The organism is Xanthomonas sp. DAR33341, from assembly GCF_003992815.1.
In the GTDB taxonomy this organism is placed as follows: Bacteria; Pseudomonadota; Gammaproteobacteria; order Xanthomonadales; family Xanthomonadaceae; genus Xanthomonas; species Xanthomonas cissicola.
Window position 1 is genome coordinate 57079 of the sequence record NZ_QEYV01000010.1, and the last position, 114107, is coordinate 171185.

Here is a 114107-nt window from a genome sequence, read left to right on the forward strand (position 1 = left end):
CCTCGTTAGAGGCGGATGTCTGCGACGCCAGTGTGGACATCGACCGAGCCGCTCATCGTGGTGCCTCGGCACAGGAGCGGGCTGTCGACGAACGCCATCGACGCCTGTCCGAGCAGACACTGCACGAGCGGGAACGCGCCGAATCCGACACCTCTGCTGAACTCTGGCTTGCAAGGAGGGCGTGCCATGGCCATTGAGTCTGCAACGCCCCCACCTGCTGCGGTTCCGCCGCGGCCCCACGGCGAGCTGCGCGAGCAGGGCCCATCGAATGACGCCGTGGCGTTCGAACGTTGGCTCTCATCCGAGCGCGAAGCAGGCAGTTCGTCTAACGCAAGTTCCGAGCAGATGGTGCATGCCAGAACCGTGTCGACCACGCGCGCGTCAAACACCGTCGACCAGAGCCTGATACTGGATTCGATCGTGTTCGAGTGGATGTCAACGGCGACGTATCTGATGTCGTATGTAGATCATCGCAGTCATGGTCAGGATGCGGTGGCGCCAAGCGTTGCTACACTCGATGTCAACGCGTGGCCGTCGGTACTGGCCGGGTCGGGCCTGCAAGCACCGAACCTGCAACAGTCCACTCATCCGGCGTCATTTGCGTTGGGGTCGCAGATAGCCGGCGCAGGCTTGCCGGTTACCTCGACCGCATATACCGCAGCAGATGCCAACGCGTCGTCACGTGCGTCCTCGGCGAGCAGTATCGGTGCGTTGGCAGAGTGGATGACGCGCGCGATGAGACAGATCTCCGATGCGCAGGGGCGCGCCACCTGGTGGATACGCGACTACCGACTTTCTGCCACTCAGATTCCTGCCCTGCTCATTGCGCTCTTGCACTCCGGGCAAGGTCAGCCTGACCGGATCATGCTCAATGGTGCGCTCGTTTGGCAGCGCTCTTCCAATACTCAAGGAGTCAACAATGGCGATTGATTCGATCGGTGCGATCGTGAACAACGGCAGTTCAAGTGCGCAATCGAACAACACCATCGACCAGGACGGCTTCATCAAGCTATTCCTGTCGCAGCTACAGTTTCAGGATCCATTGGAACCGGTGGATAACCGCGAGTTCCTGGCGCAGCTTGCACAGTTCAGCAATCTGGAGCAATCGCGCCAGCTCAGCCTCAATTCCGAAGGGGCGCTGAGCATGAATGCCACCAGCCAGGGACTCAGTCTGCTGAGCCGCAGGATTGAAGTCACCCAGGCAAGTGGCAACACCGCAACGGGTGTGGTCAAGGCGATCGAGTTCAGCGCCTCCGGTCCGCTATTGACGGTCGAAACCAGTGCGGGCGTTCTCACGGGCATCCGTCTTCCACAGATCACACTGGTCCAGCAGTAAGGAGGCGACGCATGTTTCAGGCACTCTACAACTCGCTCTCCGGACTTTTCAGCTTTTCCAAGAGCCTGGATACGGTGAGTAACAACGTTGCAAACATGAACACCCCCGGCTTTCGGGGAAGCGACGCGTTCTTCGAGAATCTGGCTGGCGAACATGGCACACGCATCGTCGGCTCCGGCTTGCGCACCACAGCAGGGGATCTGCGGCAGACCGGCAATGCGACGGACGTCGCGGTCGACGGTGCCGGCTATTTCGTCCTGCGCGACTCCAGTGGCGGACTGCATTACACGCGCGCGGGCCAATTCATTATCGATGACCGTGGCGTCCTGGTGGACAGCGTCAGTCGCTATGACGTGATGTCGATCAGCAGCAATGGACAACTATCGCAGCTGAACCTGGACGGCCTGCGCACACTGGATGCAAAACCCACGACAAGTGTGCGATTGAGCGGCAACCTGTCGCCCACGTCCACCGGCAGTTCGGCAGCCGATATCAAGGTCTATGACGCGGCGGGCTCGGTCCATACCCTCAAGGTCACCACCAGCGCGCCGGTGGCATCGGTTGGATCCGGTCGTACCTACCGTGTCACCGTGACCGATGAATCTGGCGCACAGGTCGGTAGCGGCGATTTGCGTTTCAGTACCAGCGGGATGCTGGAAACGGGCTCGGGCAATCTCGAGGTCACCCTCTCGGTGGGTTCCAGCACCCAGAAGGTCGCACTTGGCTTCGGTACGCCAGGTACGTTTACCGGAACCACCAGCCTGTCCGGTCTGACCGATAGCCTGACCGCCACGGTGGAAGACGGGAGCCCGGTGCTAGGCATCAATGCGCTGGCGTTCGACAGCAAGGGCGTGCTGCAGGTCACCTACAGCTCGACGGAGAAACGCCAGGGCGCGCAACTGGCGTTGGCGGCGTTCCAGAGCGAGAGCACCCTGGAACTGTCCAGCGGGCGCATGCTGTCGGACGTGGACAGCCAGCGCAGCGAGCTCGGGCGTGCCGGATCCAGCGTGTTTGGAAGCATCCAGGGCGGCAGCCTGGAAATGTCCAATATCGATCTTACCCAGGAATTTGCAGACATGCTAATCATCCAACGCGGGTATCAGGCCAGCTCGCGTGTGATGACGGTCAGCAACGAGATGATCGAACAGCTCTACAACAGCACACGGGGCGGCTGATCGATGAGACGCCTTGGTTGGATACGTCCTGCCAGCGCACAGGCGCTGTGCGGCATGTTGCAGGTGCGCTTCGGTGCATGGCTTGGAGAATGGTCGGCTTCGGATGGGCAGGTCGAGGTTGGTGCTCGGGTTGAACTCGCCGTGACCGAAGATGTTCCGGATGTCGTGCACTACCAGATGGTGACGACGCGCGCTGGCGGTCTATTCGGGCTTCGTCTGTGCAGGGGAACGGCGTCAGCACTCGGTGCGGTGATGATGGGTCTTGCTGGCGCCGCCGACGTAAGTTTGTGCGGAAATGTGGGTGAGCAGGCATTGCATGCGCTGTTGACTACGCTGGCCGAAAAGAGCCCAGTAGAGGCTTCCACGCCGACGCATCCTGTCGATCCACTCCGATTCCTTTCGAGACACGGCGCGCTTTGTGCCCGCGTGCAGTGGGGCGACTTCCAGGTCGAATTGATGGCCGATGCGGTGTGGTGTGCAGCGCAGGATGAGAGCGTCGAGCCACTGCAGCCGCCTGTGCTGACGGCACGCAGTGAGGCGTTGCGCAGTCAATCCGTGGCGCTACATGCTCAATTGATCCTGGGCGAAGTGGAACTTGGCGAGTTTTCCACGTTGCGCGTGGGAGAGGTCCTGGTCGTCGAAACCGATGCCCATGCCCCAGTCCAGCTCATGAGCGGCACCCATGTTCTGGCTGCTGCACGGCTGGTGGTCGCGGACGGCCAGCGCGCGCTTGAAGTGCATTGACCAACGAATCAGATCGAGGAGATGAAGATGAAAATGGAAACGACCACCGTGACGCGCGACCTTTCGATTTTCGCTCACGTCAAGGCGAAGCTCGTAGCGCATGTCGGACAGGTGGAGATGAGCGTCGACCAGATCATGGCACTCAAGCAGAGCGACGTCGTTTCGCTGGAAGAGTCCTGCGAGGCGCTGGTCACTCTCATGCTCAACGGCAAGGCGGTCGCCAGAGGGGAACTGATGGCGGTCGGCGACAAGTTGGGCGTGCGCATCCAGGAACTGCTCTGAGCACGAACATGCCGTCTGCCATTCCCTACCGCAGCGATACGGTACTGAGCGCAGCATCGCTCAGCCCTGTTCTCATCTGGACGACCGTCTTGCTGGCGGTATTGATCGCCGTGTTGGTGTGGCTCAAGAAGAAAGGCGTGATCGCGCGTTGGCAAGGTGGGGCGCAGGGAGCCGTTGCGGCTGGCGCCATCGTAAAACGCTCGGAATACCGAGTAAGCCGCCACACGGTCGTGCATTTGCTGGAAATCGAGGGCGAAAGGATCGTGGTTGCCGAATCCAGGGGCCAGATCAGTCTGCAACGCCTGGGTCCGACGGCAGGAGCCTCCACGTGACGCGCCTGCACGCCGGTCGCCGTTTGCTGGCTGGACTTGCCGCAGTGGGCTTGTTGGTCGTCGCCACCACTGCTTGCGCAGATCCGCTGGGTGAGCTGATGAACGCTGCAGGCAAGCAGGAGTTTTCGTCCACGTTGCGCGTCTTCGTGCTGATGACGATGCTCTCGTTCATCCCGGTCATCGTGATCGGGATGACATGCTTCACCCGCATCATCGTTGTCCTGGCCTTGCTGCGACATGCGCTGGGCATCCCACAGACGCCGCCCAATAGCGTGCTGATCACCTTGGCGATGCTCCTCACCCTGTTTTCGATGGGACCTGTGCTGGACAAGGTTCAGCGCGATGCGGTTTCACCTTATCTGGCGAACCAGATCACTGCGACAGAGGCGGTATCGCGGGCAACGCCGGCGCTACGCGACTTCATGGTCCGCCAGACGCGCGAGTCCGATCTGTTGGCGGTTACCGAAATGGCACGCGCAGCGCCACCCAGGACGGTAGAGGACATCCGCTTCACCCATCTGGCGGCCGCTTTCATCTTGAGCGAACTGAAGACTGCGTTTCAGATGGGGTTCGTGATCTTCCTTCCGTTTCTGATGATCGACCTGGTGGTCTCGGCGGTGCTGATGGCGCTCGGCATCATCATGCTGCCCCCGGCAACCGTCAGCCTGCCGCTCAAGCTCTTGCTGTTCATTTTGATCGACGGATGGGTGCTCGTGTCCAGGACGCTGCTGGGCAGCATCTGGTCCTGAGCTGCGATGGACGGGGAGGCACTTGTCGCCGAGCTTTGGAGACGATTCAAGGCTGACCACGATCTGCAGGCCAGGGATTTTCTGGTGACGGAGTATTCGCCCTGGGCCAAGTTGGTTGCCGCGGATGTTTATCGGCGTATTGGTCGCGGCGACCTGGATTGGGCCGATCACCTGCAGAATGCGCATGTCGGGATGCTGGAGGCGATGACCAGGTATGACCCATCACGTGCGATCCCGTTCACTTTGTACGCAAAACGCCGTGTGCGGGGTGCTGTATTCAATGGCGTCCGCCAACAAAAGCGTTCCAGTCCGGTCGAGGACGCCATCGATGTCGTTGCCGACGACATCGGTGGATTGGAGAGCTTCATCGGCTCGATTCTGGAGATCGCCACCCAGCATCTGGTCGAACATGCCACTGATGCATGGCCTGGGCGGCATCTGGCAGAGGAACAGGCGCGCGGTATTCTTGCGCAGGCGATGTTGCAGCTGGCACCACGGACGCGGGAGATCTTCATATCCCACTACTACCTGCACAAACCGTTCGTTCAGATCGCAGGTGAGCTAGGCGTGACCAAGGGAAGAGTCTCCCAGTTGCATTCGCAAGGGCTCGGCATCCTGCGCACGCAACTGAACGAGAGATGTTTCCAGAGAGGCGACTTTCTGTAGCAACCGCCCCGAGCGTGTCCTGGGTGGCTGGCACTGCGTGTCTGGGTTAGGGCATCGATCCTGACCGTCGGCCAGGGGCTGTAGACCGGCCGGTATGCGAAGGAGTTGTCCGCGACATACAGTCCGGAACCGTTCGCCTGCAGTTACTAGACACTGGACATACATCCACGCTGTCAAGCTACGCAATCAATGTTGGCGTGGAGCTGCATCGTGGCGAAGAAGAGAACGTTGGCGCGCTTTCTGGCCGAGACGCTGCAGAGCGCCGGGGTCGAGCGGATCTGGGGCGTCACCGGCGACAGCCTCAACGGCTTGACCGATGCCTTGCGCGAGATGCAGACCATCGAGTGGATGCATGTGCGGCACGAAGAGGTGGCCGCATTCGCCGCAGGTGCCGAGGCGGCGGTGACCGGCCAGCTGGCGGTGTGTGCGGGCAGTTGCGGGCCGGGCAATCTGCACCTGATCAACGGGCTGTTCGATTGCCATCGCAGCCGCCAGCCGGTACTTGCGATTGCCGCGCATATCCCATCGTCCGAGATCGGGCTCAGCTACTTTCAGGAGACCCACCCGCAAGAGCTGTTTCGCGAGTGCAGTCACTTCGTGGAGATGGTGACCAACCCGGCGCAGCTGCCGGAAGTGCTGCATCGGGCGATGCGCACGGCCATCCTGCAGCAAGGCGTGGCGGTGGTGGTGATTCCCGGCGATATCGCGTTGCTGGAGGTCGACAAACATGTCTCCAGTGCGTGGCCGGCGCTGCGTCAGCCGCGGGTGCTGCCTGCCGCCGAGGATGTGCGGCAATTGGCCGAGCTGCTGCAGCAGAGCAAGGCGGTGACGCTGTTGTGCGGCAGTGGCTGCGCCGGCGCGCATGACGCAGTCGTGGCGTTGGCCGACACGTTGGGTGCGCCGGTGGTGCATGCGCTGCGCGGCAAGGAATACGTGGAGTGGGACAACCCGTTCGATGTCGGCATGACCGGCCTGATCGGTTTCAGTTCCGGTTATCACGCGATGCTCAATTGCGACACCTTGCTCATGCTCGGCACGGATTTTCCGTACCGGCAGTTCTACCCAAAGGACGCGACCATCGTGCAGGTGGATCGCGACCCGAGCGCGCTCGGTCGGCGCACGCCGTTGCAGCTGGGCATTGCCGCCGATGTGGGCGAAACCATCGCAGCGTTGCTGCCGCAGCTGCAGCGCCGCGAAGAACGTGGCTTCCTGGAAAAGTCGCTTGCGCACTACCGCAAGGCGCGCGAAGGGCTGGACGATCTGGCGGTGCCGGCAGATCCCGGGCAGCCACTGCACCCGCAGTTCGTGACCCGGCTGATCAGCCAGATTGCCGATCAGGATGCAGTGTTCACCTGCGATGTCGGCACGCCCACGGTGTGGGCCGCCCGCTACCTGCGCATGAACGGCAAGCGCCGCTTGCTGGGGTCGTTCAATCACGGCTCGATGGCCAACGCGATGCCGCAGGCGCTTGGCGCACAAGCAGCATTTCCTGGTCGGCAAGTCATTTCGCTATCGGGCGATGGCGGTTTTGCGATGCTGATGGGCGATTTCATTTCGCTGGCGCAATTGCATCTGCCGGTGAAGGTGGTGGTGTTCAACAACGCCTCGCTGGGATTCGTGGCGATGGAGATGAAGGCCGCCGGTTATCTGGATACCGGTACCGAGCTGCGCAATCCGGATTTCGCGGCGATGAGCAACGCGATGGGCATCCTGGGCATTCGTGTCGATGAGTCGTCGCAACTGGAGCGTGCATTGCGCCAAGCCTTCGCGCATTCGGGTCCGGCGCTGGTGGATGTGCGGGTCGCCACGCAGGAGCTGGCGGTGCCGCCGGCGATCAAGCTCGAACAGGCCAAGGGGATGGGCCTGTATCTGCTCAAGGCAGTGATGAGCGGGCGTGGCGATGAGGTCATCGCGTTGGTAAAGACCAACCTGCGTTAATTCAGTTGCACTCACGCACACTGGCTGTCCTCTTCAGGCCGCTTCGTCCATGCCCCGTTCGCTGCTCCGGCAACTGTTGCTGATCTGGATGGTGATCGTGGCCGCCTGTGTGGGCGTGGCCACGATGTTGTACGGCCTGTATCGGCAGACCGAGGGAGTGCGGCTGGAGGAGGCGCGCCAGCAATTGGGCGGGCAATGCGCGCGCATCGTGCAACGCTATGCCGGGGCAAGCGAGGCAGCGCGTCGCGGCGACGATGGCGCGGGCCTGGCAGCGGTGGTGGTGCAGCTGGTGCTGGCCGATGCACCAGGTGTCGAAGGCGGTGTCTGGGACCTGCACAAGGGCTTTGTTGCCTACGCGTACCCGACCTACGACGGCAGCGACCACAAGACCGATATTCCCGCCGCTGAGTGGGCCAACATCGTCAACGCGGCGCAGCAGAGCGTGACGACAAAGCAAGCGGCGCAATACCGTCGCGACGGTCGCCGCGAGGTACTGCTGATCAGCGCCTGTCCGTTGGCATCCGGCAGCGCGGCATGGACGATGACGCGGGTGCCGGCCAGCAAGGCCGACGCGTGGCGGCCCCTGGTCGTCGGCATGCTGCTGATCTTCGCAATGGTGGCGATATCGGCCATTGCGCTGGGCGTGCTGGTGCGGCGCTGGAGCCAGCGCCTGCAGCGTATCCAGCAAGCGCTGGCCGCCGACACCGAGACGCCGCACATTCCGCCGACCGGGACGCCGGAACTGGACCGGCTGGGCGCGGCGGTCAACGACTATGCGCAGCGCAACGCGCAGGCGCTGGCGCAGACACGCCGGCTGGCCGACGAGCTGTCGCGGCACGAACGGCTTGCCGCACTCGGGCGTATGACGGCCACTGTGGCGCATGAAATCCGCAACCCGATTGCCACGATGCGGTTGGCGCTGGAAAACGAGATCGCGCGCGGCGATGCGACGCCGGACGATGCTGCGCATGGCGAGTTGATGCTGGGGCAGATTCGTCGCCTGGATGGTGTGGTCGAGAGCCTGCTCGGCATGGTGCAGCCGATCCGTCTGCAGCTGGAGACGGTGGTGGTGCAGGACTGGCTGGCGACGCTGCTGGAGCACGGTCCGTTACCGCCCGGCACGCCGCCGCCCCGCGTGCTGCTGCCGGCTGCGCCGTTGCGCTGGGCCCTGGATCCGCAGCAACTGGGGCGCGCGGTGCACAACCTGCTGCGCAATGCCGCGCAGCACGCCGATCCAGGCAGCGAGGTTACGCTGCAAGCGGCAGCAGTGGAGGGCATGTTGCAACTTCAGGTCTGCAACCGTGGCGCGCCGATCGCAGAACCGATCGCTGCACACTTGTTCGAACCGTTCGTCAGTGGCCGCGCCGACGGCAATGGCCTGGGGCTGGCGCTGGTGCGCGAGATCGCGCGCGCGCATGGCGGACACGCGCGCTACGCACATGCCGACGGGCTGACCCATTTCATTCTGGAGTTGCCATGGCGCGCATCCTGATCATCGACGACGATGCGGCGTTTCGCACCACCTTGCAGGCCACCTTGCGCTCGCTCGGGCATACGGCGGTCGCCGCCGAGAATGGGCCGGACGGGCTGGCCCGGTTGAGCGAAGGCGGCATCGACATGGCGTTTGTGGATTTCCGCATGCCGGGCATGGATGGCATCGCGGTGCTGCGCGCGCGCCTGGACGATGCGCAGGCGCGTCAGGTGCCGCTGGTGATGCTGACCGCCCATGTGTCCAGCGGCAACACGATCGAGGCGATGACGCTGGGCGCCTTCGATCATCTGGTCAAGCCGGTTGGTCGTGCCGACATCGTGGAGGTGGTGGAGCGCGCACTGCTCAGTCGCGCCGATGCGCAGGCTGCAGCGACAGACGCGTTGTCTGCGCCGGTCGAGGACGACGATGCACTGGTTGGCCACAGCCCGGCGATGCGCACCGTGCACAAGCGCATCGGCTTGGCGGCCGCCTCTGATCTGCCGGTGCTGATCACCGGGGAAACCGGCACCGGCAAAGAATTGGCGGCACGCGCGCTGCATCGCGCCAGCCCGCGCGCCAGTGCGCCATTCGTTGCAGTCAACTGCGCGGCCATTCCGCTGGAGTTGATGGAGAGCGAGCTGTTCGGCCATCGCAAGGGTGCGTTTTCCGGCGCCAGCAGCGACCGACGCGGGCTGATTCGCGAAGCCGATGGCGGCACGTTGTTTCTGGACGAAATCGGCGACATGCCATTGCCGATGCAGGCCAAGCTGCTGCGTTTCCTGCAGGAAGGCGAGGTGACGCCATTGGGTGGCAGCGGCCCGCAGAAGGTGGATGTGCGGGTGCTGGCCGCCACCCATCGCGACCTGGCGGCCTGCGTGGCCGACGGGCGCTTTCGTAGCGATCTGCGTTACCGCCTCAATGTGGTGCCGATCGAACTGCCGCCATTGCGCGAGCGTGGCCAGGACATCCTGTTGCTGGCGCAGCACTTCCTGAGCGCCAATGCAGCGCGTGCGCAGAGCCTGTCGCCGGCCGCGCAGGAGCGCCTGCTCGCGCACCGCTGGCCTGGCAATGTGCGCGAATTGCGCAACGTCATGCAGCGCAGCCAGGTGTTGGTGCGTGGCGCCAGCATCGATGCGGCGGATCTGGAGGAAGCGCTGGGCGAGGCTGGCGAGGCGCCGCCAAATGGTGCATCGGCGTTGACCGGCACCCTGCCCGAAGCGGTGGCGCAGCTGGAAAAACGGATGATCCAGTCGGCGCTGGAACAGAGCCAGGGCAATCGGGCAGAGGCCGCGCGCCGGTTGGGGATCCACCGGCAATTGCTCTATCGCAAGCTGGAGGAATACGGCTTGTGACACGCGCGCACGCGTCGAATGCAGATTGCGCGACAGCTGTCCCCAAACCGGACAGGGTGGATGAAATACAGACGTCTCTCTTCGGCTGTCGGCCAATGAAAGTCATTTAAAAACAATTACTTATCAATTGGCACGATTGCTGCTTTGCCTCTGGTACGCGGCCCCTTCCCGCCGCGCAGGAGACATCCCCATGATGCGTCAGACTGTTCTTGCAATTGCCCTGGCCTGCACCATCGGCGCCGCCGCCGCACAAGTGGCCGCCCCGCCGCCGCCGCCGGCTCCCAATGGCCCGATCGGCGGTCCGCCGGCCCCGCCGACCCCGGTCGCCGCCACACCGGTGAGCGTGAGCGGTACCGTCGAGCGCTTCCTGCTCAATCCCAATGGCGACGTCGACGGACTGTGGCTGCGCGACGGCACCCAGGTCGGGTTTCCGCCGCATCTGTCCAGCGAGGTGAAGGCGGCCGTCCGTGCCGGCGACAGTGTCGTCGTGAAGGGCTTCCGCCTGGGCAATCTGCCAGTGCTGCAGGTCAGTTCGATCCGCTCCGGCCGTAGCGGCCGCGAGGTGGTCGACCGCCCGCCGACCTTCGGCGCGGCCCCGCCACCGCCGCCGACCCCCGGCCAGCTGACCCCGTTGCAGTCCGATGGCACGATCCAGCGCCTGGTCTATGGGCCTGCCGGCGAGATCAATGGTGCGCTGGTCAGCGATGGCACGGTGGTGCGGATGCCGCCGCATCTGGCGCTGCAGTTTGCCGACCTGCTGCGCGCGGGGGCACCGCTGAGCGCCAGCGGCCTGGGTGTGGCCACCCCGGACGGCCGTGCGATCGAGGCGACCCAGTTGGGGCGTGATCGCTCCTCGCTGCGCGCGCTGTTCACCGCGCCGCGTCCGGACGGCCCGCTGCCGCCGCCCCCGCCGGGCACTCCAGTCCCGCCGGCCGGCCGTTGAGTCGTACCACCCCTGTCTTGTTCGTTGGTTTCCTCCGCTGGTCACGCAGCCGCGTGGCCAGCGGCTTGACCGGCAATGCCGGTCCTTTTTCGGAGTAACACCATGCATTGGGTCGACCCTGATTTCCTCCCCGCCACCCGCGGCACCCTGGCGCGTTTCCTGCTCAACCCCAAGGCCGATATCGACGGCCTGCTGCTCACCGATGGCACCGAAGTGCACACCCCGCCGCATCTGTCCGAGGCGCTGCTGAAGGCGCTCAAGCCGGGCAGCGCGCTCACCGTGCGTGGCCTCAAGCCGCGCGACGTGGAGATGTTGGTGGCGTTGGCAATCGATCCGGAAGGTGGCAAGCGCATCCTCGATGAAGGCCCGCATGGGCCGCATGCCAAGCCCAAGCCCAAGCCCAAGCCACCCGGCAAACCGCCCAAGCCGGAAGTGGCCCAGCACAGCGGCACCATCACCCGGTTGCTGCATGGTCCGCACGGGCAGGTGCATGGCGTGCTGCTGGACGATGCGGTCACGGTGCGGTTTCCGCCGCATGCCGGTGGCGACTTCGCCAAACAGCTGGTGGTCGGCAAGCCACTGGTGGCCGAAGGCGAGACCAAGGCCACGCCGCACGGTGTACTGATCCATGCCCATGCCTTGGGTGGCAAGGCGGCGACGCTGAAGCAGATCGAGCATCCGCCGCACGGGCCCGCGCACAAACCCAAGCCCAAGCCCAAACACTAGGAGCCGGACATGCGGCCACCGCGCGCCACTGAGATGCTTGCCCCCTGGTCTGCCACGTGCGCCTTCGTGCGCGCTCGCAGTGGAGCATTGCCATGCCGATGACCAGGACCAGGCCCCGTGGCACGCGCGCGCTGGAAGCACTGCATTTCAGCGTGGCCGATGTGCAGGACGGGCTGGGGCCGTTCCTCAGCGTGTTCCTGCAATCCAAAGGCTGGTCGGTGGCGGCGATCGGCACGGTGATGAGCGTGGGCGGCATCGCCGGCATGCTCGCCACCACACCGGCCGGTGCGCTGGTCGATGCCACCCGGCGCAAACGCGCCGTGGTGGTGATCGGTTGCCTGGCGATCCTGCTGGCCACCGCCTTGATCTGGCTGCAGCCCACCTCTTCCGGCGTGGTCGCCGCACAGATCGCCTCGGCGTTGGCGGCGGCCGGCATCGGCCCGGCATTGACGGGCATTACCCTGGGGCTGGTGCACGCGCGCGGTTTCGACCATCAACTGGCGCGCAACCAGGTGGCCAACCATGCCGGCAACGTGCTGGCCGCGGTGCTGGCTGGCTGGTTGGGATGGCGTTATGGCTTTGCCGCAGTGTTCCTGCTGACCGCATTTTTCGGCGCCCTGGCGCTGGTGGCCGTGCTGGCGATTCCGGCTGCGGCCATCGACCACCGCGCAGCACGCGGTCTTGCGAGCAACGACGGTGGCGATGCGCTGAGTGGGTGGCGCGTGCTGCTGACGTGCCGCCCGTTGGCGCTGCTGGCGGTGACGCTGGGGCTGTTCCATCTGGGCAATGCGGCGATGCTGCCGCTGTACGGCATGGCGATCGTGGCGGCGCATGCCGGCGACCCGAGTGCGTTGACGGCCACCACCATCGTGGTGGCACAGGCCACGATGGTGGTGGTCGCGCTGCTGGCGATGCGCTGGATCCGTGTGCACGGGCACTGGTGGGTGCTGCTGGTGGCGTTCATGGCCCTGCCGTTGCGTGCCTTGGTGGCGGCATCGGTGATCCATGGCTGGGGCGTGTTTCCGGTGCAGATCCTCGATGGGCTCGGCGCCGGCCTGCAAAGCGTGGTGGTGCCGGCGCTGGTCGCACGCTTGTTGCAAGGCACCGGGCGCGTCAATGTCGGCCAGGGCGCGGTGATGACGGTGCAGGGCGTCGGTGCGGCACTGAGTCCGGCGTTCGGTGGCTGGTTGGCGCATGCCTTCGGTTATCGCATCGCGTTTCTGACCTTGGGTGCGATCGCGCTGCTGGCGGTGGCCTTGTGGGCCGGCTGTCGCGGCATGTTGCAGGCAGGGGCCTCCGTGCAGGCCGAGACAATGCTGTGACCGATGCGCAGTGCGCGCACGAAGGTGGCTACCGATCGCTGGCCGTTGCGGCTTGCGCGGTATCGACCGCACTGCGCCGGCGAGGGTGAGCAAGTGCGATCTGATCCGGGGCGTGTCCTGTCGGCCAGGAGGCCCGGCATACGCGCAGATGACGCGGCGCGCAGCATCGCTTCGTTAATCCGGATCGATGCAGTGTCTATCGCCGTCGAACGATGACAGCCGACACCGATGAGGCGTCTTGGCGAGATATCAGGTGCGACAGCCAGGATCTCACCGCGCATGTGGCAATGCGGCCTGGCAGCGGGCAGGTAGGCGCATGTCGTTGCGCACAGTTCCGGCTATTGCGTGCTACTGGCCGCCAGCGAAATTCCATTGCCGCCAGGCTTCGAACACCATCACCGCAACGGTGTTGGACAGATTGAGGCTGCGGTTGTCCGGGCGCATCGGCAGACGTAGCCGGTGCTGCGGCGGAATCGACTCCAGCACCTCGGCCGGTAGGCCGCGGGTTTCCGGACCGAACAAAAACGCATCGCCATCGGCGAACTGCGGTGTGTCGTAGCGCACCGTACTGCGGGTGCTCAGTGCGAATACGCGCTTGGGCGCGATCGCGGCCAGTGCGCTGGGCAGGTCGGCGTGCACCTGCAATGGTGCGTATTCGTGGTAGTCCAGGCCGGCGCGCTTGAGCTGCTTGTCGCTGAGGTCGAAGCCGAGCGGCTCGATCAGGTGCAGGCGCGCGCCGGTATTGGCGCACAAGCGAATCACATTGCCCGTATTGGGCGGAATTTCGGGCTGAAACAGGATGACATCGAGGACAGGTGCTGACATGCGCGCAAGTGTAGCTGCGCGTGCGCTTAAAGGCTGATGGCGGCGTTGACCAGCGCTTCCAGTTCGGCCGGCGAGGGCTGCAGTTGCGGCGTCGGCAGGTTCACGATGACCTGCCCCATCAGTGCACCGATGGCGCCAGCTGCCTGGCTGGAGGCGCTCTGCGCGCTGGCGGCGGCGCTGCGTACCACCAGGTCGGCACGCTGCTCGGCCGAAGGGCGCACCTGCACCGCCGCCAAGGTGACGATGCGCGGGCCGGCCTGTTCGGAGGCCAGGGCGGCCAATTGCTCGGCCGAGGGGCGCACCTGCACGGCGGCCAGGGTGTGGATGCCGCTGTCGCGTTCCAGTGTCTGCTGGGCGAGCTGGTCGGCGGCCGGGCGAACCTGCACGGTCTCCACGGTGGTCAGGTTGGTGGCCTGGGCAAAGCCGGCCAAGGTGGCGCCAGCGAACAGGGCGGTGGAGAGGGCGATGCGCAGGGTCTGGGTCTTCATGGCGAGGTCTCTTGGTGTTGTTAGGCAGTGGTGTGGTAGTAAGGTAGTACACCGTTTCGGTATGCACAAGGACTTTTGCATGACTTTTGATTTTGTTCAGCGAAAAGTCAGTTCCAGGTGCGGCCCGTGGTTGCGAAATAAAGCAGAGCAAACGGTGTGCCAACTAAAGATCATTGTTTTTGAAGGGTTTTCAGACGGGTAGAGGTGTCCGCGTCCGGACACCCGGACGCGTTGCACGGCGGCGGACATCGCGCTCGAACGGGTACCCGCGCTCAAGGCAAGGCGGTTCGGCGCGCTGAATGGGTGGATTGCGTGTGCTACCGCGCACCGGATCGCCAGCAGGCAACTGCGGCACAATCCGGCTTTCCCCACAGGTGTGATGACTTATGCGCGTGCTGATGCTGTCTGTTCTGGTTGCCACCTCCACTGCGGCGTGCACCTGGGTGCCGATCGAACAAAGCGGCAAAAGCGTGCGGGTGCTGCCCGCAGGCCCTGTGCCAGCGGGGTGTCAGCAGCAGGGCGAAGTGGTGGTGACGGTCAAGAGCAAGGTCGGCTTCTACAACCGCAACCCGCTGCGCGTGCAGGAAGAGCTGGAAACGCTGGCGCGCAACGAGGCCCCCGGCGCCAACGCCAATGCGGTGCAGGCGCAAGGCCAGCCGGCCGACGGCAGCCAGCGTTTCAACGCCTTCCGCTGCCCGCCGCGCTGAACCGTTGGGCTGGGGCGCAGGCGTTTCAAATGTAAAGATGCGGTAAAACCAGCCAGCGGCTAGACTAGCGCCCCCTCGCCTGACGCCATGGCGCTACTTCGATGCTCTTCCAGAATGTCTCCATCGCGGGACTGGCGCATGTTGATGCGCCGCACACGCTGACTTCCAAGGAAATCAACGAACGCCTGCAACCGACCTACGACCGCCTCGGGATCAAGACCGACGTGTTGGGCGACGTTGCCGGTATCCATGCACGGCGCTTGTGGGACCAGGATGTCCAGGCCTCGGACGCCGCCACCCAGGCCGCGCGCAAGGCGCTGATCGACGCCGGTATCGGCATCGAGAAGATCGGCCTGCTGGTCAACACCTCGGTGAGTCGCGACTACCTGGAGCCGTCCACGGCGTCCATCGTGTCCGGCAACCTGGGCGTGGGCGACCACTGCGTTACCTTCGACGTGGCCAACGCCTGCCTCGCCTTCATCAATGGCATGGACATCGCCGCGCGCATGCTCGAGCGCGGCGAGATCGACTATGCCTTGGTCGTGGATGGCGAAACTGCCAACCTGGTGTACGAAAAGACCCTCGAGCGCATGACCTCGCCGGACGTCACCGAGGAGGAGTTCCGCAACGAACTTGCCGCGCTGACCCTGGGGTGCGGTGCAGCAGCCATGGTCATGGCGCGTACCGAGCTGGTGCCCGACGCCCCGCGCTACAAGGGCGGCGTGACCCGCTCGGCCACCGAGTGGAACAAGCTATGCCGGGGCAACCTGGACCGCATGGTCACCGATACCCGCTTGCTGTTGATCGAAGGCATCAAGTTGGCCCAGAAGACCTTCATGGCCGCGCGCCAGGTGCTGGGTTGGGCGGTGGACGAGCTGGACCAGTTCGTCATCCATCAGGTCAGCCGCCCCCACACCGCCGCCTTCGTGAAGTCGTTCGGCATCGACCCGGCCAAGGTCATGACCATCTTCGGCGAGCACGGAAACATCGGTCCGGCCTCGGTGCCGATCGTGTTGAGCAAGCTCAAGGAGCTGGGCCGCCTGAAGAAGGGCGACCGCATCGCGCTGCTGGGCATCGGCTCGGGCTTGAATTGCTCGATGGCGGAAGTGGTTTGGTGATGCGTGGTTGCACGGCATGCCTTGCTGCATGCCGTGCAACCTCGCCGCTTAAGAAAAAAAGTGCTATCTAAGTTTCCTTGCAAGAACCATTGCTGCCTGTAAGGAAAGAAGATGCCGCATCGCACGACTGGGCATTATGTTGCCGGAGCCCTTGCCGGCAGCCGCTATCAAGCGTTCGTGCCCAGCCCACTGCCGCCGGAGCCGGCATTGGACTTCTCCCTGGTTGCGTTGGTTGCGCGCAAGGAGCTTGCCGATCAGGCATTGGGGCGATTGGATGGCATCACGCTGATGCTGCCGGACCCGGAGCTTTTCCTCTATCAGTACGTGCGCAAGGAAGCCTTGCTGTCATCCCAGATCGAGGGGACGCAATCGTCACTTTCGGATTTGCTGTTGTTCGAAATGGACGCGGCACCGGGCGTCCCCATCGACGATGTTGAGGAAGTCTCCAACTACGTTGCTGCCCTCAATCATGGTCTGCGTCGCCTGCGAGAGGACGATTTTCCGCTATCGCTGCGGTTGATCCGCGAAATGCATGCGTTGCTGCTGCAGGGTGGCCGCGGCGCCAGCAAGCAGCCCGGCGAGTTCCGTCGCAGTCAGGTATGGGTAGGAGGGGCATCGCCCGCACTCGCCCATTTCGTTCCGCCACCGCCAGATGCACTGCCCGATACGCTAGCGGCACTCGAACAGTTTCTGCATGCGTCGCAGGGCCAGATGCCCTCGTTGGTGAAAGCTGCCCTTGCGCACGTGCAGTTCGAGACCATCCATCCTTTCAGCGATGGCAACGGAAGGCTGGGACGGCTCCTGATTACCCTGATTCTGTGTAGCGAAGGTGTGCTGCGAGAGCCGAGCCTGTACCTCAGCCTGTATTTCAAGCGGCGCCGCGCCGATTACTATGACCGCCTCAACGCAGTCCGGCTCAATGGCGACTGGGAAGGGTGGCTGGGTTTCTTTCTGGACGGCGTGGCCGAAACCGCCCAGCAAGCTGTCGATACTGCACAGCGGTTGCTGGCGCTGTTGGCGCGCGATCGTGCACGCATCGCAGCGCTAGGCCAGCGAGCAGGCAATGTGGGCTTGGTGTTTGAGCAATTCGCGCGGCGTGTGGTGCTGGCGGTACCGCAGGTTGCGCCGCACCTGTCGCTGAGTGTGCCGACCATTCGCGCAGCGGTACGCACGCTGCAAGAGTTGGACATCGTCAACGAACTCACAGGCCAGCAGCGGCATCGCATCTTTGCCTATCAGGCGTATCTCGACATCCTCAGCGAAGGCGCGCAACCGCTGTGAGCGATTTCCTCGCACACCACTGTTGCAAACAGTTCAACCTTGCAGCGATGGTGAGGTGCGATGTCTTAGACGAATCGCCAGACGCATTTCAGTCCCTGCTTTACATCGAGAGATCATGAACTACCCCGGCTATCCCTTTCCCCCCAAGCGCCTTGAGGTGCGCCCCGGCGTTGCGATGTCGTATCTGGACGAAGGCCCGCGCGATGGCGAGGTGGTTGTCATGCTGCACGGCAATCCGTCGTGGAGCTATTTGTGGCGGCATCTGGTGAGCGGCCTGTCCGATCGCTACCGCTGTATCGTGCCCGATCACATCGGCATGGGGCTGTCCGACAAGCCGGACGATGCGCCCGACGCGCAGCCGCGCTATGACTACACGCTGCAATCGCGCGTGGACGATCTGGACACCTTGTTGCGGCATCTGGGCATCACCGGGCCGGTGACGCTGGCGGTGCACGATTGGGGCGGCATGATCGGTTTCAGCTGGGCGTTGTCGCATCACGCGCAGGTCAAGCGGCTGGTCATCACCAACACGGCTGCGTTCCCGCTGCCGGCGGAAAAGCCGATGCCATGGCAGATTGCGATGGGCCGGCACTGGCGGCTGGGCGAGTGGTTCATCCGCACGTTCAATGCGTTCTCGTCCGGCGCTTCATGGTTAGGCGTGTCGCGGCCGATGCCGTCGGATGTCCGCCGTGCGTATGTGGCGCCGTACAACACCTGGCGCAATCGCATCTCCACCATCCGCTTCATGCAGGACATTCCGCTGTCGCCGGCCGACAAGGGTTGGTCGCTGCTGGAGCGCTCGGCGCAGGCGCTGCCTTCGTTCGCCGATCGCCCGGCCTTCATTGCCTGGGGCCTGCGCGACATTTGCTTCGACAAACATTTCCTGGCCGGCTTTCGCAAGGCGCTGCCACAGGCCGAAGTGACCGCATTCGACGATGCCAATCACTATGTGCTGGAAGACAAGCACGAGGTGCTGGTGCCGGCGATTCGCGCGTTTCTGGAGCGCAATCGGCTGTAGCGCACTGCGCCGGCAGCAGCGTGCGGCTACGCGTCAGCTCACTGCACGCAATGACTGGAATGACTGCATCGACATCCGATGCAGCGCACCGGTCATCTCGGCCAGATGCCTGCCGAGGCTGTTGCGAGCACAACACAGGTGCTGCGCTACGGCGTTACACCGGCGGCAGCGGGTTGCGTTGCGCGTCGTCCACGCCGACCCAATCGGCATCGGTCAATGCGTGCAGGCCATGCGCCAAGCGCGATTTATCGCATTGCGCACTGCGCTGCCCGAATTCCAGCGAGGCCGGCACGGCCGCGCAGGACGACGGGCGGCGGTCGTGGATGCTGCAGCGGCTGTAGCGACCGATGTCTGCGTCCAGCGCGATACAACGCGGCTGCGATTGCGAGGTGCCGCGCATCGCCCGCTCATGCGTGCGTAGCGCCTCGGTCAGCTCGATCGGCACCCTGCCGCCCAATGCGGGATCGGCTTCGCTCCAATGGAAACTGACGCGGAAATAGGCGCAGCAGGCGCCGCAGGTAAGGCAGGGGTGTGCCATGGAATGCCGGGCCTGGCGCGGCGAAATCGCGTGGGAAGCGCGGCATTTTGACCGAACCGCGCCGCGATACAAGTAGCGTGCTGCGGTGACCGGTTAGCGATTCAGATGCGCTCCGCCACGCCCGGGTACGCGGCGCTCCGCAGGTGCCATAGCGCTCTGGCATGCGCTGCGAACGCGTTGCGGCGGTTGGGTCGGCCACTGCCGCGCATCGATGCGTCATGCCGCCGCACGATGATGAGCCGCGCTTTCGCCCGCGTCGCGCGTTGCCTTCAGGCAGCCTGCAAGCGGCCGGCGCCATCGGCGCATGGGTGATAATGCGCCGATGACGACCCTCTGCAATATCGCGGCCACCCTTCCGCAACTGGCGCGCGAGCGCCCCGACCAGATCGCCATCCGTTGCCCGGGCGGTCGCGGCGCCAATGGGTTTGCCGCCTACGATGTGACCTTGAGCTATGCCGAGCTGGATGCGCGCAGCGATGCGATTGCCGCCGGCCTGGCACGCCACGGCATCGGTCGCGGCGCGCGTGCGGTGGTGATGGTGCGGCCGTCGCCGGAATTCTTCCTGCTGATGTTCGCCTTGTTCAAGGCTGGCGCGGTACCGGTGCTGGTGGACCCCGGCATCGACAAACGTGCGCTCAAGCAGTGTCTGGACGAAGCGCAGCCGCAGGCATTTATCGGCATTGCGCTGGCGCAGCTGGCGCGTCGCCTGTTGCGCTGGGCGCGCTCGGCAACGCAGATCGTTACCGTCGGCGGACGTTACGGCTGGGGTGGAGTCACGCTGGCGCGGGTGGAGCGCGATGGCGCCGGCGCAGGCAGCCAGCTGGCCGACACCGCGCCGGACGATGTGGCGGCGATCCTGTTCACCAGCGGCTCGACCGGCGTGCCCAAGGGGGTGGTGTATCGCCACCGGCATTTCGTTGGCCAGATCGAATTGCTGCGCAACGCATTCGGCATGCAGCCCGGCGGGGTGGATCTGCCGACGTTTCCGCCGTTCGCCTTGTTCGATCCGGCGCTGGGGCTGACCTCGGTGATTCCGGACATGGACCCAACGCGCCCGGGCAGCGCCGATCCGCGTAAGTTGCACGATGCGATCAACCGCTTCGGCGTGACGCAGTTGTTCGGTTCGCCCGCCTTGATGCGCGTGCTGGCCGACTATGGGCAGCCGCTTCCCAACGTGCGCCTGGCGACTTCCGCCGGTGCGCCGGTGCCACCGGATGTGGTGGCGAAGATCCGCGCGCTGCTGCCGGCCGATGCGCAGTTCTGGACCCCGTACGGCGCCACCGAGTGCCTGCCGGTGGCCGCGATCGAAGGGCGCACCCTGGACGCCACGCGCGCCGCCACCGAGGCTGGTGCCGGCACCTGTGTGGGCCATGTCGTGCCGCCCAACCAGGTGCGCATCATCGCCATCGACGATGCGGCCATTGCCGACTGGAGCGGCGTGCGCGAGCTGGCGACCGGTGAGGTCGGCGAGATCACCGTCGCCGGGCCCACCGCCACCGATACCTATTTCAACCGTGATGCGGCCACGCGCATCGCCAAGATCCGCGAATGCTGCAGCGATGGCAGCGAGCGTGTCGTGCACCGCATGGGCGATGTCGGATATGTCGACGCCGAAGGGCGCTTGTGGTTCTGCGGGCGCAAGACCCACCGCGTGGAAGCCGCCAGCGGCCCGCTGTACACCGAACAGGTGGAGCCGGTGTTCAACGTGCATCGGCAGGTGCGGCGCACCGCGCTGGTTGGCGTAGGTGCGCCCGGACAACAGCAACCGGTGCTGTGCGTGGAGTTGCAGCCGGGGGTGTCTGCGTCGGCGTTCGCACAGGTGGAAAGCGACCTGCGCGCGCTGGGCGCTGCCCACCCGCACACCGCAGGCGTCACGCGTTTCCTGCGCCATTCCGGCTTTCCGGTCGACATCCGCCACAACGCCAAGATCGGCCGCGAAACGCTGGCGGTCTGGGCTGCGCAGCAGCTGCATAAGCGCGGCTGACAACAGGTAGCGCGCAGTGGTCAGTCGGGCGTGGAGGGGGCACTCAGAACGGCAGTGAGCGGTACATGCCGATTCCGGCAACGTCCACGCCCGACTGACGTGAGCGCAGGCATGTGTTGGCCGTTCCTGGTCGTCGACGTCCAGACTGCATGGCTACGCGTCGACGAGCAGATCGCCAAGTCGGGTGTGGCCGGCTATGGTGTCGTCCCTCAGAGGCGAGGTGTGGTGCGATGAAGGTATTGGTGACCGGTGGTGGCGGCTTTCTTGGCCAGGCGTTGTGCCGCGGCCTGCGCGCGCGTGGGCACGAGGTGGTGAGCTTCCAGCGCGGCGATTACCCGGTGCTGCAACGCCTGGGCGTGGGCCAGATTCGCGGCGACCTGGCCGACCCGCAGGCGGTGCGGCATGCCTTCGCCGGTATCGATGCGGTGTTCCACAATGCCGCCAAGGCCGGCGCATGGGGCAGTTACGACAGCTATCACCAGGCCAATGTGGTGGGTACGCAGAACGTGATCGAGGCCTGTCGCGCCAATGGCGTGCCGCGGCTGATCTATACCTCCACGCCCAGCGTCACCCATCGCGCCACCAACCCGGTGGAAGGACTCGGTGCCGATGAAGTGCCGTATGGCGACGATCTGCGCGCCGCCTACGCGGCGACCAAGGCCATTGCCGAACGTGCAGTGCTGGCCGCCAACGATGCCCAGTTGGCGACAGTGGCACTGCGACCGCGCCTGATCTGGGGGCCGGGCGACAATCATTTGTTGCCGCGCCTGGCAGCGCGTGCGCGTGCCGGGCGGCTGCGCATGGTCGGCGATGGCGGCAATCTGGTCGACAGCACGTACATCGACAACGCCGCGCAGGCGCATTTCGATGCGTTCGAACACCTTGCCGTGGGCGCTGCCTGCGCGGGCAAGGCGTACTTCATTTCCAACGGCGAACCGCTGCCGATGCGCGAGTTGCTCAATCGATTGCTGGCTGCGGTGGATGCGCCGGCGGTCACGCGCTCGCTGTCGTTCAACACCGCCTACCGCATCGGTGCGGTGTGCGAAACGCTATGGCCACTGTTGCGTCTGCCAGGCGAAGTGCCGTTGACGCGTTTTCTGGTGGAACAGCTGTGTACGCCGCATTGGTACAGCATGGAGCCGGCACGTCGCGACTTCGGCTATGTACCGCGCATCAGCATCGAAGAAGGCCTGCAACGGCTGCGATCCTCATCATCCAACGACATCGCCATCACCCGATAAAGACCGGCATATCCACAAGATACGTCTGCGCCGATTCGGCACGACAACTTCTGGATACCTTGCCATGCTGCATTACGCCATCATCTTCTTCGTCATCGCCATCATCGCTGCTGTGCTGGGCTTTAGCGGTATCGCCGGTGCGGCGACCAACATCGCCTGGATCCTGTTCGTGGTGTTCCTGATCCTGGCAGTGATCTCGATGTTCCGTCGCGGCAAGGTATAACGCTTCGCTGCGATACGTCACGGCAGCGGCGCTGCCGGTTGGCGCTCACAGGGCTCGCGTCCGCAAGGACGCGGGCCCTGTGCGTTATGGCGGAATATGACCGGGTTTTGGCTGATGACAGCTGTTTTCCAGACACCGCACATGCTTGCCATTGGCCAGCACGGCATCGCCGATCGCGCAAACTCCAGCGGCCGATGCAGCGCCATCAAGGCGGGGTTGGCCAGCATCAGATTGACCTCGCACACCAGCCGCCGCTGTCTTACTGCATGTGGCTGACGGATGAGTTCGTCATGCAGCTGCGTAGCAGATCGCGCCGACGTGCATGCGCGCCATCACGATGCGATCGACATACACAACGCGTGCAAAGCGATCAGCCATCCCCCCCCCCCGAAATTCGCAGCGGCATGAGGCGCGTCCTGGTCCAGCGCGAGCAGCAAGCCGTCAGCCGGCGCGGCGATGCGGGCATGCCAGGCCATTGCCAGCAACGCAGTGAGGCCATCGGCATCGAGCAAAGACAGTCCGTTGGAATGTGCGTTGTTGAGTGCAAGCGCCGCGTCGTGGTCGTGCGGCTTATGGCATGTAGCGGCGGCAGCGCCATCAATGCGGTTGAACCGCACTGCGCAGCAAGTGGTCGTCGGCATGCCGTTCTAGAGCGAGCTCAATCAACCGCGTGATCAGGCCGCGATAGTCCAGCCCGCTTGCTTGCCACAATTTCGGATACATGCTGATGCGGGTAAAGCCCGGCAGCGTGTTGATCTCGTTGATCACGATGCGTCCATCGGCGCACAGAAAGACATCCACGCGCGCCATACCTGCACAGTCCAGCGCTTGGTAAGCCTGCACTGCGATTTGCTGGATGCGCTGCTGGGTCCGCGCATCGATGTCGGCCGGGATCACGATCTCTGCGCCGTGTTCGCTGATGTATTTGGTCTGATACGAATAGAACGCGTCGTGCACCACCACCTCGCCGCAGACGCTGGCCTGGGGTGCGGCGTTGCCCAACACGGCGCATTCGATTTCGCGCCCGGCAATGGCCGCTTCCACCAGCACCTTGTGGTCGTAGGCCAATGCCAAGGCGAGTGCAGCGGGGAACTGGTCGGCGCTGCGCACCTGGCTGACGCCGACCGACGAGCCCTGGTTGGCCGGTTTGACGAACAGCGGCAAGCCCAACTGCGCGATCAACGCATCCACATCGGCCATTGCGGCGGTGTGGCGGTTGAAGCAGGCGAACGGCGCCACCGCCAGCCCTGCATCGCGCAACACGCGCTTGGCCATGTCCTTGTCCATCGCGACTGCCGAGCCGAGCACGCCGGAACCGACGAACGGCAGGTTGGCCATGCGCAGCAACCCCTGCAGCGAGCCGTCTTCGCCCAGGGTGCCGTGCACGATGGGAAATACCACATCGATCTGCGCCAGCGCCTGCTCCGGCTGGATCGGCCGTACCTGCTGCTGGTGCGCGCCCGGCAGCAGCGCCACGCCGCGACCGCTGCGATGCAGCGCGATGCGCGCCGGGTCGTCGGCATGCAGCAGGAAGCTGTCGGAGTTGTTGATGTGCCACTGGCCTTGCTTGTCGATACCGATCAGCAACGGCTCGAAGCGTTGCGGGTCCAGCGCATCCAGGATATTGCGCGCCGATTGCAACGAGACCTCGTGCTCGGCCGATTTGCCGCCGAAGATGAGGCCGACCCGGATCTTGCGCATTGTCTACTCCTGCCACCTGCGTGATGAGGTCGCCAGCATGCCCGCGGCAGGCGTGCCGAAGGAAGTCCTGCATGATCGACGCACGCGGCGTGGCCACAAGGCGCCCTGCCATGATCGCCACCCCAGCCTCCGGCTTGCACGTGCCACACCGCCGTCAAGCAGCTGCGACATGCAGGGGCGGTAGAATGCGGGCATGCCCGGATCACTCTTCAACTCCCTCAAGCCGCTCGCCGGCCAGGCCCTGCAGGCAGCGCTCAACCGTGCGCTGGCGCTGGACCCGGATACCCGCGACGCCCTGCTGCCGCTGGAAGGCCAGCGCATCGCGTTGACCCTGGAGGCGCCTGCGCTGGCCCTGCAGATTCGCGTGCACGAGCGCCGGTTGCTGGTCGGCCCGGTCGATCAGGCACAGGAACCCGACCTAGCGGTGCGCAGCAGCCTGGCCGGCTTGCTCGGGCAACTGCCGTTTCTGGCCAATGCACGTCGCACCGGCGCGCCGGCCGGTCGGCTTAAGGTTTCCGGCGATGCCGAACTGGCGCGCCAGCTGCAGCAACTGGCCGGCCGCTTCGACCCGGATTGGCAGTTGCCGTTCGTTGCGGTGTTCGGCGACATCCTGGGCGTGCAGATCGCCGGCGCGGTGCGCGCAGCGCTGCAGCAGGCACGGCGCAGTGCGGTGGATCTGGCGCAGAGCGCGGCCGAATTCGTCACCGAAGAATCGCGCGATGTGGTGCCGCGCGCCGAGCTCGAGGCGTTCTACGACGACGTGGACGAACTGCGCGATGACGTCGAACGGCTGGCCGCGCGCGTGAGCCGCCTGCGTGCGAGCGGAGGCGCGGCATGAAGGCGATCCTGCGGGCCAGCCGCATCGGCCGGGTGATCCTGCGCTATCGCCTGGACGCCTTGCTGGAAGGCACCCCGGCCGAGCGCTGGCTGCGTTTGGCCAAACCCTTCGTGCCGCGTGCCAGCGCCGAAATCGCCGCGCAATCGCGCGGTGCGCGGCTGCGCCTGGCGCTGCAGGAGCTGGGGCCGATCTTCGTCAAGTTCGGGCAGATTCTGTCCACCCGGCGCGATCTGATTCCGGCCGACGTGGCCGAAGAACTCACCTTGCTGCAGGACCGGGTCAAGCCATTCGATGGCCAGGCCGCGCGCCTGATCGTCGAAGCCGCACTCGGCCTGCCGGTGAGCGTGGCGTTTGCCAGCTTCGATACCGTGCCGCTGGCCTCGGCGTCCATTGCGCAGGTGCATGCAGCCACGTTGCCGCCCGATGCCAACGGCGTGCGCCGCGAAGTGGTGGTCAAGGTGCTGCGCCCGGAGATCGAGCGCCAGATCGATGCCGATATCGCGTTGCTGCACTCGCTGGCCACCTTGGTCGAGCGCACCCACCCGCGTGCCGACAAGATCCGTCCGCGCGAAGTGGTGGCCGAGATCGAAGGCACGCTGGCCGCCGAACTGGATCTGCAGCGCGAAGGCGCCAACGCCAGCGTGTTGCGCCGGTTCTGGGAAGGCTCGGACGATCTGTATGTGCCGGAAGTGATCTGGTCGCACACTGCCGAGCGCGCGCTCACGCTGGAGCGCGTGTACGGCATTCCGTCCGACGACATCGCCAAGCTCGACGCGGCCGGCATCGATCGCAAGGCGCTCGCGGCCAAAGGCGTGCGCGTGTTCTACACCCAGGTATTTCGCGACAACTTCTTCCACGCCGATGCGCACGCCGGCAACATCTGGGTCGATTCGGATCCGGAACGCCGCCTCAATCCGCGCTTCATCGCGCTGGATTTCGGCATCATGGGCCAGCTCTCGCAGGAAGATCAGTACTACCTGGCGGAGAACTTCATGGCGATCTTCCATAAGGATTACCGCCGCATGGCCGAGTTGCACGTGGAGGCTGGCTGGATGCCCAGCAACGTGCGCATCGACGAACTGGAAGCGGCAGCGCGCTCGGTGTGCGAGCCGTATTTCACCCGCCCGCTGTCGGAGATTTCGCTGGCGCAGGTGCTGATCAAATTGTTCCGCGTGGCGCAGCGGTACGAGTTGACGTTGCAGCCGCAGCTGATCCTGCTGCAGAAAACGCTGCTCAATATCGAAGGCGTGGGCCGGCAACTGGATCCCAGGCTGGATATCTGGGCGGTGGCGCGACCGGTGCTCGAACGCATCCTGCGCGAGCGTTACAGCCCGCGCCGCGTGCTGCGCGAACTGAGCAAGCGTCTGCCGGAGATCATGACCCATGCGCCGGACATGCCGCGGCTGGTGCACAGCTGGCTGAAGCAGCAGGTGGAAGGCCGCCATCAGATCGCCATCCGCTCACCCGAACTGCTTGCCCTGGACCTGAGCCTGCGCAAGCTGCAAACCCGCGTGGTGACCGCCATCACCGGCAGTGGGTTACTGGTTGTCGCGGCCGTGCTGTACGGCCTACATCCGGATGGCTGGTATCTGGGCACGGTGCCGGTGTGGAGCTGGATCAGCGGCGGCGCCGGTTCGGCCGCGCTGCTGGTCGCCTGGTTGCGGCGATAGGAGACGACCATGTCCGACGCAACCGATGCCTTGGACGCAAGCACACCGGTTGCCGGGATTGCCGCGCTGGATGCGCCACCGCGCACGCAACATTCCAGCTATCCGCCGGTGTTCGCCGCGCAGATGGGCGGCCGCCAGAAGCGCGCACTGGGCGAGGTGTTCGGGCTGCGCAACTTCGGCGTCAACCTGACCACGCTGGCGCCGGGTGCGCGCTCGGCGCTGCGGCACGGGCATTCGCAGCAGGACGAATTCGTCTACATCGTCAGCGGCGCGCCCAGCCTGATCACCAACGCCGGCGAGCAGTTGCTGCAGCCGGGCATGTGCGTTGGCTTCCGCGCCGGTGATGGCGATGCGCATTGCCTGATCAATCGCAGCCAGGCGGTGGTGACGTACCTGGAAGTGGGTGACCGCAGCCCCGGCGATTGCGTGACCTATCCGGACGATGACCTGATGCTGGTCCCCATGGCGGATGGGCAGCGCGCGTACCGGCACAAGGACGGCACGCCCTACTGAGCGCGCGGGTGGTGGTCCATCTGTTGGCTTTGAATGATGCAACACGCCACGCCACGCCACGCTACGCGCATCGCCCGCTCTGACGCTGGCGTGGTTCGGTCGCGTGAGATGCGAAGCAGCCACCCGCGCATTGGGCAGGCATCAGCTGCGTGGTAGCGCGCAGCAACCGCACCGTACGAGCGGTGCGGGCCGCAGCCGTTGCCGTGCGCGTGGCCTGGCGACGACACAGTCGTTTGTTCGCTGCGGCAGCGCGGCGATGCAGTGGCATGCGGTGTCGGCGATGCGGATAATCCGCCGGTGAGCATATCCCCCAAACATCTGCAGATTCTCTACCAGGACGATGTCCTGGCCGTCGTCGACAAACCCGCCGGCCTGATGGTCCATGACAGCAAGCTGGCGCGTGGAGAGGACGACTTCCTGGCCGACCGCCTGCGCGAGCAGCTGGGCAAGCCGATCTTTTTGGTGCACCGGCTCGACCGCGCCACCAGCGGCTGCCTGCTGTTGGCCTTCGATCGCGACAGCGCCAGTGCGCTGGGCAAGGCTTTGATGGCCGGCGAGGTGGAGAAACATTACCTCACCGTCTGTCGCGGCTGGCCGGCCGAGGAGCGCTTCATCGTCGACCATGACCTGGACGGCGGTCCGGGCAAGCCGGTCAAGAAGCCGGCAGTGACGCATTTCCAGCGTCTGGCCACCGGCGAGCTGGAGATTCCTTCCACCGGGTTCACCACCTCGCGCTACGCACTGCTGCGCTGTCAGCCGCAAACCGGCCGCTTCCGGCAGATTCGCCGGCATATGAAGCATCTGTCGCATCACATGATCGGCGACACCAGCCACGGCGACGGCCGCCACAACCGCAGTTTCCGCATGCTCGGCATCCACCGCATGTTGCTGCACGCCGAACGCCTGGAATTTCCGCATCCGGCCGATGGCAGGCGCATCGGCGTCACCGCGCCGCTGGATGTCGAATTTTCCAAGGCCTGCGCGTTGTTTGGGTGGGAGATGGCGGGGTTGGGAGTCATGCAGACGGCGTGATGTGGCGTGCCTGGTTCGCAGATCGAGACGTTTACTCAGTCTGCTAGACATCTGCGCAAACGTCCCCTCACCCCAACCCCTCTCCCGCCAGCGGGAGAGGGGCTCAAGTGCGTGGGGCGGGAGAGGCGCTCGAGCGCGCCGCCCAATGCTCGCCTGCCGTGCTGCTTGCTTCCCCCGCTTGCGGGGGAAGGTGCCCGAAGGGCGGATGGGGGCCTGCTTGCAACAGGCGCTCTCCCGCGGGGAGAAGGAGGCACCGTGTTCTTCCGTCACCGAAAGGTAAAGCACCTCCGTCACCAACAACGCAATCCCACACCCATACTCGCACCCACACCCGTCGCAGCGATCACGCGGCCCACTCCCCAATCTCGATTCTCCAATCCCGCCTCTCAGGGCTTCTTGGCCGGCGCAGGTTCGTTGACGATCTTCTCCAGATCCTTCTGCAGGTCGGCAAACAGCGGCAGCATCCTTTGCTGGATGGCGCCCATCAGGTTCTGGGTCAGGGCGGGGGTCTTGTCGAGCAGGCTCTGGCCGGCCGAGCTCTCGTAGAACTCGGCCATGGCCAGCACGTCCTCGCGCGAGAACGAGCGCTTGTAGATATCCACATACATCGGCCGCAGTTCCGACCACGACAGCGCCTTGCGCACGGTCTGGCGGGTGCGTTCCTGGATGCGTTGCAGCTGCGCCTGTTGGTCGGCGTCGAGCTGGCGCTGTGCGGTGAGCTGGGCGAATTGCTGCTGCTGCAGTGCTTCGATCTGCGGCAGCATCGTGTCCAGCATGGTCTGCGCGCGCGAGGCGGCCAGCAGGCGGTTGATGTCGGCATCGCTGGGCGCTTGCGCCCACACGGCCGGGGCGGCCACGGCCAGCAGGGCCGACAGCAGCAGCCGGCGGGCAAGGCGGCGCGCGGCAGCGAGCGAAGAAGTAGGTGTCATCGGAGCATCCTGCAAACGGGGGACCGGCCGCAGCATACGGGAGCTGGCGTTCGCGCGCGCGTCCACGCCGCTGCCGATACAATCGGCGCACATGGCCAGCGACCCGATCCAGATCACCCCCAGCCTGACGATTCCGCTCAGCGAACTCGTCGAGCGCTTCGTGCGTGCCAGCGGCGCGGGCGGGCAGAACGTCAACAAGGTGTCCACTGCGGTGGAGCTGCGTTTCGACGTGGCGGGGTCGCCCTCGTTGCCCGAGCCCTTGCGGGCCCGGTTGCTGTCGCGGCGCGACCGCCGCATGACGGCCGACGGCGTGCTGGTGATCGACGCGCAACGCTTCCGCACCCAGGACCGCAACCGCGACGATGCGCGCGAGCGACTGGTCGAAATCATCAGTGCGTGCCTGTCGGTGCCCAAGCGCCGGGTCGCCACCAAACCGAGTCATGGTGCCAAGCTGCGGCGGCTGGATGCCAAGCGGGAACGCAGCCAAATCAAGCGTGGACGCTCGGCGTCCCACTGGGAGTAAGCGTGAGTCAAGCCGACCCGTCGTTGCCACCGGTAACACAGGCCAACATCCTGCTGCAGCCATCTCCGCCCCGGATGCCGCGCGCCCATGGCCGCTTCATCCGCTGGCTGGGCCGTACCGCCTTGCGCGTGACCGGCTGGCGCCTGCTCGGGCGGCTGCCCGACGAGCCCAAGCTGGTCATGATCGTGGCCCCGCATTCGTCCAACTGGGACGGGTTTGTGGGATTTGCGGCCAAGTTCGCGCTCGGCTTCGACGTGCGCGTGCTCGGCAAATCGCAGTTGTTCTGGTGGCCGCTGGGTCCGCTGTTGCGCAGGCTTGGCGCCATCCCGCTGGACCGCAGCTCGCCGCAGGGCACCATCGGCCAGGCGGTGCGATTGATCCGCAACTCCGAGCAGATGTGGTACGTGATCACGCCCGAAGGCACACGCAAGCGCGTGGAGAACTGGAAGGCCGGCTTCTGGAAGATCGCCTCCGATTCCAAGGTGCCGATCCTGCCGGTGTATTTCGACTACCCCAGCAAGACCGTGGGCATCGGCGAGCCGTTCTGGACCGGTAACGACATGGCCGCCGATATCGCCGCCATTCGCACCTGGTACCGGCCATGGCGCGGCAAGCATCGCGATACGTTGTGAGTGGCGTGGCGCGCGGTTGAAGGATGGCCGGCGTTGCTTGGTGAATCCGGTCCGCCTGACGTGAAACATTCACTCCATCGAGGAACTTCATGATCGCTAAGTCCGCACGCGCGTTATGCCTGTCGCTCTTTCTGCTGCTCATCGCCGGCCCGGCGCTTGCAGCCACGCCGATGCTGGTCATCCATGGTGGCGCGGGCGTGGAGAAATCCAGCCTTTCCAAGGACGAGCAGGCGCAGGCGCGCGAGGCGATGCAACGCGCACTGCGTGCCGGGCACGCGGTGCTGCAACGTGGCGGCAGTGCAGTGGATGCAGTGGCCGCCACCATCACCGTGCTGGAGGATGCGCCGCAGTTCAACGCTGGCCGCGGTGCGGTGTTTACCCATGACGGCAGGAACGAACTGGACGCGGCCATCATGGATGGCGCCAGCGGCAAGGCCGGTGCGATTGCCGGCGTGCACACGGTCAAGAACCCGATCCTGCTGGCACGCAGCGTGATGGACCGCTCCAAGCACGTGATGCTGGTCGGCGACGGCGCTGAAGCGTTCGCGCGCGAGCAGGGCATCACCCTGGTGGACCCGGGCTATTTCCGCACCGACAAGCGCTGGCAGCAACTGCAGAAAGCGCTCAAGGCCGAGGCCGGCGACCGCCAGGCGCAGGCCGAGCTGGATCTGGAGACCGCCAAGCATTTCGGCACCGTCGGCGCGCTGGCGCTGGACCGCGACGGCCATCTGGCTGCCGGTACCTCCACTGGTGGCATGACCAACAAGCGCTATGGCCGGGTCGGCGATGCACCGATCATCGGGGCCGGCACCTATGCCAACAGCCAATGCGCGGTGTCCGGCACCGGCTGGGGCGAGTTCTACATCCGCGCCGTGGCTGCCTACGACATCTGTGCGCGCATGAAATACGCCGGGCAATCGCTGCAGCAGGCCGCCGAGACCGTGATCGACCAGCAGATCCCGAAGGCCGGCGGGGACGGCGGCGCCATCGCGCTGGATGCACAGGGCAACCTGGCGTTTCCATTCAATACCGAGGGCATGTACCGCGGCTGGATCGGCGCCGACGGCACCGCGCATGTGGCGATTTTCAAGGACGAGACGTTGTAACGCCGCCATCCCCAACCGCGGCCTTCCACCCAATCCAACGGCACATGCCAGCGGTCGCGAAACCCGCTAGCGTGCCCGGCTGCACTACCCACTCAGGAATCACACGCCATGTCGCGTACCGTCGTTCTGGCCGCTGCCATCACCCTGGCACTGGCTGCTTGTTCTGGAAAAGAGTCGTCTGGCCAGGAGTCCACCACCGTGCCCGAGAAAACCGCCCCGGCTCCGGCCGCGGATGCTGCATCCAACCCCTTGCTGACCGCCAGCACGCTGCCGTTCCAGGCGCCGCCGTTCGACAAGATCCAGGACGCCGATTATCTGCCGGCGTTCGAAGAAGGCATGCGCCAGCATCTGGCCGACATCCGCAAGATCGCCGATAACCCAGAAGCGCCGACCTTCGACAACACCATCGAAGCGATGGAGCGCGGCGGCGAAACGCTCACGCGCGTGTCGCGCATCTTCTTCGGGCTGGTGCAGGCCGATACCAGCGACGCACGCCAGAAAATCCAGGAAGAGATCGCGCCCAAGCTGGCCGCGCATCAGGACGAGATCAATCTCGACCCCAAACTCTTCGCCCGCGTCAAAACCATCTACGACCAGCGCGACACGCTGAATCTGGATCCGGAGCAGAAGCGTCTGGTCGAGCGCGACTACGAAGAGCTGGTACGCGCCGGCGCGCAGTTGTCCGATGCCGACAAGGACAGCCTGCGCAAGCTCAACGTGGAAGAAACCACCCTCTCCACGCAGTTCCATACCCGCCTGGTCGCCGCCTCGGCTGCCGGCGCGGTGGTGGTGGACGACAAGGCCAAGCTCGATGGCCTGAGCGAAGGCGATATCGCCGCCGCGGCCGATGCCGCCAAGGCCCGCAAGCTCGATGGCAAGTATCTGCTCACTCTGCAGAACACCACCCAGCAGCCGGTGCTGGCGTCGCTGAAAAATCGCGAGCTGCGTGCCGAGGTATTGAAGGCCTCTGAGACGCGCGCGGAAAAGGGCGATGCCAACGACACCCGCCAGACCATCCAGCGGCTGGCGCAGCTGCGCGCGCAGAAGGCCAAGTTGCTCGGCTTCGACAACTACGCCGCCTACAGCCTGGGCGACCAGATGGCCAAGACGCCGGATGCCGCGCTCAAGCTGCTGACCGACACCGTGCCGGCTGCCACTGCCAAGGCACGCCGCGAAGCGGCCGAGATGCAGAAGGTCATCGACGCGCAGAAAGGCGGCTTCAAACTCGCCGCCTCCGATTGGGACGTCTACGCCGAGCAGGTGCGCAAGGCCAAGTACGACCTGGACGAATCCCAGATCAAGCCGTACTTCGAACTGGACAACGTGCTCAACAACGGCGTGTTCTACGCCGCCACGCAGCTGTACGGCATCACATTCAAGCAGCGCACCGACATCCCGACCTATCACGCGGATATGAAGGTGTATGAGGTGTTCGATGCCGACGGCACCTCGATGGCGTTGTTCTACACCGACTACTTCAAGCGCGACAGCAAGTCCGGTGGCGCGTGGATGGACGTGTTCGTCGAGCAAGACGGCCTGACCGGTGCCAAGCCGGTGGTCTACAACGTGTGCAACTTCACCAAGCCGGCCGCCGGCCAGCCGGCGCTGCTCAGCTTCGACGACGTCACCACCTTGTTCCATGAGTTCGGCCATGCGCTGCATGGCATGTTCTCCAAGGTGAAGTACCCCTCGATTGCCGGCACCAGCACCTCGCGCGACTTCGTGGAATTCCCCTCGCAGTTCAACGAGCACTGGGCGTCCGATCCAAAGGTCTTCGCCAACTACGCCAAGCACTACCAGACCGGCGCAGCGATGCCGGCCGAGCTGGTGGAAAAGATCAAGAAGGCCAAGACCTTCAACAGCGGCTACGCCACCACCGAATACCTGTCGGCGGCGCTGCTGGATCTGGCCTGGCATACCCAGCCGGCCGATGCGCCGCTGCAGGACGTGAGCAAGTTCGAAGCCGATGCCTTGAAGCGCTTCAAGGTGGATCTGGCCGAAGTGCCGCCGCGCTACCGCAGCAGTTATTTCGATCACATCTGGGGCGGCGGGTATTCGGCCGGGTACTACGCGTACTTCTGGTCGGAAGTGCTCGACGACGATGCGTTCGAATGGTTCAAGGAAAACGGTGGCCTGACCCGCAAGAACGGCGATACCTTCCGCGCCAAGATCCTATCGCGCGGCAATACTGTCGATCTGGCCACGTTGTACCGCGATTTCCGCGGCAAGGACCCCAGCGTCAAGGCGCTGCTGGAAAACCGCGGGTTGACCGAGTGAGCGATGTGCGTGCGTAGGCATGCATGCCTCGCCAGTGCGATTGGCAAACAAAGACGGGATGGCCATGGCCATCCCGTCTTTGTTCGTGCGCATGTGACGCGCTATATGACGATGTTGCCACTTTCAGGATCAGCATTCAGTTTTTCAACGCACCGTGCGCGGGTACATGCCACATCTTGCCGGTCGTATCCGCATGCCTGCCGCTGCAGTGCGAGACGCGCAGATCGAGACGCGAGGCAGTGGCACTAGCGATGTCGAAGAGCCTGACGTTGCCGATGTTTGCGTCACGCTGTGCACGCAGTCACCAGGACGCCGGCAGGCACCATGGCCTAGCCACCCCGCAGCCCGCCACTTATGGCGTTGCCACCAACCCATCCGACGCGCTCGCCGCAGCGTCCTGCGGCCACCAACGCACGCGGTTGCCGGGGGCATTCAAGTCCACGCGCTCGCCCATGCACGGGGTGATCAGTGCGACGCCAGCGCAGTCGGCCAGCGCCACGATCCGGTCCAGCGGTTCCTGCCACGCGTGCATGGCCAGATCGAAGGTGCCGTTGTGGATCGGCAGCAGGCTACGGCCGCCGACGTCGATGAACGCCTGCAGGCTCTGCTCCGGCTGCATGTGCACGTGCGGCCACATGTGGTCGTAGGCGCCGTTTTCGATCAATGCAACATCGAACGGCCCGAGCCGCTCGCCGATGGTCTTGAAGTGCGGGCCATAGCCGCCATCGCCGCTGAAGAACAGGCGCAGGTCGCCTGCCTGGATCACCCAGGAACACCACAGCGTGCGCCCGTTGTCGAACAGCCCGCGGCCAGAAAAATGTTGCGACGGGGTGGCGGTGAGCTGCAGGCCGGCGACGCTGATCGAGTCCCACCAATCCAACTGCCGTACCTTGGCCGGGTCCACGCCCCAGCGCACCAGCAGGTCGCCCACGCCCAACGGGGCGACAAACACGCCGACACGGTCGGCCAGCGCGCGGATGGTGGCGCGGTCGAGATGGTCGTAGTGGTCATGCGACAGGATCACCCCGGCCAACGGCGGCAGCGCATCCAGTGCAATCGGCGGGGCGTGGAAGCGCTTGGGCCCGGCGAATGGCACCGGCGAGGCGCGTTTGGAAAACACCGGGTCGGTCAGCCACAGCCCGCCCGCCAGCTTCATCAGCAGCGTGGAATGGCCCAGCCGGTACAGGCTGCGATCCGGCGCGGCCAGCAGGTGCGCGCGTGTCAGCGGCTGCACCGGCAAGGGCGCGGCGGGCACCGTGGTGCGGGGCTTGCCGAACACCATGGCCCACATCAGGCCGAGCTGCTCGCGCAGGGTCATGACGGTGGTCGGCAACGGCATCGCATTACGGAAGCGGCCAGCGCGAAACTGTGGCGAATCGGCGTAGGGGGAAGGACGTGGGGGAGCCATGGGAAGTCCGAGCAAGACGTGGGAGAGCAGAAGAAGTACGAGCGATCAGGCAACGGCGATGCAGCAAGCACTCGGTGCACCTGGCGTAAGGATCGGCATGGACGGGACGTACAGCCAGCTTCCTACACACCAACTGCGGCGGGATGACAACGGCGGATCACACCAGTGCCAGGAGAGATTACACTGGGCAGTGTAGTTTTATTTTCGTGAAAGTAAACTACCAGGTGTAAAATCGCCAGATGTCGACCGCACCCTCCCTTCCGGCCAAGCCCCAGCGCCTGACCGACCGCAAACGCAACGCCATCGTCGAGGCCGCCATTGCCGAGTTCCGGCAGCACGGCTTCGAAGCGACCAGCATGGACCGTGTAGCCGCCACCGCCGGCGTTTCCAAACGCACGGTCTATAACCACTTCCCCAGCAAGGACGCCTTGTTCGGCGAGATTTTGCGCGGGCTGTGGCAACGCAGCGCCGAGGCGGTGAATCTGGCGTATCGGCCCGATCAACCGCTGCACCTGCAGTTGATCGCCCTGCTGCAACAGAAGCTGCGGCTGTTGGACGACCCGGCGTTCATCGATCTGTCGCGCGTGGCCATCGCCGAAGGCATCCACTCGCCGGCGCGGGCGCGCGAGTTGCTGTCGCAGCTGGGCAGCAAGGAAGAGGGCACCACCACCTGGCTGCGTGCCGCACTGGCCGACGGCCGGCTGGCAGGCGTGGAGCCGGACTTCGCCGCGCAGCAGTTGCAGGCGCTGGTGAAGGGCTTTGCGTTCTGGCCGCAGATCACCCTGGGCCAGCCGCCGCTGTCGCCGCAGCAACAGACGCAGGTGGCCGAATCGGCGGTGGCGATGTTCCTGGGGTTGTACGCGCGCAAGTGAGCGCGCGTCGGCACGCTCGCTTGCGCGCTTAGGGCGGCAAACGAACGTAGCGAGCAGTCGTCGGGTGGGCACGGCCGGCGCACTCAGAGGCGCAATGGACGAGTGGTACACGCCGATTCCGGGCACCGGCCGCGCCCGCCTGGCGGTGCGCGCGGGCGTTTGGTGGCTGCTCTCTTAGTCCTTCGACCACACCGCCAAGGGATAGCCATGCGGGTCGGCAAAGTGAAAACGTCGCCCGCCCGGAAACGCGAACACCGGTTGGGTGATCTGCCCACCTGCCGCTTCGATGCGCGTCTGGCTGCGTGCCAGATCATCGGAGGCGAGCACCACCAGCGCGCCGCCCGGTTGCGGCGTGCCGTGGAAGAAACCGCCGCTCAGGCGGCCGTCGCGGAATTCGCAGTAGTCGGGCCCGTAGTCCTGAAATGTCCAGCCGAAGGCCTGCCCATAAAAGGCTTTGGCGACGGCGATCGAGTCCACGGCAAATTCCAGATAATCGATGCGGTGCTGCGTGGCGTCGGTCATGGCGTGCTCCTGAGTAAGTGCACAGCATGCGGATGGCGCACGCCGGTGGCTTGGCGAAAACGGCCAACTCAGCGTGCGTGCTGCTGCACCAGTGCGCGCGGGCTCAGCCCGGTGAGCTGACGTGCATCGCGCACCAGGTGCGGCGCATCGCCGTAGCCGGCGTGCAGCGCGGCGTCGGTCAAGTTGCGGTGCCCTCGCACGATCCGCAGGAAGCGCTGCAGGCGCAGGACGCGCTGCAGCGTCTTGCTGCCATAGCCGAATGCGTCCTGGCAGCGGCGGCGCAGCGAACGCTCGCTGATCCCCAACGCATCGGTCAATGCGCTTAGCCGTGTCGGCGTGCCGACGGCCAGTTGTTCGAACAGCCAAGCCATCTGCGGATCGCGCGCTGCGGCGTGCTGTTGGCAGAGTGCCTGCAAGGTCTGTAACGGATCAGCACCGTCTTCCAGGCGATGCTGCCACATGCGGCCCTGCACGCCCCATAACGATTCCAGCGCGACGCGTTGGTCGGCAATGGCGTGTAACGGCAGCTGCAGCAGACCGGCCGCCACGCCCGCCGCCAGACGGACACCGGTCAACGTCGTGCCTGCTGCCACCGATGCAGGATTGGCCATGCGATCCGGGCCGGCGACGAATACTTCGCTGCCATCCCAGATCAGATCGACGCTGCCATCGGGCAACACCAGCACCGGTTGCGTCGCGCGACCGCCCTGGCGAAATTGCCAACTGCACTGTAGCCGCGCGCGTAACGCAGCCGGCGCCGCGCTTTGGGCATAACACGACTCAGCTGGGTTCGACGTGACGGAACCCTGCGGGGACGCGGATGCGGGCATGTGCAGTGCCGCAACCTCGAGCGCGCGGAGATCCAACGCCATGCGCTCGGCCGCAGCGCAGTTGTATGCACGGTATCCGGCCTGACGCGGCACTGCAGCACCATCGCGCCCTCATCAGTGAGGCGAGTTGCTTGCGGCCAGCGCATCGGCCGCTGCGTGCCGTCTGCCCTGGAACCAGGCCACCATCGGCGACGCCATCACCGTGGTCACCAGCGTCATGCCGAACAACAGCGTAAACAGATCCGGCCCGATCACGCCGCTATCCAGTCCGATCTTGATCACCACCAACTCCATCAGCCCGCGTGCGTTCATCAGCGAGCCCACGGTGAGACTGTCGCGCCATCGATGGCCGCTCAGGCGCGCACCCAGCGTGCAGCCGAGCAACTTGCCGCTCACCGCCACGCCGATCACCAGCACAAGTCCGCTCAGGCCGGCGCCGGCGAACGCGCCAGGGCTGGTGGCTTGACCGGCAACGGCGAACAGCACCGGCATCAGCAAGGTGATGGCCAGCGGCTCGATGCGCCCGGCCAGATGCTCCAGCAGGCGGTCATCGCGCGGCAGGCAGATGCCGAACAGGAAGGCGCCAAAGATCGCATGCAGCCCGATCCACTCCGCCAGCGCGGCGCATGCCAGCAGCCCGATCAATACCCATACCAGCGCGCTCGGTGCATACCGGCCGTCATGCGCGCGGGAGCGCAGCAGGCGCGCATAGGCAGGCTTGAGCACACCGAACACGCCGGCGATCAGGACCAACGCACCGATGGCCGTGAACGCCACACCGCCATGCGCGTTGTTGCCGGTCAGGGTCAGCACGATCGCCAGGAAGATCCATACCGTGGCATCGTCGATCACGGCCGCGCCCAGCGCCAGGCGGCCGGCCGGCGTCCGCGTCATGTTGCGATCCTTGAGGATGCGTGCCAGCACCGGAAATGCCGTCACCGACATCGCCGCGGCAATGAACAGCGCGAACGGCCAGAAGCTGACGCCTTGCGGTGCGAAGCGCGGGAACAGCCACGGCGCGACAGCCAGACCGAGCAGCAGCGGCAACACGATGCCGGCCACGCCCACCAGGACCGAGGCACGCACTTGCGCCTTGGTGCCTTCCGGCGCACGCAATTCCACGCCGACCACGAACATGAAAAGCACCACGCCCATCGTGGCCAGGCCGGACAGCGGCGGCAGGGTTTTGGCGGCGAACAACGCCGTGTGCAGGTCGGGCAGCCAGGCACCGAATGCGATCGGACCGAGCAACAGCCCGGCCGCCATTTCGCCGATGACCGGCGGCTGTCCAATGCGTTGCAACAACGCACCGCACAGGCGCGCAGCGCCCAGGATCACCGCCAACTGCACCAGCAACAACGTGGTTTGATTCATCGCCTCAGCATTCCAGTGGTTGAGTCGGCTCGGCCCTCGCGTCCTGCAGGTCATCGGCCAGTTCCCCCAGACCGACGGCACAGCGATGCGCCGCATGCGCTGGCTGCTAGTTTATGCGTGACGACGCGCTGCGATCACGTTGGTGATCGACACGCGCAGGCAATGCGCTTGAGGTGAGATGCTGATGGCCCTATACACGCACCGGCATCTTGTCGCGTTCGCTCGCATTGCTGGATGGCACACGCGCTTAGCGCGCTTCATCGAGCGTCTTCCGGCGCATGCGCGTGCTGGGTTGCGTGCTCGCATCGCCAGGCGATAACGCTGGGCCATATCGAACGGCTCAACGCTCCGAATCGCCGCTCTCGTCATAGCCACGCGGGGTGAACAGATCCGGCTGGATCAGCTCGATAAACGCGCGTGCTTGCGGCGACAGATACTTGCCCTTGCGCACCACCACGCCGTAACTGCGGGTCGGGAAAAAATCCTTCAGCGAGCGCGTGGCCAGCTTGTCGCGGTCGGCCTCGGTGAGGCAGATGGCGGTGACGATGGAAATACCCATGCCCATCGCCACGTATTGCTTGATCACCTCCCAACCGCCCACCTCCAGCGCCACGGTGTAGGGCACGCGCGCCTGCTGGAAGATCAGATCGACCAGGCGGTAGGTCACCTGCCGGCGCGGCGGCAGGATCAATGGATACGGCGACAGATCCTGCAGCGAGACCTCGGCCTTGCCAGCCAACGGATGGTCGGGCGGGGTGATCAGCAATTGTTCGAAACGGTAGACCGGCGCGTAGTTGAGGTCGGCCGGCACGTCCAGCATCGAGCCGACCGCCAGATCCACCGCATCTTCGCGCAGCAGGTCGGTGCCATCGGCGCTGATGGCGTTGTGCAGGGTCAGCCGCACGTCCGGATGGCGCGCGCGGAAGTTGGCCACGATGCGCGGCAGCAGGTACAGGATGGTGGAGCTGTTGGCGGCGATATTGAGTTCGCCGGCATCGAGCCCGCGCACCTTCTCGCGAAAGCTCGCCTCCAGCCCATCCAGGCTTTCCACCAGCGGCTGCGCCATGTCGTACAGCAACTGGCCCTCGCGGCTGGGCGCCATGCGTCGCCCGGAGCGCTCGAATAACGGCACGCCCAGATCACGCTCCAGTGCCTGCAGCTGCAAGGTCACCGCCGGCTGGCTGACATAGAGCGCCTCAGCCGCACGTGAGACAGAGCCCAGCCGCACCGTCTGGCAGAACGCGCGCAACGGCTTGAGCCGATCGGATTTGTAGGAAAATCGAGGGGTTGGCGCCATGGTACTACTCTGCGTGGATTTAATATAAGCCAGACTTATTTACATCATTGATAAAACTGCTTTGTCAAATAGTTGCATCGGGCGCACGGTGCAGGTCCGGATGCACAAGGACCTCCACATGGCTGCCACCGCGTTTGCTCCCCGCCCCAACGACCACGCCACGCCCGGCATTTCGCTGACCACCCAGATCGCCGGCCAGGCAGAACTGCTGCCGGCCGCTGCGCTGGCCTTGCTGGTCTCGTTGCACCGGGCGATCGAGCCCGGCCGCCAACAGCGTCTGGCCCAGCGGCGCCAGCGCCAGGCCGCCTTCGACGCCGGTCAGCTGCCAGACTTCCGTACCGACACCCAGGCCATCCGTACCGGCGACTGGCGCGTGGCCCCTCTGCCGGTGGCGCTGCAGGACCGTCGCGTCGAAATCACCGGCCCAACCGACCCGAAGATGGTCATCAACGCGCTGAACTCCGGCGCCAAGGTGTTCATGGCCGACTTCGAAGATTCCACCGCGCCGACCTGGCGCAACCTGCTGGCCGGCCAGCGCACCCTGGCTGCGGCGGTGCGCGGCGATCTCAGCTTCGATGCGCCCAACGGCAAGCATTACGCCCTGCGCCCGGAGGCCGAACGTGCGGTGCTGATCGTGCGCCCGCGTGGTTGGCACCTGGACGAAAAGCACGTGCTGATCGACGGCCAGCCGCTGGCCGGCGGCCTGTTCGATGCGGCGTTATTTGCCTTCCACAATGGCCGCACGTTGCTGGCCAAGGACCGCGGCCCGTACCTGTATCTGTCCAAGCTGCAGAGCATGGAAGAAGCCGCACTGTGGGACACCGCGCTGGCGCATATCGAAGCGATGCTGGGCCTGCCGCATGGGCAGATCAAGGTCACCGTGCTGATCGAAACGCTGCCGGCGGTGTTTGAGATGGACGAAATTCTCTACGCGCTGCGCGAGCGCATCGTTGGGCTCAATTGCGGGCGTTGGGACTACATTTTTTCCTACCTGAAAACCTTTCGTGCGCACCGCGACCGCGTGCTGCCCGAACGCGGCCAGGTCACCATGACCCAGCCATTCTTGAGGGCGTATTCGGAGCTGTTGATCAAGACCTGCCACCGCCGCGGCGCGCATGCGATGGGCGGCATGGCCGCGCAGATTCCGATCAACCACGATGAAGCCGCCAACGAACAGGCCATGGCCCGCGTGCGCGCGGACAAGCTGCGCGAAGTGAGCGCCGGCCACGATGGCACCTGGGTGGCGCATCCGGCGCTGATTCCGGTGGCGATGAAACTGTTCGACGAACACATGCCCACCGCGCATCAGCAGCATGTGTTGCGCAACGACGTGCAGGTGACGCGCGACCTGCTGATCGCGCCCTCGCCGGGCAATGTCACCCGTGCCGGGTTCGAAGGCAATGTCGAAGTATGCGTGCGCTATCTGGCGGCCTGGCTGGACGGCAATGGCTGCGTGCCGATCCACCACCTGATGGAAGACGCCGCCACGGCCGAAATCAGCCGCGCGCAGCTGTGGCAATGGTTGCACCACGGTCAGCACCTGGATGATGGCACCGCCATCGATCAACACCTGCTGCAGGCGACCCTACGCGCACTGCCCGCACGGTTGGGAACCGCCACCGCGCTGCCCGGCGCTGCACGGATCGATGAAGCGATCGCCTTGCTCGAAGAGTTGAGCGGCGCCGACGAACTGGCGGACTTCCTTACTGTACCGGCGTACCGCCTGATCGACTGATCACCAATGCGGCGACGCCTCGCCACCGGCGTCGCGCAGCTTCCACTTCAACGCAGTCAACGCCCGTTGCGCACGCACGCGCAACGACGGCCTCGCCATGCCGCCTGCCTTGGCATGCCCGCCATTCCTTCCTCGTTCCATCCGTCGTACTTCTCAGGAGAACGCAAGATGAGCACTACACTGCAAAGCGCCGAACAACTGCAGCAGGACTGGTCCAACAACCCGCGCTGGGCCGGCATCGCCCGCAATTACAGCGCTGCCGATGTGGCGCGCCTGCGTGGCACCGTGCATGTCGAGCATTCGCTGGCACGCCTGGGTGCAGAAAAACTGTGGAATTCCCTGCATGCCGCGCCGTTCGTCAATGCGCTGGGCGCGCTGACCGGCAACCAGGCCATGCAACAGATCAAGGCCGGCCTGAAGGCGATTTACCTGAGCGGTTGGCAGGTTGCCGCCGATGCCAATCTGGCCGGGCAGATGTATCCGGACCAATCGCTATACCCGGCCGATTCGGTGCCGGCGGTGGTCAAGCGCATCAACAATACCTTGCTGCGCGCCGACCAGCTCCATCATGCCGAAGGCAACGATGCCATCGACTTCCTGCAGCCGATCGTGGCCGACGCCGAAGCCGGTTTCGGCGGCGTGCTCAACGCCTTCGAACTGATGAAGGCGATGATCGAAGCCGGTGCGGCCGGTGTGCACTTCGAAGACCAGCTGGCCTCGGTCAAGAAATGCGGCCATATGGGCGGCAAGGTGCTGGTGCCCACGCGTGAGGCGATCGAAAAATTGAATGCCGCGCGCCTGGCCGCCGATGTGCTGGGCGTGCCGACGGTGCTGATCGCGCGCACAGACGCCGAAGCCGCCGACCTGATCACCAGCGATGTGGATGCCAACGATCAACCGTTCACCACCGGCGAGCGTACGGTCGAAGGCTTCTTCAAGACCCGCAATGGCCTGGACCAGGCAATCAGCCGCGGCCTGGCCTATGCCCCGTACGCCGATCTGATCTGGTGCGAAACGGGCAAGCCGGACCTGGAATTTGCGCGCGCCTTCGCACAGGCCATCCATGCCAGGTTCCCCGGCAAATTGCTGGCCTACAACTGCTCGCCGAGTTTCAACTGGAAGAAGAATCTGGACGACGCCACCATTGCCAAATTCCAGACCGAACTGGCGAGCTATGGCTACAAGTTCCAGTTCATCACCCTGGCCGGTTTCCATGCGTTGAATCACAGCATGTTCCATCTGGCGCATGGCTATGCGCGCCGGCAGATGAGCGCATTCGTCGAATTGCAGCAGGCCGAGTTCGAGGCGGCGGAGATGGGATTTACCGCAGTCAAGCATCAGCGCGAGGTGGGCACCGGCTATTTCGATGCAGTGACGCAGGCGATCCAGCAGGGGCAATCGTCCACGACCGCGTTGCGTGGCTCCACTGAAGAAGAGCAATTCCAAAGCGACAAGGCGGCCTGATTGCTGGCAGCACTGCAACGTCGGCGGATGTACATGAGGCAATGCAGTGACGCGGCACCTGGGCGCTCAGTTGATGCAGCTGTCTCCATGGCAATGGACGACCAAGGCAAATTCAGCAGGCGCGACATTGCGCCACCCTGGGAGGGGAGGGCTCGGAAAACCGAGCCCTTTTTTTGCGCCCACTACCCGTCAATTCGTCTCTTTCTTCATGAGAAGGAGTGTGACCTGGTGCTGAACAAGGGGGTCCTGTAGGATTTGTCCATGGGCTGACGCTGCAGGCCGGCCTAAGGGAAAACCGATGACTTGCCACAACACCGCAGGCGCACTTGAGCCGACGGGGAGCGCTGCCAAAACGCTCCCCGACGGGCTGCATGCGCTGATGACTGCCGAGGAACTGGCGTTTTTCGCCCGTTTCGGCCGTTTACGCGAGGTGTCCGCGGGCCAGTCGCTGTTCGAGCGCGGTGCCGTAGGCACGCAGATGTACATCGTTGTCAGCGGCCAGATCGACCTGGATTTCGGTGAGGACCTGATGCTCAAGCATCTGGGCCCGGGAGAATTCTTCGGCGAGCTCGGCCTGCTGATCGGCGATCACGCGCGCAGCGCCGGGGCCAGCGCCTCCACCGACAGCCGTCTGATCGAGCTGGCACACGACGATTTCCAGCGACTGGTCGACCAGGATCCCTCGATGGTGGCGCACTTCCTGCGCCGCTCCATCGTGCGGGTGGTCAACAACGAACAATTGCTGATCCGCCAGCTGCGCCGCCGCAATCACGATCTGGAAGCGGCGCTGGACAACCTGTACGTCACCTCGCACCAGCTCAACCACACCGAAGAACTGAGCCGTACCGACGAGCTCACCGGCTTGCACAACCGGCGCGGGCTGGCGTTGCACCTGCAGGAATGCCGGCGGGCCGGCCACGTGCCGGGCGTCGGCCTGATCCTGATCGACTGCGACCGCTTCAAACGCATCAACGACGAGTTCGGTCATCTGGCAGGCGACCGCGTGCTGCAGAACGTGGCGCATGCCCTGCGTTCGGTGATCGCCGAAGGCGACCTGGCCTGTCGTCTCGGCGGCGACGAATTCTGCGTGCTCGTCGCACAAGGCACCAGCGAGCTGGTGCACCACATCGGCGAGTGCATCGTGCGGGCGGTGGAAGCGCGGCTGTGCAACGGCCAGGGCGAGCAAGGCTGCTCGGTCAGCGTGGGCTCGTGCATGATCGATGCGGACGCGGCGTGGAACGACTGGTACACGCTCGCCGACAGCGCCTTGTACGAGGCCAAGCGGCAGGGCGGCAATGTGCTGTGCATGCAGGAGACGCTGGCCCTGGATCAACCGCCGGCATCGGGTCACCGCTGAGCGATGGGCAGCCGCACCCACGCACGCAAGGACGCGTCGTCGGAAGCGCTCCAGGCGCCGCGGCTGCGCACCTTGTTGTTGACCGATCTCTGCGATTCGACCGCGCTGGTCGAACGTATCGGCGACAACGCTGCGGCTGCTTTGTTCCGCGAGCACGACCGCCTGGTGGTCAAGCTGCAGCAGCACTGGCGCGGCCGCCTGATCGATCGTTCCGACGGGCTGCTGCTGCTGTTCGATCGCCCCATCGATGGGCTGGGTTTCGCGCTGGATTATGCGCGCGGGCTCAAGACCATGGGCGATGCGCATGCGCTCACGCTCTGCGCACGCCAGGGCCTGCATGTGGGCGAAGTGCTGACCTGGCGCAATAGCGACGAAGCGATCAGCATCGGTGCCAAGCCGCTGGAAGTCGAAGGGCTGGCCAAGCCCACCGCCGCACGCCTGATGTCGATGGCACGGGCCGGGCAGATTCTGCTTTCGGCAGTGGCCGAGTCGTTGACCCATCGCGCCGCGCGCGAACTCGGCAATCGCGCCGACCGGTTGTTGTGGAAATCGCACGGGCGCTGGCGCTTCAAGGGCATGCCGACTGCGATGGAGATCTACGAAGTCGGCGAAGTCGGCCTGACTCCCCTGCGCATGCCGAAGAATTCGGCAAAAGCTTGGCGCGACGTGCCGCTGTGGCGCAGGCCGGCTGCGTTGGTGGCCGAGGTGGGGGTGGTGCTGGCGGTGGGAATCGCAGCGTGGTTCTTCATCCGGCCGCAGCCTGCGATTGCCTTTGCCAGTCGCGATTGGGTGGTCGTCGGCGATGTGCGCAATCTCACTGGCAATACCGTGCTGGATGGAGCGCTGGAACAGGCGCTACGCATCAGCCTCGAGCAATCGCGGTACGTCAATGTCCTGAGTGACATGAAGGTGCGCGACACCGTCACGCGAATGAAGCGCGATCCCAACACGATTGTTCTCGACCGCAGTGTGGCGTCGGAGGTGGCGTTGCGTGATGGTGCCAGCGCAGTTCTTCTTCCGACCGTCGCTGAAGTTGGAGGGAAACTACGTTTCAGCGTAGAGCTGGTGGATCCGCGCACGCAGACAACCGTGTATTCGGAGTTTGTCCAAGGCGATGGCTTACCGTCCGCGCTGTCTTCGGTGGATCAAGTCACACGTAAGCTCCGCCAGGGGCTCGGCGAGATGGTCGCGTCGATCGACAAGAATTCAGTGCCATTGCCTGCCGTCACAACATCGAGTCTGGACGCGTTGCGTGCTTATGCACTGGGCGTGGAAGCGACTGCGAAAGGTCGGTGGCGTGAGGGCCTGGAACTGTTCGATCGCGCGGTCGGAATCGACCCGACGTTTGCGTTGGCTTACCTGGGTGCGGCGCGCATCAAAGTTGCGGTGTCCGACCGCAACGGCGCGCTTCCGTATCTGGACAACGCGGTTCGGTTCCGTCAGCGCTTGCCGGCGCGTGATCAGCTCTATCTAGATGCCTGGATCGCCGAGCTGCGGGCGGTGGACACCGCGCTCCCACTGTGGCGAACGTTGGCGTCCTTGTATCCGGACAATTTCGCCGGTGCCGCCAACACTTCATGGCATTTGTTTGTGGCAAACCGCTTTGCGGATGCGCTGCCATATGCGCAGGCTGCCGATGTCGTACAGGATCCGCTGCGTTCTATTGCGTCCGATCGCATCGGCCGCATCCTGATGGCACAGGGGAAGGTCGAGGCTGCGTTGCAGCGCTTCGAAAACTCGAGCGATGGCGATCGGGCAGGTCCGCTGCGACGCCAAGCCGATGCCTTGGCAGTGCTTGGTCGTTATGCCGAGGCGCAGCGAACCCTCGACCGGATTGTAGACAACGGCTACGCCAACGATGACGTGGTGCCGCTGATCGACCGCACCAGCATCGCGCTGGATCAGGCCAATTGGGCGAACGCGAATGCGGCAGTAGCACAGGCCCTAGAGCGTAGCAAGCACACCGATGATTTCAGCTATCGGCAGTTCCTGGTGATTGGGGCCACCACCGCAGCCATCACCGGTGAAACAGCATCCGTGGGCCCCGGGATGAGTTCGACGTTTGAGGCGCTGGTGGGTGCAATAAAGGCCAATGGCCCGGCCGAGCCAAACCTTCAGGACGACGCTGCGATGGTGCTGTCCCTGGTCAGCCAGGCTCAGCGGAATGGCGACGATCAGTTCACTGCACGCGCGCTTTCGGCGATCAAGCCTGCGCTCGCACACGAAACACCTGTGCTTGCCGACTTACGCGCGATCGTCGAAGCCCAGCATCTGGCGCTGTCGGGCGATCGGGTGGCCGCCATCGCTCGTCTGCCTCCCGGTCCCGACGATCTGTTGCAGATGCGCGTGACCTTGTACACCTTGTTGCATGACAGCGGACGGCACGCGGAGGCACTGCAACAAGCTCGCTGGCTTTCCCTTCAGCGTGGGCGCGCCTACATCGAGGCAAATGCCTCGCAGACGTTACAGCCGCTCAATGTGGCACACACGCGGTTAGCCCGGTTATGGACCGCCGAGTCGCTGTACGCACTGGGGCGTACGCAGGAAGCCCGCGAGCAGGCGCAGGCGTTCGTGCGTGCCTGGCCTGCATCGCATCTGCCTGCTTACCTGCGCAGCAGGGTGGAGCGAATACTTTCGGATTCGAAAGCGAAGATCACGGTGTGATTGGTCTTTTCGGTCAGATAGCTCTGTAACTCGACACGCGCCAGCGCAATGTCTTCCTTTGAAGCGAGTTGACTGGTGGTCATGCAGTAATAAGGTTCTCCGGCACTGGGCACGCCGTCGTTGGCATTGGCCCCGGCAACACCGAGCTGAGCAAGCGCCTGTGCCGGGTTGTCTTGGAAGCAATCGCGAAAATCGTCGTCGTTGGAGAGCAGCTCCAGCAGCCTGTCGGCGATGGATGCATCAAACGGAGGGTGTGCCTTGTCGGCTGGATGGGTCATCGTCTTGTCCGCAGGTGAGGGGGCTGGCGCATGATGTGATGGGATAGCTGAGACAATATCGACCATGCTCATGCGTCCTTGAGATGTCTCCATGCAGATTCGTCGCTGTGCCACGCTGTTCTTCGAGCTTCGCGACGATGCGACGTTCGATTTTGCTCAACTGCTTGCCGGCGGCGTTGGGCTGCGTCGCCGCACCCGTTGGCTGGCGCTCGCGCCCCACCTCGATGCCGGAGTGGAAGTGGCTGCGCACGAGCGCGACTGGCTAAGTCAACTCAGTCCAGCGCGCTGGCAGCCGGTCGATCCGACGCAACCGCTGCTGCCCTGGATGGAGCGGTTGCTCGATCAAGGTCTGGCGATCAGCGACCAAGCCGCGCACGCAACCCATCGGCAGCATGATGAGCAGGTGCAGCAGCAGCGTTGGTGGCCGTTGGCCGCGCTTTGGCATCGTTTTGCACGCTGGAAAGGCGAAGACAGCGTCGCGACAATGGAAGAACAAGGCCTGACAACCGCAGAGGGGATGGTCGATCGCCTGGGCGCGCCGCCTGCCGAAATCGTGGAGCGTGGGATAGGAGGTGTTGCCGCACGTATCACGCTGCCGCGTGCGGCCACCGGTGCCTTCGATGACCTGTTGTCACGCCGTGTGACCTGCCGCAATTTCGATAAGCAGCGCGCACTATCGCGTGAGTTATTGGGCCACATGCTCGAACGTAGCGTCATGGCGAGTGCGCGTGTTGCGGTTGGGCACGACACCGCGTTTTTGAAAAAGCCGGTCCCTTCGGGAGGAAGCCTGCATCCCACTGAGACCTATTTGCTGATTCAGCGCGTCCAAGGCATGCCAAGCGGGCTGTATCACTACCGTCCAATCGAGCACGCGCTGCAGCCCGTGGCGCCGCCGCCTGAGCCGCTGTCGGATTTCGCACGTCGAGCGCTCTCCGGTCAGCACTGGTTTGCCGAAGCGCCGGTGCTGTTGATTCTGGCGCCACGCTTCTTGCGCAGCTTCTGGAAGTATCGAAACCACGCCAAGGCCTATCGCGCGATGATTCTCGATGTCGGCCATATTGCGCAGACGCTCTATCTGAGCGCCACGGACCTGGGGCTAGGGGCGTTCGTGACGTCGGCCATCAATGAGGTCGACATTGAACAGGCACTGGGCCTGGATGGCCTGCAGGACGGTCCACTGGCCATTTGCGGATTCGGTTGGCGTGCCGAAGAGATGACGAACACCGAGCTGGATCCTAACGGAACGATCTGGCGGTCTAGCCGCAATTTAGACCTATCCAAGGATCTTGAGCAGCACTGACAGGACCTTCCAGCTCTCCGACACATGATCAGGGCAAGGCGGCTGCCTTCGCGGACGGAACTACTGCGCTGCCAGCAACACAAGTAGCGACGTCATCGAGTTGCTTTGGTGCTGTCCCGGATACCGACTTCGGTCGGTGGGCCGGCAACGGCACTAGCTGCTCAGCGCGTCCGCATCACGGGCGGCAGTACCCGCAGAACAGCGAGTACTGCCCTGAATACGATGCGCGGCTGCGCAGGTCAATTACTTCCGAATCGCCTGCGTATGCGTCTTCAAGGCCTCGCCCAGGCCGTTGATCTTGTCCGCGCCTTCCGGGACGGTGATGCTGGAGCCTTCCAGATCCGCACCGATCGGTTGCAAGCGGCCGCCCAGGCACTGGCTCAGGAAGCTTTCGGTCACTGCGTTGAAGGCCTTGCTGTTTTCCGGGCGGCGGAAGCCGTGGCCTTCGTCGGGGAACAGCACGTAGGTGACTGGAATGTTCTTGGCCTTCATTGCGTTGACGATCTGGTCGCTTTCGGCCTGTTTGACGCGTGGGTCGTTGGCGCCCTGGCCGATCAGCAGCGGCTTGCTGATCTTGTCGACACGGGTGAGCGGGGAGCGGTCGGTCAGCCACTGCTTGCCGGCTTCGGTGGCGGGGTCGCCCATGCGCCGGGTCAGCTGCTTGTAGAAGCTGGCCCAGTACGGCGGCACGGTGCCGAGCAAGGTGTTGAGATTGGCCGGGCCCACGATATCCACGCCGCATTTGAAGGCGTCCGGGGTAAACGTCATGCCGACTAGCGTGGCATAGCCGCCGTAGCTGCCACCCATGATGGCGACCTCGTCCGGTTTGGTGACCCCTTGCTTGACCGCCCATTGCACCGCGTCGAGCAGGTCGTCGTGCATCTTGCCGGCCCACTCGCCGTTGCCGGCGTTGGTGAACGCCTTGCCGAAGCCGGTGGAGCCACGGAAATTCACCGCCAGCACCGCATAGCCGCGGTTGGCCAACCATTGCTCGTACGGCCCGTAGCCGTAGCTGTCGCGCGCCCATGGGCCGCCGTGCACGAACAGCACCAACGGCACCGGCTTGTCGGCTTTGCCGTCGTGGTTGGCATCGGCTTCGGCCGGCAGGGTGAGGTAGCTGATCAGCTTGAGACCGTCGCGTGCGGTCAGCTCCTGTGGCCACATCGGCACCAGCGGCTTGCCCTCCAGTGCGGGCCGTGCGGAGAACAGCTTGGTCAGCTTCCCGCCATCGGCGCGATCGTAGCGGTAGTAGGTGAGCGGGGTTTCTGCCGCGGAATAGCCCACGATCCAGATGCGGTCGTCGAGCGTGCGCGCAGCCACGCTGGCATCGCCGCCGCCAAGGGATTTGAGTTTCTGCAGATCCGCGGCAATGCCGTTGTCCAGCGGCTTCCATTCTTCGCGCAGGTAGTCGGTGGACACCGCCTGCACCGCCCCGGTCTTGGGGTCGTTCAAGGTGGCGCCGACGTCGGCGCGCGGGTTTTCGAACAGCAGCGTGCGTGTGTTGCTGGCCGTGTCGATGGCATACAGCGCTGCGGTATCGCGGTTGCGCGAATCCTGCATGTACAGCGTCTTGCCATCCTCGGTCAGGCCCTCCGGTGCGGTGTTGGTGACATCCTCGAACGGAATGCGGTCCACGCTCTTCCAGCCGTCGCCATCGGGCACCAGCAACTCCCTGCCGGCGTCGTCGGTGGCGCGCGTGGCGTAGCGCAGCTGGTAGCCGCCATCGAGCAGGTACGCATCCAGGCTGTCGGTGTTCTTCTGCACCAGCGTGCGCTTGCCGGAGGCCAGGTCCACGCGATACAGGTCGTGCCACTTGGCATCGCGGTCGTTCATGCCGACCATGATCGACTCGGGATGCTGTGCGCTGACCCGATACACCTCGGCATTGGTTTTCTTGAACGGGGTGAGATCCTTGCTGCTGCCGTCAGTCAAATTGACTGAAAACAGGTGGAAATCTTCATCGCCACCGTTGTCGCGCAGATACAACAAGGTATTGGGTTGATAGGTCCAGAAGTAATTGCGAATGCCGCGTGCGGTGTCCTTGGTGATGGCGCGTGCCTGGTCGGGCGCATCCACCGGCGCCACCCAGACATTGAGCACGCCCTCCAGCGGCGCCACCCAGCTGAGGTACTTGCCGTCCGGACTGATGCTGACATTGGCCCGCTCGGGATTGCCGAACAGCGCATCGCGGGTGATCAGCGCAGGCGGCGCCGCGGGCGCTGTGGCAGCCGGTGCAGGCGCTGCCGCTTTCTCGGGAGCGGGCGCAGGTTTGTCGCTGCACGCAGACAGCGCGAGCAGCATGCTGGAAACAAGAAGCAGGCGTTGCATGGGGACTCCGGTGGCAAGGCGGCCGAGCCGGCCGATTTGCCACGCTAGCGGCAGCGTGCGCGCAGGCGAACGTGCCGTTGGTCACCCTGCCATGCGCCGCTACGCAGACGCGGACACAAATTCCACCAGCGCCGCACCGTCGTCCACCAGATCGCCCTCAGCCACCAGGTACGCCTGCACGGTGCCATCGCTGGGCGCGTGCAGGGTGTGCTCCATTTTCATCGCTTCCAGCACCACCAGTGCCTGCCCACGGGCGACCGGCTGGCCCACTGTTGCGGGCAGGGACACGATGCGCCCGGGCATCGGTGCGGTCAGTCCGCCGGCCTCCTGGGTAGGCTGGTCGGCTTCTGCCAGTGCATCGTGGTGACGGAAGACGGCCCGTTGCCTGGCCCCGATCAGCGTCAGCGTGGCGCCGTCGCGCAACACCTGTGCACGCCATTGCCGGCCGTCCATCTCCACACGCAAGCCCGTCTCGTGCCGGTGGTAGCGCAAGGTATGCATCTGGTCTGCGTTGGTGACTTGCCAGCCATCGGCATCCGGGCGCACAGCGAGTTGGCGGCGCTCGCCGTTCGCTTCCAGGACGATGCGCTGCGCTGCATGCGCACCGAAGCGCCAACCGTCCGTGTGCTGCCACGGCGAATGCGGATCGGCCGGATCAACGGCCACTGCCGGCAACGCATCGGCGATCAACACCGCTGCCAGGCACCACCAGGCGTTGTCGGGGCTGCGCGCCTCTGGAAACAGCACGGCGTGTTCGCGCTCGATTAAAGCGGTGTCCAGATTCGCCGACGCGAACGAGTCGGTCGCGATCAGGCGCGACAGAAATGCACTGTTGGTGGTGACACCGATCGCGTGGAATTGCGCCAACGCCGCGCGCATGCGTGCCAATGCGGCCGGGCGATCGGTATCCCAGACGATCAGCTTGGCGATCATCGGGTCGTAATAAGGGCTGATGGTGTCGCCTTGCTCTACGCCCGCATCCACACGCACATGCGCACTGGCAGCAGGCATCTGCAACTGACGCAGCGTGCCGGTGGAGGGTAGAAAGCCACGCTCGGCATCTTCGGCGTACAGGCGCGCTTCCAGCGCATGCCCGTGGATGCGCAGCTCGTGCTGCCTGCGCGGCAAGCGCGCGCCTGCGGCAACCCGCAATTGCCACTCGACCAGATCGGTGCCGGTGATCAATTCGGTCACCGGGTGCTCCACCTGCAGACGGGTGTTCATTTCCATGAAATAGAAATCGCCGTCCGGGCCGGCGATGAATTCCACGGTACCGGCACCCACGTAGCCCACCGCCTGCGCCGCATCCACCGCCGCCCTGCCCATCGCGGCGCGCCTGGCCTCGCTCATGCCGGGCGCCGGCGCTTCTTCCAGCACCTTCTGGTGGCGGCGCTGCACCGAGCAGTCGCGTTCGAACAGGTACACCACCTCGCCATGCGTATCGCCGAACACCTGGATTTCGATGTGCCGCGGCCGTTGGACATATTTTTCCACCAGCACGTGCGCATTGCCGAATGCCGACTGCGCCTCACGCTGGCAACTGGCCAACGCGTCGTCGAACGCTGCGCTGGCATCCACACGGCGCATGCCCTTGCCGCCACCGCCAGCACTGGCCTTGATCAACACCGGATAGCCGATTGCATCGGCTTGCGCACGCAAGAATGCCGGCGCCTGTTCGTCACCGTGGTAACCCGGCGTCAGCGGCACGCCGGCCCGTTGCATCAGTGCCTTGGCCGCACTCTTGTCGCCCATCGCGCGAATCGCCGCTGCCGGCGGGCCGATGAAGACGATGCCAGCATGTGCGCAGGCCTCGGCAAATGCCGCGTTTTCCGACAGGAAGCCATAACCGGGATGGATCGCCTGCGCACCGGTGGCGCGTGCCGCTTGCAGGATCGCTTCGCCACGCAGATAGCTCTGCTGCGCGGGGGCGGCGCCGATATGCACCGCCTCGTCCGCCATGCGCACATGCCGTGCATTGCGGTCTGCATCCGAGTAAACCGCCACCGTCGCAATGCCCAGGGCGCGGCAGGTGGCGATGACGCGGCAGGCGATCTCGCCGCGATTGGCGATCAGGATCTTGTCGAAGGGCGCTTGCGTTGCTGCGGCGATAGGGTCGCGCTGGGTCATCGGATCAGTCTCTGCACGTCGCCGTAGCGGCGGGTCGTCTTACGAAGATAAACAGCTTGCTGTTGCACACGGACATCGAGCGCAAGCAGGTTGGTTGTCACATGGCGTTGTGTGGCTGCAAGCCACCTGCACAAACGTCCACGATTGCCGGCACGCATACGACAGAACCTCACTCCAGCCTGCACACCAGCACGGGCACCGCAGCATTGCGGCTGCAGTGCGCCAAATGACCTCACATGCGAAACACACCAAAGCGCGTGGGTTCGATCGGCGCGTTCAAGGCCGCCGACAATCCCAGGCCCAGCACGCGGCGCGTATCGGCCGGGTCGATGATGCCATCGTCCCAGAGCCGAGCACTGGCGTAATACGGATGGCCTTGCTGCTCGAATTGCGCGCGGATCGGCGCCTTGAACGTCTCCTCGTCTTCGCCCGACCACGTACCGCCCTTGGCTTCGATACCATCGCGACGCACGGTGGCCAACACACTGGCCGCCTGTTCGCCGCCCATCACGCCGATGCGCGCGTTCGGCCACATCCACAAGAAGTTCGGCGAATACGCGCGCCCGCACATGCCGTAGTTGCCCGCACCGAACGAGCCGCCGATCACCACGGTGAACTTGGGCACCTTGGCGCAGGCCACCGCCATCACCAGCTTGGCGCCGTCCTTGGCGATGCCGCCATGTTCGTATTTGCGCCCGACCATGAAGCCGGTGATGTTCTGCAGAAACACCAGCGGAATGCCGCGCTGCGTGCACAGCTCGATGAAATGCGCACCCTTGAGCGCGGACTCGGAAAACAGGATGCCGTTGTTGGCAATGATGCCGACCGGGTAGCCATGCAGGTGCGCAAACCCGGTGACCAGCGTGCTGCCATAGCGCGGTTTGAATTCGTCCAGGCGCGAATCGTCGACGATGCGCGCAATCACTTCGCGTACATCGAACGGTTTGCGCGTGTCGGCAGGAATCACGCCGTACAGTTCGTCGGCGGCATAGCGTGGCGGCAATGGTGCCTGCAGCGCCAACGACGCGGCAGGTTTGCGCCAGTTGAGCTGCGCGATGATGGCGCGCACGCGCGCCAGCGCCTGCAGGTCGTTGTCGGCAAAATGATCGGCCACACCGGAGATGCGCGTATGCACATCGGCGCCGCCCAGGTCTTCAGCACTGACTTCTTCGCCGGTGGCGGCCTTCACCAGCGGCGGGCCGCCCAGGAAGATGGTGCCTTGCTCGCGCACGATCACCGTTTCGTCGCTCATTGCCGGCACATAGGCACCGCCAGCGGTGCACGATCCCATCACACATGCAATCTGCGGGATGCCTTGGGCGGACAGATTGGCCTGGTTGTAGAAGATGCGCCCGAAGTGATCGCGGTCCGGAAACACTTCGTCCTGCAACGGCAGGAATGCACCGCCGGAATCGACCAGATAGATGCACGGCAGCCGGTTTTGCTGCGCGATCTCCTGCGCGCGCAAATGCTTCTTCACCGTCATCGGGTAATAGGTGCCGCCCTTGACGGTGGCATCGTTGGCGACGATCACGCATTCCACGCCGGACACGCGGCCGATGCCGGCCACCACGCCTGCGCACGGGACCTGGTCCTCGTACATGCCATGGGCGGCCAGGGGCGCGATTTCCAGCAGGGCGCTGCCCCGATCCAGAAGTGCGTCGATGCGCTCGCGCGCCAGCAGCTTGCCGCGTGCCGTGTGCTTGGCGCGTGCGGCGTCGCTGCCGCCACGGGCGGTCTGGGCGAGGGTGCGGCGCAGGTCGTCGATCACCGTGCGCATCGCGGCAGCGTTGTGTTGAAAAGTCTCGCCGCTGACCTGCAGCTGGCTATCGATCACGCTCATGGTGGCTCCGTCAGGCGGTGCGTTCGAACAATTCGCGGCCGATCAGCATGCGGCGAATCTCCGAAGTGCCCGCGCCAATTTCGTACAACTTGGCATCGCGCCACAGGCGTCCGGTGGGGTAGTCGTTGATGTAGCCGTTGCCGCCCAGCACCTGGATGGCCTGGCCGGTCAGCCAGGTTGCCTTCTCGGCAGCGTAAAGAATGGCGCCGGCTGCGTCCTGGCGGGTGGTGCGCCCGGCATCGCAGGCGCGCGCCACCGCATACACATACGCGCGGCAGGCATTGAGCCCCACATACATGTCGGCCAGCTTGGCCTGCATCAACTGGAAGGTGCCGATCGGCTCGCCGAACTGCTTGCGCTCGTGCACATACGGCAGCACCACATCCATCGCTGCGGCCATCAGCCCGAGCGGGCCGCCGGCCAGCACCACGCGTTCGAAATCCAGCCCGGACATCAGTACGCGTACGCCGCCGTTGAGCGTGCCGAGCACGTTTTCGGCCGGTACTTCGCAATCGGTGAACACCAGCTCGCAGGTGTTGGAGCCGCGCATGCCCAGCTTGTCGAGCTTCTGCGCGGTGGAAAAGCCCGGCATGCCCTTTTCGACGATGAAGGCGGTGATGCCGCGCGCGCCGGCGTCCGGGTCGGTCTTGGCGTACACCACCAGCACATCGGCATCCGGGCCGTTGGTGATCCACATCTTGCTGCCGTTGAGCACAAAGCGGTCGCCGCGCGCATCGGCGCGCAGCTTCATCGACACCACATCCGAGCCGGAGCCGGCCTCGCTCATCGCCAGCGCGCCCACATGCTCGCCGCTGCATAGCTTGGGCAGGTAGCGCTGCTTCTGCGCGTGGCTGGCGTTCTTGCGCAGCTGGTTCAGGCACAGATTGGAGTGCGCGCCATACGACAACCCGATCGCACCGCCAGCACGCGAAATCTCTTCCATCGCCACTACATGCGCCAGATAGCCCATGCCGCTGCCGCCGTACGCGTCTTCTACGGTCAGGCCGAGCAGGCCTTGTTCGCCGAGCAGGCGCCATAGCTGGGCGGGGAACACGTTATCGTGGTCGGCTGCCGCGGCCAGCGGAGCGATATGGTGGCTGGCGAAGGCGGCCACGCTTTCGCGCAGCAGGTCGATCTCTTCGCCAAGCTCGAAGTTCAAGGACGGCACATGCATGCAACAACTCCACAGGGATCGGGATGTGCCGGGTGGGAGCGGGCGGACCGCGCGGCGAATGCGGCCAGACTAGCGGCCCGCAACAAAAAAGTGAACTAAAATTCAACTATTGAACCAAGAATCACACCATGGCTTATCGACGCTCCGCCTTGATGGAAGAACGCTTGGCCGGCAACCGCGAGCGGATCCTGCACGCGGCCCGCGTCCTGATCGCCGAAGGCGGCTACCGCAATGCACCGGTCACCGCGGTGGCCGCGGCTGCGGGCGTATCGACCGGGCAGATTTATCGACATTTCCCGTCAAAAGCCGAACTTTTCGTGGAAGTTCTAAGCGAGGCGGTGCAGCGTGAAATGGCCATCCTGCGTGCCATCGCCGCCACCCAGGCCAGCGCAGCCGAGCGCTTGCGTAGCGCGATCGCCACCTTCGTACGACGGGCGCTGGCCGGGCCGGCGCTGGCATACGCCTTCATCGCCGAGCCGGTGGAGAGCGAGGTCGACGCCGAGCGCATCCGCGGCCGCCGCCTGTTCGGTGAGGTGTTTCGCCAGCTGCTTGCCGAAGGCGTGGCGGCCGGGGAGTTTCCGCAGCAGTCGCTGGACGCTGCGGCTGCCTGCATCGTCGGCGCGTTTACCGAGGCCTTGGTGGGGCCGATCGCTCCCAGCCGTGGCGACCCGCAACAGGGCGAGCAACTGGTCGAAGCGATCTGCGGCTTCTGTCTGCGCGCGGTGGGGGCGGCGCAAACGAGCAGCTGACAGTGCACTGACCGCACATAAGGATGTGCCTCCCGGATGCAGCCGACTGTGCATATACTGTGCACCTACCTTGCCGGAGCCGTGCGATGGTCGCCGTTCTCAATCCACTGGCCTTGACCGAACGCCTGCGCGTGCCGGACCGGACCATCCTGTCGCCCTCGGCCATGGCCAGTCTGCTGGATCTTTCGCAACAGGAACTCGCCGACCTGGCCGGCGTGCACCGCAACAGCCTGCGCGTGCACCCGGAAAGCCCGCGCGTCCAAGACTTGCTGCGTAATCTGTCGCGGCTGCTGGTGGCGATGGCGCAGGTGCAACCGGACGAGCGCCAGGTAGTGTTCCATCTCAAGAACACGCCGATCCCCGCGTTCGAGTTCGCCACCTTGCTGGAAGTGGTCAAGCAGGGGCGCACCGACGATGCGCTGACCTATCTGCGCACGGTCGCCGCAGGGTCCGCCGGTTGAGGCTGAGCGCCCCGGCGCACTGCACGCTCTATCGCGCCTTTACCCCGCGCTGGGCCGCCGAACCACTGAGCGGTGCCGGTGCGGCGCGCTCGGGCGGGCGCTTCAATCGCTTCGGCCAGCCGGCGCTCTATCTGTCGCTGCAACTGGAAACCGCCGCGTCCGAATATGCCCAGGCCGCCCCGTTCCTGCCACCGTTGACGCTGGTCAGTTACGCCGCCGATCTTCCGGCACTGGCCGATCTGCGTCTGCTCGATGCCAGCTGGGATGCGGTGTGGGCCGACTGGGCCGACGACTGGCGCAAGGCGCTGGTCAACAAGATCGAACCGGTGAGCTGGGTGCTCGGCGACCTGTTGCGCGAAGCGGAGATCCCCGGCGTGATCTTCCCCAGCATGGCGCGGCCCGAAGGCGTCAACGTGGTGCTGTTTCTGGACATGCTGCAGCCCGAGCGCGTACTCCGCGTCCTCGACGATGGCCGCCTGCCGCGCGATGGCCGCAGTTGGGGCGATCCGCCGACGGTGGTGTGACTGGGCACGCGTTGATGTGCGCGCACCACGTGCAGCGCGTCACTCGACATCGGTATCGCGAACGTCACCGCACGTGCGTGTGGCGATAACGCAATGGGTAGCGAGGAGGGTCTCAAGGCCTCGCGCTGCAGAAGACGCGGTCGCCCTCCAGAAACACGACGGACGGAACCAGCGCACCCGTTGATTGATGATCAAGTCGATCGCATCTCGCGTCAGCTCGGCAAGCCCGTCGGCCGGTCGCTCGTGTTCTTTACGTGATCGTTGCCGCCGGTTAGGCATGCAAACGCACGTAGTAGACAGCTGGTTAGCCGCGACCAACCTTCAACCAGTCAGCACCTGCACCACGCCAGCCAGCACTGGCGCAGCCACCGCGGCCGGCAGGATCGCCCCGCGCCGATACGGCAGCAGCCACAGCGACAACACCGCCGCACTGGCGGTCAACGTGCCCAGCCACAGCACTGCGCCGATGCCCCAGCCCTGCGCATGCACCGCCAACGCGAAGGTGAGACACAGCAGCAACCAACCCGACACACGCAGTTGGCGCGATCGTGTAGTGCCCAGCAGGCGGCCGCGCAACTCCTGCTGATGCTTGTCCATCGCCAGGCACAGGGCAGCAAAGCCGGAAAAATTCAACGCCAGCAATAACAGCACGCTCATGCGCTTTCCTGGAGCGGCGCGGCTGGCTGTGCAGGCGTTGCGGCAGCAGCGCGCGCGCGTCGCGCCGAAGCCGGCTGCGGCGCTTTCCAACGCTGCAGGCGAAAGCCGGCGATCCCCAGGCTAAGGCCCAGGAACAGGCACACCAGATCTACACCGGCCAGTGCCCATTGCCTGGCCGGCAGCGTCACGCCCAGATGCACATCGGTGGTGATTGCGTTGAGTACCGGCACCAGCGCGAACAATGCCGCGCCCAGATAGAGCTGCCAGCTCCACATCGCACGCCGCGGCCACACGAATGCAGCCAGCAACGCCGTGGCCCACGCAGCAAAAAACACATTGGCCTCCATCGCTGCGCGCGCATCCAGGCTCACCGGCAACACGCGGTTGGCCCAGAAGAAACTGGCAAAGGCGATCGGCAAGCCGGCCACGGTGCCGATGTTGAGTGCGTCCACCAGGCGCAGGCCGAAGCCGATGCGCCCGGCTTTCAGATGCTTGGGACGTTCTTTCACTGCCCACATCACCACGCCGCTGGCCACCATCAGGCAGCCCAGCAGGCCGGAGCCGAAGAACAGCGCGCGCAGCCATGGCCCGGCGAAATGGGCCAGATGCAGACCCACCATCACCCCACGCGTCTGGCTGGCACCGCCCGGTGGCCCGCTGCGTTGCAGGCGCTCGCCACTTACGGCATCGAACAGGATGGAAGGCACGTCAGTGGAGAGGTTGTCGGCCAATCGGCTCACCCCGACGGCAGCATGCGCATCGTTGGGCAGTGACACCGCCACGCTGCCCACCTCGCCACCACGCCAATCGCTGCGCGCACGTGCCACGAACTGCTCCAGCGGCAGCATGTGCGCCGGTACACCGGCGGCCTTGCGCGTATCGGCCACCCGATTGGCCGCCTCGTCGTAGAAACGCATTTCATCGCTGGCATAGCGCGCCTTGATACCCCACGGCAGGTACATGAACATCAAGGTCACGATGCCGGTGTAGGTAATCATCGCGTGGTACGGCAACGCGGTCACCGCGCTGACGTTGTGGAAATCCAGCCACGACCGCAGCCCCTTGCCGGGGCGGAAGGTAAAGAAGTCCTTGAAGATCTTCTTGTGCGTAATCACCCCGCTGATGATCGCCACCAGCATGAACATCGCGCAGAACCCCACGATGTAGCGCGCCCACATCACCGGCACGTAATGCAGGTCGAAATGCAGCCGGTAAAAGAATTCGCCGCCCAGCGTGTCGCGTGCGGCGATGTCCTTGCCGGTAGCCGGGTCGATGATCGCCGTGCCGTACATCTGCCGGCGATCGACAGGTTTGCCGTCGGCGGGCGCGGGATTCTGCCAGTACATGCTCACCACCGGAGTGCGCGTATCCGGCAAGGTGATGTTCCAGCTCACTGCATCGGCTGCGTGTGTCTGCAGATACTGCTCGGCACTGCGCAGCGCAGTGGCGGTGCTTACCGTGGTGGTGGGCAACTCCGGGCGCATCCAGCGGCTGATTTCGTCGCGGTAATAACTGGCCGTGCCGCCCATGAAGATCAGCAGCAAGACCCAGCCGACCAGCAGCCCGGTCCAGGTATGCAGCCACGCCATCGACTGGCGAAAGCCCTGCTTCATGCCGCGCTCCGTTGCAGCCACGCGGCCAGCGCAAACATCAGCGTCGCCGGCACCGCGATGCCGGCACAGGCACGCCACACGCTGGCGGTGGCGAAGGCCCATAACGGCGCACACGCGCACACTACGATCCCGATCAGCATGCTGCTCAATACCGCTTCACTGCGCGGCATCGGCAACACCAGCGCCAACAACAGATTGGTGGCGCTGGCCAGCGCGTAGCCGCCGAAGATGGCTGCCAGCGTGCGCGCAAGCACCCCCAGCCAGGGGCGCCTGAACCAGGCAAGCGGCAAGGGCGATGCGCTGGACATCACGCCACCGCGCGCGATGGACGTGGCGCACCTGCCACACCGCAGCGCACCGTTGCCAAGCCGGGTGGGCCGGCAAACGCATGTGGCCACCGCGTGGGGCGTAGGACGCGCAAGCCAGGCATCGCCGCGACGCGGCGGCGGTGCCTGGTCCATGAGTGCGCGGGAGGTGTGCCGACCACGCTTACTCGGCCAGGAACGTCAGCGTGCTGATGTGGTGCACCATCGACACCTGCTTGCCGGCGATCTCGCGCTTCACCGGTTCCTTGTTGGTGGCCACCAGGATGTGGCGGCCGGCACGCAGGGTAGGTAGCGTCACCTGGCCCTTGGCATCGGAGGTCAGCGTCTTCTGCCACTTCTGCGGGTCGATCACCGTCACTTCCACTTTGGGCAGTGGCTTGTTGCGATAAAGCACGGTCAGCGTATTGCTATTGGCAGCGGTGGGGACCAGTTCGAAATCGAGTTTTGCAGCCGGTGTGGTACGGCCGGCGCGTGCGTAATAGCTCACCGTCTCGAAGCCGCCGGCTTCCCCCTTCCATGGCTCAAACACGCTGTCGTCGCTCAACCACGCATCGCCGCTGCCGGCCAGTGGCGCGGTCAGGAACTCGGCACCGCGCTGCAGCGGGCCGGCCTTGCCGGCAGCGCCGAACACGCTTGGTTTGACCACGCGCTTGATCTCGTCTTGGCCGTGGTCCAGCGCTTCCTGCGCCGGCTCGCCGAAGAAGATGCGCACCGGGCCGCTGCCGTCGCGCTCGATCCAGATTTCGTGGGCCTGGGCGGACAGGCTGATGCTGGCCAAGGCCAGGCAGGACAGCAGGAAGGATTTCATCGCGGCGACTCCTCAAGGACGGGACCGGCGAGGCGAGAACCGCGCCATCGTGGTTATTGGGAATGATACGCAATTCCCACAACGGAGACCAATGCGCGGCATGCGGCGCTGCCGCAATTGGCCAGCCGGGGCGAGCGTGCCCGCGGACAGGAGCATCCGCCCATCGGGCGTGCAGCGCCCATCGCTGCGAAAACTGTCATGCAGGCTGGTCAGACTGGCGCAAAGTGTGCTCTATACTCCGGCGCTAGCAGAGGTCTTCGACCAACAGCCAGGGGTGAGCGCGTGCGGAATTACGACCTCGAGTTCCTGAAGAAATTCTCGATGGTGATCGGTTTACTCGTGGTGATCACCCTGGGCCTGATCGCCCTGGCAGCGTATTTGCAACGCGCCATCCCCGACGAAGTCTCGCCCACCGCCGCCAAACGCGTGCTGCAACGCATTGCGCCTGCCGGCGCGGTCTACGCCGGTGCGACTGGCGCGTCCGCACAGGCCGCAGCGCAGGCCGCCGCGCTGGCCAAGGCCGCCTCGCAGTCTGCGTACGGCGGTACGACCGACGGCAAGACCATCTTCAACAACCTGTGCACCGCCTGCCACACCACCGGTGTCGGCAAGGCGCCCACGTTGGACCATTCGCATTGGGATGCACGCATCGCCCAGGGCAAGGACACCTTGTACAAGCACGCGATCGAGGGCTATACCGGTCCGGATGGCGGCATCATGCCTCCCAAGGGCGGCAACCCGGCACTGACCGAAGAGCAGGTGCGGGCCACCGTCGATTGGATGCTGGGCAACCTCAAGTAAGGGCCTGGCAAGTTGCCGGGGAAGATGGGTCTGCGATTCGCGCCTGATACAGCCTATCGCCTGCGTTGCGTTGCCCATGGAGCGCGTCGCGGGCAGATCGTGCGCAGGCGCTGCAGCACTGCATTGGTGCACGCAATAGCCGCATCACCGTTGCGCAGCGCACGTGCCTGGCGGTCATTCCCCCTGGTTTGCTAGCCTGTTTCTGCGCTTTTCGTTATCACGCGCCGCCTTCCGGGCGGCGTTTGCGTTTGGATTCACTTACTGGAGTCGTTCGATGTCGCCTCGCCCGCTGGTTGTGCTCGGTTTGGTTGGTCTGTTGGCTCCGTTGCTGTGCAGCGCTGCCGATGGTGCCGCGCAGCGGCTCTCGATTGCCGACGTGCAGGGCGAAGACAGCCGCAGCCCGTACGACGGCCGCGTAGTGGAGGTGGAGGGAATCGTCACCGCCGATACGCGCGTGGGGCTGGCCGGCCTGTTCGTGCAGCAGCCCGGCTTCGAGCCGCGGCGCTCGCATGGCCTGTTCGTCACCGGGGCCGGCAATGCCAAGCTGGCGGTGGGCGACCGCGTGCGCATCGTCGGCACCGTGCGCGAAGTCTCGGCAGGTGGTGAGGCGAGCCTGACCACCGTGGACGCCAGCAGCATCGAGCGGCTTGCCAGTGGCCAGCCGGTGCCGGTACGCATGCTCAGCGGGCCGCCGGCCAACTGGGAAGCGCTGGAAGGCGAACACGTGCGTATCGCCTCGCTCACGCTCAATGGCAGCGACCGCCTGGACACGTACGGCGAGCTGGTCGCCGCGTTCGGCGGACGCCTGTGGCAGCCGAGCGAGGTCGCCGCTGCCGGCACGCCGGCGTTCGTGCAGGTGCAGGCCGATAACGCACGCCGTCGCGTGTTGCTGGACGATGCGCGCAACGGCCGCAGCCCCAGGACGGTGTCGTATCTGCCGGCCGATCCGGTGTTGCGCAGCGGCAGCCTGCTCAAATCGGTCGATGGCATCGTCGACCAACGCTACGACGGCAACTACCGCATCCAGGTGCTGGGCCCACTGACCTTGCCGGCGATGCCTACAGCCGTTGCGCCGCAGGTGGGCGGCGATCTGCGTATTGCCTCGTTCAACCTGGAGAATTTCTTCAACGGCAATGGCCGTGGCGGTGGCTTCCCGACCAAGCGTGGCGCACGCACGCACGAACAATTCCAGGCGCAGCTGGCCAAGTTGGTCGCCACCATCGTGCCATTGGGTGCCGACGTGGCTGCGTTGATGGAAGTGGAAAACGACGGCAACGGCGCCGATGCGGCGGTATCCCAACTGGTGGCCGCGCTCAACGCTGCCGGCAAGGACAAGGATTGGCAGTTCGTCGATACCGGCAGCGGCCCGGGCGACGATGCGATCCGGGTCGGCATCATTTATCGCAGCTCGCAGGTCACCCCAGTCGGCAGGCCGGCCACGCTGACCGGCGGGCCGTTCGAGAACCACAGTCGCGTGCCGCTGGCGCAGGCGTTCCGCAGTGCGCGTGGAGCCACCTTCGTGGTGGTCGCCAATCACTTCAAGTCCAAGGGCTGCGGCAACGCCAGCGGGGCCGATGCCGATCAGCAGGACGGCCAGGCCTGCTGGAATGCCACCCGTACCGAATCGGCCAAGCGGTTGCACCAGTGGTTGCAGACCGACCCCACCGGTGCGCAGACCAAACTCGCCGTGCTGCTGGGCGACTTCAATGCCTATGCGATGGAAACGCCGATGCGCAGCCTGCGCGCCAGCGGCTGGCAGGACGCGTTTGCAGTGGCCGGTGTGAAGCAGCCCTACAGCTACGTTTACGACGGCCTGAGCGGGCGGCTGGACCATGCGCTGCTCAGCCCGGCGATGGCCAAGCAACTGCGGGGCGCGGCCGAATGGCATGTCAATGCGGATGTCATGGATGCCGCCGGCTACGCCAAGCGCAATCTGCCCGGGCCGTGGCGCAGCTCCGATCACGACCCGGTATTGCTGGGTTTTTCGCTGTAGCGCTGCCGATCATGACAGTGCACGCGGCACGCTGTGCGCGTGCCTGGGCATGTTGCACACCGACACCGACACCGACACCGACGCGGTGCGCGGCGTGCGTTGAGCTGTTCGAGCGCCAGCAGGGCGCATCGACCGGCGGATGCGTGTACCACCTCACTTCCCGCCGGTCGCCGCTCCGGCAATGGCGCTGCATGCCGACCGGTCGTTAGTTCGCGCACGCCCCATGTCGGCGACGCAGCCGCAGATTGAGCAGATGCGTGCTGGCCAGCAGCAGGCTGCCGGCGACCGTGACCGGTGTCTCCAGCGCATCGCCGGCCAGACCGCTCGCTCCAATAACCAGACCGGCCAGCCCGCACAGCGCCAGCACCCAGACCGGCGCCGGCAGCGCGTGCCGGCGGTGCGTGCTCCATAGCGCGTAGCCGCTCAGCGGCACCGCCGCTGTGGCGAACACCACATGTACCCACTCGGCCCGGCTCCAGACACCCAGCAGCGGGAGCGTGGCGGCCAGCAGCGGCAGGGCGAGGCAATGCAACAGGCACAACCCGGACAAGGCGATGGCCGAGCTGTCCAGCAGGGAGGCGGTGGCGCGCATCAGAAGCATCCGGTCGAGTAAGTGTTATATAGTAACACTTCTCTCTTGCCAGGCTCTCAGGATGTCTCTGTCCCCCCAGCGCGATGCGCGCCTTCCCGTCACCGTGTTGTCCGGCTTTCTGGGTGCGGGCAAGACCACCTTGCTCAATCGCATCCTGCACAACCGCGACGGCTTGCGGGTGGCGGTCATCGTCAACGACATGAGCGAGGTCAACATCGACGCGCAGCTGGTTCGCGAGGGCGGCGCGGCGTTGCGGCGCACCGAAGAAACGCTGGTGGAATTCAGTAACGGCTGCATCTGCTGCACGCTGCGCGACGATTTGCTGCAGGAAGTGCGGCGGCTGGCCGAGCAGGGCCGCTACGACTATCTGCTGATCGAATCGACCGGTATTGCCGAGCCGATGCCGGTGGCGGCCACCTTCGCGGTGCGCGATGCCGATGGTTTCAGCCTGTCGGACATCGCCCGGCTCGACACCATGGTGACGGTGGTGGACGGCAGCCGTTTCCTGGAGGATTTCGGCTCGGCTGCCACGCTGGCCGACCTGGGCCAGCAAGCCGGCCCGGACGACACGCGCGGGCTGGTGCAGTTGCTGGGCGAACAGGTGGAGTTCGCCGATGTGCTGGTGATCAGCAAGTGCGACCGCAGCGACGCGCAGCAGCTGCAACGCCTTCGCGCCGTGCTGCGTGCGCTCAACCGCGACGCGGCAATTGTGGATGCCGCGCACGGGCAAGTGCCGCTGCAGCAGCTGCTGGACACCGGGCGTTTCGATTTCACCCGTGCGCAGCTGGCGCCGGGCTGGATGCAGGAACTGCGCGGCCAGCACACCCCCGAGACCCAGGAATACGGCATCAGCAGCTTCGTGTACCGCGCGCGCCGGCCATTCCATCCACAGCGCTTCGCGCGCATGGTGCACAGCGGCTTGCCGCAGGTGATCCGCAGCAAGGGCTTCTTCTGGCTGGCCAGCCGCATGGATTGGGTGGGCGAACTGTCCAGCGTGGGCGGCGCCACCCAGACCAGCGCGGCCGGGTTCTGGTTCGCTGCGCGCCACCGTGTCGATGCGCAGGCAGTCGGCCAGCCGCTGCAGACCAGCATCACGCCGCTGCCCTACACCGATATCGGCTGGCAGCGGCAACAGACGCAGTGCTGGACCGCGCCACTGCCGCAACCGCACGAGGTCGGCGATGCCAGCGAATACGCCGCGATGCAGCGACTGTGGCATCCGCTCTGGGGCGATCGCCGTCAGGAGCTGGCGGTGATCGGCGTGGACATGGATGCATCGCGCACACGCGCTGCGCTGGACGCGTGCCTGCTCAGCGATCAGGAACTACGGCAAGGGCCGGCGCAATGGCAACTGCTGGACGACCCGTTCCCGCACTGGGCGCGGTAACAGCGCACTGCAGCTGCTTGCCAAGCAAGTCGACGCCATCGCCAGCCTCATCGAGCTGGCGACACTGCAGTTTGAGGTCAGTGGCAACCGCCGAGGCCTGCGCGGGCGCTGGCGGTCCGCGTATGCTTTGCGCGCAACTATTACCTGTTCAATCCTCAGTAATAACCGTTGTCGATCGCCTCCTGATGGGCGTCACGCTCACTCTGCTCGGACAGCGCACGCTCTTGCGCCGTCGTGGGGATGGTGTCCATCAAGCGTGGCGCACCCATCCGATGCAGTTGTTCGTCGGTTTGCCTGACCATGTCTCGCAGTGCCAGCACGTTGGTATAGCCCTGCATCATGCGTTCCAGGCGCCGGATCTTGTCGGGTGGAGCACCGCTTTCCTTCAATGACTCCAGGCGCCGCTGCGCGCGTACGAAATACACTTGCATCTTGGTCATGTCGATATTTTCGCGACGGACCGCAAGCAATGCATGGCGATTGGACTGCATCACATCCCGTTGGACCATGGCTAGCCGATTGCTGGTGGTCTTCGGCGCGGCGATCTTCTCCAATGGCGCCAGCGCCGCCAACATTCCATCGAGCTGCCGATCGCGTACGGCGTCGCGCTCGGCGATCAGGGCCGCACGCATCTCGAACACCGACCTCTCCTCCGGGCCAGGCGCCCGACGCTCTTTGTGGAGGCGCCGACCGATGTGATGGCACTGCTCGTTGAGCGCGGCCAATTCCAGATTCATGATGCGCACGGGGCGTAGCCGCCTGGACGGCGAGGGCGGAGCCGGTGTCGCCGCTTTCGGGGACGCAGTCGGTGCCGGCCGCGAGGGGCGCATCGGCTGTTGCGGCTGCCATACCTGATCGCGCCTGGCTAAGCTTGGAACGCGCTGTTGCGGCAGTTCCTCAGGGCCGCCCTGACGTTGCTGAAAGCGTTCTGCCGCACGTGCCGCCGACAGCGGTTGCGGCGGTGGTGCTGCCGTGTGCATCGGCACACGACTGCGCGGCGGAGGCATCGCATCGGGCGTCTGCCATCGCGCATCGACGCCAGCCTGCGGTACCGGTGGACGCTGGTTCTCGCCTCGCCTGGCAGCGTTCGGTGCGGGTGTGGCCAGCGCAGGCTGGCTCTGCGCTATTTTTGTGGCTGGCGCTCCCAAGCACATCGACGGCAACTGTTTGCGTAGCGTCGCAAGCGACTTGCGCGCCGATGCCAGCATGCCTTGCCGCGATTTGGCCGCGCCTTGCGCGGTGCCGGCCTTGGGCGCGTGAGACAGCGAGTGCAGCGACGGCGTCGCCGCGGTCATTGTCGTGTCGCTGGTCGCCGGATTGAGCGGCTCCGGAGCAACCGGATGAGTGCTGCGAAAGAACGAAGTCAGGCGCATCACAAACTCCCGCGGGAATGCACGCTCATGCTAGCGACCGCCAACCGGCGCGGAAGGCCGATGGCGAACCGGCGTCGCGTAGGCCGAACGCGTGATCCTCAACCCAGACGTATTCCCCAGGCGATCGCCGCGATGGCCGGTGCGGCCAGTGCCAGCCCCAACCAGCCGCGCAGGCCCAGGCGTTCGGCAAATCCCAACTTGCCGACCAGTGCACCCAACACGACGACGCCCAGATTCATGCTGGCAAAAACGGTCGCCGGGCTGTGCGGCAGCACCTGGTGGGCACGTACGTAACAGAGGATGTTGCCGAAATTGAGCGCACCCAACAGCACGCCGGCAAGCATGCTGCGGGTGCTCGGGCGTGCACCACGCGCCCAACGCACGCTCTGCACGCCAAGCATCAGCAAAAAGGCCAGTGCAAAACACAAGGTCAACGAGGTCAGCGATGGTGTCCCGGCCTGCGCGATGTGCTTGAGCAACAGGTCGATGAGCGCAAAGCCCATCCAGACGCCAACCAGCCAGGGCAGGCCGGTTGTGCTCGGCAGCGGATCGGTCGCCACGTGCTGACGGGGGCGTCGCACGATGCACGCGATGGCCACCATGCCCAGCGCCAGCCCTGCCAGTTTCCAGCCATTGACCGGTTCGCCGAAAACGGTGAAGGCTGCGGCCAACGAAAGCACCAACGACAAACGTTGCGCAACATCGGTACGTACGATGCCGGCCACCGCGACCGACCGCGCCAGCACCAGGAAGATGGAGGGCAGCGCCACGGCCAGCAGCAGCAACGCCACCCAGGGAGCGGTCGTGGAGCGCAGCGTGTCCAGCGCAGGATGCAGGATCAGCCAGGCCAGGAGTGCGGCAGTGGCGTAGTTCCAGGTAATGGCCTGAAACACGTCGATCCGGTGGCGTGGCGCAAGCTTCAACAGCACCGACACCAGGACACTGCAGACAACGGCAAACAGCAGGAAATGCATGGGCAACGCAACGAAGTGTGCAGGCAGGGCGATGAACGCGGCCGGCGGGGCGGCTATTATGCAGGCATGTCCAATCCCTCATTCCCCACCGAATCGGCTGCGTTGACCTTGGAAGGGCCGGTTGGCCCACTGGATGTCGCGGTCGATCTGCCCGAGCCGGATGTTGCCGCGCACGCGGTCACCGCCATCTTCTGCCATCCGCTCTCCACCGAGGGCGGCAGCATGCACAACAAGGTCGTCACCATGGCGGCGCGCGCACTGCGCGAGCTGGGCATCACCGTGGTGCGCTTCAATTTCCGCAGCGTCGGCAATTCGGCCGGCGCATTCGACCATGGGGTTGGCGAGCAGGACGATCTGCGTGCGGTTGCCGAGTGGGTGCGTGCGCAGCAGCCAGGCCACACCTTGTGGTTGGGCGGTTTCAGCTTCGGCGCGTATGTCGCGTTGCGCGCCGCCGGCTCGCTGCAACCGCAGGTGCTGATCTCGATCGCGCCGCCGGCCGGGCGCTGGGATTTCAGCGACATCCAGCCGCCGGCGCAATGGTTGGTGATCCAGGGCGATGCCGACGAGATCGTCGACCCGCAAGCGGTCTACGACTGGCTGGAAACGCTGGAGCAGCAACCCGAGCTGGTGCGCATGCCCGACACCAGCCATTTCTTCCACCGCAAATTGATCGACCTGCGCGGTGCGATCCAGCATGGTGTCCGGCGCTGGTTGCCGGCCGCAGTCTGACCGCGGCACGGCCCACGCGTATCGCCCGGCGATGCGCTGTTGAGCGGTCCTGGCGACAGCCGGCCCGCGGAGAATGCAATGAGTGAGATGACCCCGTCGCAGCGCTACGCCGCCGGCGTACAACGCGGCGACTGGCGCGCCGACCCTGCGCAGCAGGCGGCCCTGGCGGAGCTGGACCGCATCCACGAGGCGCTGGTGGACAGCGCGCAGGATGGATGGCTGGACCGGCTGTCGGCATTCTGGAAGAAGCCCGAGCCGGTACGCGGCTTGTACTTCTGGGGCGGTGTCGGGCGCGGCAAGACCTTTCTGGTCGATCTGTTCTACGACGGCCTGCCGATCGAGCAGAAATACCGCACCCACTTCCACCGTTTCATGCGCGGCGTGCACGAGCAGTTGCGCGAGCACGCCGGTCAAAGCGATCCGCTGGCACGCATCGCCCAACAGTGGCGCGAGAACCTGCGCGTGCTGGTGCTGGACGAATTCTTCGTTACCGATATCGGCGATGCGATGCTGCTGGCACGCTTGCTCGAACGCCTGTTCGCCGAAGGGGTGACGCTGGTGACCACGTCCAACACCGCGCCGGAAAACCTCTATGCCAACGGCTTGCAGCGCGACAGTTTCATGCCGGCGATCGGGTTGCTGCAGAAGTTCTGCGTGGAGCTTTACGCGGAAGGCACCGAGGATTACCGCATGCGCGCGCTGACGCGCTCGCCGGTGTATCGCGCGCCGTTGGATGCGCAGGCCGACGATTGGCTTGCGCAGCGTTGGGCCGAGTTGAGCGGCAACGCCGAAGCGCGCGCCGGCAATATCGACATCGAGGCGCGCAAGATTCCGGTGCGCGCACGCGGCAAGAGCATCGCCTGGTTCGATTTTGCTGCGCTCTGCGAAGGCCCGCGCGGTCCCAGCGACTACATCGAGATTGCGCGCGAGTTCACCACCGTGTTGCTGGGCGGCATCCCGCACTTCGACCGCATGAACGAAGACGCCGCGCGCCGCTTCGTCAACCTGATCGACGAGCTGTACGACCGCCATGTCAATCTGGTCTGCACCGCGCAGGACGCGCCGCCGGCCTTGTACAGCGGCCAGCGCCTGGCCGGTGCGTTCGAGCGCACCGCTTCGCGCCTGATCGAAATGCAGAGCGCGGAGTATCTGGCAACGGCGCATCGCGCGTAAGCCGGTCATCGGATAGGCGAGGACCTGTGCGATTGCCATTGCCGTGCATGTGCGGTGGTGGCACTGCACTGCCGGCAGAGTGATCGCTCAACATCGCTGACGACGATAGTCGGCGTCGTTGCTGGTGCGTCTTTCCAATTCCTTCGTGGATCCAATGAGGCGCCGCGGGCGCTGCCGTGCGTATCCGGCGATCGCGATACGTGCCGCCGCCATGTCCCGGGCGGCTATGGCATCTCCCCCCAGCGCTGCTCCTGCAACGCCACTGCGAGGTCGCAGTGCCAGTCCAAGTCGGAAGTCCCGACGGAAAAACGCCGAGCAGGCACCGCAAATAAATCGCTTGCAATTAGATCGTGTGCTATGTAAATTGCAGCCATGGACACCGCCACAGCCACCACTGCCCGCACCGATGCACTGCTGCAGCTCGATAACCAGCTGTGCTTCGCGTTGTATTCGGCCAACCTGGCGATGCACAAGCTCTACCGCGGCTTGCTGAAGGCGCTGGATCTGACCTACCCGCAGTACCTGGTCATGCTGGTGCTGTGGGAGACCGACGAACGCAGCGTGTCGGAGATCGGCGAGCGCCTGTATCTGGATTCGGCCACGCTGACACCGTTGCTCAAGCGCCTGCAGGCGGCCGGGTTGGTGACCCGTACGCGTGCGGCCAACGACGAGCGCCAGGTCATCATCGCGCTGACCGAGACCGGCCGTGCGTTGCGCAGCAAGGCTGGCGCCGTACCGGAACAGGTGTTTTGTGCATCGGCCTGTTCGTTGGACGAACTGCGTCAACTCAAGCAGGAATTGGAGAAGCTACGCTCCAGCCTTGGCGCCGGGTGAGCTCCTGGCGTGCCGCTCGGTTTTGCAACATGTCGTACACGATTCAATCGGCAACTATTGATCCCTCATGCGCCCTAGCGCTCACTCTGGAGAACCACCATGGCCTCACCTGAAAAAGTCCTCTACACCGCCCACGCCACTGCCACCGGCGGCCGCGAAGGCCGTGCCGTGTCCTCGGACAAGGCGCTGGACGCCAAGCTGTCCACCCCGCGCGAGCTCGGCGGCGCCGGCGGCGACGGCACCAACCCCGAGCAGCTGTTCGCAGCCGGCTACGCTGCCTGCTTCATCGGCGCAATGAAGGCCGTGGCCGCCCAGGACAAGCTCAAGCTGCCGGGCGAAGTGAGCATCGACAGCAGCGTCGGCATCGGCCAGATCCCGGGCGGCTTCGGCATCGTGGTGGAACTGCGTATCGCCGTGCCGGGCATGGACAAGGCCGAACTGCAGACGCTGGTCGACAAGGCCCATCAGGTCTGCCCGTACTCCAATGCGACCCGCGGCAATATCGACGTCACCCTGACCCTGGCCTGATCCACGCCAGCATCGCCACGCGCAACACGTGGTGGAGTCAGCAACGGCCCGGCGCATGCGTCGGGCCGTTGTGTTGCAGCAGGCGGCGCTGCCCTGAACAGCGCAGGCGATCGGCATCGCGGTGCCAGCACTGACTGGCATGCGCATCGACCTTGGCATACCGGCCGATGCGGCCCACGTCAGGGTGCGCCTGCGCGGGCTGGCGATGGGCGTCGCTGCCCGGCACACTGTTGCGATGACGGTACCTGCTTCTGCGACCCCGGTCGGACCTTCCTGCGCATGAGCGCACCGCGTCCCACCTTGTTGCTGCTCCCCGGCCTGCTCAACGATGCGCAGTTGTGGCAAGCGCAGCGCGTCGCGTTGGCCGACGTCGCCGATTGCGTGGTCGGCGACATCACCCAGGGCGACAGCATGCGTGCGCTGGCAATGCAGCTGCTGGCGCAGATGCCGCTGCGTTTTGCATTGGCCGGATTTTCGTTGGGCGGCTACGTCGCGCAGGAGATCCTGCGCATCGCGCCGGAGCGTGTGGAGCGGCTGGCCTTGCTGGACACTTCCGCACGTGCCGATCCGCCCGAGCGTGCGGCGCAGCGGCGCGCGCAGGAAGCGAGCGTGCGTGGCGCCAATGCCTTCCACGGGTTCGGCGAGCGGCTGCTGCGCCACTACGTGCATCCCTCGCGCTGGCAGGACGAGGCCTTGCTGGAGCGGGCGCGTGACATGACCCAGCGCCTGGGCGTGGAGGTGTTCCTGCGGCAGAACCGGCTGCAGCGGGAAGACGGCCGCGCGTTGCTGCGCGCCTATCCCGGTCCGTTGCTGGTGCTATGCGGCCAGGGCGATGCGATCACTCCGCCTGCATTGCATGAGGAAATGGCCGCACTAGCTGCACACGCGCGTCTGGTGCAGGTGCCTGCGTGTGGCCACTTGTCGCCGCTGGAGCAGCCGCAGGCGGTGTCGGACGCACTGCGGGAATGGCTGCTCGCCTGACGCTGTAACCACCGAGCTGAGGCGGCCATGCCGTGGCCATGCGGCAGGATGGCGTCGGCCAGTGCGCGAGGCTCTGAACCGGCGGTTGGGGGTGGTGATCGGCGCGCCATCGGCCGATGCAATGCATGCCTTGATGCATGCAAGCTGTCGTGCCCAGTCACGGTGGCCATCCTGCCGCAGCGAGCCGTTGTGATGCGAGCCGTTATGAAGCCGGCGTTGTGCTGCCATCTGGCCTGCAAGGCCGCTTGCGCTGCAGCGCGAGGTCAACGCGCGGCTGTCGCCACAGCGCTGGACACGGCTGCATCGGCATCGTGTTTCTGCTGATGCGTGTTGAGTTCCAGCATCTGCAGCCGCTCGCCCTGGAAGCGATAGTCCAGCGCCTGCTGCACCCCGTACAGCGCCTGCGCCTGCGTGCACAGCGTCTGTGCCTGTGCTTCCAGCGCATCGCTGCGCGCCTGCATCCGCTGTTCCATCTGCGCGTCCAGTTCCGTACCGCGGCGCTCCAACTGTGCAGTGCGCCCGGTCATGACCGTCCACAGCACGCTGCGGGTCAGGCTACCGGCCAGTGCTTCGGCGGCTTGTTCGACGTGGGCTTCGAAGCGCTCGTCGAACAACGCTTGCTCCCACCGCCCACGCCCGAGGCTGCCATCGACCTGTGCTCGTGCGGCTGTGCGTAGCTGCTCCACCTTGCGCTGCAGGCGCGCGCTGCCGGACAGCACGTGCACCACGCCGTTCAGCGCATCGAAGGTGATGTCGACCACCGACTGGGCGATCGACGCCACTGCCGGCATCAGCGCGCGCGTGCCTTGCTCCAGTTCGCGCAGGCGTTGCGCGTCGGCGGCGCTGACCGGCTGCGGCTGGCGGTCCACGTTGAGCTCGCCACCGTGGAAAAAGATCTCGCGCGGCAGGCCCTGCTTGCGGCGCAGCCAGATGCCGCCGGTGTCTGCCAGCACGTCGTAGGAAGTGCTGACATCGCATCGCTGCGAGGACAGCCGCGGGGCTGTGGTCTGGGCCTGCGCGGCGCAGGCCACCAGCAGCCACAACGGTGCGAGGAACACGGGACTGCGCATGAGGCTGGCCCTGGAATCGGGGCCTGCAGCATTGCGCACGGCGCAGGACGTCGCCATGGGCAGGAAGTCAGGGTGCCGGTGGTGCACGCGATGGCAGACGCTTGTCGCGAAGCGTGAACCCGGTCGAGCATCGGCGCAGTGACAGCATTCAAACGACTAGCTCACTTGATTCTCACGACCGATGGTGTGAATTATGTTGCACAGCAGCATCGGAGCCGCACAATGCTCGACCCACGCATCGAAAAGGTAGACCTGGCGCTTACCGAGATTGCCCAGGACCCATCGGAAAAGGTGGCATTGTGGCAATGGGCATGCCGCGAGATGCTGCACGAGACGTTGATCGGCATGCACCAGCTTTCGCACTTGGCCGGCATCGCAAGGCAGGTGGCCAACGACTGGCGCGAGCCGGTGGATGTCATCGCTCCTGCAAAGCCCTACCTGGCCGCATCTGCGCTTGCCGATCGCCGTCTGCCGCAGGTGCTCGACGGCCTGGGCAGCACGCACGACGACAACGACCGCGCCACCTTATGGCGGCTGCGTTACGCGAGCCTGATCGCTTCGACCTTGCAAGGCATGCAGGCGCTTGCGGAAAAGCATCGCATCGACCGTCAGGCGATGGCGATCGGGTCGTTGAACTAGCGGCGATCGGTCCGCACCTCGCGGTTATGTGTCTTGCACGTGGGTAACAGCTGACGCTTGCGCGTCCGTTCAAAGGCGCATCTCACCGGGCAGCATTACCGGATCATCTTCAACCCGAGGTTTCTACACGGGCCGTGCATCACGACACGGTCTTGCGCACAGGTTGCCGGTGCCGCGCAGCCGAATTCCGCCGTCTCCCAACAACGTATCGCGCAGCAAAGGTGTTCGGCGGGCCGCCATCAGCCCATCAGGCCGATGACAGCTTACCGCTGAACGATAGGCAGCTGTTCGCCTGATCGAAGAGGCGTTCATCTCGCCACCGTGACAGGCGGGCGCCACCGCTTCGATACCAGAAAGCCTGCCTTGCATTGGTCCGGGCACTGGTGACAAAACGCTTCAGCCTTGTGTGAGAAGTTGGCGCCCAGCTCAAGGGAGGGCGACCCAGGGCATCCAGGCGCGCTGCGTCTTTCAGGATCGCTGTCGTCGTGCGCGGCGAGATGGGCTGTGCGTCATCCAGGCCGTAGGCTTGCCGCGCCGCATCGGCGGCCAGCGCTTTACGCGTCCGCGGCGATAACTCTTGCAGCCTTTGACGCGTACGTTGGACCAGGTCGGGAGCGATGACCGGCGTCGAGGCATAGATCTTGCCAGGTACGGGCGGGGTGCGAACGACGCTCTCCACGCCGCGCAGATGTGCATGGAACTCGGTTTGCGGATCCTCGATTTCGGCTTGCAATGCGCGGGTCCTGGCCAGCGCATCGATCGCACCCGGCTTGTCGAAGCGCTCAATCGGATACGTGGATGTGCGGTGGTATGTTCCGGCCCAGCGCGAATCCCTGAGTAGAACCGCCGGACCATCGGACCACGAGTCGAGAACGACGGCCGAGTCATCCGCCTCTGCCGAGCCTGGGGGCTGGTACAGCGCATACATATGGGCGCACGCTTCGTCACAGACGTTCGTTATCTGCCCGCCACCTTCCATGCGGACCGCATGCCGGCGTGTGTTGACCGCTGCGTTTTGGTCGCAATTGCCTGCGCCGACAGCCAGCGCGCAACCTGCCATCAAATCGATGTCATGTTTCCCGGGCCAGTAAGACAGGAAACTGTAAGACAGGTAACTACAGGTGGAGCTGCGCCCATCGCTGAGCCGAAAATCGCTCTCGATATTGCCTCGTCCATGGTGCAAGGCCAGCCGTGTCTCGTGCACCGTCGCCGTGGCGTCGGCCAGGCGTTGACGGTCGCGAACGTCTTCGATGGGTCTGCCGCTGAGACGCATTCCGAGTTGGTAGGCGGCCTGCTGGACTTCGTGCGGCTGCAGGGTCGGTTTCCCAGAACGCCCCCGCCTCGCACGGGGAACGCAGCGTGTCAGCAAGCCCTGCAGGCTAGGCGGCACCGACGTCTCGGGAACGGAAGGCGTGTGGGGGGTAACCTGCTCTGAGGCAGGGTTTGGATGTTGCTCAGGTGACGCTGCCACGCTCGACCCTGACGTCGCCGGCTTTGAAACGCATAGTCCCATGTCGCTCTCCGATCATGACCCTGGCGTCAAGTTTGGCAAGCAGCGCTGCGAACGTTGTTGGTTCACCGAAGTCATGTGTGGGATCACGAATGACTGGCGCTGGCGCCCCGCTCATCGCATTGCCTTGGAATGGAGATCGCAAGAGCGAGCGGGTGCGAGGAGCGCGGCGACTATCGCTAGGCGAGAGCGACGACGGCCTTGCCGAAGTTCTTGCCGCGTAGCACGTCGATCAGGCCCTGCGGTGCGCTGTCCAGGCCGTGCAGCACGTGCTCGCGGTACTGAATTTTGTCTTCGCGCAGCCACTGGCCCATTTCGCGCAGGAAGGCAGGCATCAGGCGGATGAAATCGTGCTGGATGAAGCCGCGCACCGTCAGGCGTTTACGCAGCACCTGGCCCATGAAGTCGGGCAGGCGATCCGGGCCGGGGTGGGCTTGCCCGCGGCTGTTGTAGGTCGCGATCACGCCGCAGACCGGGATGCGTGCGAAGTCGTTGAGCTGCGGCAGCACCGCATCGAACACCTTGCCACCCACGTTTTCGAAATAGATGTCGATGCCGTCAGGGGTTGCGGCGTGCAACTGCTCTGCAAAGTCGTCGGCGCGGTGGTCCAGCGCCACATCCACATGTAGCGTGTCACGCAGATAACGTACTTTTTCCGCGCCACCGGCAATGGCGACCACGCGCAGGCCCTGCAGGCGTGCCAGCTGCGCCACCGTGGCGCCGACCGGGCCGCTGGCGGCAGCGACCACCAGCGTTTCGCCGGGCTGTGGCTTACCGATTTCATGCAGGCCCGCATACGCGGTAAAGCCAGGCATGCCATACACGCCGAGCGCGGTGCTCAGTGGCAGGCTGTCGTCCTTGGGCAGCTTGCGCAAGGGTGTTGTCGGGGTCAGCAGGCTATGCGTCTGCCAGCCGCCGGGCAGCACCAACAGATCGCCAGGATGATAGTCGGCGTGATTGGACGCGATGACTTCGCCAACGGTGCCGCCTTCCATTACGGCATCGATGGCCACTGGCGCGGCGTAGGAGGGGCCTTCGTCCATGCGGCCACGCATATACGGGTCCAGCGACAGGAAGCGATTGCGGACCAGAATCTGATCGTGCCCGGTCGGTGCGACGGGGACCTCTTCGATGCGAAAGTTGTCCGCGCTGGGTTCTCCGTGCGGGCGCGATGCCAGTACGATGCGGCGGTTGATGATGGACGTCATGGGAAATGGCTCGCAAACGGTCCGCGCATGCGCGGTCGGGTGAGCACGGCCGCTGATGCGGCTGCGCGGGGGAGCGCCGTCACGGGCGCAGTGCGTGTACGGCAACGACGCGACATGCCCACTGATGTACTAGCGGGGTGCTGATGACTCCGGCGCGCTGGCGCTGTCGAGTTGCGCAATCTGATCGGCACTGAGCGCCACGCGTGCGGCTGCCAGCACATCGTGCAATTGGGTCACGCTGGTGGCGCTGACGATCGGCGCGGTCAGGCCGGGGCGCGCGATCAGCCAGGCCAGCGCGATCTGGGCAGGCGTGGCGTTGTGCGTCACGGCCAGATCGTCCAGCGCCTGCAGGATGCGCAGGCCACGCGGGTTGACGTACTGCTTGACCACCGATGCACCGCGTGCGCTGCTCTTTCCGGCATCGTCTGCGCTGCGATATTTGCCGGTGAGAAAGCCGCTTGCCAGCGAGTAGTAGCTGATCACGCCCAGCTCGCGCTCGCGCACCAGGGGCTCCAGTTCGGCTTCGTAACTGGCGCGATCGTACAGGTTGTATTCCGGCTGCAGGCTTTCGTAGCGCGGCAGTTTGTACTGCTCGGAAATATCCAACGCATCGCGCAGGCGCGCGGCGCTGTAGTTGGACGCGCCGATCGCACGCACCTTGCCTTGCTCGATCAGGCGGCCGAACGCGGCCAGCGTGGCTTCCAGCGGAATCGATTCGTCGTCTTCGTGCGCCTGGTATAGATCGATCACATCGGTCTGCAGACGCGTCAGCGAATCTTCCACTGCTGCTGCGATGTTGTCCGGCGATAGACCGGGATGCTCGCTCCATTTGGCCACCTTGGTGGCGATCAGCACCTTGTCGCGCTTCCCGCTGCGCGCAAGCCAGCGGCCGATGATGGTTTCCGATTCGCCGCCGCGATTGCCGGGCACCCACCCGGAGTAAGCATCGGCCGTATCGATGAGATTGAAGCCGGCATCCACGAATGCATCGAGCAAGGCGAACGAGGTCGCCTCATCGGCGCTCCAGCCGAACACATTGCCGCCGAAGACGATTGGTTGAACCTGTAGGCCGGAGCGGCCGAGTGCGCGGGGTTGGGTCATCGTGGATGCTCCTGATTCGAACTGGCGACAGGATAGTCACGCACACCGATGTTGCGTGTGACATCTGCGTGGATTCAGCGTTCCGCCGATCGTCCCCAGCAGCTCACAGGATCTGAACATATGGGCGACGGGACGCCGTAACCGGCCTTGCGCGAATGCACGACGGGCAGATGGCAGGCAGGCCCTGGAGCGCATGCTAGGCTCGCGCTACTTTTCCCGGATGAGGGTGCTGCGATGATCCGCAACAAACTGGCCTGTGCATGTGTGATGGGTGTGGTGGTGGCGATGAGCGCGCCGCTGGCGATGGCGGTAAAGCCAGCCGATAGCGCGACCTTGCCGGCGCCCGACGCCGCATTGCAGGCGGCCATCGATGGCAACTGGCGCGACCGCGTGTACGTGCAGCGCGACCAATATCGCCACCCTGGCCAGACGCTGGCGTTCTTTGGCATCAAGCCGACCCAGACCGTCATCGAAATTACGCCGGGCGGCGGCTGGTATTCGGAAATCCTGGCACCGTACCTGCGCGAACAGGGCAAGTACGTGGCCGCCGTGGTCGACCCGGCGTCGGCACCGGAAGGTCGCAGCCGCGAGTACGCGCAGCGTGCGCGCGACGAGCTGGAGAAGAAGTTCCATGCCAAGCCGGAGGTGTATGGCAAGCCGTCGCTGGTGTCGTATGTTCCCAAGTCTCCGTCCTTCGGCGTGGACAACTCCGCCGACCTGGTGCTGACCTTCCGCAACGTGCACAACTGGCGCATGGCCGGCACTGCCGAGGCGATGTTCGCCGGCTTCTACAAGGTGCTCAAGCCCGGTGGCGTGCTCGGCGTGGTCGAACATCGCGCCAAGGCCGATGTGCCGGCCGACGACAAGAGCGGCTACGTTGGCCAGGCACAGGTGATTGCAATGGTCGAAGCCGCCGGTTTCACCCTGGTTGGCAAGAGCGAGGTCAACGCCAACCCGCGCGACACCAAGGATTACCCAGGCGGTGTGTGGACGCTGCCGCCCAGCAACAGCCATGACAAGGCCGACGATGCCAAGTACCAGGCCATCGGCGAGAGCGACCGCATGACCTTGAAGTTCGTCAAGCGCTGACGCAGACCTGCATGCCGGCGCGTTGCGCGTGTCGGCATGCAGATGTTTGACGGCATCGGGTTCGTGCAGCGCGTCGCGCAACAGGATTGGCAATGTTGGTGTTGTTGAACAAACCTTACGGTGTGCTCTCGCAATTCAGCGACCGCTCGCAGCCGCCCAAGCGCACGCTGGCCGAATTCGGCTTGCCGCCCGATGTCTATGCCGCAGGCCGTCTGGACCATGACAGCGAAGGCTTGCTGGTGCTGACCGACGACGGTGCATTGGCGCATCGGCTGACCGACCCGCGCCATAAACAGCCCAAGACGTACTGGGTACAAGTCGAAGGCGCGCCACAAGCCGAACACCTGCAGGCATTGCGCGACGGGGTGGTGCTCAACGATGGCCCCACCCGGCCGGCACAGGTGCGCATGCTCGACCCGGCACCGCAGCTGTGGCCGCGCGATCCACCGGTGCGCGTGCGCAAGACGGTGCCCGATGCCTGGCTGGAGCTGCAGATCACCGAAGGCCGCAACCGGCAGGTGCGGCGCATGACCGCAGCGGTGGGCTTGCCGACCTTGCGCCTGGTGCGCGTGGCCATCGGCGATTGGCGGCTGGACGCGCTTGCGCCCGGGCAGTGGCGCGCTGAAGCAACAACCAACGCACGGCCGAGTCGGAGCCGGCGCTGAACCGACGCGCACGCGGTGTGCGAACCGACGGCATCAGCACCGGCCGCGCGTGCCTGGCGGCTGCATAGCGCTGTATGAGCTGATCTCAAGCGCAGAGTGGCAAAACGTCGCCTGCACCCAGACTCAATAATCGAAGCTCACGCTGACCCGAAGCGAGCGCGGCGCCTGCCGCACATTTGCCGCACCATACAGCGGATCCGGCTGTCCTGGATCCAGTTCCGAATATGGATAGCGCCACAACGCAGTTTGCGTATTGAACACGTTGAATACATCCAGATTGAAACCGAGCTTGCCATCGGCAATGTCGGGACGGTAGGCAAGGCCCAGGTCCAGTTGCGTCATCGTCGGCAGGCGACCCTGGCTGCCAGGAGGTGCGGGTTGGCCCTGGTAGTAGTGATAGGCGATGCCGTAACCAGCCGGATCTTCGGAATTGGGACCGTACGAGCCGAGCGGGCTGAACGGCGCGCCGGTGACCACGGCCAGGTTCGCCGACACCAGCCACTGCGGCGAGAGCTGGTAATAGCCGTACACCTTGAGCTGATGGGTGTGGTCGTTGCTCTGCGGGCCGTTGGTATGCTCCATCAGCTGCGCGTAATCCCAGGCCTGAGATGTCGCCACCGCAGTCTGCCCGATGTTGGAGAGCAGCTGACCTTCGGTGGTGCCATAGCTGCGTGAGAAGGTGTAATCGACCTTTGCGTACCAACGGCTGTCGAAGGGATGCTCCAGCGACAGATTGAGCGCGTAGTAGTTGCGCTTGAAGGCGGGCATGCCGAGCTCGGCATTGTTCAGCGGCACGCTGACGTAGTTACCGCCGGTGTCGACCAGGGTGAAGGTGTTGGCCTTGCCCGGATTGATCAACCAGCAGCTGACCGGATTGCTCTGCTTGGTGACGTTGTAGCCCAGCGCATCGGACTTGGCCAGGACCGCATCGATGTCGCAGTAGTCGTCCACGCCGCTCCGCAATAGGCGGTAGGTGGCTTTGGCGCCGTACACCCAGCTCTCGCCCAGCGTTTTGGAAAAGCCCAGAATGAATTCGTCCTGGAACGAGGGCTTGATGCCGGAGGTGGCGACGGTCTTCGGGTCGGGCAGCACGCCGTAATTGTTGTTGGACGATACCGCTTGCGTGAACTGGGTCAGATCGGTGGGGTAACCGTTGGCATCGATGCCGCCGTAGGTGTAGTACGTGGATGTTGCCAAGGTGGCGCCGGCCGCGTTGAAGGCCGGATTCAGCGGCAGCGCCAGGTAGTAGCGCCCGGCATTGCCGAACACCTTGAAATGCCCATCGCCATCGACGTCCCAGCTGAAGCCAAGGCGCGGTGCCCATTGCCCGCTGGATTGCTTGATGTAGGCATCGCCATCGCGGTTGTAGTTGGTGAATTGGTCCAGTCGCAGGCCCAGATTGAGCAACAGCCGGTCGCTGACCTGCCAGTTGTCTTCGATGTATTGCGCGCGTTGCGCCGAGCGTACCGAGGCCAACGCGCTGGAGATGTATCGGCGCACGTAATAGCCGTCTTCGCCGTTGACGATGCCGCCGGTGGCCGGCACGCCCAGGCCGGTATTGATCGGCACGTTGGGGTTGGATTGCCCATAGATCCAGTAATAGCCGTCGCCGGAGGTCACCGAGCCGCGATTGAGCGCGCGTGCGTTCTGGTTGTCGATTCCGGCAGTGATCGAGTGCTGGCCGATGACGTAATTCAGATCCAGTCGCAGGTTGTCGGTACGGTTGCCGCGATCCGGGTCGACCAGCAGCGAGGTCGTCTGCGCGTTGGTGATCGGGTTGCCGCCGTTGAGTGCGGGATTCTGCAGCGAGGTGTTGGACAGATAGGTCAGCGAGCCGTCGTAGGCGGGGTTGCCGACGTAGTCATCGGTTTTCATCTTGCCGTACAGCGCACTCACGGTGAGGCGGTCGGTGAGATAACCGGTGTATTTGGCGCTCCACAGATTGCCGCCGGTCTTGGTGGTGTCGTCCTGGCCGCGCAGGCTGCCGCGGGTCAGCGCAGCGTAATCGTAGTTGTAGATGCTGCCGCGATACACATTGCGGCTGGATGCGCCGGTGAGTTCCAGCAAGTGATTGTCGGTGATGTTCCAATCCAGTTTGCCGTACCAGCGCGGGCGGTCGTATTGATAGCCGGTGTCGGCGTTGGTGTCTTCCACGCTGTCCAGTTCGCGGCCCTGGCGACGCTCCAGTTCATAGGAGCCGAACACGAACAGCTTGTCCTGGATCAACGGGCCGCCGGCATACACGCTCTGGGTGGACACCCATTGCCGGTCCTGGCTGTCGGGGCGGTACAAGGCGCCGTTGGCCGGGTAGCGCACGTCGTCCTTGTCGGCGCGCGTGGATGCAGGCTCCCAGAGCGCCTGACCACCGAAATGCCATTCGTTGGTGCCGCGTTTGCCCACGGCATTGATCACGCCGCCATCGGAGCGGCCGTACTTTGCGCTGTAGCCGCCGGTGTAGATTTCCTGCTGATCGATACTGCCGTAAGGCAAGGTCAGGCCACCCAGGCCTCGGAGTGGGTCGGTGGTGTTGAAGCCATTGATGTAATACGCGTTCTCCGCAGCAGAAGAGCCGCCGAAGCTCACCAATTGCTCGCCACTCGGGCCGCTGTAGGTCCCGCTGCCGCTATTGCCGACTACACCCGGTGCCAGCTGCGCAATCGCTTCGGCCGAACGGCCCAAGGGCAACCGCCGCAGTTGTTCGGCCGTAATGACGGTGCGCGAATCCACGGTGGTGACGTCGATCGCCGCTGCTGCGCGATCTGCAGTGACGCTGACGCCATCCAGTTGGGTCACCGCGCCGAACGACACGTCGGTCGTGGTGCCCACCGTCAGCGTCACCGCCTGGCGCGAGGTCAGCACATTGCCAGCGGCATCTTTGGCCACGACCGAATAGGTACCCAACGGCAATTGGCCCAACGCGTAGCGGCCGCGTGCGTCCACCTCGACCTCGCGGGTCAGCCCGGTATCGCTGCGTACCGCAATGCGTGTGGCCGATGTCGGCGCCTGGCCGGCAATGCTGCCGGTGGTGGATTGTGCAAACGCCAACGGCGATGCACTGGCAAACAACAACGCCAGCGCGAGCGCGCTAGGCCGTAACGTGGGAGAGAGAGCCGTCATGAACCATCACTTCTGGAGATCGGGGAAGTGGGAGCACATCGGCCACAGACACACTGTGATGTTCACACTGCGATGTATGGCGCTGGTTGCGATGTGATCCCCGCGGCTATTAATTACCGCGCAACCCGCTATTCAGAAATGCAGTGTTGTCATGTCGCTAGATCTAATCGCTATGGCAGTTCCTGCGGTTTGTCAGACGCTGACATCAATGCATGGATTGCATGCATGCCATAAACGACAACGCCACGGCGCAGGGCCGTGGCGTTGGGGGTCCGCTTCGGATGTCGGCTTATTCGATGCCGTCGCTCGGGGTCACTGCACCGCGGCGCTGGTAGGCGGCACGCCGTGCATTGGCATTGCTGGCGTGCTCGCGATCCAGGCGATGCACGTTACCGCCGAGCACCTGCTGATCGCGCTGACGCTTGCGGTACACCGCATAGCCGATCAGGCCGAGCCCTGCGACCGCGGCAGCAACCGTGACGGCCGGGTTGCGCTTGACCAGTTTGCTGGCAGCCTTGCCACCGGTGCGCACCGCACCGAGCGCGGCACCGGTCTTGAGCCATTCGCTTGCGCTCGGTCCGAAATGACGCAGGCTGCTGCCGGCGTTGCGTGCCTGATCGCCCGCGTTGGACGCGGCGTGACGCAACTGGTCGCCTGCAGTGCCGGCCAGTTCCAGGGCACGCTCCAGGGCGCGTTCGGTGATCACAGTCAGCTTGCTCATCGGAGGCGTTTCCTTTCTGAGTACGTGATCTGCAGTCTGTGCGCTGATGCGTATAGGCGGCGTTAGCGGAGCTGGGTGCCGTTTGGCTTACGGTTAGGTAGCGCGCCGCGGGAGATTTCGAGCTCCCGTCTGTTTCACCGCCGCTGCGGGTCCATGCGTTTCAGGTGCCACGTGGTTTTGCTCTGTGGGTGGCTGCAGCGGTCCAAGGGTCGTCTGGCCACGGATGCCTCGGATACCGCCCCTTCATCTCTTTTTTTACGTCCGGATACGTAGTCGCCCAGAAACTCTTCAAGTCCTGGGTCACCTGCAGCGGCCGCCCGCCGGGGGACAGCAGGTGCAAGGTCAACGGGATACGGCCGTCGGCGATGCGTGGGGTTTCGGCTAGGCCGAACAGTTCCTGCAGCTTGACCGCCAGCACCGGCGGTAGCGGTTGGCCGGCGTGGTCGAGGGCATAGCTGATCGGTCGCTCCATGCCGGAGGGCACGCTGATGCGGGTGGGCGCATGGCGGTCGATCGACTGGCGGCGCTCCCAGGGCAGCGCGCTCTTCAGCGCTTCGCCCAGGCTGGCTTCATCCAGCGCGTCCAGTCGGGTCTTGCCGGCGAAGGCCGGGCGTAGCCAGGTGTCCAGCGTCTCCAGTAGCGCTGCATCGGAGAGATCGGGCAGCGCCAGCTCGGGCATCCATCTCCGCAACGACTGCACGCGTGCGCGCCACTGCTGCAGGTTCTCTGTCCACGGCAGGGCGTCCAGGCCGAGTTGACGCACTGCGTCGGTGAGCGCGCCTGCGGCATGCGCCGGATCGACGCGGCCGGCTGGGCGGCTGTCGAGCACGATACGGTCGAAGCTGGATTGGCGGCGGGCGACCAGCGCGCGCTTATCGGCGTCCCACTGCACCACGTCCTGCTGCACGAAGCGCTCGGGCAGGCTGCGACGCAGGTAGGCTTCGTCCACCGGCGCGGCGCGCAGCAACAGCGCATCCTTGGCTTCGTAGCGCAGCTCGCTGGCCACCAGCCACGGTTCGCCGCGCAGATCGCTATGGTCGAACAGGCGCGCGCTGCGGCCGTTGGCGAGCAGGTAGCGCAGCGGGTCGGCGGGGTGGCGTGCGGCGATGCGATCGGGGAACGCATGCGATAGCAGGTCGCCGAGTGCGTGCGCTTCGACGCTGGACGGCGGGACGCTGTCGCAGCGCAGCCGGCGGCGCCATTGTCTGGCGGCGCTGTCGATGGCAGCCAGGCCACCGCGATTGGCGTCGGCCGCGCTGCGGCCCTGACGAAATGCCGCCAGCGCCCGCCAACGCGCGGCCAGCCCATCGCCACCCTGGCGCAGGGGATCGCGTGCTTCCAGCAGCGCGGCCAGGTCGCAGGCCAGCGCGACACGCGTCGCCTCGCCGGCCTGCGCCAGCATCGCCGCCAGGCGTGGATGCGTGCCCAGCGCGAGCATGCGCCGGCCGAGCGCGGTGATGCCGCCGCTTGCGGTGAGCGCGCCCAGCCGCTGCAGCAGCTCGTGCGCGGCGGCCAGCGCGCCACTGGGCGGCGCATCGACAAAGCGCAGCGCGCTGCTGCCCCAGGCGGCCAGTTCCAGTGCCAGGCCTGTCAGTTCCACTTGCGTGATTTCGGCGCGGCGCTGCGGCTCCAGCCGTTGCGATTGCGGCCACAGCCGGTAGGCCCAGCCGCTGGCGACGCGCCCGGCGCGGCCGGCGCGCTGGTCGGCCGAGGCCTGGGCAATGGCCGCTACGTCCAGCCGCGAAAATCCGCTGTTGGGGTCGTAATGCGGCTCGCGCGCCAGACCGCTGTCGATCACCACGCGTACGCCAGGCAAGGTGACCGACGACTCGGCTACGTTGGTGGCCAACACCACACGGCGGCGGCCTTGCGGGTCGGGCTGCAGTACCTGGCTTTGCGCCTCCACCGACAGCTCGCCATGCAGCGCCAGCACTTGCACCGCCGGATCCAGTACATCTTGCAGTGCGCCATGCACCCGCGCGATCTCGCGTTGGCCGGGCAAAAACACCAACACATCGCCGGGATGTGTAGACAACGCGTGCTCCACCGCGCGGCGCGTCTGCGGCTCCAGCGCTTCGTCGCGGCGCGCCGGAAAGTGCGCGATCTCCACCGGGAAACTGCGACCGGCGCTGCTCAGCCGCGGCGCTTCCAGAAAGCCGGCCAGGCGTTCGCCATCCAGCGTGGCCGACATCGCCACGATGCGCAGGTCATCGCGCACTTGCGCCTGCACATCCAGCGCCAGCGCCAGACCCAGGTCGCCGGCCAGATGACGTTCGTGGAATTCGTCGAACAGCAGCACGCCGACGCTTTCCAGCATCGGGTCGTCCTGGATCAGCCGGGTCAGGATGCCTTCGGTGACGACTTCGATGCGGGTGCGCGCGGAGGTCTTGTTCTCGAAGCGGATGCGATATCCCACCGTCTCGCCGACCGGCTCGCCAAGCTGGCGCGCCATGAACTGCGCCGCGCTGCGGGCCGCCACGCGGCGCGGCTCCAGCATCACGATCTTGCGGCCGGCCAGCCACGGCGCGTCCAGCAGCGCCAACGGCACCTGGGTGGTCTTGCCGGCGCCGGGCGGCGCTTCCAGCACCAGCCGCGGATGCGCGGCGAGACTGTCGCGAATCTGCGGCAATAACGGGGAGATCGGAAAAGCGGGGTCGGTCATGCGCGGGAAGGATACGGGCTGTGGCACGCTGCGGCGACGAGCTAGAGCGTGTTATGTACGTTGAGGTGAGTGCGAAGCGTCCTGTGGCGCGTCGAGACAAGGCGTGCGCTGCGGCCCAGGCTTGGCCGCCTGGGCAAGGCGCGCAACGCGGTCTCGGCGCGCCACAGGGCGCTTCCCGGAGGGTTGGCGGCCAGCGGCGCCGAGTGCGCGCCGCGCGGCTTGGTTTGGCGCCAGCCAAGCCGGCGCCGCGCAGCATCCGCTCCGCACCGCTGACGGCCAACGCATCTCATCTCAACGTGCATAACACGCTCTAAGGTGCGGCTGGGTGGCAACACGCACCGTGTGGGGTGCACGTTGCCGCCATCAGTGGATGGATGCACCTGCGTCAGGCGGATGCAGTGCAGGCTGTGCGTGCAGTGTCATCCATTCCCTGGAAGCGTCGGCGGCGAGACATCGCCCTGGGTACTGTTGCCGACGCATGTCTGCAAGCGCTGGTCGCGCTCGCGTTGCGTGCAGGGCGTTCCAGTGCACCGGTCATCAGGATCGTTGCGCCGGCCAGCCTGGAGCGGAAGCGCTGGGAATCGAAGCACCTCATGCATTGGCGGGTTCGCAGGTCCTGTCGCACGCTCGCTGCGTCGAGGGCGTGGTGCCCTCACCGCGCGCGGGACACGCCGTTAACCCATCCGTGGGGGCTCGATGGCGGCATCCATGCCGCCAACGGTCCCGCAATCGGTGAGGGCACCGCGCCGGACAGTCGGCTGAGGGTTTGTCCGAAAACGAAGGGCGCAGCGCAAGACGAGTGCTGGTTGCTTATTCAACACGCTGCGTACCGACCAACGCGACTGTTCCTTGCCCGCGTGCCGTCGCGGGACCTTACGCGCACGTACTTGCAGCGTGTCCGCGATGGTGGGCGGGCAAGGGCCTGCAGCCAAGCTTCAAATCATCCGCTCTATGCGTGATCCAAACCGCGCAGGCCACTGTCCTCGGTGAACACGACAGCCGTACGTCGCATGGCATCGTCGTCAGACCGGCCGAGTCGGCCAAGCGCACCGCTCAGACGTCAACCGGCTTCGCGCATCCGGGCGGTCAGGCCCTTGAGGAAGGCGCGCAGCAGCTGGTCCCCGCAGGGGCGGAAATTCTTGTGGCCGGGTTGGCGAAACAGTGCGGAGAGTTCCGGCTTGGACAGCGGGAAACCGGCGCTGGCGAAGATGGCGTGCATGTCGACGTCCTTCAGTTCGAAGGCCACGCGCAGCTTCTTCAACACCAGGTTGTTGCCGACGCGGGTTTCCAGCGGGCGTGGCGGCTGGCTCTCGTCGCGGCCGCGGAAGCGCAGCACCAGACCGTCGAGAAAACGCGCCAGCATCGCATCGGTGCAGGGCTCGAAGCCCGGCTCGTCTTCCTTCTTCAGCCAGGCCTGTACCTGCGGCTTGTCGAGCGCGAACTCGGGGTCGGCCAAGTGGGTGATGTCCACCACCTTGTCGTCGCTGAGGTCGAGCATGTAGCGGATGCTGCGCAGTACATCGTTGTGGATCATGACCGTTCCGGTGCCCCGGCCTGTCGCCGGAAAGCGGCCATTCTACGGGGCTTGAGTGAAACCGGTCTGACACTGTGCGCAGGGGACTACGGCGCCGGCAGTGCGAGGGAAGCGCAGACCGTGAAGAAGGGTCCGAACCGCTTGCGCTGCGGCAATATGCAGCGCTCAGCTGCCGCGATAGGTGGAGTACCCGTACGGGGAGAGCAACAGCGGCACATGGTAGTGGCCGTCTTCGGCGATGCCGAAGGCGATCGGGATGCGGTCCAGAAACGGCGGATCGGCCAGCGCCATGCCGGTGGCCTGCCAGTAGCGGGCGAGGTCGAATTCCAGCCGGTAGCGGCCGGGATGCAGCGCGAGCGCGGCCAGGTCCGGGCAGCGGCCGTCATGGTTAGTGACGCCCTCGAAGTGCAGCGTGTCGCCGGCGAACAACCGCAGCGGCACGCCTGCGGCGGGGCGGCCGCTGGCGGTGTCCAGCACGTGCGTGGACAGCGTGCTCATGCCACCGCCTGAGCTGGCTGCGGCCATTGGCCGACGAATTCGGGTTGGTCGTATGCCAAGTATTGGTCGACGATGGCCTGGCGGTCGTCCAGGAACAACTGGTCGGCCACCGCGCGCGCCAGCCGCGGCAGTGCGACCTTGAGCCCGGACAAGGCCGCGGCCGAAGGTCCGTGGTTGATCAGCGCCGAATAGTTGAATGCGAACAGGCCGTGCAGCAGCGCGGCATCGTCGGGCGTGCGCGGCAGCAGTTCGAAGCCAGGTCCCAGATAGGGATGTGCGTCCAGCACCGGGTTGGCCTGGCCCGACGGCGGCTGGTAGCGGTCGCCCCAACAGGCGATGCGCCCGGACAGCGCGGCCAGTTCCGGCCGCAGCTGCGGATCGGTGACCAGGCCGGTGGCGATGGCGAGAAAATCGAAGCGGTGTTCGCGCTGCGGCGTGCGCACGACGATCTCGCCATCGCGTTCGGCCACGTCCAGCCATGGCGCACCCAGATGCAGTGCGAAGCCGGCATGCGCACACGCGCGCTGGAAGGTGTCGTTGGTCGGCGGTTGGTTGTGCGCGAAGAAGCTGGCCATCATCCGATACTTGTCTGCATCCGGCAGCGCCAGAAAACGCGGAATGATGCCGGCCTGTTCCATGTGCCGGAACGGATTGATGCGTGGCAATTCGGTGCGGCGCACGAACACCTCGGCACTGGCGACGCCTTGTTCCAGCGCAAAGCAGGCATTGTCGAAGGCAGAGGCGCCGCCGCCCAGAATGCCCACACGCTTGCCGGCCAGTGCGGCGAAATCGATGTGGCCGGACGTGTGCGCGTAGCGATGCGCGGGCAGGGCGCGGCTGATCCACTCGGGCACGACCCACTGGCCCCCGCCCTGAATGCCGGTGGCCAGAATCAGCTTGCGTGCGAGCAGGGGGGCGCCCATCGCCAGATGCAGGCGATGGATACCCGGTGCGAGGTGCGGCTCCACGCGGACCACGCGGGTGGCATTGCGCACCGGCAAGCGCAGCGTTGTGCGATACCAGCGCAGATAATCCATCCAGCGCGCGCGCGGAATCTTGTCCAGCGCGTCCCAAGCGGCGCTGCCGTACTGCGCCTCCCACCACGCGCGAAACGTGAGCGATGGCACGCCCAGATCGATCGAGGTGATGTGCTTGGGCGTGCGCAAGGTCTGCATGCGCGCGTAGGTGACCCACGGGCCTTCCTGGCCAGCCGGGTTTTCGTCGATCACCAGCACGTTGTGTACACGCTCGCGTTGCAGCGCGAACGCCGCGCCCAGGCCGCTCTGGCCGGCGCCGACGATGATCACGTCGTAGACGTGCCCGCTCGGATGCACGCGCGGTTGCACCCAGGCATCGCCGCCGTGGGCTAGGCATTGCAGGTCGTGGGCGAGGGTACGTTCGAGGTGGGCCAGGCTCATGACAGTGCCTCCAGGCGCAGGTGAACGATCTTGCCGATTTCGGCGATGGCGGTGGCGATCTCTGCATTGCGCGATGCATCCAGACGCTGCTCCAGCGCGGCCAGAATGCCGGCCTTGTCGTGCAGCCGCACGCAGATCACGAACGGAAATCCGAAACGGTGGCGATAGGCCTGATTGAGCGCGTGGAAGCGCTTGAATTCGTCTTCGTCGAGCCGGTCCAGCCCTGCCGAAGCCTGCTCTGCGGCCGATGCGGCAGTGAGCGTGCGGTCGATCGCGGCCTTGCCGGCCAGCTCGGGGTGGGCGCGGATCAGTGCGACCTGATCTTGCGGCGATGCGTCGTAGACAACCTGCATCAGGCCGCGATGCACATCGACGAACGGCCGCCGACGCAGCGCACGTTCCACCACCCACGGCGAGTGCTCGAACAAGTCGCGGTAGCGCGCCATGAAGGCGGCATCGTCCAGCCCGGGGTCGTCGACCACGCTCATGCGTGCGTGCCTTGCAGCGAGACATGCGCGGCCACCACCTTCCAGCCGTCGGCAAAGCGCACCCAGCTCTGGCTCTGCCGACCGCGCGCACTGCTGCCCTCGCGAATGAACTCGGCATGCGTGGTGGCGAAATCGTGGCCGAAGCCATGCACCTGCACATGCGCCAACTGGCGCTGCGGCGAACCACCGCGGCCGATGCGAAATGCGCGGATCGCATCGATGCCGTACAGCACTTCGCCCACGCCATAACGCACCGTGCTGGGCGCTGCATGAAACAGCGTATCCATCGCGGCGATGTCGTCGCGCATCAACGCTGCTTCGTAGGCATGGAAGGCGGCAGTCACCTGCGCGATCACCTCGGGCAGATCGATCTCGGAGGCTGCAATGCTCATGCCGGGTGCACCTGCAGCCAATGGCGCGCGATATCGATGCGGCGCGCAATCCAGGCATCGCCGCTGGCCAGCACATGGTCCACAAAGCGCGCCAGCGCCGCCGCGCGTGCCGGCTTGCCCACGATGCGCCCGTGCAGGCCGATCGACAGCATGCGCCCGCCTTCGCCGCGCAACTGCTCGAAGCTGTCGCGCAAATAGCGAAAGAACGGCTCGCCATCGGCAAAGCCGTTGTAGGCGACGAACTTCATGTCGTTGGCATCCAGCGTGTACGGCACGATCAACTGCGCGCGGCCATGGCGGCCGTCGTAATACGGTATATCGTCGGCGTAGCTGTCGGCGTCGTAGACAAAGCCGCCTTCTTCGGCAATCAGGCGGGCGGTGTTGGGGCTGGTGCGACCCTGATACCAACCCAGCGGGCGGCTGCCGGTGACGCGCGTATGCACGGCGATGGCCTCGGCAATGTGCGCGCGTTCGGTGGCCTCGTCCACGTGTTGATAATCGATCCAGCGCAGACCGTGGCTGGCGATTTCCCACTGGGCCGCCTGCATCGCGGCCACCGCATCCGGATTGAACGCCAATGCCTGCGCCACACCGAAGACGGTCACCGGTACGTTGCGTGCGGTGAACAGCCGATGCAGCCGCCAGAAACCGGCGCGGCTGCCGTATTCGTACAGGCTTTCCATTGCCATGGCGCGCGCACCGGCGTGCGCTTGCGCACCGACCATTTCGGACAGGAACGCCTCAGACCCCGCATCGCCATTGAGCACGCAGTTCTCCGCGCCTTCTTCGTAATTGACCACGAACTGCACTGCGATGCGCGCGCTGCCGGGCCATTGCGCCGCGGGTGGCGTGGCCCCATAGCCGAGCAGGTCGCGCGCAGCGTTCATGCCTGCACTTCCGCGTGCCAGGCGGCCAGTGCCGCTTCCACCGCCAGGCCGTGCGTGCAGGCATAGCCTTCGGCGCGCAGTACCGCCTCCAGCGCGGCCAGGGTGATCAGCACCTTGTGCTTCATGGCGTTGTAGCCCATCGCGCCAATGCGCCAGATCCTGCCCTGCAGCGGGCCGAACGCCGTACCGATCTCGATCTCGAAATCTTCGCGCATGCGGCGGCGTACCGCCTCGCTGTCGATGCCGGGCGGAATCACCACGCCGGTGACGTTGGTCATGCGATGCGCATCGTCGCCGAACACCTCCAGCCCCAACGCGCGAATGCCGGCGCTGACCGCGCGCCCGGCGGCCGCGTGGCGCGCGAAGCGTGCATCCAACCCTTCCTGCAGGGCTACGCGTGCGCATTCGCGGGCGCCGTACAGCATGGTGGTGGCTTCGGTGTGGTGGTTGAGGCGCTTGTCCGACCAGTAATCCATGATCATCGCCAGGTCGAAATAGTTCGATGCGATGCGCGGGCCGCTGCCGTTGGCGATGTCGGCGCGCACGATGCCGCGTTCGACATGTCGGCGCGCGAAGATCGCTTCTGCGGCGCGCTCGGAGACGGTGATCGGTGCCGAGCCGGATGGCCCGCCCAGGCATTTCTGCAGGCCGCCGGTGACCACGTCGACGTCCCAGCGATCGCTGGCGATGGGCATGCCGCCGATGGTGGCGGTGGCGTCCACATAACTCAGTGCACCGGCTGCGCGGCATAGTGCGCCGACGCCATCGAGCGGCTGCGCCATGGTGGTGGAGGTGTCGCCGTGTACGGTGGCCACCAATTTGGGCGCGACGCGCTTGATCGCCTCGGCAATCGCGCTTAGCGGCAACACCTGTCCCCACGGCGCATCCACACTGTGCACGTCGGCGCCGAGGCGGCCCAGGATTTCGGTGAGCAACAAGCCGAAGCGACCGAAGTTGAGCACCAGCACGCGCTCGCCCGGGCTGACCAGCGACACCAGCGCCGCTTCGATACCGGCGCGCGCGGTGCCATCGACCAGGAACGTCCAGCGGTTCTCGGTGCCGAACAACGGCCGATAGAGCGCCATCACCTCGTTCATGTAGGTGGTCATTTCCGGGTCGAACTGCCCCAGCAGATCGGCTGCCATCGCGCGCAGCACGCGCGGATGCGCATTGACCGGGCCCGGACCCATCAACAGGCGCTGCGGGGGATCGAGTTCGCCGAAGGTATGCAGCTGACGCAGATCAGGTGACAAGGGGATCTCCCAGATGGTCGATGAAGTGGCGCATGGCTGCCAGCGCGATCTCGACATCGGCCGGATCGACATGTTCGTCCGGATGATGGCTGATCCCGCCGGCGCAGCGCACGAACAGCATCGCAGTCGGACACAGCGCGGCCATCACCATGGCATCGTGGCCCGCACCGGAGACCAGTTGCCGCGGTGCGATGCCTTGCGCGGCAACCGCCTGTTCCAGCCGCATGATCAGTGCCGGGGCGCAGGGGCTGGCGGCCAGCGTCTGCAGTGGCTCGATCGCGATGGCGATGCCGCGGTGGATGGCGATCTGCGCCAGTGCCTGTTCGATCTGCTGCACGGCCGCATCGCGGCCTGCATCGCTGCCGGCGCGTACGTCCAGCGAGCAGTCCACACGCCCGGGCACCACGTTGGTGGCGCCGGGCGCCACCTGCAGCTTGCCGACCGTGGCGACCAGGTCGCTGCTGCCTGCGCGGGCGATACGTTCGATGGCCAGCAGCGCTTCGGCTGCGGCGCTCAATGCGTCGCGGCGCAGCGCCATGCTGGTGGTGCCGGCGTGCCCGGCGCGGCCCTCGAAGCGCAGCGCGAAGCGTCGCTGCGCGGCGATGGCGCTGACGATGCCGAGCGGCAATCCTTCCGCTTCCAATACCGGGCCTTGTTCGATATGCGTTTCCAGATACGCCAGCACGCTGCCCGGCGCGCGGGCAGCGTGCTGCACGTGGGCGATGTCCAGGTTCCACTCGGCCAAGGCACTGGCCACCGTGATGCCGGCGGTATCGGTGACCGCCAGCGTGGTGGGGTCGAGCGTGGCGGCCACCGCGCGGCTGCAGAACATGGACGCGGGAAAACGCGAGCCTTCTTCGTCGCCGAAGGCGATGACCTCGATGGCGAACGGCAGCCGGCGCCCATGCGCATGCAGCGCCGCGACGCATTCGATGCCGAGCAGGATGCCGAGCGGACCGTCGTAGCGCCCGGCATCGCGCACGCTGTCCAGGTGGCTGCCGATCAGTAGCGCCGGCGCGTCGGCACGCGCGCCTTCGTAGCGCCCGACCAGGTTGGCCGCTGCGTCCAGTCGCACCTGCATGCCGGCCTGGCGCATCCATTCGCTCACCTGTGCCACGGCGGCGCGATGCGCCGGGGTGAGCCAGGCGCGGAACAGCCCGCCGGGCGTGTCGCTGTAGGGCGGCAGGCCCAATGCGTCGCAGCGGGCGACCGCGCGTGCGCCCGAGCTGTGGACGGGTGAGCTGCGTTGTGCGCTCAGCATGGGGTGCCGTGCGGGTGTGTGGTTGCAAAGGAGCTGCCAGGACCGCGATGCGATAAGTGCTGATGCATGGAGCCTCCGCAGGCGGTGTGGAAAGGGGCGGATATCGCCAACGTTGGTCGCCTCGCAATGGCATCAGGTGCTTGCGCGGCAGGGGCGGCGGCCGTCGAATCGACTATACGAACCGGCCCCCGTTACCCCAAAGCGGTTTTTTTAGGGCCGGGAGTTGCAAAAAATGCGACGGCGGCTTAAGGCCGGCGTTTTCCTTCTTCGGTCAGGAGAAGGGCCCCGAAGGGGCGGAGGAGGGGGTGGCAGCATCGAGAATGCTGGCCGGCCGTACCCTCACCCCAACCCGTCTCCCGCAGAAGAGGGCTTTGGGATCCCTTTTTCACCGGCTGCTACAGTCATGTGGATTCCATGAAAGAGATTCACCAATGGCGCGCGACAACTTCAAGGAACTGCTGGCGCTGATCGCCATCGTTCGCGAGGGCAGCTTTACCCGCGCTGCCGCCAAGCTGGGCGTTTCGCAGTCGGCGCTGAGTCACACCATTCGCGGGCTGGAAGCGACGCTGGGTCTGCGCCTGCTGACCCGTACCACACGCAGCGTGGCGCCCACCGAAGCCGGCGAGCGGCTGATCCAGACGGTGGCACCGCGCTTTGCCGAAATTGAAGAGGCGCTGTCTGCGCTCGGCGAAATGCGCAACACGCCCGCAGGCACCGTGCGCATCACCGCCACCGACTACGCCGCGCGCGCGATCCTGTGGCCCAAGCTGTCCAGGTTGCTGCGCGACTACCCCGAGATCAAGGTCGAGATCGTGGTCGACAACGGCCTGACCGACATCGTTGCCGACCGCTACGACCTGGGCGTTCGGCTGGGCGACCAGGTCGAAAAGGACATGATCGCCGCGCGCATCGCACCGGACATGCGCATGGCCATCGTCGCCGCGCCGTCCTATCTCGAACGTCGGCCCATCCCCAAGACGCCGCAGGACCTCACCGCGCACAGCTGCATCAACCTGCGCATGAAAACCGCCGGTGGCATCTACGCCTGGGAGCTGGAAAAGAACGGCCGCGAAGTCATCGTGCGCGTGGATGGCCAACTGACCTTCAACGGCATCTACGAAGCGCTGGACGCGGCGGTGGATGGCTTCGGTATCGCGTTCGTGCAGGAGGATCTGGCGCGCCCGCATATCAAGGCCGGGCGGCTGCGCTGGGTAATGAAGGACTGGTCGCCGACCTGGCCGGGCTTGCATGCGTTCTATCCCAGCCGCCGCCATTCCTCGTCCGCCTTCAACCTCGTCGTGGATGCGCTGCGCTACAAGGGTTGAGGGATCCGCGCCAGGCAGAGGCGCTCGACGCAGGCACATCGTTGATGAGTGGGCCTCATAAGCCCGTGCGGATCGGCCATCTTTATCGCTGCCCACGGCCTGCGTAAGCTGCAACACACCCAGCACGCACACGCCCGAGCCGCAGCACCGGTTGCTGCATTGCGCCCGTGGTGCGTGGCTGCGCTGGCAGGTCGATGCAGTGCATCGCTGCCGCCTGCGGCGCATCCCTTCCGGACACCAGGTGTGCTATCGAGCGCGGCGTCAGCGCGCTTGCGGCGTGGCGTTCGTCTCGCATTCCACTTCGCACAAAGGCTCCACATGCAAGCCAGTTCGCTCGCTACCGATTCAACCTCGCGCACCGCACCCGTCGCAACCCGCCAGACCTGGAGCGCGGTCGGCTCGATGTCGCTCTGCGTTGCGCTGCTGATCGCTTCCGAATTCATGCCGGTCAGCCTGCTCACGCCGATCGCCTCCGATCTGCACGCCAGTGCCGGCATGGCCGGCCAGGCGATCTCGATTTCCGGCCTGTTCGCTGTGGTCGCCAGCCTGCTGATCGCACCGCTGTCGTCGCGCTTCAACCGGCGCCATGTGTTGATCGCGCTGACCGGGGTGATGCTGTTGTCGTTGCTGTTGATCGCCAATGCGCACAGCTTCGCAATGTTGATGGTGGCGCGTGCGCTGCTCGGCATCACCATCGGCGGCTTCTGGGCATTGTCCACCGCCACGGTGATGCGCATCATGCCCGAGCATGCGGTGCCCAAGGCGCTGGGCATCGTGTTTATCGGTAACGCAGTCGCTGCTGCATTCGCCGCGCCGTTGGGCAGCTATCTGGGCGCCAGCATCGGCTGGCGCGGGGTGTTCTGGGGCATGTTGCCGTTGGTGGCGCTGACCATCGTCTGGCAATGGCGCAGCCTGCCGTCGATGCCCGCGCAGGGCGCCACCTCGCTGGGCAGCATCGTCACCTTGTTGAAGCGTCGCTATGTTGCGCGCGCCATGCTCGCGGTAATGCTCGGATTTGCCGGTGCGTTTTCTGCGTTCACCTACTTCCGCCCGTTTCTGGAAACCGTTGTGCAGGTCGATGTATCGCACCTGTCGTTGCTGCTGCTCGGCCTGGGCCTGGCTGGATTCGTCGGTACCTCTGCCGCCACCGCGTTAGTGCCGAAGCGCTTGTTCACCCTGCTCAGCGTGCTGCCGGTCGCGCTGGGTGTAGCGACCATCAGCATGCTGCTGGCCGGTCACCTGGTGTGGGCCGTGGCAGTGGCGATGATTGCCTGGGGCACGCTCAACTCGGCGATGCCGGTGGCTTGGTCCACCTGGTTGAGCCGCTGCGTCAAGGACGCACCGGAAAGCGGCGGCGGCCTGATGGTTGCCGCAATCCAGCTCTCCATCATGCTGGGCGGGGCCGCAGGCGGCGTGCTGCTGGATCATGTGTCGATCGGCGCCACCTTTGTCGGTGCCAGCGTGTTGCTGCTGGCCTCGTCACTGGTTGCAGGCCGGGGCGATCGTTTGCAGCCGTGAGTGATGGCGATCGCAGGATGCGGCGCGCATTGCGTGGGCGTCGGCACGTGCCACGTAACGCCGCCAGAGGCAGTGCTTGGCTATCTCTGGCGGCGCACACCCAAGGTGTCTATGTCGGTATTGCCGCATGGCCGGTGCTGCTGCCATCGAGCAGCGCCGGTCTGATGCCGAGAGACAACGGAAGACGCTGGCGAGCGCACCGTTCAGCAAACGCAAGCGCGTGTGGCTGTTGTGCCGTCGTGGCCTACCTCTGGCGCTATCTCCAACAGTCCGATCTGAGGTGACGAGCACCTCGCACCAATGGGACTTGTCAGGCTCAATCCGCCGACAGCGAGCCAAGGGTGAAGCCGGAGACGGCATTGACCTTGCCGCGCCAGAGCACCCCACGGTTGCTGGGCAGGGGCTGGCCGCCGGGCGAGAAGCAACGCGATTCGATCAGGTGGATGAACTGCGGCGGCGTGCTGCTCTGCTGCGTGTCGTCTTCGGAGTCGTAGATGCTGGCGTGGCTGGCAAACGCGCGACGAATATCCTCTTTTTCGTCGGCACCGCCCGGATAGGCAGCAGAGAACTCCTGCGCGAACGCCTCGAAATAGCGCTTGCCGCTGACCAATTGGCCGGAAATGACGATGCCTTCGACAAACAGCGTGACGCCGAACTGCACGTCCGAGGTGTTGGCAATGCCGACCAGCTTCTGCAGATACCAATCCACGCTCTGGCCATCGAACGCCAGCTTGACGTCTTCCAGCGAGGGTTGATATTGATCTTGCTCTGTCATGTTGCTCTCCTTTAAGTGGATTCAACGACGCGTTAGCCGTCACGCAGATGTGGATGGCTCGCCCTTGGCGTGCTTAAGCATGGCACACGGACCGCCAAAGTTGCCGTGGTTGGGTTCGCTACGAAGGCTTCCGCACGACGGTCTTGCGACACATGGACGCTTTCATCCGGTGCGCGCCCATGCGCGCGTGGGGCGAGTGGCCGTAGCGGAACGACCGCTGCGGTCACCATGCCGCCACCGCCCCATCCGAGCGCGGATCGCTGGCACCACTCAGGACGCCATCTCGCTCGCGCACCAAGGCACCTGCATGACCCATCACCGAGCTATACGCCGGCAGCAGTTCCACCGCATGCCCGGCGTTGCGCAGGGCCTGCACGACTGCCGGGTCGAAGCGGTTTTCCAGCTTCAACGACGTGCTGTCTTCGCCCCAGGTGCGGCCGAGCAGCCAGCGCGGTGCGCTGACCGCCTGCTGCAGCGGCATGCCGAAGCGGGCGTAGCGAGAGAACACCGCGGCCTGTGTTTGCGGCTGGCCTTCGCCGCCCATGGTGCCGTAGGCCATGACGCGGCCGTCGTCGAAGGTGGCCAGCGCCGGGTTGAGGGTGTGGAAGGGCTTGCGCCCGGGGGCGAGCGCGTTCCAACCATCGGGGGCGAGGCGGAAGCTGCAGCCGCGGTTCTGCCAGGTGATGCCGGTGCGCGGCAATACCAGGCCCGAGCCGAATTCGAAGTAGGTGGACTGGATGCAGCTGACCGCGCGGCCGTGCGCGTCGATGGCGCCGAACCAGACGGTGTCGCCGGCCTGCGAGGGCTGTGGCCACGGCAATGCGGCGCTCATGTCGATGCGTGCGGCGAGCGCATCGAGTGCGGCGCTGTCGTCGAGCAGCGCTTGCGCGTCGAGCGTCATCCAGGCCGGGTCGCCCAGGTGTGCGTCGCGGATCAGGAACGCCTGCTTGCTGGCTTCGATCAGCCCGTGCAGGTGTGCGTGGCCGTCTGCGCTTCCTACCTTCAGGCGATCGAATAGCGCCAGGATCAACAGCGAGGCGAGCCCCTGCGTGGGTGGCGCGTGGTTGTAGAGACGCGCGCCCTGGATGACAACCGATAACGGCACGCTGGCGTCGGCGCGATGGGCGGCAAGATCGTGTGCGCTGAGCGGGCTGCCGAGTGCGTGCAGATCTGCAGCGATGTCGTGGGCGAGCGAACCGCGATAGAAACCCTCCAGCCCTTCGTCGGCGAGCCGCTGCAAGCTGCGCGCCAGTTGCGGCTGCTGCAGTAGTGCGCCCTCCTGCAATGGAGCTCCGTGCGGCTCGAATATCTCGCGATAGGCGCCGGGTTGCGGGCGCAGTTCTGCGCCCTTGCTGGCGGCAATCTGCGCGCCGCCCAGCGTGACCGGCACGCCGGCGCTGGCGTGATGGATCGCATCGCTCAACAGGCGTTGCAGCGACAAGCTGCCGTTTGCCTGTTGCAGGGCCAGCGCCCAGCCGGAGACGGTGCCGGCCACGGTATTGGCCGCGCCTGGCCCGCGCCACGGAATGTGGGCGTGGCCACGATAGAAATCCAGTGTTGCCGCCTGCGCCGCGCGGCCGCAGGCATCAATGGCATGCACGCGGCCATCGGGTTCGTGGATGAGCCAGAAGCCATCGCCGCCGATGCCGGTCATGTGCGGGTAGACCACCGCCAGGCAGGCGGCGGTGGCGACGGCCGCTTCGATGGCAGTGCCACCGTCGCGCAAGACATCGCGTCCAGCCTGTGCGGCAAGATGATGCGGTGCGACCACCATGCCGCGGCGCGCGCGCAGGGTCTGCAGCATCAGCGTGGCTCCGGCGGCGGGCTGAAGGCGAGCAGGCCGTCGCGCTCGAGTTGCGTGGCCAGCGCAAACAGGCGGTCTTCACGGCCGGGCGCGGCGATCAGTTGCACGCCCAGTGGCAGGCGCCCGGGACGCGGCAACGGTGCGGCCAGCACCGGGCAGGCGGCCAGGCCGAGTGGCTGGGTGAAAATACCCAGATTCGCACGCGCGGAGACGGGCAAACCGTCGATCTGGATGGTGTCCTGGTCGATGCGTGGCGCCACGCAGGGAGTGGCCGGCGCGATGAGCACATCCACCTGATCCCACAGCGCGTGCATGGCATCGGCAAACCACTGCGCGAAGCGGTGCGCATCGGCCACCGCGCTGGCAGGCAGCTGCAAGCCGGCAAGCAGGCGGTCGCGGGTGGCCGGGTCGAACTGCGCGCCGTGCGCGGTGAGCGCGCTGCGGTGACGATGCCCGCCCTCGGCAGCGGTCAGGACGAAGGCCGCGGCGCGTGCGCGTTCGGCCTCGGGCAGGTCGATCGACGCAAGGCTGTTGCAGGCGGCGAGCAGGGCCTGCAGCCCGGCCTCCAGATCCGGATCCAGATTGCGCTGGAACCAGCCGCCCAACCGCGCGACGCGCAGCTTGCCGGCATGGCACGAAGGCAGCGGCTGCCCGCGCAGTACGTCGTACACGCAGCGCAGGTCGGCCACCGAGGTGGCGAATGGGCCGACCACATCCAGTGCATCGACAAAGGGGAACACCCCATCCAGGGGCACGGCGCCGTGCGTGGGACGCAGGCCGTAGATGCCGCACAGCGCGGCCGGCACGCGGATGGAGCCGTTGGTGTCCGAGCCAAGCGCGAACGGCACCAGCCCGGCGGCCACCGCTGCCGCCGAGCCGCCCGATGAGCCGCCCGCCAGGTGCTGGTCATCGTGCGGATTGGCAGTCGTGCCGTAATGAGCATTGACCGTGGCGAAGCCGTACGCGAATTCGTCCATGTTGGCGGTACCCACCAACACTGCGCCGGCTTCGCCGAGCCGTTGCACCACCGCTGCATCGCGGCTGGCAGGCGGGCAATGCGCACGCACTGCGGCGCCGGCGGTGGTGACCTGCCCGGCCACATCGAACAGGTCCTTGACCACGAATGGCACGCCGGCCAACGCGCCACCGTCGCTGCCACCGGCAAGCGCAGCCTGCACGCGCGCGGCATCGGCCGCGGCACGCGCAGGCAGCAGGCGGGTAATGGCGCACAGGCGGTCGTTGGCCTGGTTGATGCGTGTCAGCGTCTGGGTGGCCAGTCGCGCGGCCAGTGTGGGCTGGCTGCGCGTAGTGCTGACGATGGAGGCGATCTGGCCGCGTGGGCCGCCGCCCTCATGCGCCGTTGCAGGCGGCCCATGGAAGGTGGCCAGCAGCTGCGCGTGCCCGCGCAGCACTTCGGTATTGCGATCGACGCCGGCCTGCCACTGCGCTGGGAGTTGCATGGATCACCTGTTGGGGAGCGGGGATTTGGGGATTGGGGATTTGTGATTCGAGCGTTTGCTTGGTTGCTGGGAGTACGGGGTCTGCACACAGGGCCTGCTGATACCTTGGGTGATGACGCAACGCTGAAGGGGAATGCGCGAAATGTTGAGACATGCGCCTGCATTGCAAAGACAGCGGATGTGCAGCTTCTATCGCTCGATCTAAGCGCGTAGCGGCGACATGGCGCGTCGTTCTGCCTCATGCCCGGATCGAGCCGCTCTCTCGCAGGGCGAGAAGGCAGGGCTCACGCGCCACCGCCGCGCGTGCATTGGAGCGCCCGCGTCGCAAACACGGGCTGGGGGCGCTGGCGGCGTTGGGCGAGGGTGTCACGGCAGTTGGAGATGTGTCACGCATTTGCTTCCACGTAAAGTGCCGCCTACTCAACCGGCGTCGCAGGGCGACCGGCTATCGCACCCTCATCCGCCCTGCGGGCCCCCTCTCCCCATCAAGGGAACCGAGGTCCCGATGGGCGAAGGGGGAGGGGCGATCCCACTGCCGGCGGCTGTGGCGCGGTGAGGCGGTCGACCAGCAGCTGCTCCACTGCCGGCACATCCACCGCATGCACCACCGTCTGCGCCTGCTCGCCCAGCCCGGGCTGATACCCCGGCGCCCACGACAAGATATCGCCGTACCCGGCATCGAAGGCAGTGTTGGTGTCGACGTACAGCGTTTCCGTATGCCTCGCCAATTCCGGGCGCAGCCACACGGCCGTGGCCAGTTCGTCCCACATCGGAAAGCCCGGCTCGCGGCGGCGCAGTGCGTGGCCAATCGTGGTGTCGGCCGCACTCATGCGCGCCAGCAACTCGGCGGTGAGTTCGGTGGCGGTTGACGGGTCGACCGGCACCATGGTGATCCGGCGCCACGGCGCGCGCATGACGATGCTGGCCGCTTCGGGGTCCCAGCGGATATTGAACTCGCGTCGCGGCGAATTGACGAATTCGCGTGCGAATTGCTGCGCACTCACGCTGTTGCGTTGCTGCCGCGGATTGAGGCTGCCACCCATATAGACCAGCTCGCGCGCCAGCGTGGCAAAGGCCGGGTCCAGCGATTGCGCCAGTGCCAGATTGGTCAACGGGCCAGTGGCAATGATGCTGACCTCGCCCGGGTACTGACGCACCATGCGCAGCATGAACAACGCGGCCGGCTCGTCTGAGGGACGCACCACACTGGGATTGCCCAATGCCAGATCGGGCACCACATCGTGGGCGTGATAGCGCGGCGCGCTTTGCACGGTGTCGCCGTCCACCCAGTGCTTGGTCCATGCGCCTTTCCACACGAGTTTGCCGTACAGCGCTTCCCAGCGTTCGGTGGCCAACTCGCTGTTGATCAGCGGATGCACCGGGCCGGGAAGCACCGGAATCTGCGGATGGCCAGCCAGTTCCAGCAGGCGGCAGGTATGCGCCAGCACCTCATCGCGCCAGATATTGCCGCTGACGGCACTGATACCCAGCACCTCGACGTCGGGCGACTGCAACAGCAGCAGCTGTGCGGGGGTGAAGCCATCGATGTCGTCTTCGAGAATGACGCGGCGTCTGGATGAGGGGAGGTGCGGGTCGGTCATTGCGTTTTTGTCGTGGAAGGTTGAAGGCATTGCACCGGCGATAGAGTGAGGCATCTGTAGGAGCGTGCCTGCGCGCGACGGGGCGTTACCGGTAAAGTCCGTTCGCGCTCGGGCGCGCTCCTACGTGGAATATGTCGTGTCGTTGTCGGCGCTATCTGTGTTGCAGCAACAGCGTGCGCTCGTACTGGGCCAGGTCGGTTTCCAGCTGCCATTGCAGCCGAGCCTTCTCGCTGCCCTGGCGGAATGCTCGACAGGCAGCATCATCTGTTTCGCGCTGCAACGCAGTGGCGCAGACCTGCGCAGCTTTACCGTCGGCATCCCACAGGCTCGCACCCGGCAGGAAGCTGTAGCGCAGGCCATTGCGGGCCAGCTGTTTGAGGGTGGGGTAGTCGATACCCTGTTCCTCCATCGCGCGTTGGTACTCGTGGGTCATGTCCGCACGCGAGACGCCGGCATCGTCGGTGGACAGCACGACCGGCACGCCGGCACGCAGATACAGCGCCAGCGGATGCGCGGCGCCTTTGATGCCCAGGATCACATCGTTGCTGGTGAGGTTGATCTCCACCGCAACCTGTTCGCGTCGCATGCGTTGCAGCAGTACCTCCGCATCGTCTTCGTAGGGTAGATCCACCCCGTGACCGATGCGGCGCGCACCTGCATCCACCGCCTGCCGGATATGCGAGCGCAGCTGCGCCGGCGGCACCAGCCCCAACGCCAGCTCGCCGGCATGCAGCGACAGCGGCACACCGGGGTAGCGCGTTGCGAAGAAGCGGAACATCGCCATATGCCGCGCGTAATCGGCCAACGCCACTGGATTGTCTTCCGGCGCGACGATGTTCAGCGCCACCGCGCGGCTGCCGCCGGCCGCGATCAGCGCATGCGCCAGCGCCATCTGCCCAAACACCATCGGCTGCGGCAGCACGCGCAACACATACGGAACATAGCGGTACTCGACCGTGCAGCCGGGGCGTGCATCGGCCTGGTCGCAACGCAGTACGCGCCGGACCTGCGCGTCGATGTCGGCAAGATCGCGTTGCGCGGCCTGCACCAGCGGCGCCAGGTCGGGCTGCAACGCACGCAGATTGGCGGCATCGTCCTCGCCCTTCCACGGCAGCGACTGCATGCGCTTGGCAGCCTGATCCATCTGCGGCGGGTTGGCGATGATTTCCACATACGGCACGCGGTCGCGTGCGGCCTGCTCCAGCACTGCGGCGACGGTGTCGGCGACACGGGTGCGGACCACCGCATCGAACTTGCCGAAGGTGCTGAAGAACTGATCGTGACCGCTGGGTTGCGCCGGGCCGGGCAGGAAGTTGCGCATCGACAGCGAATTCACCATCCGCCCGTACAGCGCGGCGTTGCGTGCCGCCAGGCCGCGCGCGGACTCCTGACCGGCCCCGCATGGCGGCGCGCGCAGGCTCAGGTCGTCCACTTGCACGCAGGCGCCGTCGTCGCTGGCCCATTGCAGATACGTCTCGGCATACACCGAACCGGACAGGTGGTTATGCAGGTCGCCACCTTTCGGCATGGCCTGTAGCCAGGTGCGTAGCTGCGCCGGCTGCGCGGCCGCCTCACGGAACAACTGCGCCACCTGCTGTTGGCGTTGTTGCGCAGGCGCTGGTGCTGGCCGTGCGTGCACGACGATGGGCAAGCACGCCCATACGCTCAGGACCAGACAGCGACGAAGAAATAACATGCAGGAGACTCGTTTGGAGAGACGGTGGCGTGCGACGGCCGGCGACCGCATAGCTTGCCTGCCAGCGCGACCCGAGGCCACCCACGTGCGCGCCGGTAAGCAGGCCTGGAACAGGTGAGGCACGCATCATTCCAGCGCATAGCGCAGCACGAACAAGCCCGCGATGGTCCAGGTGGCCGGGTGCACACCCCGCCAGCGGCCGCTGCCGAGTCTGAGCGCGGCATAGGTGATGAAGCCGAACGCAAGCCCCGTCGCAATGGAATAGGTCAGCGGCATGGCGAGCATGCAGATGGCGGCCGGCAACGCGTCGCCCACATCGTCCCACTGGATCTGCGTGCATTCGCGCAGCATCACCGAGGCCAGGTAGATCAGGGCTGGCGCGGTGGCGTAGGCCGGCACCATCGCGGCCAGCGGGGAGAACAGCAGGGCGAGCAGAAATAGGGCGGCAACCACCAGCGCGGTGAGGCCGGTACGCCCGCCCACCTGCACGCCGGCGGCGCTTTCCACATAGGCGGTGGTACTGGAAGTGCCGAGCAGCGCGCCGGCCAGGATGGCGGTACTGTCGGCAAGCAGCGCGCGGTCGAACTGGCGGCGCTGCGCGGGCGTGTGCAGCAGGCCGGCGCGTTGCGCCACACCCATCAGCGTGCCGGTGGCGTCGAACATTTCCACCAGCACGAACACCAGCACCACATGCAGTACCGCAGCGAGCGCACCGCCGCCGCCATGGCCGCGCAAGGCGCCGACGATATCCAGCTGCAGCACGGTGGGCGCCAGGCTGGGCGGCAGCGCCAGGACGCCTTCGTAGCGCACCAGTCCCAACGCCAGCGCTGCCCCGGTCACCGCAAGGATGCCGAGCAGCATGGCACCCCGCACGCGGCGCACTTCAAGCACGCCGATCAGCAGCAACCCGGCCAGCGCAAGCAGCGGCTCGGGCCGGTGCAAGTCGCCCAACGTCAGCAAGGTCTGCGGATGCGCCACCACCAATCCGGCCTTCTGCAGCCCGATCAAGGCCAGGAACAAGCCGATGCCCGCCGCAATGGCGCTGCGCAAGGTGGTCGGAATGCCATCCACCAACCAGCGCCGCGCGCCGGTGACGGTGAGCAGCAAAAAGAGGCAGCCGGAAACGAACACCAGCCCCAGGGTCTGCTGCCAGCTGTAGCCCAATGTGCCGACCACGCCGAAGGCGAAGAACGCGTTCAAGCCCATGCCGGGCGCCATGCCGATGGGATAGTTGGCCAGCACTCCCATCAACAGCGAACCCAGTGCTGCAGCCAGGCAGGTAGCCACGAACACCGCGCCGTGATCCATGCCGGTGGTGGCCAGGATGTCGGGGTTGACGAAGACGATGTACGCCATGGTCAGGAAGGTGGTGGCACCGGCCAGCATTTCGGTGCGCACGGTGCTGCCGTTGGCGGCAAGCGCAAAACCGGGCCAGCGCATCAGCATGCGCTCGCGATGCAGGTCAGGTCGACGGCAGGACAAAGGAACATCGGCAGACATCTCATCGATACGGGGCGGCGTGCGTGGCAGCGCACGCACGCGGGCGGCCCATCTTGCCCTGTTGCGTTGCGCTTGCCACGGACCTCGGGCACGGATTGCGCTGCAGGAGCGCTCACGCACGGTAGCGCGGACGCGTCACGCGGCATCGCGCATCGTTGCGGCGCAGGTCCCGCCGCTGATGCACGCACGAGAGCGCACGTGCCGTGCGCGATGGCGCGCTCTGTTGCCCGCCATCGTGAAAGGCAAGCGAGGCGTCAGGCTGCGCAAGGTGACTGAACAGTTGCAGTGGCGCCGCGGAAACAGCGTTCAAAGATCCAGCACCAACCGCGGCGAGCGGCTGCGCGAACAGCACACGGTGATCTGCCGATTGGTGGCGCGTTCGGCGTCGCTGAGCACGCTGTCGCGGTGATCTGGCGTGCCAGCCAGCACGCCGGTCAGACAGGCGCCACACATGCCTTGTTCGCACGACAGCGGCACCTCGATACCGGCATCGAGCAGGGCACTGGCGATGCTGCAGTCGGCCGGCACCTGCACCACGCGGCCGCTGGCGGCCAGTTCCACCTCGAACGCGCTGTCGGCATCGTGGGCAAGGCTGGGCGCGGGGGCGGCGAAGTGTTCGCGATGCAGTTGCGCCGCCGTCCAGCCATGCGCCTTCGCCAGCACGGTGAAGTGGTCCATGAACGCCGCCGGCCCGCACAGATACAGCTGATCGCATGCACGCGCCTGGCCCAGTTCCTCGGGTACATGCACGCGTGGGCTCTGCCCGCCATCGCTCAGATGCAGGGACACCTGCCCATGCGTAAAGCCTTGTTGCAGCCGCTGCGAAAACGCCACATCGGCATGCCGGCGTGCGTAGTAATGCAGCACGAAGGGCTCGCCGCGCGCTTCCAGTGCTTCGGCCATCGACAGCAGCGGGGTGATCCCGATGCCAGCGGCCAGCAGCACGTGGCGCTCGCCCGGGTGCAGCGGGAACAGATTGCGCGGTGTGGAGATGCGCAGGCGGTCGCCGGGCGCAAGCTGCTCGCACAGATGCCGCGACCCACCGCGCGAGGCGTCGGCCAGCTTGACGCACAGCAGATAGTGGTCGCGCACATGCGGCGCGCTGGCGATCGAGTACTGGCGAATCAAGCCATCCGGCAGATGCAGGTCGACATGCGCGCCGGCCTCGAATGCCGGCAATTGCGCGCCCACCGGTTCCAGCCGAATCGCGCGCTGGCGATGACCCTGGTCGACGACGTCGGCAACGCGCACTTCATGCAGGCTCATGCGGGTGTCCTCGGCCGTCAGCGCAGGAAGAAGTCGCTATAACCCTGGCTGCGCAGCCCGCGGCGATACGCGATGGAACTGCGATCGGCGGGAATATGCACTTCCAGCAGCGGGTCCAGCGGCAGATATTCCGGCCGCTGCGCTTCCACCATGGCGCGGTCTTCTTCGAACACGCGCAGGTTGAACGCATGCACGTCTTCCACCGGCAGATGGGTGTCGAAATTGCGCGCGATCGGCACCAGCAGGCGGGTGGTGTGCTTGGACACCGGGCTGGCGGCATTCATGATCACCAGCCGCTTGCCCGGCACCGGGAAGTGGATGGTGAGCGTGGCGGTGAAAGGCAGATGCACCTCGAAATGACGCAGCCATTGGAAGTTCGGGTCCACGTCCGGCAGCGGCATGTCCACCGAATAATTCGCCACGGTGCTCAGGTAGTCGGCATTGAAGCCGGTCGGCGTTTCGGTGGTGGTGTAGGCCGGCACTTCGCGCTTGTCCGGCTGGGCGAAGGTGGCGGTGTGCACGAAGGCGAAATGCGCCACGTCGATGAAGCCTTCCAGCTGGCGCGCGGCGCTGCCGCCGATGTCGAAGGCCGGGCACACGATCTGCTGGAAGCCGTCTTCGTCCCAGCCCGGCATCGGCGGGATCTGGATGTCCGCATCGCTCACCCCGGCCGGCTTGGCCAGGCACACCCAGATCAGCCCGTAGCGCTCGGCCACCGCATAGGTGTGCAGGCGCATCTTGGCCGGGATGTTCTGGCTGGGGCTGGCGGGGATATGGTTGCAGCGCCCGCCCGCGCCGAAGCGCAGCCCATGGTAGGCGCACACCACGCCGCCACCATCGGCCGTGCCCATGCTGAGCGGCACCCCGCGGTGCGGGCAGACGTCGCGCGCGGCCACCAGCTCGCTGCCCAGCCGGTACAGCACCAGCGGCTCGTCCAGCAGGGTGGCCTTGAATGGCGCCTCGCTCACCTCGCTGCTCAGCGCCACCGCATGCCAGTGCTGGGCCAGGCGCCGCCAGTCGGCAGCGTCGAAGGTGCAGTGCAGCGGCAGTGTGGGGACGGCGACATCCATGGGCGGTCTCTGGCGTGAGGCGGGAGCGGTGCCGATTGACTCTAGGAAGCCGGGGGTGTGTGATCAAACATCGATTTTCAGCCAAGCCATTGCAAAAAATGCAACGTCAACCGAGCCCCGCCGCATGCTGACCTTCTCGCGCTTCACCCGGTATTTCATCGAAGTGGCACGCTGCGGCAGCATCCGCAAGGCCTCCGAGGTACTACACGTCTCGGCGTCGGCGATCGACCGGCAGATCCTCAAGGCCGAAGAAGAGCTCGGGGCGCAGCTGTTCGAACGCCTGCCTGGCCGGTTGCGGCTCACCGCTGCGGGCGAGCTGTTGCTGGTGGACGTGCGCGGCTGGGAGAAGGCCTACGCGCGCACGCTGGAGCGCTTCGACGAGCTCAAGGGCCTGCGCCGCGGTCATGTGGAGATCGCCATGATCGACGCGCTCAGCGAGGGCGTGGTGCCGGCGGCGGTGGCGGCGCTGGTGCAGGAGTACCCGGGCATCACCTTCAACCTCTCCACCGCGCGCAACCAGCGGGTGATGGAAATGGTGACCTCGGCCGATGTGGATATCGGCCTGCTGCTGGACCCGGTCAGCAGCGTGGACCTGGAGGTGCGCGCGTTTGCGGACATTCCGCTAGGCATTGCGATGCCGTTGGGGCATCCGTTGAGCACCCGCACCGAGCTGCAGCTGAGCGAGACGCTGGAGCATCGTCTGTTGCTGCCCGCCGCCCCGTTGATCGTCGGCGAGCACGCCAAGGTGCTGTACCAGCGCCAGCACATCGACGTGAAACGGCTCACCCACTGCAACGACGTGCGTACGCTGCGCGGGTTGGTGCGCGCCGGCGCCGGCGTTGGGTTGATGTCGTGGCTGGATGCCGCCCCGGACGTGGCCGACGGACGTCTGGCCTTCGTGCCGTTTCGCCAGCACCTGACCAAGCCGATGACGCTGGCGCTGTGCGTGGCGCCGCAGCGCCAACTGTCGCGTTCGGCGCAACTGGCGATCCAGGCGCTGGCAGCGAAGATCGATGCGATGGCGGTGCCGGCGGTGGAGTAGCCCTCATCCGGCGCTGAGCCTCCCTTCTCCCGCCAGCGGGAGAAGGGAGATCGTCAATGCCGCCTGCCTTCCCCCGCCTGCGGGGGAAGGTGCCCGAAGGGCGGATGGGGGCAGTCGGTCGGCACAATCAACTAGCTGCCGACCTAGGCTTGGCCATACTGCGCCCGGGCGTTCAAGCCCGGCCGGCGCGCTTCCCTCCTCCGGCGCTGCACGCCACCTCTCCCGCCAGCGGGAGAAGGGAGGCTCAGCGGAGCTAACCCTCGCTCGTTACACTTACGCGGCTCACCCCCCACACGACACCCGCAGCATGCAATTGATCGATATCGGCGCCAACCTCACCCACGACTCGTTCGACCGCGATCGCGATGCGGTGCTGCAACGCGCACGCGATGCCGGCGTGGCGCAGCTGGTGATTACCGGCGCCAGCCGCGAGCATTCGCCGCTGGCCTTGCAACTGGCGCAGCAACACCCCGGATTCCTGTACGCCACCGCCGGCGTGCATCCGCATCACGCAGTGGAATTCACTGCCGAATGCGAAGCGGAAATGCGCATCCTGCAGGCGCATCCGCAGGTGGTGGCAGTGGGCGAGTGTGGGCTGGATTACTTCCGCGATTTTGCGCCGCGCCCTGCGCAGCGCAAGGCCTTCGAACGCCAGCTGCAGTTGGCCGCCGACAACGGCAAGCCGCTGTTCCTGCACCAGCGCGACGCGCACGAGGATTTCATCGCCATCATGCGCAGCTTCGAGGGGCGCCTGGGTGCGGCGGTGGTGCATTGCTTCACCGGCACGCGCGACGAACTGTTCGCGTATCTGGACCGCGATTACTACATCGGCATCACCGGCTGGCTCTGCGATGAGCGCCGCGGTGCGCATCTGCGCGAGCTGGTGCGCAACATTCCGGCCAACCGTTTGATGATCGAAACCGATGCGCCGTACCTGCTGCCGCGCACGCTCAAGCCGATGCCCAAGGATCGTCGCAACGAGCCGATGTTCCTGTCGCATATCGTCGAAGAGCTGGCGCGCGATCGTGGCGAGGATGTCGCGGTGACCGCCGCCAACAGCACGGCCGCGGCGCGTGCGTTCTTCCGCTTGTCGGCGCCTGCCAGCACCACGAGCGGCTAACACCATGTCGCAATCGTGGGCACCACGGTGCGCGGATACCGCACTGCATGCGTGCCGCATGCCGCACCGAGCCGGCCGCATTGACCGGCGGTGAGCGCCGTGCTGCCGCGCGCGGATCCAAGTGGATCGGGCCGCGGCAGTTACGCCGCCAGCAACTCCCACCCCTGCGCATCGCGCAGCCGCAGGCCGGGTTCTGGCGCGTCCACGCTGATGCGCAGGCCGTCGGCCCAAGGCAGTTGCCGTTGTTGCGGAAACCACCGCCGGCGCCGGTCGACCACGATCAACAAGCCGTGGTCATCGCCCAAGGCCGCAAAGCCCTCCAGCGGCGGGGCGAAGGGTCGCAGGCCGAAATGATGCGCCAGGCTGCGCGTCACCACCTCGACATTGTGGCTAGGCAAGCCGATTTCGCTCAGGCACAGCAGTTCTTCGCCGCGGAACTGGCCTTCACCGGCCGCTGCATCCTGCAAGGCATTGCGCGCGATCAACTCCAGCACTGCGCCATCGGGCCCGCCGAAGTACACCGAGTGCGACTGCCAGGCGCCGTCCAGGGCGAAGTGCTTGCGACCGTGTGGATCGCTCAGCAAGGTGGCGCGTGCCCCAATCCACTGCGCAGCGGCCTGGAAACGCGACGGTGCGACGTTGAAGGCCAGATGCGCGCTGCCCACCGGGTGCTGCGCCTGCACGCACTCCAGTGTGCTCCAGCCGATGCGCACCGTGTTGCCGTGTACGGGCAACTGCAGCACATCACGGTAGAAGCGCAGGGTCAGGTCGGGGTCCAGGCAGGGCAGTACCAGATGACGCAAATGCATGGCGGCAATGTCGTTGGAAAACCGGCATTGAACGACCTCAAGCGCAGTTGAGGTCAAGCGTTTCACGCTGCGCGTCGTAACCGGTGGTGAGTAAGTGTCGGTCTGCGGGCTGCCTTACTGAGTTTCGTCTGCAATTGCTGGCATCGATCAATTTCGATGTTCACAGCCACTGGTTAGTTGCCCGACAGTTCGCTGCTTGGCAGGCCGGGCCTTCGCATACGCAAGCGGGATTTCCGTCGGCGTGGACGCGGCATGCGCATCGTTGCCTATGCTTTAAAAAAGCATGGGAGATGCAAAAATGGGAAACTGCCTACGCATACCCGCTGCACACATGGCGCCCGAATTGCGGGAGCATGGCACCCCCGAAGCGTCCACCAGCACCCCCATGTCGCATGCAGGAAGCATGACGGCCGGGCCGCAGGAGCACGGTGCCGTCGAAAGTTGCGCCGGAAGCCAGATTGCCGATATGTGGCTGTCATCCCTGGAGCGACCGGCCCGCAGATCTTCCGGGAGTAGGAGCCAATCCACTGCCCAGTCGCGCCCCCAATCGAAGTTGGAGAAGTTGACCGAGACACGCCGATCGATGCTACAGCGCGCGATAATTCTGGATGACCAGTGGCGGAGTCTTCAGGAACGCTGCGCGGGAACAAGTGTCGGCGGCCGGCAAGCATCCAATCTGGATAATCTTAAGGGAATCATTGATCGGGACAAGCAGGTGTTGGAGAGCATGGGTCATGAAGGTGGCTATATCGCTCAACGCCGCCTTGACCGAATTGATCGCAATCTGCTGAACTTTGAGAAAAAAATCGGCAATCAAAAGAAACTGGAATCACATCTTGCAAAATCGAACGATTTTCTGGTCCGCCTGAAGCTGCTGAAACAAGAGCTCTCAACTCGAGGGGAAAAAAGCACATCTTGAATGATGTCGATTTAAATATAAAAGATTTGGAAGACATCTCGAATGAACTGGCGGGGACTGATGCCAATGGTTCCGGCATCGAATACAACGGCTGCCGTGGGGATGCTATCGCGTACTTCGATAGTGTCACTATATCGCTTGAAGCGATGCTTCGAAGTCAAGACCCAGGCTATTGGGATTATATGCGACCTGCGCTGGCCAATGTCCTAAAGGAAGGTTACTCGCCAAGCAGGCGGAAGGCGGTAAGCGATCCTGGGATGCACGATGGCGCCAGCGATGGCATTTCTTGAAGAGCGAGCCGCAGAGTCTCAATGAGCTCCATAGGACGGCGATTGGTATTCCAAAGTGCAGCGACGTAACGTCTGCCTTGGTGTTCCCTGCGCGAGTAACAACCCGGGACTGCCCAGACTTCGATGATCTTGAAAATGATGGGTTCCAACTCAAACGATGCCTGCAGTGAGCGCCGGCTCCTCGCGGCCAGTGCAGGCGGTCGGCAATGACCGGGGCCCAGGATCAACATCGTCCAACGGCATCAAGCAAGAATGTCGCTGTATCGTAGGTCGTGTGGCCAGCGCTAGAGCAACTTTGCCAGCGCCCACAAATGCCGCACCAACGGTGTGGTTTCCAATCCACCCGGCGCGGCGGCCAGGGCCAGTCGCGCCAGCGGCATATGGCCTTCGATATCCAGATAGCGCACGCCGGGCCGCTGCAGCTGCGCGGTGGAGGCGGGCACCACCGAAACACCTAGTTCGGCGGCTACCAGATTGATGATGGACGACATCTGCGGCGCCTCCTGGGTGATGCGCAAGGTCACGCCGGAGTCGCGGCAGGCGGCGAGGATTTCGTCGTACAGGCTCGAGCCGAAACTGCGCGGAAACAGGATAAAGGGCTCGCCGGCCAGCGCCGCCAACGGCGCGCTGTTGCGCGTGGCCAGGGGGTGCGCGGCCGGCACGGCGATCTTCATCGGCTCGTCGGCAAAGCGCAGCAACTGCAAATCCGCTGGCGTGCTCAGCCCATAGCGCACGAACGCTGCATCCAGACGGCCATCGGCCAGCCCGACCAGCAGGCTGGCGGTATTGGTCTCTTCCAGCAGCAATTCGACCTGCGGCCATTTGCGGCGGAAGTCGCGAATCAGGCGCGGCACCACCGGGCTGAAGGCGGCAGAGGCGGTGAATCCCAGGCGCAACCGTCCGGATTCGCCGCGCGCCACCCGGCGTGCGGTTTCGGCGGCGCGTTCCACATCGGCAAGTACGCGGCGCACCTCGCCCAAAAACGCCTCGCCAGCCGCAGTGAGTTCGGCGCCGCTGTGCGTGCGCCGAAACAATGGCGTGCCCAGCTCGCGTTCCAGGGTGTGGATCTGCTGGCTGAGCGGCGGTTGGCCAATGCCCACGCGCGCGGCGGCGCGGGTGAAGTTGCCTTCTTCGGCAACCGCCAGGAAATAACGCAGGTGGCGCAACTCCATCCATCTGTTCCAGATATGGCAGCTGCCACCATCATATATTGGACAGGGGGTGACGGCAGGCGAATACTCGCCTTCCCACGTCGCACGTGCACTGCTGTGTCTTCTTCCGATCATCGCTCGGGTTCGCTGCCCGACCCATCCACGCGTTCCGACACCGGCGTCGATGCCCCCGCAGGGGTGCGCATTCGCGTGGCGTTGTTTCTGGCCGGCTTTGCCACCTTCTCGCTGCTGTACAGCGTGCAGCCGGTGCTGCCGGAATTCGCGCGCGCCTTCAAGGTGGACGCAGCGACCGCCTCGCTGCCGTTGTCGCTGGCGACCGGTGCGCTGGCGCTGGCGATCTTCTGCGCTGGTGCAGTGTCGGAAAACCTGGGCCGGCGCGGATTGATGTTCGTGTCGATCGCCATCGCGGCAGTGCTCAACCTGATTGCTGCGTTCCTGCCGCACTGGGGCGCGCTGGTGGTGGTGCGTACC

General features: G+C 65.5%; 103 protein-coding genes, 1 other RNA gene and 4 pseudogenes (2 of these 108 only partly in view). 57 read left to right on the plus strand and 51 right to left on the minus strand.

What is annotated here, in order from left to right; genetic code table 11:
* The 15 genes from EO156_RS00750 to EO156_RS00820 all read left to right on the plus strand — a co-directional run.
* Nucleotides 1-197 carry the end of a hypothetical protein gene (locus EO156_RS00750; RefSeq protein WP_016849543.1) on the plus strand. It extends 265 nt beyond the left edge of the window, so only the last 197 of its 462 coding nucleotides appear in the window; its start codon lies beyond the left edge, outside the window; it ends in the stop codon at nt 195-197.
* Complete coding sequence (locus EO156_RS00755; protein ID WP_124632037.1) at nt 187-930, plus strand: hypothetical protein; 744 nt, start codon at nt 187-189, stop codon at nt 928-930. The genes EO156_RS00750 and EO156_RS00755 overlap by 11 nt, the downstream gene beginning before the upstream one ends.
* Complete coding sequence (locus tag EO156_RS00760) at nt 920-1336, plus strand: flagellar hook capping FlgD N-terminal domain-containing protein (protein WP_003488376.1); 417 nt, start codon at nt 920-922, stop codon at nt 1334-1336. Before EO156_RS00755 ends, EO156_RS00760 begins: the two co-directional genes overlap by 11 nt.
* An 11-nt stretch (nt 1337-1347) precedes the next feature.
* On the plus strand, nt 1348-2511 hold the full coding sequence (locus EO156_RS00765; protein ID WP_003488374.1) for a flagellar hook-basal body complex protein: 1164 nt from the start codon (nt 1348-1350) through the stop codon (nt 2509-2511).
* A gap of 54 nt (nt 2512-2565) precedes the next feature.
* Entirely contained in the window at nt 2566-3255 is a 690-nt protein-coding gene (locus tag EO156_RS00770; RefSeq protein ID WP_230578005.1) for a FliM/FliN family flagellar motor C-terminal domain-containing protein, read from the plus strand.
* Between the two features lie 27 nt (nt 3256-3282).
* On the plus strand, nt 3283-3537 hold the full coding sequence (locus tag EO156_RS00775; RefSeq protein ID WP_046830722.1) for a FliM/FliN family flagellar motor switch protein: 255 nt from the start codon (nt 3283-3285) through the stop codon (nt 3535-3537).
* Nucleotides 3538-3545: 8 nt separating this feature from the next.
* Nucleotides 3546-3869, plus strand: coding sequence for a hypothetical protein (locus EO156_RS00780; protein WP_003488368.1), 324 nt, complete (start codon nt 3546-3548; stop codon nt 3867-3869).
* A 44-nt stretch (nt 3870-3913) separates the two neighbouring features.
* Nucleotides 3914-4618 carry a flagellar type III secretion system pore protein FliP gene (fliP, locus tag EO156_RS00785; protein ID WP_230578012.1) on the plus strand — a complete coding sequence of 235 codons (705 nt, stop codon included), beginning with the start codon at nt 3914-3916 and terminating at the stop codon, nt 4616-4618.
* Between the two features lie 6 nt (nt 4619-4624).
* The gene (locus EO156_RS00790; RefSeq protein ID WP_016849540.1) at nt 4625-5284 is read left to right on the plus strand and encodes a sigma-70 family RNA polymerase sigma factor; all 660 of its coding nucleotides are present in this window, start codon (nt 4625-4627) and stop codon (nt 5282-5284) included.
* Nucleotides 5285-5512: 228 nt separating this feature from the next.
* Nucleotides 5513-7222 (plus strand): ubiquinone-dependent pyruvate dehydrogenase, encoded by a 1710-nt coding sequence (poxB, locus tag EO156_RS00795; RefSeq protein ID WP_026006923.1) that lies wholly within the window; start codon nt 5513-5515, stop codon nt 7220-7222.
* A 49-nt stretch (nt 7223-7271) separates the two neighbouring features.
* Nucleotides 7272-8714: a HAMP domain-containing sensor histidine kinase gene (locus EO156_RS00800; protein ID WP_016849538.1), complete on the plus strand. Its 1443-nt coding sequence runs from the start codon at nt 7272-7274 to the stop codon at nt 8712-8714.
* Nucleotides 8699-10045, plus strand: coding sequence for a sigma-54 dependent transcriptional regulator (locus EO156_RS00805; protein WP_016849537.1), 1347 nt, complete (start codon nt 8699-8701; stop codon nt 10043-10045). The genes EO156_RS00800 and EO156_RS00805 overlap by 16 nt, the downstream gene beginning before the upstream one ends.
* 190 nt (nt 10046-10235) lie before the next feature.
* Complete coding sequence (locus EO156_RS00810) at nt 10236-10988, plus strand: hypothetical protein (RefSeq protein ID WP_029827832.1); 753 nt, start codon at nt 10236-10238, stop codon at nt 10986-10988.
* A gap of 102 nt (nt 10989-11090) precedes the next feature.
* Nucleotides 11091-11714 carry a hypothetical protein gene (locus tag EO156_RS00815; protein WP_016850614.1) on the plus strand — a complete coding sequence of 208 codons (624 nt, stop codon included), beginning with the start codon at nt 11091-11093 and terminating at the stop codon, nt 11712-11714.
* A 92-nt stretch (nt 11715-11806) separates the two neighbouring features.
* Entirely contained in the window at nt 11807-13036 is a 1230-nt protein-coding gene (locus EO156_RS00820; protein ID WP_016850613.1) for an MFS transporter, read from the plus strand.
* 348 nt (nt 13037-13384) lie between these two features.
* On the opposite strand, the gene EO156_RS00825 is transcribed toward EO156_RS00820, so the two are convergent.
* Nucleotides 13385-13861, minus strand: a complete 477-nt coding sequence (locus tag EO156_RS00825; protein WP_003488348.1) for a tRNA (cytidine(34)-2'-O)-methyltransferase — start codon at nt 13859-13861, stop codon at nt 13385-13387.
* Between the two features lie 26 nt (nt 13862-13887).
* Nucleotides 13888-14349, minus strand: a complete 462-nt coding sequence (locus EO156_RS00830) for a hypothetical protein (protein ID WP_029827833.1) — start codon at nt 14347-14349, stop codon at nt 13888-13890.
* Nucleotides 14350-14735: 386 nt separating this feature from the next.
* Between EO156_RS00830 and EO156_RS00835 the strand changes: the two genes are divergently transcribed.
* The 4 genes from EO156_RS00835 (at nt 14736) to EO156_RS00850 (ending at nt 18473) form a co-directional block, all read left to right on the plus strand.
* Nucleotides 14736-15056, plus strand: coding sequence for a DUF4156 domain-containing protein (locus EO156_RS00835; RefSeq protein ID WP_003488921.1), 321 nt, complete (start codon nt 14736-14738; stop codon nt 15054-15056).
* Nucleotides 15057-15157: 101 nt separating this feature from the next.
* A complete protein-coding gene (locus EO156_RS00840) occupies nt 15158-16174 on the plus strand; it encodes a 3-oxoacyl-ACP synthase III (protein ID WP_005912222.1) in 1017 nt (338 codons plus the stop codon).
* A gap of 111 nt (nt 16175-16285) precedes the next feature.
* Nucleotides 16286-17455 (plus strand): Fic family protein, encoded by a 1170-nt coding sequence (locus tag EO156_RS00845; protein WP_003488925.1) that lies wholly within the window; start codon nt 16286-16288, stop codon nt 17453-17455.
* Nucleotides 17456-17570: 115 nt separating this feature from the next.
* Nucleotides 17571-18473, plus strand: a complete 903-nt coding sequence (locus EO156_RS00850; RefSeq protein WP_016849672.1) for an alpha/beta fold hydrolase — start codon at nt 17571-17573, stop codon at nt 18471-18473.
* A 154-nt stretch (nt 18474-18627) separates the two neighbouring features.
* On the opposite strand, the gene EO156_RS00855 is transcribed toward EO156_RS00850, so the two are convergent.
* Nucleotides 18628-19011 (minus strand): YkgJ family cysteine cluster protein, encoded by a 384-nt coding sequence (locus EO156_RS00855; RefSeq protein ID WP_016849671.1) that lies wholly within the window; start codon nt 19009-19011, stop codon nt 18628-18630.
* 322 nt (nt 19012-19333) lie between these two features.
* On the opposite strand from EO156_RS00855, the gene oleC reads away from it, so the two are divergent.
* The 3 genes from oleC to EO156_RS00870 all read left to right on the plus strand — a co-directional run bounded on the left by oleC (nt 19334) and on the right by EO156_RS00870 (nt 22459).
* Nucleotides 19334-20995, plus strand: coding sequence for an olefin beta-lactone synthetase (gene oleC / locus EO156_RS00860; protein WP_026006950.1), 1662 nt, complete (start codon nt 19334-19336; stop codon nt 20993-20995).
* A gap of 230 nt (nt 20996-21225) precedes the next feature.
* Nucleotides 21226-22236, plus strand: coding sequence for a 2-alkyl-3-oxoalkanoate reductase (gene oleD, locus EO156_RS00865; protein WP_005912231.1), 1011 nt, complete (start codon nt 21226-21228; stop codon nt 22234-22236).
* A 64-nt stretch (nt 22237-22300) separates the two neighbouring features.
* Complete coding sequence (locus tag EO156_RS00870) at nt 22301-22459, plus strand: DUF1328 domain-containing protein (RefSeq protein WP_003468167.1); 159 nt, start codon at nt 22301-22303, stop codon at nt 22457-22459.
* 84 nt (nt 22460-22543) lie between these two features.
* Here EO156_RS00870 and EO156_RS00875 read toward each other — a convergent pair.
* The 3 genes and pseudogenes from EO156_RS00875 to ddlA form a co-directional block, all read right to left on the minus strand.
* Nucleotides 22544-22764, minus strand: a pseudogene (locus tag EO156_RS00875) (hypothetical protein); the annotation flags it as partial.
* 27 nt (nt 22765-22791) lie between these two features.
* Nucleotides 22792-23076 (minus strand): acetyltransferase, encoded by a 285-nt coding sequence (locus EO156_RS24250; protein WP_164735851.1) that lies wholly within the window; start codon nt 23074-23076, stop codon nt 22792-22794.
* On the minus strand, nt 23057-24160 hold the full coding sequence (gene ddlA / locus EO156_RS00890; protein ID WP_005912258.1) for a D-alanine--D-alanine ligase: 1104 nt from the start codon (nt 24158-24160) through the stop codon (nt 23057-23059). Before ddlA ends, EO156_RS24250 begins: the two co-directional genes overlap by 20 nt.
* Before the next feature lie 193 nt (nt 24161-24353).
* On the opposite strand from ddlA, the gene EO156_RS00895 reads away from it, so the two are divergent.
* The 4 genes from EO156_RS00895 (at nt 24354) to EO156_RS00910 (ending at nt 28213) form a co-directional block, all read left to right on the plus strand.
* On the plus strand, nt 24354-24998 hold the full coding sequence (locus tag EO156_RS00895; RefSeq protein ID WP_016849669.1) for an SCP2 sterol-binding domain-containing protein: 645 nt from the start codon (nt 24354-24356) through the stop codon (nt 24996-24998).
* The gene (gene ubiB, locus EO156_RS00900; RefSeq protein WP_016849668.1) at nt 24995-26668 is read left to right on the plus strand and encodes a ubiquinone biosynthesis regulatory protein kinase UbiB; all 1674 of its coding nucleotides are present in this window, start codon (nt 24995-24997) and stop codon (nt 26666-26668) included. The genes EO156_RS00895 and ubiB overlap by 4 nt, the downstream gene beginning before the upstream one ends.
* A 9-nt stretch (nt 26669-26677) precedes the next feature.
* A complete protein-coding gene (locus EO156_RS00905) occupies nt 26678-27181 on the plus strand; it encodes a cupin domain-containing protein (protein ID WP_003488945.1) in 504 nt (167 codons plus the stop codon).
* A gap of 261 nt (nt 27182-27442) precedes the next feature.
* Nucleotides 27443-28213, plus strand: a complete 771-nt coding sequence (locus EO156_RS00910; RefSeq protein WP_026006949.1) for a pseudouridine synthase — start codon at nt 27443-27445, stop codon at nt 28211-28213.
* Nucleotides 28214-28599: 386 nt separating this feature from the next.
* Here the strand turns inward: EO156_RS00910 and EO156_RS00915 are convergent, their stop codons facing one another.
* On the minus strand, nt 28600-29178 hold the full coding sequence (locus EO156_RS00915; protein WP_029827835.1) for a DUF2059 domain-containing protein: 579 nt from the start codon (nt 29176-29178) through the stop codon (nt 28600-28602).
* A gap of 55 nt (nt 29179-29233) precedes the next feature.
* On the opposite strand from EO156_RS00915, the gene arfB reads away from it, so the two are divergent.
* The 4 genes from arfB (at nt 29234) to dcp (ending at nt 33680) form a co-directional block, all read left to right on the plus strand.
* On the plus strand, nt 29234-29665 hold the full coding sequence (gene arfB / locus EO156_RS00920) for an alternative ribosome rescue aminoacyl-tRNA hydrolase ArfB (protein WP_016849165.1): 432 nt from the start codon (nt 29234-29236) through the stop codon (nt 29663-29665).
* Between the two features lie 2 nt (nt 29666-29667).
* Entirely contained in the window at nt 29668-30297 is a 630-nt protein-coding gene (locus EO156_RS00925; RefSeq protein ID WP_005912266.1) for a lysophosphatidylcholine acyltransferase, read from the plus strand.
* An 89-nt stretch (nt 30298-30386) separates the two neighbouring features.
* On the plus strand, nt 30387-31403 hold the full coding sequence (locus tag EO156_RS00930; RefSeq protein WP_003488951.1) for an isoaspartyl peptidase/L-asparaginase: 1017 nt from the start codon (nt 30387-30389) through the stop codon (nt 31401-31403).
* 108 nt (nt 31404-31511) lie between these two features.
* The gene (gene dcp / locus EO156_RS00935) at nt 31512-33680 is read left to right on the plus strand and encodes a peptidyl-dipeptidase Dcp (protein ID WP_003488952.1); all 2169 of its coding nucleotides are present in this window, start codon (nt 31512-31514) and stop codon (nt 33678-33680) included.
* A gap of 352 nt (nt 33681-34032) precedes the next feature.
* Here dcp and EO156_RS00940 read toward each other — a convergent pair whose 3' ends face one another.
* A complete protein-coding gene (locus EO156_RS00940) occupies nt 34033-35088 on the minus strand; it encodes an MBL fold metallo-hydrolase (protein WP_005928581.1) in 1056 nt (351 codons plus the stop codon).
* On the opposite strand from EO156_RS00940, the pseudogene EO156_RS00945 reads away from it, so the two are divergent.
* Nucleotides 35087-35318, plus strand: a pseudogene (locus tag EO156_RS00945) (hypothetical protein). The gene EO156_RS00940 and the pseudogene EO156_RS00945 sit on opposite strands and share 2 nt — an antisense overlap.
* 9 nt (nt 35319-35327) lie before the next feature.
* Entirely contained in the window at nt 35328-35960 is a 633-nt protein-coding gene (locus tag EO156_RS00950; RefSeq protein ID WP_005928578.1) for a TetR/AcrR family transcriptional regulator, read from the plus strand.
* A 35-nt stretch (nt 35961-35995) separates the two neighbouring features.
* Here the strand turns inward: EO156_RS00950 and EO156_RS00955 are convergent.
* The 5 genes from EO156_RS00955 to EO156_RS00975 form a co-directional block, all read right to left on the minus strand.
* A non-coding RNA gene (locus EO156_RS00955) (sX9 sRNA) lies at nt 35996-36071 on the minus strand.
* A gap of 63 nt (nt 36072-36134) precedes the next feature.
* A complete protein-coding gene (locus EO156_RS00960; protein ID WP_016849164.1) occupies nt 36135-36482 on the minus strand; it encodes a VOC family protein in 348 nt (115 codons plus the stop codon).
* A gap of 68 nt (nt 36483-36550) precedes the next feature.
* Entirely contained in the window at nt 36551-37312 is a 762-nt protein-coding gene (locus EO156_RS00965; protein ID WP_050595571.1) for a helix-turn-helix domain-containing protein, read from the minus strand.
* A gap of 114 nt (nt 37313-37426) precedes the next feature.
* A complete protein-coding gene (locus EO156_RS00970) occupies nt 37427-38686 on the minus strand; it encodes a cation:proton antiporter (RefSeq protein ID WP_016849162.1) in 1260 nt (419 codons plus the stop codon).
* Between the two features lie 340 nt (nt 38687-39026).
* Nucleotides 39027-39983, minus strand: coding sequence for a LysR family transcriptional regulator (locus EO156_RS00975; RefSeq protein ID WP_003488961.1), 957 nt, complete (start codon nt 39981-39983; stop codon nt 39027-39029).
* 118 nt (nt 39984-40101) lie between these two features.
* Between EO156_RS00975 and aceB the strand changes: the two genes are divergently transcribed.
* Nucleotides 40102-41718 carry a malate synthase A gene (gene aceB / locus EO156_RS00980; protein ID WP_026006854.1) on the plus strand — a complete coding sequence of 539 codons (1617 nt, stop codon included), beginning with the start codon at nt 40102-40104 and terminating at the stop codon, nt 41716-41718.
* Here aceB and EO156_RS23850 read toward each other — a convergent pair whose 3' ends face one another.
* Nucleotides 41719-41859: a hypothetical protein gene (locus EO156_RS23850; protein WP_154666332.1), complete on the minus strand. Its 141-nt coding sequence runs from the start codon at nt 41857-41859 to the stop codon at nt 41719-41721.
* A gap of 27 nt (nt 41860-41886) precedes the next feature.
* On the opposite strand from EO156_RS23850, the gene aceA reads away from it, so the two are divergent.
* The 3 genes from aceA (at nt 41887) to EO156_RS00995 (ending at nt 47203) form a co-directional block, all read left to right on the plus strand.
* Nucleotides 41887-43182, plus strand: a complete 1296-nt coding sequence (aceA, locus tag EO156_RS00985; RefSeq protein ID WP_005921146.1) for an isocitrate lyase — start codon at nt 41887-41889, stop codon at nt 43180-43182.
* 298 nt (nt 43183-43480) lie between these two features.
* On the plus strand, nt 43481-44539 hold the full coding sequence (locus EO156_RS00990) for a GGDEF domain-containing protein (protein ID WP_016849158.1): 1059 nt from the start codon (nt 43481-43483) through the stop codon (nt 44537-44539).
* 3 nt (nt 44540-44542) lie between these two features.
* Nucleotides 44543-47203, plus strand: coding sequence for a putative peptide modification system cyclase (locus EO156_RS00995; RefSeq protein WP_016849157.1), 2661 nt, complete (start codon nt 44543-44545; stop codon nt 47201-47203).
* On the opposite strand, the gene EO156_RS01000 is transcribed toward EO156_RS00995, so the two are convergent.
* A complete protein-coding gene (locus EO156_RS01000) occupies nt 47143-47481 on the minus strand; it encodes an NHLP-related RiPP peptide (RefSeq protein ID WP_015471596.1) in 339 nt (112 codons plus the stop codon). The genes EO156_RS00995 and EO156_RS01000 overlap by 61 nt on opposite strands.
* A gap of 91 nt (nt 47482-47572) precedes the next feature.
* Here EO156_RS01000 and EO156_RS01005 point away from each other — a divergent pair, with 91 nt between their 5' ends.
* Nucleotides 47573-48781, plus strand: a complete 1209-nt coding sequence (locus EO156_RS01005) for a putative peptide maturation dehydrogenase (protein ID WP_016849156.1) — start codon at nt 47573-47575, stop codon at nt 48779-48781.
* A gap of 243 nt (nt 48782-49024) precedes the next feature.
* Here the strand turns inward: EO156_RS01005 and EO156_RS01010 are convergent, their stop codons facing one another.
* The 4 genes from EO156_RS01010 to EO156_RS01025 form a co-directional block, all read right to left on the minus strand.
* Nucleotides 49025-51109, minus strand: a complete 2085-nt coding sequence (locus EO156_RS01010; RefSeq protein WP_005912285.1) for a S9 family peptidase — start codon at nt 51107-51109, stop codon at nt 49025-49027.
* 99 nt (nt 51110-51208) lie between these two features.
* Nucleotides 51209-53236 carry an acetyl/propionyl/methylcrotonyl-CoA carboxylase subunit alpha gene (locus EO156_RS01015; protein ID WP_016849155.1) on the minus strand — a complete coding sequence of 676 codons (2028 nt, stop codon included), beginning with the start codon at nt 53234-53236 and terminating at the stop codon, nt 51209-51211.
* Nucleotides 53237-53468: 232 nt separating this feature from the next.
* Nucleotides 53469-55079, minus strand: a complete 1611-nt coding sequence (locus EO156_RS01020) for a carboxyl transferase domain-containing protein (RefSeq protein WP_016849154.1) — start codon at nt 55077-55079, stop codon at nt 53469-53471.
* Nucleotides 55080-55089: 10 nt separating this feature from the next.
* Nucleotides 55090-56253 (minus strand): isovaleryl-CoA dehydrogenase, encoded by a 1164-nt coding sequence (locus EO156_RS01025; protein ID WP_005912291.1) that lies wholly within the window; start codon nt 56251-56253, stop codon nt 55090-55092.
* Nucleotides 56254-56381: 128 nt separating this feature from the next.
* On the opposite strand from EO156_RS01025, the gene EO156_RS01030 reads away from it, so the two are divergent.
* From EO156_RS01030 to EO156_RS01040, 3 genes are all read left to right on the plus strand, one after another.
* The gene (locus EO156_RS01030) at nt 56382-57002 is read left to right on the plus strand and encodes a TetR/AcrR family transcriptional regulator (RefSeq protein WP_005912293.1); all 621 of its coding nucleotides are present in this window, start codon (nt 56382-56384) and stop codon (nt 57000-57002) included.
* An 86-nt stretch (nt 57003-57088) separates the two neighbouring features.
* Nucleotides 57089-57463: a hypothetical protein gene (locus tag EO156_RS01035; protein WP_005912295.1), complete on the plus strand. Its 375-nt coding sequence runs from the start codon at nt 57089-57091 to the stop codon at nt 57461-57463.
* On the plus strand, nt 57460-57987 hold the full coding sequence (locus tag EO156_RS01040; protein WP_005912297.1) for an RES family NAD+ phosphorylase: 528 nt from the start codon (nt 57460-57462) through the stop codon (nt 57985-57987). The genes EO156_RS01035 and EO156_RS01040 overlap by 4 nt, the downstream gene beginning before the upstream one ends.
* 321 nt (nt 57988-58308) lie before the next feature.
* On the opposite strand, the gene EO156_RS01045 is transcribed toward EO156_RS01040, so the two are convergent.
* The 4 genes from EO156_RS01045 to EO156_RS01060 form a co-directional block, all read right to left on the minus strand.
* A complete protein-coding gene (locus tag EO156_RS01045) occupies nt 58309-58644 on the minus strand; it encodes a DUF3325 domain-containing protein (protein WP_011050205.1) in 336 nt (111 codons plus the stop codon).
* Nucleotides 58641-60257: a PepSY-associated TM helix domain-containing protein gene (locus tag EO156_RS01050; protein ID WP_016849153.1), complete on the minus strand. Its 1617-nt coding sequence runs from the start codon at nt 60255-60257 to the stop codon at nt 58641-58643. The genes EO156_RS01045 and EO156_RS01050 overlap by 4 nt, the downstream gene beginning before the upstream one ends.
* Nucleotides 60254-60565, minus strand: coding sequence for a DUF3649 domain-containing protein (locus EO156_RS01055; protein ID WP_015462760.1), 312 nt, complete (start codon nt 60563-60565; stop codon nt 60254-60256). Before EO156_RS01055 ends, EO156_RS01050 begins: the two co-directional genes overlap by 4 nt.
* 181 nt (nt 60566-60746) lie before the next feature.
* A complete protein-coding gene (locus EO156_RS01060) occupies nt 60747-61391 on the minus strand; it encodes a DUF4198 domain-containing protein (RefSeq protein WP_005928438.1) in 645 nt (214 codons plus the stop codon).
* 282 nt (nt 61392-61673) lie between these two features.
* Between EO156_RS01060 and EO156_RS01065 the strand changes: the two genes are divergently transcribed.
* On the plus strand, nt 61674-62192 hold the full coding sequence (locus EO156_RS01065) for a c-type cytochrome (protein WP_005912306.1): 519 nt from the start codon (nt 61674-61676) through the stop codon (nt 62190-62192).
* A 274-nt stretch (nt 62193-62466) separates the two neighbouring features.
* Entirely contained in the window at nt 62467-64185 is a 1719-nt protein-coding gene (locus EO156_RS01070) for an ExeM/NucH family extracellular endonuclease (protein ID WP_016849152.1), read from the plus strand.
* Nucleotides 64186-64390: 205 nt separating this feature from the next.
* Here EO156_RS01070 and EO156_RS01075 read toward each other — a convergent pair whose 3' ends face one another.
* Nucleotides 64391-64786, minus strand: coding sequence for a MerC family mercury resistance protein (locus EO156_RS01075; protein ID WP_015471602.1), 396 nt, complete (start codon nt 64784-64786; stop codon nt 64391-64393).
* Between the two features lie 52 nt (nt 64787-64838).
* On the opposite strand from EO156_RS01075, the gene EO156_RS01080 reads away from it, so the two are divergent.
* Entirely contained in the window at nt 64839-66164 is a 1326-nt protein-coding gene (locus EO156_RS01080) for a GTP-binding protein (RefSeq protein ID WP_016849151.1), read from the plus strand.
* Nucleotides 66165-66319: 155 nt separating this feature from the next.
* On the opposite strand, the gene xopR is transcribed toward EO156_RS01080, so the two are convergent.
* Both xopR and EO156_RS01090 read right to left on the minus strand, forming a co-directional pair.
* Entirely contained in the window at nt 66320-67537 is a 1218-nt protein-coding gene (xopR, locus tag EO156_RS24580; RefSeq protein WP_016849150.1) for a type III secretion system effector protein XopR, read from the minus strand.
* A gap of 98 nt (nt 67538-67635) precedes the next feature.
* Nucleotides 67636-68511, minus strand: coding sequence for a hypothetical protein (locus EO156_RS01090; protein WP_005912317.1), 876 nt, complete (start codon nt 68509-68511; stop codon nt 67636-67638).
* Nucleotides 68512-68577: 66 nt separating this feature from the next.
* Between EO156_RS01090 and EO156_RS01095 the strand changes: the two genes are divergently transcribed.
* The 5 genes from EO156_RS01095 (at nt 68578) to EO156_RS01120 (ending at nt 72756) form a co-directional block, all read left to right on the plus strand.
* On the plus strand, nt 68578-69240 hold the full coding sequence (locus tag EO156_RS01095; RefSeq protein ID WP_003488689.1) for an alpha/beta hydrolase: 663 nt from the start codon (nt 68578-68580) through the stop codon (nt 69238-69240).
* A gap of 78 nt (nt 69241-69318) precedes the next feature.
* Complete coding sequence (zapE, locus tag EO156_RS01100; RefSeq protein ID WP_016849148.1) at nt 69319-70413, plus strand: cell division protein ZapE; 1095 nt, start codon at nt 69319-69321, stop codon at nt 70411-70413.
* A 372-nt stretch (nt 70414-70785) separates the two neighbouring features.
* A complete protein-coding gene (locus EO156_RS01105; protein ID WP_005912321.1) occupies nt 70786-71247 on the plus strand; it encodes a MarR family transcriptional regulator in 462 nt (153 codons plus the stop codon).
* Between the two features lie 99 nt (nt 71248-71346).
* Entirely contained in the window at nt 71347-71775 is a 429-nt protein-coding gene (locus tag EO156_RS01110; RefSeq protein WP_003488682.1) for an organic hydroperoxide resistance protein, read from the plus strand.
* A 279-nt stretch (nt 71776-72054) separates the two neighbouring features.
* On the plus strand, nt 72055-72756 hold the full coding sequence (locus EO156_RS01120; RefSeq protein WP_016849146.1) for an alpha/beta fold hydrolase: 702 nt from the start codon (nt 72055-72057) through the stop codon (nt 72754-72756).
* A gap of 263 nt (nt 72757-73019) precedes the next feature.
* On the opposite strand, the gene EO156_RS01125 is transcribed toward EO156_RS01120, so the two are convergent.
* Nucleotides 73020-73883, minus strand: coding sequence for a DUF2884 family protein (locus EO156_RS01125; protein ID WP_026006852.1), 864 nt, complete (start codon nt 73881-73883; stop codon nt 73020-73022).
* Nucleotides 73884-74048: 165 nt separating this feature from the next.
* Here EO156_RS01125 and EO156_RS01130 point away from each other — a divergent pair, with 165 nt between their 5' ends.
* Complete coding sequence (locus EO156_RS01130) at nt 74049-74465, plus strand: hypothetical protein (RefSeq protein ID WP_003488673.1); 417 nt, start codon at nt 74049-74051, stop codon at nt 74463-74465.
* A gap of 308 nt (nt 74466-74773) precedes the next feature.
* On the opposite strand, the pseudogene xopE reads toward EO156_RS01130, so the two are convergent.
* The 3 genes and pseudogenes from xopE to EO156_RS01145 all read right to left on the minus strand — a co-directional run bounded on the left by xopE (nt 74774) and on the right by EO156_RS01145 (nt 78284).
* Nucleotides 74774-75978: pseudogene (gene xopE, locus EO156_RS01135) on the minus strand (XopE/AvrPphe family type III secretion system effector).
* A gap of 176 nt (nt 75979-76154) precedes the next feature.
* Entirely contained in the window at nt 76155-77183 is a 1029-nt protein-coding gene (locus EO156_RS01140) for an NADP-dependent oxidoreductase (RefSeq protein WP_016849144.1), read from the minus strand.
* Between the two features lie 129 nt (nt 77184-77312).
* The gene (locus tag EO156_RS01145) at nt 77313-78284 is read right to left on the minus strand and encodes an aldo/keto reductase (protein WP_005923853.1); all 972 of its coding nucleotides are present in this window, start codon (nt 78282-78284) and stop codon (nt 77313-77315) included.
* Nucleotides 78285-78518: 234 nt separating this feature from the next.
* On the opposite strand from EO156_RS01145, the gene EO156_RS01150 reads away from it, so the two are divergent.
* Entirely contained in the window at nt 78519-79373 is an 855-nt protein-coding gene (locus EO156_RS01150) for a class I SAM-dependent methyltransferase (protein ID WP_016849143.1), read from the plus strand.
* 92 nt (nt 79374-79465) lie between these two features.
* A complete protein-coding gene (locus EO156_RS01155; RefSeq protein ID WP_016849142.1) occupies nt 79466-80038 on the plus strand; it encodes a pseudouridine synthase in 573 nt (190 codons plus the stop codon).
* A gap of 123 nt (nt 80039-80161) precedes the next feature.
* Here EO156_RS01155 and EO156_RS01160 read toward each other — a convergent pair whose 3' ends face one another.
* From EO156_RS01160 to EO156_RS01215, 11 genes are all read right to left on the minus strand, one after another.
* A complete protein-coding gene (locus EO156_RS01160; protein WP_016849141.1) occupies nt 80162-83155 on the minus strand; it encodes a TonB-dependent receptor in 2994 nt (997 codons plus the stop codon).
* A gap of 289 nt (nt 83156-83444) precedes the next feature.
* The gene (locus EO156_RS01165; protein WP_003489387.1) at nt 83445-83876 is read right to left on the minus strand and encodes a hypothetical protein; all 432 of its coding nucleotides are present in this window, start codon (nt 83874-83876) and stop codon (nt 83445-83447) included.
* A gap of 160 nt (nt 83877-84036) precedes the next feature.
* A complete protein-coding gene (hrpB, locus tag EO156_RS01170) occupies nt 84037-86538 on the minus strand; it encodes an ATP-dependent helicase HrpB (RefSeq protein WP_029827840.1) in 2502 nt (833 codons plus the stop codon).
* A 1060-nt stretch (nt 86539-87598) separates the two neighbouring features.
* Nucleotides 87599-88072: a DUF1456 family protein gene (locus EO156_RS01180; protein ID WP_003489391.1), complete on the minus strand. Its 474-nt coding sequence runs from the start codon at nt 88070-88072 to the stop codon at nt 87599-87601.
* A 165-nt stretch (nt 88073-88237) separates the two neighbouring features.
* The gene (gene uraH, locus EO156_RS01185; RefSeq protein ID WP_016851532.1) at nt 88238-88597 is read right to left on the minus strand and encodes a hydroxyisourate hydrolase; all 360 of its coding nucleotides are present in this window, start codon (nt 88595-88597) and stop codon (nt 88238-88240) included.
* Nucleotides 88567-89988, minus strand: coding sequence for an FAD-dependent urate hydroxylase HpyO (gene hpyO / locus EO156_RS01190; protein WP_016851531.1), 1422 nt, complete (start codon nt 89986-89988; stop codon nt 88567-88569). Before hpyO ends, uraH begins: the two co-directional genes overlap by 31 nt.
* The gene (uraD, locus tag EO156_RS01195) at nt 89985-90476 is read right to left on the minus strand and encodes a 2-oxo-4-hydroxy-4-carboxy-5-ureidoimidazoline decarboxylase (protein WP_011050225.1); all 492 of its coding nucleotides are present in this window, start codon (nt 90474-90476) and stop codon (nt 89985-89987) included. The genes hpyO and uraD overlap by 4 nt, the downstream gene beginning before the upstream one ends.
* Nucleotides 90473-90868, minus strand: a complete 396-nt coding sequence (gene hpxZ / locus EO156_RS01200) for an oxalurate catabolism protein HpxZ (protein WP_011050226.1) — start codon at nt 90866-90868, stop codon at nt 90473-90475. The genes uraD and hpxZ overlap by 4 nt, the downstream gene beginning before the upstream one ends.
* Entirely contained in the window at nt 90865-91755 is an 891-nt protein-coding gene (puuE, locus tag EO156_RS01205) for an allantoinase PuuE (RefSeq protein WP_016851530.1), read from the minus strand. The genes hpxZ and puuE overlap by 4 nt, the downstream gene beginning before the upstream one ends.
* Entirely contained in the window at nt 91752-93008 is a 1257-nt protein-coding gene (locus EO156_RS01210; protein ID WP_016851529.1) for an alanine--glyoxylate aminotransferase family protein, read from the minus strand. Before EO156_RS01210 ends, puuE begins: the two co-directional genes overlap by 4 nt.
* Entirely contained in the window at nt 92998-94269 is a 1272-nt protein-coding gene (locus EO156_RS01215; protein WP_033483000.1) for an allantoate amidohydrolase, read from the minus strand. The genes EO156_RS01210 and EO156_RS01215 overlap by 11 nt, the downstream gene beginning before the upstream one ends.
* A gap of 431 nt (nt 94270-94700) precedes the next feature.
* Here EO156_RS01215 and EO156_RS01220 point away from each other — a divergent pair, with 431 nt between their 5' ends.
* The gene (locus tag EO156_RS01220) at nt 94701-95594 is read left to right on the plus strand and encodes a LysR family transcriptional regulator (RefSeq protein WP_016849533.1); all 894 of its coding nucleotides are present in this window, start codon (nt 94701-94703) and stop codon (nt 95592-95594) included.
* A 318-nt stretch (nt 95595-95912) separates the two neighbouring features.
* Nucleotides 95913-97112 carry an MFS transporter gene (locus EO156_RS01225; protein ID WP_016849534.1) on the plus strand — a complete coding sequence of 400 codons (1200 nt, stop codon included), beginning with the start codon at nt 95913-95915 and terminating at the stop codon, nt 97110-97112.
* 316 nt (nt 97113-97428) lie between these two features.
* Here the strand turns inward: EO156_RS01225 and gvpU are convergent, their stop codons facing one another.
* From gvpU to EO156_RS01270, 8 genes are all read right to left on the minus strand, one after another.
* Complete coding sequence (gvpU, locus tag EO156_RS01230; RefSeq protein ID WP_003489409.1) at nt 97429-97887, minus strand: gas vesicle accessory protein GvpU; 459 nt, start codon at nt 97885-97887, stop codon at nt 97429-97431.
* A gap of 223 nt (nt 97888-98110) precedes the next feature.
* Nucleotides 98111-99691 (minus strand): gamma-glutamyltransferase family protein, encoded by a 1581-nt coding sequence (locus tag EO156_RS01235; RefSeq protein ID WP_016849535.1) that lies wholly within the window; start codon nt 99689-99691, stop codon nt 98111-98113.
* A complete protein-coding gene (locus EO156_RS01240; RefSeq protein WP_029827843.1) occupies nt 99691-101151 on the minus strand; it encodes an AtzE family amidohydrolase in 1461 nt (486 codons plus the stop codon). The genes EO156_RS01235 and EO156_RS01240 overlap by 1 nt, the downstream gene beginning before the upstream one ends.
* A gap of 485 nt (nt 101152-101636) precedes the next feature.
* Nucleotides 101637-102752 carry a nucleoside hydrolase gene (locus tag EO156_RS01245; protein ID WP_026006785.1) on the minus strand — a complete coding sequence of 372 codons (1116 nt, stop codon included), beginning with the start codon at nt 102750-102752 and terminating at the stop codon, nt 101637-101639.
* A gap of 151 nt (nt 102753-102903) precedes the next feature.
* Nucleotides 102904-104448, minus strand: coding sequence for an adenosine deaminase (locus tag EO156_RS01250; protein ID WP_016848814.1), 1545 nt, complete (start codon nt 104446-104448; stop codon nt 102904-102906).
* Nucleotides 104449-104574: 126 nt separating this feature from the next.
* A complete protein-coding gene (locus EO156_RS01255; RefSeq protein WP_026006784.1) occupies nt 104575-105888 on the minus strand; it encodes an NCS2 family permease in 1314 nt (437 codons plus the stop codon).
* Between the two features lie 366 nt (nt 105889-106254).
* A complete protein-coding gene (locus EO156_RS01265) occupies nt 106255-107214 on the minus strand; it encodes a PDR/VanB family oxidoreductase (RefSeq protein WP_005915182.1) in 960 nt (319 codons plus the stop codon).
* 17 nt (nt 107215-107231) lie between these two features.
* Entirely contained in the window at nt 107232-108284 is a 1053-nt protein-coding gene (locus tag EO156_RS01270; RefSeq protein ID WP_016848812.1) for an aromatic ring-hydroxylating dioxygenase subunit alpha, read from the minus strand.
* 124 nt (nt 108285-108408) lie between these two features.
* Here EO156_RS01270 and EO156_RS01275 point away from each other — a divergent pair, with 124 nt between their 5' ends.
* Both EO156_RS01275 and EO156_RS01280 read left to right on the plus strand, forming a co-directional pair.
* Nucleotides 108409-109326: a LysR family transcriptional regulator gene (locus EO156_RS01275; RefSeq protein ID WP_016848811.1), complete on the plus strand. Its 918-nt coding sequence runs from the start codon at nt 108409-108411 to the stop codon at nt 109324-109326.
* A 307-nt stretch (nt 109327-109633) separates the two neighbouring features.
* Entirely contained in the window at nt 109634-110446 is an 813-nt protein-coding gene (locus EO156_RS01280) for a TatD family hydrolase (protein WP_016848810.1), read from the plus strand.
* A 140-nt stretch (nt 110447-110586) separates the two neighbouring features.
* Here EO156_RS01280 and EO156_RS01285 read toward each other — a convergent pair whose 3' ends face one another.
* Nucleotides 110587-111255, minus strand: a complete 669-nt coding sequence (locus tag EO156_RS01285; protein ID WP_016848809.1) for a hypothetical protein — start codon at nt 111253-111255, stop codon at nt 110587-110589.
* Between the two features lie 331 nt (nt 111256-111586).
* On the opposite strand from EO156_RS01285, the pseudogene EO156_RS01290 reads away from it, so the two are divergent.
* Nucleotides 111587-112464: pseudogene (locus EO156_RS01290) on the plus strand (hypothetical protein).
* Nucleotides 112465-112748: 284 nt separating this feature from the next.
* Here EO156_RS01290 and EO156_RS01295 read toward each other — a convergent pair.
* The gene (locus EO156_RS01295; protein ID WP_016848807.1) at nt 112749-113636 is read right to left on the minus strand and encodes a LysR family transcriptional regulator; all 888 of its coding nucleotides are present in this window, start codon (nt 113634-113636) and stop codon (nt 112749-112751) included.
* Between the two features lie 96 nt (nt 113637-113732).
* Here EO156_RS01295 and EO156_RS01300 point away from each other — a divergent pair, with 96 nt between their 5' ends.
* A protein-coding gene (locus tag EO156_RS01300) for an MFS transporter (RefSeq protein WP_015471612.1) crosses the window boundary here: on the plus strand, nt 113733-114107 show its 5' portion. The gene runs 906 nt beyond the window's last position; the window shows 375 of its 1281 coding nt (coding positions 1-375); the start codon lies at nt 113733-113735; its stop codon lies beyond the right edge, outside the window.

Coding starts and splice junctions, on each gene's coding strand:
- EO156_RS00755 (WP_124632037.1), top strand. CDS start 187: ATGGCCATTGAGTCTGCAACGCCCCCACCTGCTGCGGTTCCGCCGCGG.
- EO156_RS00760 (WP_003488376.1), top strand. CDS start 920: ATGGCGATTGATTCGATCGGTGCGATCGTGAACAACGGCAGTTCAAGT.
- EO156_RS00765 (WP_003488374.1), top strand. CDS start 1,348: ATGTTTCAGGCACTCTACAACTCGCTCTCCGGACTTTTCAGCTTTTCC.
- EO156_RS00770 (WP_230578005.1), top strand. CDS start 2,566: ATGTTGCAGGTGCGCTTCGGTGCATGGCTTGGAGAATGGTCGGCTTCG.
- EO156_RS00775 (WP_046830722.1), top strand. CDS start 3,283: ATGAAAATGGAAACGACCACCGTGACGCGCGACCTTTCGATTTTCGCT.
- EO156_RS00780 (WP_003488368.1), top strand. CDS start 3,546: ATGCCGTCTGCCATTCCCTACCGCAGCGATACGGTACTGAGCGCAGCA.
- EO156_RS00790 (WP_016849540.1), top strand. CDS start 4,625: ATGGACGGGGAGGCACTTGTCGCCGAGCTTTGGAGACGATTCAAGGCT.
- EO156_RS00800 (WP_016849538.1), top strand. CDS start 7,272: ATGCCCCGTTCGCTGCTCCGGCAACTGTTGCTGATCTGGATGGTGATC.
- EO156_RS00805 (WP_016849537.1), top strand. CDS start 8,699: ATGGCGCGCATCCTGATCATCGACGACGATGCGGCGTTTCGCACCACC.
- EO156_RS00810 (WP_029827832.1), top strand. CDS start 10,236: ATGATGCGTCAGACTGTTCTTGCAATTGCCCTGGCCTGCACCATCGGC.
- EO156_RS00815 (WP_016850614.1), top strand. CDS start 11,091: ATGCATTGGGTCGACCCTGATTTCCTCCCCGCCACCCGCGGCACCCTG.
- EO156_RS00820 (WP_016850613.1), top strand. CDS start 11,807: ATGCCGATGACCAGGACCAGGCCCCGTGGCACGCGCGCGCTGGAAGCA.
- EO156_RS00825 (WP_003488348.1), bottom strand. CDS start 13,861: ATGTCAGCACCTGTCCTCGATGTCATCCTGTTTCAGCCCGAAATTCCG.
- EO156_RS00830 (WP_029827833.1), bottom strand. CDS start 14,349: ATGAAGACCCAGACCCTGCGCATCGCCCTCTCCACCGCCCTGTTCGCT.
- EO156_RS00835 (WP_003488921.1), top strand. CDS start 14,736: ATGCGCGTGCTGATGCTGTCTGTTCTGGTTGCCACCTCCACTGCGGCG.
- EO156_RS00840 (WP_005912222.1), top strand. CDS start 15,158: ATGCTCTTCCAGAATGTCTCCATCGCGGGACTGGCGCATGTTGATGCG.
- EO156_RS00845 (WP_003488925.1), top strand. CDS start 16,286: ATGCCGCATCGCACGACTGGGCATTATGTTGCCGGAGCCCTTGCCGGC.
- EO156_RS00850 (WP_016849672.1), top strand. CDS start 17,571: ATGAACTACCCCGGCTATCCCTTTCCCCCCAAGCGCCTTGAGGTGCGC.
- EO156_RS00855 (WP_016849671.1), bottom strand. CDS start 19,011: ATGGCACACCCCTGCCTTACCTGCGGCGCCTGCTGCGCCTATTTCCGC.
- oleC (WP_026006950.1), top strand. CDS start 19,334: ATGACGACCCTCTGCAATATCGCGGCCACCCTTCCGCAACTGGCGCGC.
- oleD (WP_005912231.1), top strand. CDS start 21,226: ATGAAGGTATTGGTGACCGGTGGTGGCGGCTTTCTTGGCCAGGCGTTG.
- EO156_RS00870 (WP_003468167.1), top strand. CDS start 22,301: ATGCTGCATTACGCCATCATCTTCTTCGTCATCGCCATCATCGCTGCT.
- ddlA (WP_005912258.1), bottom strand. CDS start 24,160: ATGCGCAAGATCCGGGTCGGCCTCATCTTCGGCGGCAAATCGGCCGAG.
- EO156_RS00895 (WP_016849669.1), top strand. CDS start 24,354: ATGCCCGGATCACTCTTCAACTCCCTCAAGCCGCTCGCCGGCCAGGCC.
- ubiB (WP_016849668.1), top strand. CDS start 24,995: ATGAAGGCGATCCTGCGGGCCAGCCGCATCGGCCGGGTGATCCTGCGC.
- EO156_RS00905 (WP_003488945.1), top strand. CDS start 26,678: ATGTCCGACGCAACCGATGCCTTGGACGCAAGCACACCGGTTGCCGGG.
- EO156_RS00915 (WP_029827835.1), bottom strand. CDS start 29,178: ATGCTGCGGCCGGTCCCCCGTTTGCAGGATGCTCCGATGACACCTACT.
- arfB (WP_016849165.1), top strand. CDS start 29,234: ATGGCCAGCGACCCGATCCAGATCACCCCCAGCCTGACGATTCCGCTC.
- EO156_RS00930 (WP_003488951.1), top strand. CDS start 30,387: ATGATCGCTAAGTCCGCACGCGCGTTATGCCTGTCGCTCTTTCTGCTG.
- dcp (WP_003488952.1), top strand. CDS start 31,512: ATGTCGCGTACCGTCGTTCTGGCCGCTGCCATCACCCTGGCACTGGCT.
- EO156_RS00940 (WP_005928581.1), bottom strand. CDS start 35,088: ATGGCTCCCCCACGTCCTTCCCCCTACGCCGATTCGCCACAGTTTCGC.
- EO156_RS00950 (WP_005928578.1), top strand. CDS start 35,328: ATGTCGACCGCACCCTCCCTTCCGGCCAAGCCCCAGCGCCTGACCGAC.
- EO156_RS00960 (WP_016849164.1), bottom strand. CDS start 36,482: ATGACCGACGCCACGCAGCACCGCATCGATTATCTGGAATTTGCCGTG.
- EO156_RS00965 (WP_050595571.1), bottom strand. CDS start 37,312: ATGCCCGCATCCGCGTCCCCGCAGGGTTCCGTCACGTCGAACCCAGCT.
- EO156_RS00970 (WP_016849162.1), bottom strand. CDS start 38,686: ATGAATCAAACCACGTTGTTGCTGGTGCAGTTGGCGGTGATCCTGGGC.
- EO156_RS00975 (WP_003488961.1), bottom strand. CDS start 39,983: ATGGCGCCAACCCCTCGATTTTCCTACAAATCCGATCGGCTCAAGCCG.
- aceB (WP_026006854.1), top strand. CDS start 40,102: ATGGCTGCCACCGCGTTTGCTCCCCGCCCCAACGACCACGCCACGCCC.
- EO156_RS23850 (WP_154666332.1), bottom strand. CDS start 41,859: ATGGAACGAGGAAGGAATGGCGGGCATGCCAAGGCAGGCGGCATGGCG.
- aceA (WP_005921146.1), top strand. CDS start 41,887: ATGAGCACTACACTGCAAAGCGCCGAACAACTGCAGCAGGACTGGTCC.
- EO156_RS00990 (WP_016849158.1), top strand. CDS start 43,481: ATGACTTGCCACAACACCGCAGGCGCACTTGAGCCGACGGGGAGCGCT.
- EO156_RS00995 (WP_016849157.1), top strand. CDS start 44,543: ATGGGCAGCCGCACCCACGCACGCAAGGACGCGTCGTCGGAAGCGCTC.
- EO156_RS01000 (WP_015471596.1), bottom strand. CDS start 47,481: ATGACCCATCCAGCCGACAAGGCACACCCTCCGTTTGATGCATCCATC.
- EO156_RS01005 (WP_016849156.1), top strand. CDS start 47,573: ATGCAGATTCGTCGCTGTGCCACGCTGTTCTTCGAGCTTCGCGACGAT.
- EO156_RS01010 (WP_005912285.1), bottom strand. CDS start 51,109: ATGCAACGCCTGCTTCTTGTTTCCAGCATGCTGCTCGCGCTGTCTGCG.
- EO156_RS01015 (WP_016849155.1), bottom strand. CDS start 53,236: ATGACCCAGCGCGACCCTATCGCCGCAGCAACGCAAGCGCCCTTCGAC.
- EO156_RS01020 (WP_016849154.1), bottom strand. CDS start 55,079: ATGAGCGTGATCGATAGCCAGCTGCAGGTCAGCGGCGAGACTTTTCAA.
- EO156_RS01025 (WP_005912291.1), bottom strand. CDS start 56,253: ATGCATGTGCCGTCCTTGAACTTCGAGCTTGGCGAAGAGATCGACCTG.
- EO156_RS01030 (WP_005912293.1), top strand. CDS start 56,382: ATGGCTTATCGACGCTCCGCCTTGATGGAAGAACGCTTGGCCGGCAAC.
- EO156_RS01035 (WP_005912295.1), top strand. CDS start 57,089: ATGGTCGCCGTTCTCAATCCACTGGCCTTGACCGAACGCCTGCGCGTG.
- EO156_RS01045 (WP_011050205.1), bottom strand. CDS start 58,644: ATGAGCGTGCTGTTATTGCTGGCGTTGAATTTTTCCGGCTTTGCTGCC.
- EO156_RS01050 (WP_016849153.1), bottom strand. CDS start 60,257: ATGAAGCAGGGCTTTCGCCAGTCGATGGCGTGGCTGCATACCTGGACC.
- EO156_RS01055 (WP_015462760.1), bottom strand. CDS start 60,565: ATGTCCAGCGCATCGCCCTTGCCGCTTGCCTGGTTCAGGCGCCCCTGG.
- EO156_RS01060 (WP_005928438.1), bottom strand. CDS start 61,391: ATGAAATCCTTCCTGCTGTCCTGCCTGGCCTTGGCCAGCATCAGCCTG.
- EO156_RS01070 (WP_016849152.1), top strand. CDS start 62,467: ATGTCGCCTCGCCCGCTGGTTGTGCTCGGTTTGGTTGGTCTGTTGGCT.
- EO156_RS01075 (WP_015471602.1), bottom strand. CDS start 64,786: ATGCTTCTGATGCGCGCCACCGCCTCCCTGCTGGACAGCTCGGCCATC.
- EO156_RS01080 (WP_016849151.1), top strand. CDS start 64,839: ATGTCTCTGTCCCCCCAGCGCGATGCGCGCCTTCCCGTCACCGTGTTG.
- xopR (WP_016849150.1), bottom strand. CDS start 67,537: ATGCGCCTGACTTCGTTCTTTCGCAGCACTCATCCGGTTGCTCCGGAG.
- EO156_RS01090 (WP_005912317.1), bottom strand. CDS start 68,511: ATGCATTTCCTGCTGTTTGCCGTTGTCTGCAGTGTCCTGGTGTCGGTG.
- EO156_RS01095 (WP_003488689.1), top strand. CDS start 68,578: ATGTCCAATCCCTCATTCCCCACCGAATCGGCTGCGTTGACCTTGGAA.
- zapE (WP_016849148.1), top strand. CDS start 69,319: ATGAGTGAGATGACCCCGTCGCAGCGCTACGCCGCCGGCGTACAACGC.
- EO156_RS01105 (WP_005912321.1), top strand. CDS start 70,786: ATGGACACCGCCACAGCCACCACTGCCCGCACCGATGCACTGCTGCAG.
- EO156_RS01110 (WP_003488682.1), top strand. CDS start 71,347: ATGGCCTCACCTGAAAAAGTCCTCTACACCGCCCACGCCACTGCCACC.
- EO156_RS01120 (WP_016849146.1), top strand. CDS start 72,055: ATGAGCGCACCGCGTCCCACCTTGTTGCTGCTCCCCGGCCTGCTCAAC.
- EO156_RS01125 (WP_026006852.1), bottom strand. CDS start 73,883: ATGGCGACGTCCTGCGCCGTGCGCAATGCTGCAGGCCCCGATTCCAGG.
- EO156_RS01130 (WP_003488673.1), top strand. CDS start 74,049: ATGCTCGACCCACGCATCGAAAAGGTAGACCTGGCGCTTACCGAGATT.
- EO156_RS01140 (WP_016849144.1), bottom strand. CDS start 77,183: ATGACGTCCATCATCAACCGCCGCATCGTACTGGCATCGCGCCCGCAC.
- EO156_RS01145 (WP_005923853.1), bottom strand. CDS start 78,284: ATGACCCAACCCCGCGCACTCGGCCGCTCCGGCCTACAGGTTCAACCA.
- EO156_RS01150 (WP_016849143.1), top strand. CDS start 78,519: ATGATCCGCAACAAACTGGCCTGTGCATGTGTGATGGGTGTGGTGGTG.
- EO156_RS01155 (WP_016849142.1), top strand. CDS start 79,466: ATGTTGGTGTTGTTGAACAAACCTTACGGTGTGCTCTCGCAATTCAGC.
- EO156_RS01160 (WP_016849141.1), bottom strand. CDS start 83,155: ATGACGGCTCTCTCTCCCACGTTACGGCCTAGCGCGCTCGCGCTGGCG.
- EO156_RS01165 (WP_003489387.1), bottom strand. CDS start 83,876: ATGAGCAAGCTGACTGTGATCACCGAACGCGCCCTGGAGCGTGCCCTG.
- hrpB (WP_029827840.1), bottom strand. CDS start 86,538: ATGACCGACCCCGCTTTTCCGATCTCCCCGTTATTGCCGCAGATTCGC.
- EO156_RS01180 (WP_003489391.1), bottom strand. CDS start 88,072: ATGATCCACAACGATGTACTGCGCAGCATCCGCTACATGCTCGACCTC.
- uraH (WP_016851532.1), bottom strand. CDS start 88,597: ATGGCCGCAGCCAGCTCAGGCGGTGGCATGAGCACGCTGTCCACGCAC.
- hpyO (WP_016851531.1), bottom strand. CDS start 89,988: ATGAGCCTGGCCCACCTCGAACGTACCCTCGCCCACGACCTGCAATGC.
- uraD (WP_011050225.1), bottom strand. CDS start 90,476: ATGAGCGTGGTCGACGACCCCGGGCTGGACGATGCCGCCTTCATGGCG.
- hpxZ (WP_011050226.1), bottom strand. CDS start 90,868: ATGAGCATTGCAGCCTCCGAGATCGATCTGCCCGAGGTGATCGCGCAG.
- puuE (WP_016851530.1), bottom strand. CDS start 91,755: ATGAACGCTGCGCGCGACCTGCTCGGCTATGGGGCCACGCCACCCGCG.
- EO156_RS01215 (WP_033483000.1), bottom strand. CDS start 94,269: ATGCTGAGCGCACAACGCAGCTCACCCGTCCACAGCTCGGGCGCACGC.
- EO156_RS01220 (WP_016849533.1), top strand. CDS start 94,701: ATGGCGCGCGACAACTTCAAGGAACTGCTGGCGCTGATCGCCATCGTT.
- EO156_RS01225 (WP_016849534.1), top strand. CDS start 95,913: ATGCAAGCCAGTTCGCTCGCTACCGATTCAACCTCGCGCACCGCACCC.
- gvpU (WP_003489409.1), bottom strand. CDS start 97,887: ATGACAGAGCAAGATCAATATCAACCCTCGCTGGAAGACGTCAAGCTG.
- EO156_RS01235 (WP_016849535.1), bottom strand. CDS start 99,691: ATGCTGCAGACCCTGCGCGCGCGCCGCGGCATGGTGGTCGCACCGCAT.
- EO156_RS01240 (WP_029827843.1), bottom strand. CDS start 101,151: ATGCAACTCCCAGCGCAGTGGCAGGCCGGCGTCGATCGCAATACCGAA.
- EO156_RS01245 (WP_026006785.1), bottom strand. CDS start 102,752: ATGACCGACCCGCACCTCCCCTCATCCAGACGCCGCGTCATTCTCGAA.
- EO156_RS01250 (WP_016848814.1), bottom strand. CDS start 104,448: ATGTTATTTCTTCGTCGCTGTCTGGTCCTGAGCGTATGGGCGTGCTTG.
- EO156_RS01255 (WP_026006784.1), bottom strand. CDS start 105,888: ATGCGCTGGCCCGGTTTTGCGCTTGCCGCCAACGGCAGCACCGTGCGC.
- EO156_RS01265 (WP_005915182.1), bottom strand. CDS start 107,214: ATGAGCCTGCATGAAGTGCGCGTTGCCGACGTCGTCGACCAGGGTCAT.
- EO156_RS01270 (WP_016848812.1), bottom strand. CDS start 108,284: ATGGATGTCGCCGTCCCCACACTGCCGCTGCACTGCACCTTCGACGCT.
- EO156_RS01275 (WP_016848811.1), top strand. CDS start 108,409: ATGCTGACCTTCTCGCGCTTCACCCGGTATTTCATCGAAGTGGCACGC.
- EO156_RS01280 (WP_016848810.1), top strand. CDS start 109,634: ATGCAATTGATCGATATCGGCGCCAACCTCACCCACGACTCGTTCGAC.
- EO156_RS01285 (WP_016848809.1), bottom strand. CDS start 111,255: ATGCATTTGCGTCATCTGGTACTGCCCTGCCTGGACCCCGACCTGACC.
- EO156_RS01295 (WP_016848807.1), bottom strand. CDS start 113,636: ATGGAGTTGCGCCACCTGCGTTATTTCCTGGCGGTTGCCGAAGAAGGC.